This is a genomic window from Massilia sp. UBA6681 (assembly GCF_002454935.1).
GTDB classification, from domain to species: Bacteria; Pseudomonadota; Gammaproteobacteria; order Burkholderiales; family Burkholderiaceae_D; genus Telluria; species Telluria varians.
The window spans coordinates 1-112232 of the sequence record NZ_DKJX01000084.1 but is presented as its reverse complement, the minus strand read 5'-3'; the positions used below and the strand labels follow the sequence as shown (position 1 = coordinate 112232).

The window sequence follows — 112232 nt, the reverse complement described above, 5'->3', positions numbered from 1 at the left end:
AGGGCAAGACCAAGCCGCATACGCTCACGCCTTTCGCCCGGGTCAGCGGAACCCAGATCCTGTATCCGCCCGAAGCGCCGACGGAATAAGGCCGCTCAGGCGCGCCGGCGGTCCGCCAGGAACTGCTGCGCGCGCGGGTGCTGCGGATGGGTGAAGAAGTCTTCCGGTTTGGCGCGCTCGAGGATCTGCCCTTCGCTCATGAAGATGACCCGGTCCGCGACCTCGCGCGCGAAGCCCATCTCGTGGGTCACGCACACCATGGTCATGCCCTGCCCCGCCAGCGAACGCATCACCCCCAGCACCTCGCCCACCATCTCCGGATCGAGCGCGCTGGTCGGTTCGTCGAACAGCATGATCGGCGGACGCATCGCCAGCGCGCGGGCGATCGCCACGCGCTGTTGCTGGCCGCCCGAGAGCGCGTTCGGGTAGGCGTCACGCTTGTGCGCCAGGCCGACCTGTTCCAGCAGTTGCATCGCGTATTCGCGTGCTTCCTTCGGCGTGGATCGTTTCAGGTTGACCGGCGCCAGCGTGCAGTTCTCCAGCACCGTCAGGTGCGGGAACAAGTTAAAGTGCTGGAATACGAAGCCGATGCCCGCGCGGAGAGAATTGACGTCGAGCCCCTTGGCATGGATGTCGCGACCGTCGATGGCGATGCTGCCGCCATCGATTTCTTCCAGCCGGTTGAGCGTGCGGATCAGGGTCGACTTGCCGGAACCGGAAGGGCCGCACACGACCACGACTTCGTTCTTCTCCACGCGTTCGCTGACATCGCGCAGCGCATGGTAATCGCCGTACCACTTGTTGACTTTATCGAGAACGATCATCGTTCACACCCTTTTTATTGAAGCTGCACGGCGCGCTTGCTGGACAAGCGGCGCTCGAGCAGGAAGGCCAGGCGGGACAGGCCGAAACAGAGGATGAAATAGGTCAGCGCCAGGATCAGGTACACCTCGACCGCCTGCGTGAACACCAGGGTATTCACTTGGGTGGCGATGAAGGACACTTCCGACAGGCCGATGATGTAGCCGAGCGAGGTCGCCTTGATGGTCGAAACCAGCTGGCTGACGATCGAGGGCAGGCCGTTGCGCAAGGTCTGCGGCAGCACCACCAGGCGCAGCGCCTGCGGGTAGGACAGGCCCAGCGAGCGGGCGCTTTCCAGCTGCCCCTTCGGCAGCGCGCGGATGCCGCTTGCGACGATCTCGGCCAGGTAGATGCCGTCGAACAGCACCAGCACCATCAGCATGGTGGTCGCCTGTCCGGTCTTGACGCCGGTGACGGCCGGCAGGAAGAAGTAGACCCAGAACACCACCAGCAGCAGCGGCACGGCGCGCACCAGCTGCACCAGCGCGGCGGTCGGCCAGCGGATCGCGCGCTGGCTGCTCACGCGCGCCACGCCCAGCAGCAGGCCGAGCGGCATCGCCAGCAGCAGCGCGCCAAGCGACAGCAGCACGGTCAGCGCCAGGCCGCCCAGCGGGCCTTCCGGATACTGGCCGACCAGGAAATACAGCCAGTAGGTGTCGATGAGTTCAATCATTGCGTTCAGCACGGGCGCCTCATGCCGGACGGACCGGGTAGCGCCGCTGGAACAGCCAGGCGGCGAAGGAAATCAGGAGCGACACGCTCAGGTAGGCCAGGGTGGCGAAGCTGAAGGCTTCCAGGCTGCGGAAGCTGCTGGTTTCCACGCGCGCGGCCTGGTACATCAGTTCGGCGGCGCCGATGACGGTGGCCACGCTGGTGTCCTTCCACAGGTTGACGGTCTGCGACAGCAGCGGCGGGGTCGCCGCGCGGAAGGCCTGCGGCAGCAGCACCAGGCGCACGCTGGCCAGGCGCCCAAGGCCCAGCGAACGGGCGGCCTCCAGCTGGCTGGGCGGCACGGCGCGAATGCCGCTGCGGATGTCTTCGGCCATGTGCACGCCGCTGTACAGCGACAGCGCGATCACGGCGCACACGGCTTCGGGGTTGTGCGCGTACAGGAATTCGCGCGCGCCCTCGGGCAGCAGCTCGGGGAAGGCGAAATACCAGAACAGCAGGTGCGCCAGCAGCGGCACATTGCGGATCGCTTCGATAACTGTCGAAGCGATTGCGCGCGCCAGCGCGAAGCCGGAGGTGCGCATCACGGCGAGGATGGCGCCGAACGGCAGGGCAATCACGAAACTGGCTGCCGTCAGCTGGAGCGACAGGATGAGACCCTGCACCAGCCAGTCATGGTACTGGCCGGATTGCAGGATGCTGGGGTCGAAAAACTGCAAGGCTCGGACTTAGATCTTGTCGGTGCTGATCTTGAAGCTGCGCTTGGCGATGTTGGGGCGGGTGCCCGGGCCGTACCACTTGTTGAACAGCTTCTCGGCTTCGCCGCTCGCTTCCAGGCCGCGCAGGGTCTCGTCGACCACCGCCTTCAGGTTCTTCTCGCCCTTGCGCAGGCCGAGCGCGATCGACTCGACGCCGATGCTGGTCGGTAGGATGGTGAAGCCCTTGGCGGCCGCGCCCAGCTTGCCGTAGTCGGCCAGCAGCGAGGATTCGTCGTTGACGTAGGCAACGCCTTTGCCCTGGCGCAGGGCCTGGAAGGCCTGCTGGGTGTTCTCGAAGGTGACCACCTCCACATTCGGCACCGCCTTGCGGATATTGGTTTCCTGGGTGCCGCCGCGCACCGTGACGACCTTCTTGCCGGCCAGCTGGGGCAGCGCGGTGATGCCGCTACCCGCGCGCACCATGACCTTCGAGCCGGTCACGAAGTGGGTCAGCGCGAAGTCCACCTGCGATTCGCGTTCCTTGTTGTGGGTGAGCGTGGCGGCCAGCACGTCGACGTGGCCCTGCTGCAGCTCGGGGATGCGGGCGGACACCGACATCTGCTTGAACCTGGGCGTGACGCCGATCTTCTTCGCGACCGCGGTGGCGATGTCGATCTCGTAACCCACCAGCTGGCGGGTCTTGGGATCGATGAAGCTGTTCGGCTCGTCGGTGCCCAGCACGCCGAACACGATCTCGCCTTTCTTCTTGATGTCCGCGAGCTGGTCGGCCTGCGCGGCGGACGCAAACATGGTGGCGGACAGGGCGACTGCGCCAATGACGATGTGACGGCGGGTGAACATGTTCTTCTCCAACTGCAAAAAACTTCGATCACAGCAGTATAGAGCATGATCTTGCATGGCCGAACGATCAATTAGCCATAAGAAAATGCGTTCTCGACTATAAGCACCGAGAAATCTTCAGTCGTCCATGTTGATGCTCCGGCATGCTAGAGTGGCAAGTAATGGATAATGTATGTGGAGGCAAGATGCTGGTGGTAACCTACAACGTGAATGGCATCGGCGCTCGGTTAAGCGCCCTGCTCGAGTACCTCGAAGAACGCCAGCCGGACGTGGTCTGCCTGCAGGAGCTGAAGGCGCCGCAGGAGAAATTCCCGGAGGCGGCGATCTTTGAGGCCGGCTACCACGCGATCTGGCACGGCCAGAAGAGCTGGAACGGCGTCGCCATCCTGACCCGCGACGGCCCGGCCCAGGAGCTGCAGCGCGGCCTGCCGGGCGACCCGACGGACGAGCAGAGCCGCTACATCGAGGCGGTCTACCAGGGCCTGGTCGTCTGCGGCCTGTACCTGCCGAATGGGAACCCGGCGCCCGGCCCCAAGTTCGACTACAAGCTGGCCTGGTTCGAGCGGCTGATCGCGCGCGGCGCCGAGCTGCTCGAAGCCAAGGTGCCGGTCGTGATGTGCGGCGACTTCAACGTGATCCCGACCGAGCTCGACGTCTACAAGCCGGAGCGCTGGGTGGACGACGCCCTGTTCCGCCCCGAGTCGCGCGCCGCCTTCGAACGCCTGATGTCGCAGGGCTGGACCGACTCGCTGCGCGCCCTGTACCCGGACCAGGTGATCTACACCTTCTGGGATTACTTCCGCAACGCCTTCGGGCGCGATGCCGGCATCCGCATCGACCACCTGCTGCTCAGCCCTGCCCTGGCGCCGGCGTTGCGCGCCGCGGGCGTCGACAAGTTCCAGCGTGCCAAAGAAAAGCCGAGCGACCACGCGCCGACCTGGGTCGAACTGGACATGGATGCGGTCGTGCAGCCAAAGGCTTGAGCGTTATCGAGTTGCAAAGTTTGCGGTAACATGCTGGTCCGTTTCATGACCAGCCCGTTCCACCATGCTCACGCCCGAACAATTCTTCGGCTTCCTCACCGCCGCCATCCTGATCACGCTCTCGCCCGGTCCCGACAACATGATGGTGCTGGGCGCCGGCATCGCCAAGGGACGGGCGCGCGGCATCGCCTTCGGCCTGGGCTGCGCGCTCGGCTGCCTGAACCACACGCTGCTGGCGGTGATCGGCGTGAGCGCCCTGATCGCGGCCTCGCCCATCGCCTTCACGGCGCTCAAGATCGCCGGTGGGCTTTACCTGATCTGGATGGGCATCGGGGCCTTGCGCAGCCGTGGCGCGGCGCAAATTACCGGCGGCGTGCCGGACGAGTCGGCGCGCCAGCTGTTCTTCAAGGGACTGCTGGCCAATGCGATCAACCCGAAGGTGGTGCTGTTCTTCCTCTCCTTCTTGCCGCAGTTCGTGGTGGCTTCGCGCGGAGATGCGAACTGGCAGATCGCCTGGTTGGGACTGATCTTTACCGTGCAGGCGGCCGTGCTGTTCGGGCTGCTGGGCTACTTTTCCGGCGCGATCGGACAGTGGCTGAACCGCACGCCGCGCGCCGGGATGTGGCTGGATCGGATTGCCGGCGCCATTTTCGTGGGCCTGGGCCTGCGCCTGATCGTAGCGCGCTGATACCGTCAATTTCGCCCCGCACCCAACGCCCGTCGTACCCGCGAAGGCGGGTACCCAATCTACGCTAGCGAATCGCGAACAAACTTAGGCTCCGGCCTGCGCCGGAGCGACGGTCTTGAGGGTGGTGGCCGGGATCAGAGCGTAATCGCCACCTTGCTTGCCGGCTGCTTGCGCGCCGCCAGCGGCACTTCCAGCAACTTGTGGCGGCTGTTCCAGGTGAAGGCCGCGGCACGACCGTCCACCGTCACCGCACGCGGCTTCTTCTCCACGTTGTGCACCTTGAGCGCGAAACCGCGCTCGGCAGGCAGCAGCGCCTTGCCGGTCTCGGTCTGCAGGCCGATCTCGAGCTTGCCGTTCGCATAGCTGCTGGCGAAGCGCACGATCTCGTACTTGCCCTTGGCGTAGGCATCGGCTGTTTCGCCGTCGTCATCGTACATCCTGCCCTCGCCGCTGGCGACGCTGGCGTCATGGTAGTAGTGCAGGTCGATGTGGCGCGTCGAGTAGTCGCGCGTGGTCTGCACGACCTTCGCCATCGGGATGAAGGCGCCGGCGCGCACGTACACCGGGATGTGCGCCTCTTCGGGCTTGACCACTTCAAGGATGCCGCCCCGGTGCTTCTCGCCGGTGTGGAAATCGAACCAGACACTGTCCTTGACCGGGAAGTGCACTTCCTTGCGGGTGGCGCCCGGCTCCACGATCGGCGCCACCAGGAAGTCACGGCCCCACAGATAGGTCGAGGACATCGTGGTCGCCTCGTCTTCCTCGAACAGCACCGGGCGCATCAAGGGCATGCCGGTCTGGCTGTTCTCGAAACCGAGCGTGTAGTTATACGGCAGCATGGCATAGCGCAGCCAGACCGCTTCGCGCGCCAGCACCTTGGTGCGCTCGGAGCGGAACACCGGTTCCGGCGCCACGTCGGACTGCGCGTGCGGGCGGAAGATCGGCTGGAACACGCCGTACTGCAGCCAGCGCACGTACAGTTCGTCGTCCAGCACCGGGCCCGCAAAACCGCCCAGGTCCGAGTGCATGTAGCCCAGGCCCTGCATGCCCATCTGGAGCGAGATCTCCATCTGCGATTGCAGGCCGCCCCAGCCGCGGCTGACGTCGCCCGACCACGGGATCATGCCGAAGCGCTGCGAGCCCGAGTAGCCGGCGCGCATCAGGATGAAGGGACGCTCGTTCGGGAAGTCCTTCCGGTAGCCTTCCGCGATCAGGCGCGCCCAGTCGTGTCCGTAGACGTTGTGGACCTGGTCGGCCGTCTTTCCGCCACCGTGCCGCACCCAGGACGGGTGCACTTCCGGCTCGCCCAGGTCGCCCCACCAGCCGCCCACGCCGCCGTTCTTGAGCTCCTTGTAGATGTTCCAGAACCAGTCGCGGCCCTGCTGGGTGTACAGGTCGACCAGGCCGGTGTTCCCGAAGTAGAAGTCGTAGGTGGCCGGCTTGCCGGCGGAATCAAGCGCCAGCACCTTGTGCTGCACCGCTGCCTGCCAGCGCGACGAGGTCGTCAGGACGAAAGGCTCGGTGATGACGATGGTCTTCACGCCCTTCTTGTCGAAGTCGGCCATCATCTTCTCGGCGGTCGGGAAGGTGTCGCGGTCCCAGGCCAGGTTGCCCATCGTGCCCTTGACCTCCTTGCCGAACCAGTACAGGTCGAGCACGACGGCGTCGAGCGGGATCTTCTCGGCGGCGAAACGGTCGACCACGGCGCGGGTCTCGGCCTCGCTCTTGTAGCCGAAGCGGCTCGCGAAGTTGCCGAAGGCCCAGCGCGGCGGCAGCGGCTGGCGTCCGGTCAGGCTCGTATAGTTGGCCATGACGTCCGCCCAGCTGTCGCCGGCCACCACCTGGTAGGTCTTGCGGCCGCCGATCACTTCGTAGCGCAGCGTGCCGTCCTTGCGGCTGTCGAAGTCGAGGAAGCCGACCTGCGGGTTGTCGAAGTGGATCGCATATTTTTTCGAGGACAGCGCGACCGGGATCGTGTAGTTGAGCAGTGTCGACGTCTTGCCGTAGCCGTAGTCGGCCTTGTTGTAGAGCTGGAAGCGGTTGCCGCGGCGGTTCATCCCGACCGCGCGCGCGCCGGCGCCGTACAGGGCCTCGCCGTCGTCCAGCGCGAACTCGATGGTCTCGAACTTGTCGCCCTTGGCGTAACCGCCCTTCTCCGCCACCAGCGGCTTGCCCTGGTACAGGTAGCTGATGCGGAAGGGCTTGCGGTCGACCACGACCGTGATTCCCGGGGTGGCGAATTCGATCCGGTTCGCTTCGGCCTTGAGGCTGGCCTGGATGCCGGCGGGCGGCAGCACTACCGCGTGCGAGGCCGGGTCGTGCTGCTGGCCCTTCGGGATAAATGTAGTCTCGACTACATGGGCCGAGTAGGGCTTGATCAGGTAGCGGCCGTCACTGGTGGCCAGCTCCAGCGTGTTCTGGTTGAGGGTATGGCCTTGCAGCTGGCGCTCGGCATTCTGTGCGTGAGCGACAGGGCTGGCCATCACGCACAGGAGAAGCCGGGCGATCGTGGTTTTCGTCATGGGGTCTCGGTTGTTGTCGTTGGTTGCAACCGAGAGCATGACAGAAATTCGCCTGCTGAAAAAGTGGCAATGTAATTAAATTACAGCCGCGTCGGCGAATCCCGCTTAGAACCTATCCCAGCAGGGAGGAGGAAGTTGGTGGCGATGCATGGCAAGCGCGGGCAAGGCGTGAGGAGGCCGCATGGCGAGCCATGCAACGACGAGGTAGCATGGCATGGGATGCCATGCTACACAGCACCCGCTTGTCAGGCGCGCCAACAACGACTCAATCCCTACTGGGATAGGTTCCTAGCGCAGGTAGGACATCACGTTGTTCGCCACCCGCGCCGCTTCGGCATCGGTGAGCGGCAGGCTGCGGAAGGCCGCCCAGGCATCGCGCGGACGCACGTCCGTGCCGATCTCGGTGTCGGAGCCGTACAGCACCCGCTCCATGCCGACCTGGCGCAGGCGCCGCACCAGGCGGCGCGCGTCGGCGGCCGTCAGGCCGGGGCGGGCGAAGGCCGTGACGTCGACCCAGACGTGGCGCATGCGCGGATCCCGGCGCGCAGCGGCATCGGCCAGCACCGCCAGCGCGGCCAGCTGCGCGGAAGCGTTGCGCGCCCCGGGTTTGTCGCCCGTATACGCCACCTGGACCGGAACGTCGGGCGCATGCGGCAACAGCTGCTCGAGCAGCAGGCGCGCCTCGGGCACGCCGGTCTCCTGCAGCTGCAGGACGATCGCCATGCCGCGCGCATTGGCCGAGCGGAACACGCGGCGCAAGCGCTCGACCTGATGCGGGTCGTCCAGCAGGGCGCCGCCTGAAGCCGGCTGCAGCTTGATGCCGCGCCCGAACTCCGGGCTGGCGGCGCAGCGCGCCAGTTCGGCCAGCGCATAGTCCCTGAGCGGGTCCACGCTGCACAGCGCCACCAGGCGCTCGGGATATTCGGCGGCCTGGCGCGCGGCCCAGTCGTTCTCGGCGCGCACCCGCGCATACTCTTCCGCGAGCGAGCGCGCCGGCTGTCCGTAGACATAGGCGACCGACAGCACGGCGGCGCGTTCGATGCCGGCCGCATCGAGCTGCGGGATCAGGTCCTGCGCCGACACCGGATGCATGGCGCTGGTGGCCGACATGAAGGCCGCTGCCGCCGGGCTGTAGACATACTGGTGGTGGTCGGCCACCGGCATCGCCGCGGGAGCGGCGCTTGCCACGCCGCTCCAGGCCAGCGCCGCAGCGGCGCACCACAGGACGGGAAGACGCTTCATACATATACCTCGCGCGAATAACGCCGGCTCGTTTGAGCCAGGCAAAACGCCATGTTATCGCATTGGCAGCAACGCCTGTCAAGATTGCATCTTCCATGCGCCTGGCGTAGCATCGCCCGATCCGTGCCGGCATTTCCGCCGCCCGTCCTTACAAGGGAGAGACATGAAGAACGACATGCCGCCACAAGCGGCCCACCCCGTGAGCCAGACCCGCTCCTTCCTCACGATCGCGCTGATCGAACTGTGGGAGCGCTTCGGCTACTACGGCATGCAGGCGCTGATCGTGTATTTCATGGTGCAGCGGCTCGGCTTCGAGGACAGCCGCGCCAACCTGGTCTGGGGCGCGGCCGCCGCCCTGATCTACGTGGCCCCGGCCATCGGCGGCTGGATCGGCGACAAGGTGCTGGGCACGCGGCGCTGCATGATCCTGGGCGCGCTCATCCTCACCCTCGGCTACGCCCTGATGGCGGTGCCGACCACCAACACCTGGATGACCTTTTCCGCGCTGGGCGTGATCGTGGTCGGCAACGGCCTGTTTAAGCCCAATACCGCCAACCTGGTGCGCAAGATCTACGAGGGCGACGATTCCAAGATCGACAGCGCCTTCACCATCTATTACATGGCGGTGAACGTCGGCTCGACCTTCTCGATGCTGGCCACGCCCTGGATCAAGGACTACGTCAACGCGGCCTACGGCGGCAACCTGGGCTGGCACGTGGCCTTCGCGGTGTGCAGCGTCGGCCTGACGGTCGGCCTGTTGACGGTCGGCCTGCTGCGCAAGACCATCGGCCACATCGGCTCGCCGCCGGACGCGGAGCCGCTGCGCGTGAACCGCCTGCTGGCGGTGCTGGCGGGCGGCGTGGTGGCCGTCGCCGCCTCGGCCGTCATCCTCGAGTACCGCGACCTGGCGCGCGCCTTCGTGTACGTGGCCGGCTTCGTCGTGCTCGGCATCTTCGTCCACCTGATCCGCAGCAGCCAGCCGAACGAGCGCGCCGGCCTGATCGCGGCCCTGGTATTGACCTTGCAGACCGTGTTCTTCTTCATCTTCTACCAGCAGATGTCGACCTCGCTGTCGCTGTTCGCCCTGCGTAACGTCGACCTTGAGTTCACCGTGTTCGGCGCCCACCTGTGGACCTGGTCGCCGGCCCAGTTCCAGGCGCTCAACGCGATCTGGATCATGGTCCTGAGCCCGGTGCTGGCCCTGCTCTACACCCGCGCCGGCAACAGCGGCAAGGACCTGTCGATCGCCGCCAAGTTCGCGCTCGGCTTCGCCGTGGTGGCAGCCGGCTTCTTCACCTACGGCGTGGCCGGCGCGTTTGCCGTGAACGGCCTGACCTCGTCGTGGATCATGATCGCCGGCTACGGCCTGTACTCGCTGGGCGAGCTCCTGGTGAGCGGCCTGGGCCTGGCCATGATCGCCCGCTACGTGCCGGCGCGCATGGGCGGCTTCATGATGGGCGCCTATTTCGTCGCCGTCGGCATTTCGCAGTACCTGGGCGGCGTGGTGGCGAACCTGGCCGCGGTGCCGCAGGGCATGACCGATCCGCTGCAGACGCTGCCGGTCTACACCGGGCTGTTCAACAAGCTGGGCATCGCGGCGATCGGCTGCACGCTGATTGCGCTGGCGGCGCTGCCGCTGATGCGCAGGCTGACGGCGACGCATCACGCGCACCAGTGATCCTGACTTACCACGGGCCTGTAGGGTGGGCGGCTCTGCCGCCCACGCGGTGATAGTTAACAGTAAAGTACGTGTTCAGGCCGATCCAGCTCGGTTTGAACGCGTGGGCGGGAAACCCGCCCACCCTACGGTATCATTGCGGATCAGATTTTACGGATTCCGGCATGTCTACCACTTCCCCCACCGACACCCAGGCCCTGCGCGCCCTCCAGGTCGCCCAGCGCGTCCACGCCATCGAACCCTTCCGCGTCATGGAAATGGTCAAGGCCGCCGGCGAAATGAAGCGCAGCGGCATCGACGTCATCAGCATGAGCGTCGGCGAGCCCGATTTCACCGCCCCGGACATCGTCGCCCATGCGGCCATGGAAGCCATCAAGGGCGGCGTCACCCAATACACCGATTCGCTCGGCCTGCGCGAGCTGCGCGAGGCGATCTCCGGCCATTACGCCGCCACCCACGGGCTCGACATCGACCCGCGCCGCATCGTCATCACCGCCGGCGCCTCGGCCGGCCTGCTGCTGGCCTGCGCCGCCCTGGTGGCCGATGGCGACGAGGTCCTGATGCCGGACCCCTGCTATCCCTGCAACCGCCATTTCGTATCAAGCTTCGGCGGCAAGCCGGTGCTGGTGCCGGCGGGCAGCGAAGAGCGCTACCAGCTGAGTGCCGCCCACGTCGAAGGACACTGGAACGAACGCACGCGCGGCGTGCTGGTCGCCTCGCCCTCGAACCCGACCGGCACCTCGATGACGCCGGAACAGCTGCGCGGCATGCTGGCCGCCGTCCGCGCACGCGGCGGCTTCGCCATCATCGACGAGATCTACCAGGGCCTGTCCTACGACCACAAGCCGGTCAGCGCCCTCGCCTTCGACCCGAACGTCATCACCGTCAACAGCTTCTCGAAATACTTCAGCATGACCGGCTGGCGCCTCGGCTGGCTGGTGGTGCCCGAAAGCCTGGTGGCGACCTTCGAAAAGCTGGCGCAGAACCTGTTCATCTGCGCCCCGACCGTGGCCCAGCAGGCCGCCCTGGCCTGCTTCACCCATGAAGCGCTCGCCATCTTTGAGGAGCGCCGCCGCGAATTCCAGCGCCGCCGCGATTTCCTGGTGCCGGTCCTGCGCGAGCTCGGCTTCGGGGTGCCGGTGATGCCGGACGGCGCCTTCTACGTGTATGCCGACATCGCGGCCCTGCCGCATGCGCATGCCGGCGACAGCACCGCCTTTGCCTGGTCGGTGCTGCGCGACGCGCATGTGGCGATCGTACCGGGGGATGATTTCGGTTTTGCCGCGCCGGCAAGGCACGTGCGCTTCTCGTACGCGACGCGCCTGGAGCGCATCGAGGAAGCGATCGGGCGCCTGGCGCGCGTGCTCGGCCGCTAAGGCAGGCTCAGGCCACGCGAATCTCGCGCGCCTCGCCGACCAGCTCGAGCAGCACGTCGGGCGCGGCCGGCTTGACCAGGTAGCGGTCGAAACCCGCGCCGAATGCACGCTCGCGGTCCTCGCCCTGGCCGTAGCCGGACAGGGCGATCGCAAACGGGGCGCGCCCGTGCGGCGGTTCACGGCGCAGCTGCGCCATGATTTCCAGGCCATCCATGCCCGGCAGGCCGATGTCGCAGATCAGGATGTCGTAGCGGCGTGCCTGCGCTGCCTCCAGGCCGGCGCGGCCCTCATAGGCGACGGCGACTTCATGGCCGGCCAGTTCGAGCAGCGTGCGCAGGGTATCGCAGGCATCCACGTTGTCTTCGATGAGCAGGATGCGGCAGGCGCCGTCCGCGGCGCTCGGCTCGGCCGGCATCTCCACCACCGGCGCAGCCGCGCTGGACAGCGGCAGGCGGACCGTGAAGTTGCTGCCCTTCCCTTCGCCGGCGCTGTCGGCCGTGACGCTTCCGCCATGCATGCCGACCAGGTTGCGCACCACGTTCAGGCCGATACCGAGGCCGCCCTCCGAGCGGGCCAGCGAACGCGGCCCCTGGATGAACAGGTTGAAGACCTGGGGCAGCATCTCGGGGGCGATCCCGGAACCGTTGTCGCTCACCGCGACCACCACTTCCTCGTCCGCGCGCCAGGCGCGCAGCACGATGTGGCCGCCGTCGCTCGTGTACTTGGACGCATTGCCGAGCAGGTTGGCGAACACCTGGGTCAGGCGTACCGGGTCGCCGTCGATGGTGAGCACCTCGTCGGGCAGCTCGACATCGAGGCGCTGGCCGCGGTCGCGGATGCGCGGCGCCACCGTTTCAACCGCCTGGTCGATGGCGCCGGCCAGCGCCATCGGGCGCACCGACAGGGTGATCTTGCCGCTGCTGATGCGCGCGGCGTCGAGCAGGTCGTCGAGCAGGCGCGCCATGTGGTCGACCTGGCGCCTGACCACGCCGGCGACGTGGGCCAGCTGGGGCGAGGATCCACCGACGCTTCCCATCAGGCTGGCCGCCATGCTCAGCGGCGCCAGCGGATTGCGCAGCTCGTGCGCCAGCATGGCGAGGAATTCGGTCTGGCGCCGGTTGGTGGCTTCGGCCAGGTCGCGCAGCGACTGGGCGCTGACGGTGGCCATGACCAGGTGCTGGTTGGCTTCGCGCAGCTGCTCGACCTGGGCTTCGAGCAGGGTGTGCTCGCGCGCCAGCACGCGGGCCTGCGAGAGCTCGGCTTCGAGGACGGCGATGCGTTGCTGCAGTTCCTGCTCGCGCAGCAGCCCGCCAAAGGAAAGATTGTCATCGCCCATCAGGGAACGTTGTTCAGAGCCGGCATTGGATTCATTAAACGTCCCCATGATGGTGTCTCATTCGTCGGACTTCACGCCGCCGACGCGCCCGTACAGCACACCGTTGACCTGCGCGGGGATCGGGTCGATCTCGATCCCGTCGTCCGTGATCCAGTATTCGCGCAAATCGTGGCTGTGGCTGGAACCCCGCACCTTGACAATGGAAATGAAGCGCTTCACGTGCCCGTCTTCTTCGGCGTAGCGCATGGCCACGATCGCGTCGGTCAGGTAGGCCATGTCGGCGCGCGCGTGATTCATGTCGACCGAGCGGTCGTCCAGGCCCACTGTCACCAGCGAGGACACGCCTCGCTTGGCCAGGCTGCTGAGGATACGGAACACGCCCTCGCGCAGGTCGCGCCGGCATTCCGGCGCCAGGTAGAGGCTGAATTCCGACAGCGAATCGATCACGACCCGGCGCGCACCGGTACGCTCGATCGCGGCCAGCAGGTCGTCCTCGAACTCCTCGGCCGTCATGTCGATCTGGCGGCTCTCCACCACGGCGACCTGGCCGGACTGGATCATGCCGGCAAGTTCGGCGTTGCGCAGGCGCGCCGTGCCCTTCTCGAAGCACATGATCACGCCCTTCTCGCCCAGGTCGACGCCGGCGCGCAGGAACTTCGACCCCATGATGGTCTTGCCGCAGCCGGTCGGGCCGATCGCCAGCATCGAATGGCCCTGGGGCAGGCCGCCGTGCAGCATCTCGTCCAGGCCCGGCGTGCCGGTCGGGATGCGGCGCGGCTCGCGGTCCACCGGCACGCCCGGTTCGCGGTCGTCCGCCAGCGGCGGCAGCAGGCGCGGATAGATGCGCACGCCGTCATCGGTGATGCGGAAAGTATGCGAACCCGACATGTGGGCCTGGCCGCGCATCTTGACGATGCGGATCTTGCGCACCACGGCATTGCGATCGTGCTGCTGGCTCATGGCGATCATGCCGTCGGCGACGGTCGTGATCGGGTTGGCTTCGACCTCGTTGTGCTGGTATTCGCCGATCAGGAAGGTGGTGGCCATCCAGCTGGTCATGCGGGTGCCGAGTTCCTGGACGAAGAACTGCAGGTCGCTCATGCCCTCGATGCCGCCCTTGCCGGTCTGGATCACGGAGCGGAAGGAATCCACGAACACCAGGCTGGGCGCGAAATCCTCGACCTCCTGGGTGATGCGCTCAAGGACGCCGCTGAAGTCGCCTGCGCGCAGGTCGGCGGCCAGGTTGACGTAGCGGATCGAGGTATTGACCTTGTCGGTATCGAAGAACGAATATTGCTGCTGGTAGCGCAGCATCTTCAGCGGCGGCTCGCCCAGCACGGTGAAGAACAGGGCGCGGTGCTCGGGATTCGCGAGGGCGAACATGATCTGGTGTGCCAGCGTCGTCTTGCCGCAGCCGGGCGCTCCGGTGATCAGGTTGAAGGAAAACTCGTTCAGCCCACCGCCCAGGAGTACATCGAGGCCCGGCACGCCGGTGGCCAATTTTCCCAAGCTTACTTTGTCGCTCATTTATTTCTGCTCCTGTGCATTCTTCTGCTGGCCCGACGCCGTGTCCGTAGTGGCCGTGGCGGATTCCAGCAGTCGCTGGGTCAGCCTCTCTCCGATTAGTGCGGCAAGTAACTGGGTAAAAGTCTGGAGCAAGGCCTCGTTGGCCGCGGCGGCGCGTTCTGCGTCGACCAGGACCATGCGTTCCTCCAGGGAGGTAAAGAGCTGTTCCGGCGCCCTGCAGGGGTGCTGGGGCGCGAGCCATGCATGGTCGGGGCCGATCACATGGACGGCACGGCCAAACAGGGCGCAAAAGCCACTTTCCCCAATCAGTGGGCAGAGATGCTGGGCGATCCGCCGCCAGGGCAGCAGCAAGGCTCTGCTCCCAGCGGATGGGTCCGGTGCGCCCGTACTATTCGTCATGTCTTCGTCGTTGAACAATGAATGCCGCTGGTGGTTGCGTAGGTCTGATGGGCTGGCGCTGGCCCGCAGCGGGGACGAATGAACGGATGCCCCGGTGCATTGGACATTATAGCGTGTCGCTCTAGCAAACTGGAAAAATCGCCTGGGTTCGTCGAGAAACATGTTCAGTAGTGTCAATTCGGCCCAAGCCCGCTATAGAATAGCCCTCGCCGAGCAATGCTGCTCATCATTAGCGGGTGAACGATGGAAAAAAAATTGGGTGCCGTCCTGTCGACGGCCTGTGTCGTACTGGCCGTGGCGATGTCGCCGGCGCAGGCCGCAACGAGCGCCGATGCGCGCTTCAAGACAATCTACACGAAAGAGTGGAAATGGCGCGTCACGGAACGGCTCGCCCGTGCCGAGGACGAGCGTGGCGTCAGCGCGAGCATCGCGCGTGTCGATGCTGCTGCGCAAGAAGCGCGGCGCCGCTACTGGGAAGGCATCCTGAAGGAACTCGACAGTATCAAGCCGGCCGAGCTGTCGCCGGATGAGCGCATCAACTTCGCCGTCTACCGGGCCCAGATTGCGGCGCTGGCCGACGCGCTGCGCTTCCGCGAGTACGAACAGCCGGTCAACGCCGACAGCGCGTTCTGGACCAACGTCACCTTCGGCGCGCGCCGTCCCTTCAAGACGCTCGAGGACTACCGCAACTACCTGAAACAGCTGGCCGCCCTGCCCGATTATTTCGAGCAGGAGACCGCCAACATGCGCGCCGGCCTGGCGCGCGGCTTCACGCCGCCGCAGGTCACGCTGAAGGGCCGCGACGTGGCGCTGGTGCCGATCGCCGAGGCCAAGACCCCGGAAGAAACGGTCTTCTTCACGCCGTTCAAGAACTTCCCGGCCGCCGTGCCGGCAGCCGAGCAGGAGGCGCTGCGCGCCCAGGCAGCAAGCGTGATCCGCGAGCAGGTCCAGCCGGCGTATGCGAAAGTGCTGGCCTTTTTCCGCACCGAATACCTGCCGAAGGCCCGGACCACGCTGGCCGCCGAAAGCATGCCCGGCGGGAAAGCCTACTACCAGTCGAAGATCGTCGAATTCACCACCACGAGCATGACGGCGGACCAGATCCACGCCGTCGGCCTGGCCGAGATGGCGAAGATCCGCGCCGAAATGCACGAGACCATGAAAAAGGTGGACTTCAAGGGCGACCTGCCGGCCTTCCTGGCTTTCCTGCGCACCGACCCGCAGTTCTACGCGAAGACGCCCAAGGAACTGCTGATGCACGCGGCCTGGACTGCCAAGAAGTTCGACGCCAAGGCCGACCAGTATTTCGGCTACCTGCCGCGCCGCCGCTTCGCGATCCTGCCGGTGCCGGACGACCAGGCGCCCTTCTACACCGCCGGCCGAGGCGGCGCCGGCTCGTACTGGGTCAATACCTACAACCTGCCGGCGCGCGCGCTCTACAGCCTGCCGGCGCTGACCCTGCACGAATCGGCGCCCGGCCACGCCTTCCAGATGCCGGTGGCGCTGGAACAGAAAGGCGTGCCGAACTTCCGCCGCGCCTACATCTCGGCCTTCGGCGAAGGCTGGGCCCTGTATTCGGAACGCCTGGGCGTGGAGATGGGCATCTACGAGACGCCCTACGAACATTTCGGCATGCTGAGCTACCAGGCCTGGCGCGCCTCGCGCCTGGTGGTCGATACCGGCATCCACGCCAAGGGCTGGACCCGCGAGCAGGCCCAGGCTTACCTGATGGAGAACACGGCGCTGGCCAGGCACGAAGTCGAGACCGAAGTGGACCGCTACATCTCCTGGCCGGGCCAGGCGCTGTCCTATTACCTGGGACAGATGGCGATCCAGGAGGCGCGGGCGCGGGCCGAGAAGGCGCTGGGGGCGAAGTTCGACATCCGGAACTTCCACGATACGGTGCTGCAGCTGGGGTCGGTGCCGCTGCCGGTGCTGCAGCAGCGCATCGATGCCTTCATTGCGGATGGGGGCAAGAGCCCTTACCCCAAGGAGTTGTAATTATCGTAGGGTGGGCGGGGGAAAAGAGTCCAGTGGACTCTTTTCCCGCCCCCTACAACAGCTTGAACTTGAGCTGGAACGACACCCCGCCATACAGCCGATCCTTGTACGACGGGATAATGCCGACGTTGAGGCCCACCCGCTGGTACTCGTAGGTCAGCGTCGGAATCGCCGCCGGGAACCAGCCGCCGTCGCGCATGTTCGGATAGCCGTCGAAGGCCGCGATCGCCAGCCCGAGGCGCACTGGCCCCAGCGCATACGGCTGCCAGATCACCCCCGCATAATTCGACCATCGGCGGTCGCTGTTGTAGAAGCGCCCGAGCGTGGCGGCCGTGGCGCCATTGAAGCGGTACTCGGCGCCGAGGCCCTTGTTGGCGCCGTTCAGGTCCTTGTCGCTGTCGAAGTGGGCGGTGGCAAAGCCGGTGTCGAGCCAGAATTCGCTCCTGGGCGCCGTGTCGATCTTCGTCAACAGATCATCGGCCTGGGCCAGGGGCGCCGCCAGCGCCAGCAGGGAAAGAAAGAGGACACGCATCAGTCGTCGGCCTTCGGATCGAGGTCGGGGAACATCACGTCGGTGAAGCCGAAGCGGGAGAAGTCGCGGATCCGCATCGGGTACAGGATGCCGTGCAGGTGGTCCACCTCGTGCTGCACCACGCGCGCATGGAAGCCTTCGGCGTCGCGGCGAATCGGCTTGCCGTACTGGTCGAAGCCTTCGTAATGCAGCTTCGTATGGCGCGGTACGCTGCCGCGCAGGCCGGGCACCGACAGGCAGCCCTCGAAGCCCTCTTCCATTTCTTCGGACAAGGGCGTGAGGACGGGATTGATCAGGACCGTCTCCGGCACCGGCGCGGCATCCGGATAGCGCCCGTTCTTCCCGAAGCCATAGATCACCAGCTGCAGGTTGACGCCGATCTGCGGCGCCGCCAGGCCTGCGCCATTGGCGGCGTGCATGGTCTCGAACATGTCAAGGACCAGGGCGTGCAGCTCGGGCGTGTCGAATTCGCGCACGGGTTCGGCCGCGCGCAGCAGGCGCGGGTCACCCATGCGCAGGATGGGGCGCACGCTCACCGCAGCTTGTCCTGGTCGCACAGCGCCGCGAGGTGGGCGCGGAAGCCGGCGGCGGTTTCCGGATGCTTCAGGCCGATCGCGGTGGTCGCTTCCAGGTAGCCGAGCTTGGAGCCGCAGTCGTAGCGCTGGCCGTCGTAGCGGTAGGCCAGCACGCGCTCGGCCTGCATCAGCGCGGCGATGCCGTCGGTCAGCTGGATCTCGCCGCCGGCGCCGGTGCCGAGGTTCTCGAGGTAGTCGAAGATCGAGCCCGACAGCACGTAACGGCCGACCACCGCCAGCGTCGACGGCGCCAGTTCCGGAGCCGGCTTCTCGACGATGTCCGACACCAGCTCAAGGTTCGGGCGGTAGCTCGATGCGCTGACGATGCCGTACTGGCGCGTGTTCTCGCGCGGGACGTCCTGCACCGCCAGGATGCTGGAGCGCTCGTAGGCATACAGGTCGGTCATCTGGGCCAGCACCGGTTTCTTGCCGGCATCGGTATCCATGAAGTCGTCCGCCAGCAGCACGGCGAAGGGCTCGTTGCCCACCACCGGGCGGGCGCACAGGACCGCATGGCCCAGGCCCAGCGGCGCCGACTGGCGGATGTAGATGCAGTTGACGTTCTTCGGGATGACCCCGCGCACCGTCTCGAGCAGGGCTTCCTTGCCGGCCGCTTCCAGCACCGACTCGAGCTCGTAGGCCTTGTCGAAGTGGTCCTCGATCGCGCGCTTGTTGCGGCCGGTGATGAAGACCAGTTCGGTGATGCCCGCCGCCACGGCTTCTTCCACGGCGTACTGGATCAGCGGTTTGTCCACGATCGGCAGCATCTCCTTCGGCTGCGCCTTGGTGGCGGGAAGGAAGCGGCTGCCGAGGCCGGCGACCGGGAAGACGGCTTTGCGAATCAGGCTCATGTTTTTTTACTCTTTCAAGAATTGAGCAGCGCTAGCAGGCCTGCTTCGTCAAGGATGGAAACACCGAGTTCTTCCGCCTTGGCGAGCTTGCTGCCCGCCTCGGCGCCGGCCACGACGTAGGAAGTCTTCTTCGATACCGAGCCCGACACCTTGCCGCCGGCCGCCTCGATCAGGGCGCCCGCAGCCTCGCGGCTCATGGTCGGCAAGGTCCCGGTCAGCACGAAGGTCTTGCCGGCAAGGATGCCCTCGGCGGCGGCCTGTTCCGGCAGCTGGGCCAGCAGTTCGGCGCGCAGCCGGGCCAGTGCGGCGAGCTGCTCGCGATGGCCCGGCTGCGCCATCCATTCCTCGAGCGCGGCGGCGACCGTTGCCGGCAGGCCGAACACGCCGAACACGTTCAGGTGCGCCAGCGACTCCAGGGTCTGGCCGGCGGCAAGCAACTGGCGCGCACGCGGCTCGGTCAGTTTCGGGATACCCAGCGCCGCCAGCAGGTTGACCTCTTCCAGCTTCTCGCGCAGCTGCGCGCGCGGCGGATGCTCGCCCCGCGGCGCCACGCCGGCTGCGAGGAGCGCGTCGATCTCGCGCTGGTTCTTTTCTTCCGCAAAGAACTCGGCAATCGCTTCGGCCACGGTGCCGCCGATGTCGGGCAGCACGCGCAGCAGCGCCGCCGGAGCCTGGCGCACCAGCTCGAAGCGTCCCAGCCAGTCGGCCAGGGTCTTGGCGGTCGACTCGCCCACGTGGCGGATGCCGAGCGCGAACAGCAGGCGTTCCAATGGCGGATTCTTGCTGGCCGCGATGGCAGCGAGCAGGTTGTCGGCCCACTTGGTGGCGACCTTGCCCTGCTTGACGGTCTCCGGTGTCGTGCCGTCGCGCTCGTCGGCCAGGCGTTTCATCTTGAGCAGGTCGTCAAGCGTGAGCTTGTACAGGTCCGCCACGCCGTGGATCAGGCTGCATTCGACCAGGCTGTCGATGTAGCGGTCGCCCAGGCCTTCGATGTCCATCATGCGCCGGCCCGCAAAATGCCGGATGGCTTCCTTGCGCTGCGCGGCGCAGGTCAGCCCGCCCGAGCAGCGCGCCACCGCCTCGCCTTCTTCGCGCACCACGTGCGAGCCGCACACCGGGCAGGTGTCCGGCAGCTTGTAAGGCAGCGGCTCCGGGCTTGGACGGCGCTCCAGCACCACGGACAGCACTTCGGGAATGACGTCGCCGGCGCGGCGCACGATCACGGTGTCGCCCACGCGCACGTCCTTGCGCAGCACCTCGTCCTCGTTGTGCAGGGTGGCGTTGGTGACGGTCACCCCGCCCACCGAGACGGGAACCAGGCGCGCCACCGGCGTGATGGCGCCGGTACGGCCGACCTGCACGTCGATCGCCGACACCTCGGTCAGCGCTTCCTCGGCCGGGAACTTGTGGGCCAGCGCGAAGCGCGGCGCGCGCGACACGAAGCCGAGCTGGGCCTGGTCGGCCACGCGGTCGACCTTGTACACCACGCCGTCGATCTCATACGGCAGGCCGGCGCGGCGTTCGCCGATGCTGCGGTAGTAGCCGAGCAGGCCTTCGCAACCGGTGACCACCGCGCGCTCTTTCGACACCGGCAGGCCGAGGCGGTCGAACCAGTCGAGCACCGCCGAATGCGATTCCGGCAGCTCGGCGCCCGCCAAGAAGCCGATGCCGTAGGCGAAGAAGCGCAACTTGCGCTGTGCCGTGATGCGCGCGTCCAGCTGGCGCAGGCTGCCCGCGGCCGCGTTGCGCGGGTTGGCGAATTCCTTGTGTCCGGCGTCGCGCTGGCGCCCGTTCAAGCGATTGAAATCGTCCTTGAACATCAGCACTTCGCCGCGCACTTCCAGCACGGCAGGGACATCGTCGCCATGCAGGCGCAGCGGAATGACCCTGACGGTGCGGATATTGGCCGTCACGTCCTCGCCGGTGTAGCCGTCGCCGCGGGTGGCGGCCTGCACGAACACGCCGTTCTCGTAGCGCAGGCTGATCGCCAGGCCGTCGAACTTCAGTTCGGCCGAATAGCCCACCTGCTTCGCTTCCAGGCCTTCGCGCACGCGGCGGTCGAAGTTCTCGACGTCTTCGTCCATGAAACCGTTGTTCAGCGAGAGCATCGGCACCGAGTGCGTCACCTGCTTGAACTCGGGGATCGGCGCGGCGCCCACGCGCGAGGTCGGCGAGTCGTTGCTCACCGCCTGGGGATGCGCGCTTTCCAGGTCTTGCAGTTCCTTGAACAGGCGGTCGTACTCGGCGTCCGGGATGGTCGGCGCATCGAGCACGTGGTAGTTGTAGATGTGGCGGTTCAGCTCCTTGACCAGCCAAGCCATCCGGTCGAGGACTTCCTGTGGCACCGTCATGCTCGCCTCAGACGAACAGGCGCAGTGCGCGGGTGGAGCCGGCCGGGATGTCGGAGGCGTCCATCTCTTCGTAGAACTCGGCGACCTGTCCCTTGATCTCTTCCAGTGCCGGATCGAGCAGCGGCTGCTCGAAGTCGTCGACGATGGTGGCGTCCAGGCGCTGGGTCAGCTCCTTGGCGCACTTGACCATGGCGCCGAAGCCGTCGCGGCTCGGGGCGACGCAGGGCACGTCCAGCAGCAGGGTCAGGCGGTTGGTGGTGTCGGCGCCCAGGGTGACGTTGGTCGACAGCGTGAACAGCACGCCGCCCTGGCCGTCGGGCATCGAGAACTTGCCGTCCGGGCGCACGTCGAAGCCCTGCTTTTCCAGCGCCTGGATCAGGGTCGAGATCGCCCACGGAGCGCCGTTGGCGGCCAGGTTCACGCCCAGCTGGGCGTCGTGGCCGGCGACGAAGCGGTGCAGCGTGCGCGCTTCGCTCATCACCTCGATCATGTCCGGCACTTCCGGCTCGGCGCCGATTTCATCAGCCACGGCGCGCAGGCGGGTGACGAGTTCCGAGTATTCGATTTCGTTCAGGGCGGTGGTGCGGGTGGCCATCTGCACGCCGGCCTGCAACTTGGTGTAGACGCCGCCATGCACGATCGGCTCCCAGTCGCCGCTGACGGCGAAGCCGACGTAGTGGATCGGCTTGTTGCCGACGCGGCGCAGCTTCGAGAGCGCCGGCAGGATCTTGTCGCCGCGCAGGGCGCCTTCGAAGTTCAGCGGGATGATGCAATCGATCAGCGGGTCGACCAGGCTTTCGGCCAGTTCCGCAGGCGGCGTGCCTTCCGGGAGCGGCGTGGCCGGGGCCAGCGAAGCGATCGTGGTCGGGGTGCGCGGGCCGCTTGCCGGCGCAGGCTCGACTGGAGCTGCCGCCACCGGCGCGATGCTGTCATGCGGCACGCCCGGATCGAGGTCCAGCGGCGCCAGCGGCGTTTCGGCGCCGAGGTCGAGCACCGGTTCCTGGCGCTCCACCGGGCCGCGTTCGGCCGCAGCGCCCTCGAGCGGGCTGTCGCCGCTGCGCATCAGGACATCGTCATGCTCCGATGTGAACGCGCGTTCGACGCTTTTGCGGGCACGGTATTCCTGCCACTTGTTGTAGACGACGACACCGCCGACGAACACGCCGGCCGCCGCGATCAGGCTCATTTGGAAATCAGTCATGCTGCTTGTGCCTCAGTTGCGAAATGTGCGGCGGACTCCATGTCCACCGCCACGATGCGCGATACGCCCTGCTCCTGCATCGTCACACCGATCAGTTGGTTGGCCATCTCCATCGCGATCTTGTTGTGCGAGATGAAGAGGAATTGGGTATGGTCCGACATGCGCTTCACCATGCGGCAGAAGCGCTCGGTATTGGCGTCGTCCAGCGGCGCGTCGACCTCGTCGAGCAGGCAGAACGGCGCCGGGTTCAGGCGGAACATCGAGAACACCAGCGCGGTGGCGGTGAGCGCCTTCTCCCCGCCCGACAGCAAGTGGATGGTGGCGTTCTTCTTGCCCGGCGGCTGGGCCATCACCTGCACGCCGGAATCCAGGATCTCGTCGCCGGTCATCACCAGCCTGGCCTGGCCGCCGCCGAACAGGATCGGGAACAGTTCCGAGAAATGGGTGTTGACGCGGTCGAAGGTGTCCTGCAGCAGCTCGCGAGTCTCGCGGTCGATGCGGTGGATCGCGTCTTCCAGCGTATTGATGGCGGCCAAGAGGTCGTTGTTCTGCGAGTCGAGGTAGCGCTTGCGCTCGGTCGCCTGGGCCAGCTCGTCCACCGCCGCCAGGTTCACCGCCCCGAGGGCGCTGATGGCATTGGTCAGGCGCGTGACCTCGCCCTGCAGGTATTGCGGCTTCATGTCGGGCGTGAGCTTTTCCGCCAGCTCGGCTTCGACCGCGCCGGTGGTGGCCAGCGCCTCGGCGAACTGCTCCTGGTTCAGGCGCGCGGCCTGCTCCTTCAGCTGCATCTCGGTGATGCGGTCGCGCTGCGGCTGCAGACTGCGCTCGTTCCCCATGCGCATTTCCTCGAGCTGGCGCAGCTGCTGGGTGATCTGGTCGAGCTCGTGGCGGGCGTCCGCCAGCGCGCGCTCCTGCGTGCTGCGGCGCTCGAGCAATTCCTGCAAGCCCTCGTGGGCGGTGCCGGACTCCAGCGCTTCCAGTTCCAGCCGGCCGGCGCCCAGGCTGGCGCTGACCTGCTCGGCCTGGCTGGATGCGGTGGCGATATTGCGGCGCAGTTCCTCGATCTTGCTGCGTTGGGAGCGCTCGGCGAACTGGGCTTCCTGGGCGCTGCGTTCGAGGTCGCGCAGTTTCTGGCGCGCGTCCGCGAGCAGTTGCTCCTTTTCCATGAAGGCGGTTTGGCCGTCCTCATGGCTACCCTGCAGTTCGGCCAATTCCATGTCGAGCTGCTCGAATTCCTGCTCGGCTTCCGCAGCCGCTTGCCGCTGCTCGGCCTCCTGGGCCGCGATCTCGGACAGGTCGGCGGCGATCTGGCCGCTGCGCTGGTTGAAGCGCGCCTCGATCTCGCTTTGCTTGAGCACCTCGATCTGCAGCGCGTGCACTTCGCGCTGCAGCGTGCCGGAACGCTGGCGCGCATCCCCTAGCCGGCGCGTCAGCTCGCTGACCGCCGCGTCGGCGCGGGTGGCGCGGCTCTTCGCTTCGTCCAGCAGCAGGGCCTGGGCGCGCAGCTGCTTGCCGATGTTCTCGATCTCGTGCTGGCGCGCCAGCATGCCGTCCTGCTCCGCATCCGGCGCATGGAAACGCACCGAGGAGGCCGTGACCAGATGGCCCTGGCGCGTCACGAACGCGCCGCCCTGCGGCAGGCGGCCGCGCCCGGCAAAGGCCTCGGCGGCGTCCTGGGCCACGTAGACGTGGTGCAGCCAGTCGTTCAGCACCCCGCGCAGGCCCGGGTCGTTCAGGCGCAGCAGGCTGGCGAAGGGTTTCAGGCCCGGCGTATCGGCGGGCAGCGCTGCGGCCGGCGCCGGCGTGGCGACGCCCGGCGAATACAGGGCCAGGCGCGCCGGCGGCGCGTCGCTGAAGAAGGCCTTGGCCCAATCCAGGTTCGACACTTCCAGCGCCCCGGAACGCTCGCGCAGCACGGCTTCCAGCGCGGTTTCCCAGCCTTCCTCGATGTCGAGCTTCTGCCACAGGCGCGGCAGCGCCGAGAGTTCATGCTTCTCCAGCCAGGGCTGGACCTTGCCCTGGGTTTGCACGCGATCCTGCACCTGGCGCAGCGCGGCCAGGCGCGCTTCCAGCTGGGCCGTTGCGCTGGACTCCTGCTGGACCTGCGCGTGAGCGTCCTTGCGCTCCTGCTCGACGGCGTCCTGGCGCCCCGATGCCTCCTCGAGCAACATGGTCTGCTCTTCCAGAGCCAGCTGCTTTTCTTCGAGTTGCAGGCGCAGGTTGTCGAGGGTGACGCTGTCCGGCAGGTTCAGGCCGTTGCGCTCCTGCTGCAGGCGTTCGCGCCGTGCGGCCAGGCTGGTGAGGATGTTGGCGGCATTGCGCTGGTGGGCGCTGGCCAGTTCGATGCGCTGCTGGACCTGCATGATACGGGCGCGCGATTCGTTCGCCCGCTCCTGGGCCTGGCGCCAGGCGGCTTCCAGTTCCGGCACCCGCTCGCCATGGCTTTCCACCGCGATCTGGGCCCCTTCGGCGCGCGCGCCGAGTTCCTCCAGCGTGATTTCGGCTTCCGCCAGTTGCTCTTCGTATTCCTGGCGCTGCGCCAGCCACTGGTCGCGCTGCGCACCCAGGGTGCCGAGCTGGTTCTGCAGGCGGGTGCGCGATTCGACCACGAACTTGATCTGGGCTTCCAGGCTGCCGATCTCGGAATTGGTCTGGTACAGGGCGCCCTGCGCCGTGTGCAGGCGGTCGCCGATACTGAAGTGCGCCTGGCGCATGTTCTCCAGCTCGAGCTCGACGTTGCGCAGCTTGGCGGTCTGGGCTTCCAGCGCGGTCTGCGCCTCTTCCACCTCGCGGAAATAACGGACCTGCTCGGCCTTGGCTTCGTTCTTGCGCAGCAGCCATAGCAGCTTCTGCTTTTCTTCCTGCTCAAGCTGCAACTGGTGGAAGCGGTTGGCGACCGCCGCCTGGGCTTCCAGCTTTTCCAAGTTGGCGTTCAGCTCGCGCAGGATGTCCTCGACCCGCAGCAGGTTCTCGCGCGTGTCCGACAGCCGGTTCTCGGTCTCGCGCCGGCGTTCCTTGTACTTCGACACCCCGGCCGCCTCTTCGAGGAAGACGCGCAGCTCTTCCGGGCGCGACTCGATGATGCGGGCGATCATGCCCTGGCCGATGATGGCGTAGGCGCGCGGTCCCAGGCCGGTGCCGAGGAAGATATCCTGGATGTCGCGCCGCCGTACCGGCTGGCCGTTGATATAGTAGGTGGAGGTGCCGTCGCGCGTGAGGGTGCGCTTGACCGCGATCTCGGCATACTGACCCCACTGCCCCGCCGCCTTGCCGGCGCTGTTGTCGAACACCAGTTCGACCGAGGCGCGTCCGGCAGGTTTGCGGTAGGTGGAGCCGTTGAATATCACGTCCTGCATCGACTCGCCGCGCAATTCGGACGCCTTGGATTCGCCCAGCACCCAGCGCACGGCATCGATGATGTTCGACTTGCCGCAGCCGTTGGGGCCGACCACGCCGACGAGCTGGCCGGGCACCTGGAAATTGGTGGGATCGACGAAAGACTTAAATCCCGACAATTTGATGGATGAAAGGCGCACGTTGCTTCGGCTAGGGTTGGAGAGTCGTCAAAGATCCAATCATACCATTTGTTGATTGCTTTTCGGCCAAGAAGAAGTCTTGCGAACCCAGCAATTTCTTGCCGGATGCCGAGGAACTCAGCCTGCCCGCGCCGCAGGGACGGGTTCGCGCCCCGGATCGTTCATGGCGCCCTGCCCGACCGCCTCGCCCAGCACGCGTCCGACGACACCCTCGGCGGCCAGCACGCGGATGCTGCCGGTGCGGAACGCCTCGGCCAGGCGCTCGGCCGGCAGCGAGAAGGCCTCCTGGCGGTTGGCGCCGGAGAAGATGAAGAGCGTGCGCAGCGGACTGACCCAGGTCAGGCGGACCTTGCGCACGCCCAGCGCGCCCTTGAACTCGACCCGCATGCCGCGCTCCAGGCTGGCGAGCAGCGCGCCGGCGGGGTCAAGGGCGCTTTCCTGTTCGGCGGCCTCGGCCTGTTCCCGGGCGACGCGGCGCAGCGCGTCCTGCTGGGCGGCCTCCACCGCCAGCTCCAGCTGGCGCTCGGGCGACAGCTCGATCGGGGCGCGCACGATGGTGGCGTGGCAGTCGGCCAGGGCGGCGAAGAACTGCAGGCGCTCTGCATCCTGCCACTTGACGGCATCCAGCCACTTGTTGAGGGTGGTGAGCAGGGCCGGCAGGCGCTTGATGAGCGCCTTGCGCTGCTCCTGGGTCGCCTTGGGCTTGACGCTCCAGATCAGGTCGTCCATGGCGCGGGTGGCATTGTCCACCGCGCCCGGCTTGCTATCCTCGATGGTGTAGGCGAGCGTCAGGACCGGGGTCCAGCGCTGCTCCAGGAAAGTGCCGACCAGCGCCACCACCTGTTCGCCGGCCAGGCGCAGCGACACCGCCTTGTTTGCCGATCGGGCGGCGGCGGCCTGTTTTTCCTGGCGGGTCGCCTGGGCGATCGGGCCGGCGATCGCGGCCGCTTCCAGCTGTTCGCGCTCGGCCATGCTGGCCTCCAGGTCGGCCACGGCGGCGGCGAAAGCGTCGGGCTGCGCCTCCCGGCGCACCTTGTCGACGCCGCGCTGCATCGCCCGGTAGACCGGGTCGTCGGCGCTGGCAGGCCGTTCCCAGCCGGCGTTCGACAGCAGGTCGAGCATGCGCCGCGCCGGGTGCGCGTCTTCGAAGAAGAAGCTGCGGTCCTTCAGCGCCGCCTTCAGCACCGGCACCTGGAGGAAGGCGATCAGCTCGCGCGTCTCCTGCGGGATCGACTCGTCGAGCAGGACGGTCTCGAAGATGCGCGACAGCAGGTCGAGCGTGGTCTCGTCGCCGCGCGACAGGCTGCCGCGGGGCAGGCTCTGTTTCAGGCGCGGCAGGTAGAACACCTCGTGCGGGCCGGCAGCCGGCCCCGCCTGGGGACCTGGCGCCGGTACGGCGCCGGCCAGCTTCTCCAGCACCTCGATCAGCGGCGCCGCCGCTGCGCTTGGCGCAGGCGCCGGAGCGCCGGCATGCGCCGGCACAGGCTGGCCGCAGCCGGGCGGCATGGCGCCGGCGAAGCCAGCCGCCGCACTCGGGCGCCAGCCGCCGCCCTGCGGCAAATTGGGGATCAGGGGAATGTCGAGCTCGGCGCCGGCAGCCGCCTCGGCCGCACCGAACAGCTGGCGCAACCCCTGCGACACGGCCGCGTCGCGGCGCGCCCGCGCGGCCCTGGCGGCGGCACTGTCGTCGGTCTTGGCGAAACGCTCCTCCCGGAAACGGGCCGGCTTGAGCCTGTCGTTAAGGGCTTCGAGGATGGGCGCGAAGTCGAACACGACCCCGGTACGCAGCAGCGGCACGATCAGCGCGTGCGCCGCCTCGTCGGGCTCGAACTCGCACCAGGCCTCCTGCAGCGCGCGCAGGAAGACTTCGGGGCGGAAGGGATTATGGCTGGCGCGCACCAGCTCGCGCCCCAGCAGCAGGCCCAGGCGCACGCCGAGGCTGGCCAGCCGTTCCGACTGCTGGATGTCGAAAGGCCGGCTGATGGCGGCGAAGGCCAGCTGGTTGTCCATTTCCTCCATCGGCACCAGGCTCAGCGTCAGGGGCGCAGGCGCGGCCCTGCTCGCCGGCGCCAGCAGGGCCACCTCCTTGCGCAGGGCCAGCTCGATAGCGGTGGATGCCAGGTGCACGAAGGCGTAGGCATTGTCCTGCAGCAGATTGCCGGAACGGATGCGCCGCCCCACGGTCTGCGGGTCGTTGCCGGCGCTGGTCATGTCCAGCAACACGGCCGTCATGCGCTTCGCCATGTCGGCAAGCCCGTCGGCAGCACGGCCGGCCGCGATGGAGACGAGCTCGTCCAGCGTCGCCTGCTGCGCGCTGGCGGCCTTGCGGAGGGCGGGTGTCTGGGCGGTATTCACGATCATCCCATTGTGCCACAATATTTCCACATGGCAATAAGAAAAGGTGGGTTCTGGCTTGATGCAGGCAAACGGCAGGTTTCGGCGCCACACGCCGAAAATAATGCCTTGAGAACGTCGGCGCCTGTCCTACACTGGATCACGCCGCGGTCTGATACCGGTTCATCAATACGAAACGCATGATGGCTCGACCGGAAATGCTGCGGTAAGGCTCCACAGCTCGGCATGCAAGACACTTTCCCCACATTGAAAGGAAATGATCATGGCCCAAGGTAAATCGAAGCAAGGCGGCAGCTCGCAGCAGCACGCCGAAGCAGGCCGCCAGGGCGGCAGCAAGCAATCGGGTTCCGGCTCGGGCTCGCGCTCGGGCGGCAGCGCCGGTAGCGGCGGTACCCGCGGCGGCACCCCGGAGCAGCACGCCGAAGCCGGCCGTCAAAGCCACAAGAACGACAAGAAGCGCTGATCGCGCGGCAGTCCCGGCCTGCCCACGACCAGGATTGTCGCCAGCCCGTCGCAGCCGCGATGGGCTTTTTTACGGCATCAGATATTGCGCAGCATGCCGCCCTTGGGCGGACGGAAGTCCCGGATGTCGTTGACCAGCCCCGCGGTCTTGGCATCGCGCGAGTTCAGGTGCAGGTCGGAGTACTGGTGGATGGCCCACTGCTCCGGCGTCAGCTCGATGCATTTGCGCAGGATCGACTCGGTACGCGCGTCGTCGGCGCGCAGGCCTTCGACGATGATGTTCAGCGCATCCGGCCGCGAGCCGGGCGAGGCCGTCGCGTGCGACTTGTGCACCATGAAGCGCGCCGTCTCGCTGCAATAGCGCTCGTCGCCGGACAGGTAGAGGATGACCGCGATCGAGGCCACCGCCCCGCCGTTGTACATGACGAACTTGATGGGCGAATTCGCCAGGAAGTTGTACAGGCACAGGCCATCGCTGACGTAGCCGCCGTTCGACTGCACCAGGACATGGGCCGTCTCGATGCCGTCCTCGGTCATCATCGACACCGCCTCGAACACACGGTGCACCATGTCGCTGTTGACGTCGCCCGACAGCGTGAACCATGCTTCCTTGACCTTTTGTGCTTTGTCTTCGCTCATAGTTTTTCCCACTGCAAAGTGTGTGGGATAAGTGTAGCAAAACACGCCCGCAGGTCCGCCCATCGGGTGCACCAATAGTGCGCAGCAATTCTTTTTGGCAAGCGCCAATTCCCCCTATGGAAGGGCCCTCCTCGGTTGACACCGCATCAATGCTGGCATATCCTCCACAGTCTTGACCGGGAGAGCGCAGAATCAACTGCCGCCGAAGGGGCACTACCCACAAACTCTCAGGCAAAAGGACTGGTCAGGGAACGGCAGCGCAAGGCGCGGCCGGCTCACACTCTGGAGAGCGGCCCCGCCAACACGGGGCCCACCGAAGGGGCAGGCGGCGCATGCCGCTATCTCTCAGGTACCAAGGACAGAGGGGATACAGGCGCCGGCAACGGTGCACGCACCCCTATTCACTGCCCGAGGATTCCATGACGCTCAAAGCGACCCCGCTCAATTCCGCACACCGCTCCCTCGGAGCCAAGATGGTCGATTTCGGCGGCTGGGACATGCCGGTCAACTACGGCTCCCAGATCGAAGAGCACAACGCCGTCCGCCTTGATGCCGGCATGTTCGACGTCTCGCACATGTGCGTGGTGGACCTGAAAGGCGCCAATGTGCGCGCCTTCCTGCGCGGCCTGCTGGCCAACAACGTCGACAAGCTCCAGGTCCCCGGCAAGGCGCTCTACTCCTGCATGCTCAATCCCGAAGGCGGCGTGATCGACGACCTGATCGTCTATTACTTCAGCGAAGACTGGTTCCGCCTGGTGGTCAACGCCGGCACCGCCGAGAAGGACGTGGCGTGGATGACGCAACAGAACGAGGCGACCGGATCCGGCGTCGTCATCACCCAGCGCCGCGACCGCAGTGAAGAAAATCGTGATCCGATCGCCCTGGTCGCCGTGCAGGGTCCGAACGCGCGCGCCAAGGTCTGGCAGGTGCTCCCCGAGACCCAGGCCGCTTCCGAATCCCTGAAACCCTTCAACGTCGTGATCGTACCGGACACCGCGTTCGGCGAAGCGATGGTGGCGCGCACCGGCTACACGGGCGAGGACGGCTTCGAGATCGGCGTTCCGGCCTCGCAGGTCGAAGCCCTGTGGAATGCCCTGAAGGACGCAGGCGTCAAGCCGGCCGGCCTGGGCGCCCGCGACACCCTGCGCCTGGAAGCGGGCATGAACCTGTACGGCCAGGACATGGACGACAATATCAATCCGCTGGACGCAGGCCTGGGCTGGACCATCGACCTGGTCTCGGAACGCGACTTCATCGGTAAGAGCGCGTTGCAGGCCAAGGGCCAGCAAGCCAACTTCGTCGGCCTGATCCTGCGCGAGAAAGGCGGCATCCTGCGCGCCCACCAGAAGGTCGTCGCCGCTTCCGGCAACGCGGGGGAAATCACCAGCGGCACCTTCAGCCCGAGCATGCAGCAAGCGATCGCCCTGGCGCGCGTGCCGCTGGACGTGGCCGTGGGCGACACCGTGCACGTGGAAATCCGCGACAAGAAACTGGCTGCCAGCGTGGTGAAGCTGCCGTTCGTGCGTAACGGCAAGGTCCTCGCTTCCTGATACAGAATAATCAAAAGAACCGTTTATACTACCCGCCTCACCAAACTGGAGCCTTACATGAACATTCCAACCGACCTGAAATACACCGAGTCCCACGAGTGGGTGCGCCGCGAGGCCGACGGCAGCCTGACCGTCGGCATCACCGAGTACGCGCAGGACGCACTGGGCGACATCGTGTTCGTCGAACTGCCGCAGGTCGGCAAGGCATTCACCGCCGGCGACGACGCCGCGGTGGTCGAGTCGGTCAAGGCCGCCAGCGACATCTACGCCCCGGTCTCGGGCACCGTCACCGCCGTCAACCAGTCGGTCGCCGACGCGCCGGACTCGATCAACCAAGATGCCTACGGCGCCTGGCTGTTCAAGCTGGCCCCGAGCGACGCCGGCGCAGTCGACAAGCTGCTGGATGCCGACGCCTACGGCAAGACCACTGGCAACTAATAAGTAGTACGGGTGCGCCTTCGGGCGCACCTTTTGTTTTACGGATCCGTCCCGATCTACCCGATCTCCTTCACAGCGGCGCCCGATCCCCGCGCCCGATCTCTCCAGACTCTGACCATGACCCGCACCAGCCTCACTCAACTCGAAGCGCGCGATTCCTTCATCCCGCGCCACATCGGCCCGTCCGACTCCGAACAGGCAGCCATGCTGTCGACCCTGGGCTACGCCTCGCGCGCCGCCCTGATCGACGCCGTCGTGCCCGCGAACATCCGCCGCCAGGACACGATGGACCTGGGCCAGTTCGTCGAACCGCGCAGCGAAGAACAGGCGCTTGAAACCCTGCGTGCGCTGGCCTCGAAGAACAAGGTCATGAAGTCGATGATCGGCCAGGGCTACTACGGCACCCACACCCCGAAGGTCATCCTGCGCAACATCTTCGAGAACCCGGCCTGGTACACCGCCTACACCCCGTACCAGCCGGAAATCTCGCAGGGCCGCCTGGAAGCGATCCTGAACTTCCAGCAGATGATCACGGACCTGACCGGCATGGGCATCGCCAACTCGTCGATGCTGGACGAAGGCACCGCCGCCGCCGAAGCCATGACCCTGCTGCAGCGCGTCGGCAAGTCGGCCTCCAAGGTGTTCTACGTGGCCGACGACGTGCTGCCGCAGACCCTGGAAGTGGTGCGCACCCGCGCCGAGCCGATCGGCGTCGAAGTGCGCGTGATTGCCGCCGGCGAGATCGAGAAGCTCGAAGAGACCTGCTTCGGCGTGCTGCTGCAATACCCGGGCGTGAACGGTGAAGTGCGCGACTACCGCGCCGCCGTGGAACACCTGCATGCCGCCGGCGCGATGGTCGTCGTGGCGGCCGACCTGCTGGCGCTGACGATGCTGGAAGCACCGGGCGCCTGGGGCGCCGACGTAGTCGTCGGCAACAGCCAGCGCTTCGGCGTGCCGCTCGGTTTCGGCGGCCCGCACGCCGGCTACCTGGCCACCCGCGACGAGTACAAGCGCTCCATGGCCGGCCGCCTGGTCGGCGTGACGGTCGACGCCCAGGGCAACCAGGCCTACCGCCTGGCGCTGCAGACCCGCGAGCAGCACATCCGCCGCGAGAAGGCGACCTCGAACATCTGTACCGCCCAGGTGCTGCTGGCCGTGATGGCCGGCATGTACGCGGTCTACCACGGCCCGCAGGGCCTGAAGCGCATCGCCACCCGCGTGCATCGCCAGACCGCGATCCTGGCCGCCGGCCTGAAGCAGCTCGGCGCCGAAGTTGTGAACACCACCTGGTTCGACACCCTGACCGTCAAGGGCGACGCGCAAGCGCTGCACGCCGCCGCCGAAGCGGCCGGCATCAACCTGCGCCGTATCGACGACGGCCACGTCGGCATCTCGCTGGACGAAACCACCACCCGCGACGACCTGGCCGCCCTGTTCGCCATCTTCGGCAACGGCAAGACCGTGGACATCGACGCGCTGGATGCGGACGCGCAGGACGCCTTCCCGGCCGCACTGGCCCGCAGCACCGAATACCTGACCCACCCGACCTTCCACCGCTACCACGCCGAGCACGAGATGCTGCGCTACCTGCGTAGTCTGGCGGACAAGGACCTGGCGCTGGACCGGACCATGATCCCGCTGGGTTCGTGCACCATGAAGCTGAACGCGACCTCGGAAATGATCCCGGTCACCTGGCCGGAATTCTCGAACATCCACCCGTTCGCCCCTGATGACCAGACCGTCGGCTACCGCGAGATGATCGCCCAGCTGGAAGCCATGCTGTGCGCCGCCACCGGCTACGCCGCGATCTCGCTGCAGCCGAACGCCGGCTCGCAGGGCGAGTACGCGGGCCTGCTGGTGATCCAGAAGTACCACCAGTCGCGCGGCGAAGGCCACCGCAACATCTGCCTGATCCCGTCGTCGGCGCACGGCACCAACCCGGCCTCGGCCAGCATGGTCGGCATGAAGGTCGTGGTCACCGCCTGCGACGAGAACGGCAACGTCGACTTGGCCGACCTGAAGGCCAAGGCCGAGCAGTACAGCAAGGATCTGGCCTGCGTCATGGTCACCTATCCGTCCACCCACGGGGTGTTCGAAGCCGGCATCCGCGAACTGTGCGAGATCGTGCACCAGCACGGCGGCCAGGTCTACGTGGACGGCGCCAACATGAACGCGATGGTCGGCGTGGCCGCGCCGGGCGCCTTCGGGGGCGACGTCAGCCACCTGAACCTGCACAAGACCTTCTGCATCCCGCACGGCGGCGGCGGCCCGGGCGTAGGCCCGATCGGCGTCGGCGCCCACCTGGCCCCGTTCCTGCCGAACCAGCTGTCGACCGGCTACGTGCGTAACGAAGCGGGCATCGGCGCGGTGAGCGCGGCCGCCTACGGCTCGGCCTCGATCCTGCCGATCTCGTGGATGTACATCGCGATGATGGGCGCATCGGGCCTGACCGCCGCGACCGAAGTGGCGATCCTGAATGCCAACTACATCGCGCGCCGCCTGGCGCCGCACTACCCGGTGCTGTACACCGGCCACGACGGCCTGGTCGCGCACGAGTGCATCATCGACCTGCGCCCGCTGCAGGACAAGACCGGCATCTCGAACGAAGACGTGGCCAAGCGCCTGATGGACTTCGGCTTCCACGCCCCGACCATGAGCTTCCCGGTGCCGGGCACCCTCATGATCGAGCCGACCGAGTCGGAATCGAAGGCCGAGCTGGATCGCTTCATCGAGGCGATGATCACCATCCACGCCGAGATCGTGAAGGTCGAGCGCGGCGAGTACGACAAGATGGACAACCCGCTCAAGGGCGCCCCGCACACCGCCGAGGTGGTGACCGCCGACGACTGGCAGCATACCTACAGCCGTGAAGTGGCGGCCTTCCCGGTGGCCTCGCTGCGCAAGAAGAAGTACTGGCCGCCGGTCGGCCGTGCGGACAACGTCTACGGCGACCGTAACCTGTTCTGCGGTTGCGCGCCGATCAGCGACTACGAGTAAGCAAGCTAGAATTTCTAGCGTTTAAATGGCGGCCCTGGGGCCGCCATTTTTTATGGGCAAGGACCGCGTGCAGGGCCGCGGCGGCGTGCCATCATGTAGAGCATGCCAATCCACGCCACGGCATACCCCACCAAGTCGCGATTGCGGATCTCCCTGAAGTCGGCATAGAACAGTCCGGTCGAACCGATATACGCCACTGCGGTCAGGCCTGCGCAGGCCGCAATGGCGATCCAGGTACCGTTTGTGCGTTTCATCCCGCCGGCCGTGGTATTCACGCTGCTGTTATTGGCAGCGCCGACAAGGCGGCTCTCGATGCCGGGCCGGTAGGCCAGGTCTCCTCGCCACAACCAGAGCGGCTCGAGCTTCGGCTTGAGCGCCGCAGCCATCCAGCCGCTGTAGGCCAGCAGCAGTGATCCATTCATGAACAGCTCCTGCGGTCCCGAGAACAGCTGGCGCGGGGTGCCAACGATGAACGTATTGAGCCAGAATATGTTGATCGAGGCTGGAAACTGGAGGATGAGTGCCAACAAGGGATAGCGGTTAAGACACAGCATCGCGCCGGTCACGATTTCCAGGTACTTGATGAATTGGTACAGGTAGATATTTGCGTTGGCCTGGACCCACTCGCCGCCGACGCCTGGAATTTCCGGAACAAAGCCGGTAGCCGCGTAGCGGATGCCGGAGAACAGAAGGTTGGCGCCAAAGTACAGCCGGAGCCAGTGAACGATAAAAAACCACGGTGATTGCTCGGACATGCTTGATCCTCGGTTGGAACTGCGATATTCCGGGTGCGCTCCACACCCGGTCCTGCGTTGCGAACTGGATTGAATCGGACGCGGATGCGCCCGCAACGGCCCGGAAGCGTCAGGCCAGACCTGCCGTCATGGTGTCGACCGGCCTGCCGACGCGCGGGTGCAGGCTGCGCATCAGCCTGCGGCTGACGTCGCAGGCGCGGCCAATCCCGCAATCTGCGTCTGCTCGGATTGCGACTGGCGGATGAAACAAAAAACGGTGAAGCGGACGGTCAGGGCTGGCGTTCAGCCGGGGGCGCTGCGGGGAAGGCTGTCGTGGGGCATGGGTCGGTCTCCGTGTCTTTATTAACTAACTCAGACTTTAGAATTTATGTTCTAGATATTTTCATATCCTCATGTCATCGTGCAACTTAAAACGATGCAAGGCTGCTATGCGTTTTGTGCACGGGTGCGAGGGGCTTCGCGCTCCTCGAGCAGGCCGAGCGCGACGTCCATGACGGTATTTTCCTGCCCGCCTGTTTGCGGCGCTTGCCCAGCTCGATCCTGGATGTCGACGGCCGAATGTTGTACTTGGAGGATGCCGCTTGGGCGTGGCGGCGGAGGCAGGACGTTCCCGGCGGCGTCGATCGGCAGCTTCCCACCGCGGCCGAAAGCCTCGCGTAAGCGGATCAGGAATCGAGACTGAGGAGTTGTCTCAACATAGCGCCAGGCAAGCCGACGCAGGAAGCTTGGCTGACCATGCGCTGTTCAGCACAGTGGCTGAACGAGGAATCACTTGCGGCTCGATGCGAGCCGCAAGTGCGACCGCTCGTGACGACGGCGCTCCCTGGGAAGATCCCGGGGGGCGCCGTTTTCCATTGGCGGTGGCGCCATGCTCTCCGGCTGTGGCGCCGGCGCCGATTCCGGCTCTTCGAGGCGGAAGGCCGCCACGCTGCGCGACAGTGCCAGTGCCTGCATCTGCAGGGTGCGCGCGGCCGCCGCCGCTTCCTCGACCAGGGCGCAGTTCTGCTGGGTCACCTCGTCCATCCGCACGATTGCCTGGTTGACCTCGGCCAGGCTGCCGGCCTGGCCGGCGCTGGCGCTGCCGATCCGCCCCAGCACGTCTTCCATCTCGCGCGCCGCCCCGAGCGCATCCTCGACACCGGCGCCGGCCTGGGCGGCCCAGGCCGCACAGCCTTCGATCTCGGCCACCGAGCGCGCCGCCAGTTCGCGCACTTCGCGGGCGGCGCCGGCCGCACGCTGGGCCAGCGCCCGCACCTCGTTGGCCGCGTCGGCGAACTCGTGGTCCTGGGTCCCGTTGCGGGCCGCACTGAGGGCGGCGTTCAGCGCCAGCGCGCCGGCTTCGCTGGCAAACGCATCGATCGCCGCCGCCACCTCGGCCGCCCGGGCGGCGCCGTCCTTCACCCGCGCCAGGGTGGCCGCCATGCGCTCGACGCCCTGCCCGCCTTCGCGGGCACGGGACGATGCCGACTGCGCCAGCCGGTTGGCCGCCAGCGCATTGGTGGCGGTGACCGTCACGGTTTCGGCCAGCTGCTGCATGCTGGCCGCCGTGTCTTCCAGCGAGCGGCTGCGAAATACGGCGCGGCTATGCAGGCTCAGGTTGCCGAGACTGAGGTCGCGCGAGGCGCTGCCGATGGTGCGCGCCGACTCCAGCACCGTGCGCAGGGTCCCGTTCAGGTTGCGGATACCGGCGTCGAGCGCCCGCGAGGTTTCGCCGATCTCGTCCTCGCCATAGACCCGTTCGCCGACCGTCAGGTCGCCGCTCGCCAGGCCCAGCGCCGCCGCGCCGATCCCGCGGATTTCGAGCAGCAGCGCGCGCCGCACCGCCACCGTGATGGCGAGCGACACCCCGACCGCCAGCAGGACCACGAAGGGCATCAGCGCGACCGTGAGCCGGAAGTCGGCGGCGGCGGCAACGGACGCCTGTTCGGACAGCTCGCGCTCGAGCCTGGCCAGCATGCCCATGCGCTCCACCAGCTTCGAGAACGCGGCCTCGGGCTTGATCATGGCATTCGCACCGATGGTCTGGTCGGCGTGCGCCAGTTCGACCACCTCGCGCGCCGCCCGCACGTACAAGCGGTGCGCCTGGGCTGCCTGCTCGACGTGGCGCCGCTCGGCGCTATCGCCGGTGCGCTGCATCAGCTCGCCGAAGGCGCGCTCGATCGCGCCGTGCTGGCGGTGGATGTCGGCGATCAAGACGTCGATGCGGGCGCGCGAGAAGCTGCTGCCGAGCCAGGTGAGCAGCTTGTAGGTGTCGGCATGGACGCGCTGGGCCTGGCCCACCAGCTCGGTGGCGCTGCGCATCTGCACCGCGCGCGGACCGACGATGGACTGCAGCGACTGGTGCTGCTTCACCATCGCATAGTAGGCGGCGCTCGAGAGCAGTACCAGCAGCATCAGGACGACGCCGGGTGCGAGCAGCAGCTTGGGGCCGATTTTCAGTCGCGACAGCATGGCTCAGCCGCGGTGCGAAGAAAGCCCGGCACGGGAAGGAGTCGGATGTGGCTGCATGATGCCTCCCTGAGAATGGCGCGGATCTTTGTTTAATTTCCTGAACGCATTCAACGAATCTACGCGCTTCAATCTGGTGCCGGTTTGCGGTCGCTCAGATCGCCCACCATCTTCGCTGCGGAACCAACAGGCATATGTATTGTGAAACAATCACTTACTAATTTGATATAGTTGCTCCCGTTGCACGTTGTATCCTTCCGTTCGACCTGAACAAGCACGTCACGAAAAGGAACACGCATGAACGCCAGGCGCATCGTTTTTGCAGCCGCACTCCTCGCCATCGGCAGCGCGCAGGCGCAGTTGGTCGATGCACCGTCCTCGTCCCTGTCGGCCGAGACGGGCGGACGCTTCGGCCCGCTGGCCGAGGGTTTCAGACGCTACCAGCCCCTGTACGGCGGCAACGAGGCCGCCAACCCGAATGACCGCCTGTTCAAGGCCCAGGGATTCCGTACCGATCCCAGGCTGGTGCTCGGCTATGCGTTCAACCAGTACCTCGCGCTGGAGGCCGGCTATTCCCACCTGGACGACCGCGGTTTCCACAAGCCGAACCCCTTCAATGCCAGGGAGATGGCGATCGATGAGGCGCTTGGTGCGGGCGTGCTCGGCGCCAGGAGCTACACCACCTACCTGGCAGCGAAGATCAGCGTGCCGGTCAATGAGCGCTTGACCGCCTACGGCAAGCTGGGCGTTGCCCAGAGCGTGGTGAAGAGCGACGGTTTCGTGACGCCGCAGATGGCCGAAGCCCATGCCGCCGGCAAATCCACCACGGTGTTCGGGAGCGAGACCGGCACCGGCGCCTATGGTGCGCTGGGCGCCAAGTACAAGCTGAACGACAAGGCCACGCTCAAGGGCGAGGTCATCATGAATGGCAGCGCCGACAAGTTCCGCAGCAATTCTAACGCAACCGGATTGCGCGGCAGCGTCGGGTTCGGCTTTTGATTCGTTGATACCGGCAAGCGCCCCGCGCGGTTACACTAGCGGAATGAACAGCGGGACGAACAACAGGACGCGACTGGTCCTTTTCCTGGACAGGTATGGGCGTCTGCTGTCCCTGTGCAGTCTGTCCCTTTTATTGCACGCCATGCTCATCGCCTGGCTCGATGTCCGCATTGCACCGCCCCCGACAGACGACCTGCCCGGCCTGGCGATCAGGCTTGCACGGGCACTGCCCTCGCCGCCTGCCCCCGCGGCGCCGATTCCCGCGCCCGCCGCCGCGCCCGTTCTTCCCGAGGAGACTGCGCCGCCCGCTCCCGTCGAGCATGTAGCGCCGCCCACGCCGTCCGCGCAAGACTCGCCCGCCGCCACGCCACAGGGAGGCGAGCTACGCCAAACGCCCAGCCGCTACCGGGTCACCATGCCGCCCAGCGTTACCCTCCGCTACGAAGTGCGCGGCCCGTCCGGGCCGGCAAGGGAAGCGCTGCTGCGCTGGGAAACCGACGGCGTGGAGTATCGCATGGCGCTGGACGGCATCCTGGGGGAAATCGAGAGCGAAGGCGGCACCGACGATGCCGGCATTGCCCCCCGGCGCGCCAGCTATCGCCTCGGCGCCGGAACCGCGTCCGTGGGATTCGAACGCGAGCGGCGCGCCATCGTGTTCGAGAGCGTGATGCGCAGCGACCAGGACATGCCGGGCAGCCAGGACGGCGCGACGCTGCTGATGCAGTTGGCGGGCATCGGGCTGGCCGATCCGGACCAGCTGCAGGAGGCGGTGGACATCTATGTCGGGCGTGCGGAAGGCGCCGCGGTCGAGCGCTTCGAAGTACTCGGCCGGGAGCGCCTGGCGACACCCCTGGGCAGCCTGGAAACCATCCGGCTGGCGCGGGCCGCCGGGCCGCGCCTGGAAATCTGGCTGGCCCCGGACCGTGGCTGGCTGCCGGTGCAGCTGCGTACGAACGCGCCGGACGGCAGCGCGCGTACACAGGTGGTGCAGGCCATCACGGCGGGGCCCTGAGTCCTGGCCGGCCGTGACGGCCGGGCTTTACGCCAGCTTGGCGGCGTGCTCGCGGGTGGCGTGGAAGGTCAGCTTCGGCCAGCGTTCCTGGGTCAGGCGCAGGTTGACGCTAGATGTGGCGAGGAAGGCCAGGTTGCCGGCCGCGTCGACCGCGACCTGGTGGCCGAGCTGGTTCTCGAAGTCGGACAAGGCCTTCTTGTCGTCGCTCGACACCCAGCGCGCGCTCGAGATGCTGCTGCTCTCGAACACCGCATCCACGCCGTATTCGTTCAACAGGCGGCTCGCCACGACCTCGAACTGCAGCACGCCGACCGCGCCCAGGATCAGGTCCGAACCGAGCAGCGGCTTGAACACCTGCACCGCGCCCTCTTCGCCGAGCTGCTGCAGGCCCTTGTGGAGCTGCTTCACCTTGAGCGGATTGCGGATGCGCACCGTGCGGAACAGGTCCGGGGCGAAATACGGGATGCCGGTGAAGGTCAGCAGCTCGCCTTCCGAGAAGCTGTCGCCGATCTGCATGTTGCCGTGGTTCGGCAGGCCGATGATGTCGCCGGCGTAGGCTTCTTCGACCTGCTCGCGGCTGGAGGCCATGAAAGTCACCACCGACGACAGCTTGACTTCGCGTCCCAGGCGCAGGTGCTTGACCTTCATGCCCTTCTCGAAACGGCCCGAGCACACGCGCAGGAACGCAATGCGGTCGCGGTGGGCCGGGTCCATGTTGGCCTGGATCTTGAAGACGAAGCCCGAGAACTTCGGCTCGACCGGCTCGACCGCGCGCACGGTGGCGTCGCGTTCGCGCGGCGCCGGGGCCCAGTCGACCAGCGCCGACAGGATCTCGCGCACGCCGAAGTTGTTGATCGCGGAACCGAAGAACACCGGGGTCTGCACGCCCGACAGGAAACGCTCGATATCGAACACGTGCGAGGCGCCGTGCACCAGCTCCACTTCCATCTTGAGCTGTTCGATCTCGAGCGGGAACATCTCGGCCAGCTTCGGGTTGTCGATGCCCTTGACGATCTCGAAGGCGCCATCGGCCTTTTCTTCGCCGGCCTTGAACAGCATGATCTCGTCGCGCAACAGGTGGTACACGCCGCGGAAATTCTTGCCCATGCCGATCGGCCAGGTCACCGGCGCGCACTCGATCTTGAGCACCGATTCCACTTCGTCGAGCAGTTCGAGCGGGTCGCGGGTTTCGCGGTCGAGCTTGTTCATGAAGGTGACGATCGGAGTGGCGCGCATGCGGCAGACGTCGAGCAGCTTGATGGTCTGCTCTTCCACGCCCTTGGCGGCGTCGATCACCATCAGGGCCGAGTCGACCGCGGTCAGCACGCGGTAGGTGTCTTCCGAGAAGTCCTGGTGGCCCGGGGTGTCGAGCAGGTTGATGACGTGCTCGCGGAATTCGAACTGCATCACCGAGGACGCGACCGAGATGCCGCGCTGCTTCTCGATGTCCATCCAGTCCGAGGTTGCATGGCGGCCGCTCTTGCGGCCCTTGACGGTGCCGGCCATCTGGATCGCGCCCGAGAACAGCAGCAGCTTCTCGGTCAGCGTGGTTTTACCCGCGTCGGGGTGGGAAATGATGCCGAAGGTACGGCGGCGCGCGACTTCGCGCGCGATCAGGCCGGACTGGCGGCTGGAGGTACTGCTGCTGTCGTCGGCGCCGGCGGCGCTGTCGTCGGCGGTGAATTCGGTATCGTTGGCCATAGTCGAGCCCTGCAAAGTGGCCCTTGGTAAGAAAACCCTCGATTTTACCGATTCTCGCCGCCTCCGTGTGAAGATTCCTCGGCTTCCTACTCCCGCACCCGGCGCCAGCCCGTACGCCGGGTCGGCATGGTCACGGCCGGATTGTGGTCCTTGGTGACGGTCTTGCCGTCCGCAGTGGTCGCGATGGTCTTGGTCTCGCCGTTCGGCAGGCCGATGTTGATGAAGCCCACCACCGCCGAGTTGTTCGACAGCGTCGAGCCGGCGATCGCGATCCCCTGGCGGTTCGGATTGGACGGGTCGGACGTGTCTTCGCCGTTCGGGTCTTCCCCGTTGGGATCGTCGATGCTCCGTACCGGCTTGCCGGTGCACAGGTCGAGCTCATAGATATTGCTGGTGCCGCCCACCGAACAGGCCGACGAGGAACTCGGCAGGTTGGTCACGGCGGTCAGGGTGCCCAGCACGATCTTCGGGTCGAGGTTGACACGCTCGCCGGTATTGCGGTCGAAGTCCACATACCAGCCAGCCTGCGTATTCAAGTTCACCTCCGGGCCGGCGATCGTATAGGCGTCGCCGCCTGCGCCCGCGATCTTGGTCAGCGACTGCTTCGCCATCAGGGCGCTGCGCCACTGCGCGGCATCGATCGGCGCGCCGCTGTCCTTCAGCACGTAGGCCGACTGCACGGTGGTGCTGGCCACGTCGGTGATGTCGAGCAGGCGGCCGGTGCCGAAAGCCACCATGCGCTGGGACTGCGGCACCACGGTCCCGCTGTCGTTCGCCACGTCGACCCGGCACAACGCCACGTCCGGGCGGGTCGTGATCGGCTGGTCGGGGCCGGCGTCGCCCATCTTCAGCGTGCGCACGGTGCCGGGGCTGGTGAAGTCGAAGCGCCACATCTGGCCAAGGTTGTCGCCGCCGTACACGTAGGTCACCAGGGGGTCGGTGCTCGGATTGGCCGTGATCGCGGTGATCTTGGCCAGGCCGGACGGCGTCGCGGTGCTGCCGGAACCGGTCGAGATCCGGTCCAGTACCTGGCCGGTGGCGACATCGACCACGAACAGGAAGCCCTTTCCGCTGCCGCCGGCGACGCCATCCACGCCCGGGATATTGTTGTAGCCCGAGGTCAGGAATACGACCCAGCGTTCGGCGCCGCTGGCGTTCTTCCAGGTGCCAAATTGCGGATTGCCGAAGGACAGGCCGATTTCCGCGTCGTGGTTGATGCCGCTGCAGATGCTGGCGTCGGCGCACAGTTCCCACAGCGCGCGCGGCTCCGCGGGATCGGTCACGTCGAGGGCATAGTAGCCGCGCCCGCCCGCGTTCAGGCCGGCGACCAGCACCGTGCGCCATTCGCCGCCGATCTGCACGTCGCCCACTTCCGGCGAGCCGTCCACCGTGTACTGGTGATTGGTGCCGTAATTGATGCTGGCCTGCACGTGCAGCTTCTTCATCGTGATGCGGGGCACGTAGGCCCACAGCTCTTCGCCGCTGGCGGCGTCGAAAGCGTGCAGCATGCCGTCGTTGGCGGCGGCGAACACGGTGCCGGGGCGCGTGGAATGCTCGACCTTGAAGTCGTTGTAGCCGGCTCGCTGGTAGCTCTTGCGCGGATCGCGGCTGAAGGCCGGCTTGGCCGAGGCGATATCGCCCAGCACGATCGGCACGATGATGGCGCCGTCGGCCGTGGCCTCGGTATGCGAATAAGCGCGCAGCACGGTGTCGTCCGCATGGCGCTGCTGGCCGCGCAGCCAGTTCACGATGTTGGCGCCGCCGTTGACGATGGCGCGGTTGTCGCTCGACAGGTTGGCGCACTGCGCCAGCGCACCACATTTGTTATCGAACCAGCCGCGTTCCAGGTCGCTCATCTCGGCATACTCGAAGTTCTTGAGGCCGCCGCCCTCGGTGTCGAGCATCAGGATGCGCCGCGTGTCGCTGGACGCGGACACCTTGCGCCCCAGGAGCATGGACGAATTCCACACGTCGCTGTTGCCGACCACGCCGGTGACCGTGTCGATTTTGCGCTTGGTGAGCTGGCCATACCATTTCACCGTGGTGAAGGTGGCCGAGAAGATGTCGTTGTCGAACTGCGAGATGTTCGGCGTCGAAGTCGCCGACGCTGCCGCCGCGCCGACCTTGACCTCGATGTTGGCAAGCGCCTCGCGCAGGCCGTCGACCACCTGGCGCGGGTCGGACGCGGAGAAGTACTTGCCATGGCCATTGATGGCCGCGTGCCACAGGTCGTCGACGCGCGACTGGTAGGCCGCCGAGCCGCTGTTGTCCGAGGTCTTCGGGTCCGGCCAGACATAGGCGCCGCCGCCGTTCCAGGGGCAGCCGCTGGTCACGCCGGTGATCAGCTTGTAGAAGTCGCCGCCCACCGCGGCCGCCGTGTCGTAGTTCGGCTCGTAGGTCATGATGCCGTCCACGCCCAGGCCGAGCGTATAGGTCTTCATGTGCAGGCGAGTGTTCTCGCCCGGCGCGGCCGGCACCAGGCCCGGCTTGCTCCAGTCTTCGAGGCTCGAACGCAGCGAGCTCACCGCGGTGTTCGAACCGCCGTTGTACCAGTACAGCGCGATGTCGGCGAGCGAGTTCGCGCTCTGCGCGCTCGGGTCGACGCAGCCTTTCGAGCGCAGGCAGAAACGCGCAGCGCTCTCGCGGTTGTCGTTGTTCACCACGTCGGCGGCGGGGTTGCCGTTCCAGTAACCGTCGGTCGTCACGAACGTGAAGTTCTGCTGGCAGGGAAACTGCACCACTTCCGATCCTCGCGCGTAGTTGTAGGGCGACTGGTTCGCATACATCTTGCCGATCGCATGCAAGGCCTGGCGCACCGGGGTGGAGCCGCTCGGCGTCATCCCGTACAGCGAGGTATACCAGGCGCTGCGGTTGCTCCCCGAGAACGGCCGGGGGCGGGTCATGCCGCCTTCGGCAGCCGCGGTGGACAGCGACACCAGGCCGACGTTGTAGTTGTCGGTGATCGGCTGGAACGCGTGGCCCACTGCGGTCTTCATCATCTGGTTACGGGTCTTGTAGTAGGCGTACCAGTTGGCGAAGTTGGTCATCTCCTCCGCGTAGGTGCAGGCCGCGCCGGCGCAATCGCTGCGTCCCGGGGCTTTCGGATAGCTGTCGCGGGTCGACACGATGTCGGTACGCACGAACACCGACGCGCCCAGCTCGGTCGCGCTGGCCGGGATGCCGTCGCTGACGGAGGCGGTGGTGGAGAATCGCAGGTAGGGATCGCGGGTGGTGCCGTTGTTGCTGAGCGAGCCGAGCGTGATGTTGCGTCCCTCGGAGTCGGGCGCCGTGTTGACCAGGCAGACCGCGGTATTCGGCGCGGCCGCGCAGATCGCTCCGCTGCCGCTGGCCCCACCCACATAGGCGCGCACCGTGCCCCTGGTGCCGATCTTGTCGCGAATCGCGGCCGCCACCGCGGCCGCGCCGATGTTCCTGTTGAAGCTCAGGTTGCTGCTGAACAGGCCGACGCCGCCGAGGCTGACCTGGGACAGCACCTGGTTCTTGCTGGAGTTGGTGCTGCCCGAGACATACAGCAGCGCGGTTGTCGAGCTGCCGGTCGAGATCGACAGCTCGGTGCCGCCGCGGCTCCCGTCCGAGGCCAGCGTGCAAGGCCCGACCGACTTGCTGGTGGAGCCCACCGGACAGGTGATCGGCACCACCGCCACCACATTGGTGGTGTCGAGATTGATGCCGAAGGTCGAGCAGGCCGGCACGCCGCCGGTCGGGGTCTTGACGCAGGCGGTGAACGGCTGGGCCAGGCCGGTCTTGGCGATGATCGACGCGGCTAGCGCGTTCGCGGCAGCCTGCTGCCTGGCTGCGGTATTGGTGCCGCTGCTGGCGGTGACCGCCGTGTTCGTGATCACGAAGCTGCCGGCACTGCTGGTCGCCGTGACGCTGTTGAGCGTCATCGCATTGCTGCTGCTGGAAGCGCCGATGGTGATGGTGCCGTACCACTCCGCCGGCCGGTCCGGGTCGGAAAAACGCGGATACTTGAAATTGCCGACGTATTTGGCCTGGCAGTTGGTCAGCGCGCGCGTGTCGCACCAGCGCACCCGGGCCGGCGCCGGATAACCGACGGGGGCGGCCGCGTTCACCGCCGTGGTGCGGCAGTTGGTCAGGCTGGCGTCGGTGCAGTACTCGGCGACGTTGATCAGGTAATAATAGGGATTGGCCGTGAAGCCCTGCGCGCTGTAGCGCTCGTCGCTCGGGAAGCTGTAGCCGTTGCGGTTGTAGCTGCAGTTGCCGCTGCCGTCGCACCAGCGCAGGTCGGGGAAGCCCGTCACCAGGTTGGTATTGTCGACGCCGTTGCCCGACATGTCGACGTTATTGACGTTGAAGCCGTCGGTCGTGACCCGGGTCCAGTTGCTGGTGGCCGCGGCCGTCATGCTGGCATAGCTGCTGCCGTCGGCCTTGACCGGCGGGGTGTAGCTCACCCGCGGGTCGTAGTACTGGCGGTTGAAGTCCGGGCTGGCGAAAGGCGGATCGCCGATGCGGCAGCCGCGCGTGCCGCCGGACAGCGTCGCACGCGAGCGGCAGGTGCTGCTGTCGTCGACATAATCGGGCGTGAAATTGCTGCTCATCGAACCCGAGTTATCGTACAGCAGCATCAGGTTCGGCTTGACCGTGCCGCTGCCGGTGATGTTCAGCAAGGGCAGCTGGGCGATCGCGGTCGGCTCGGCGCGGGCCGGCGCTAGCTGCAGCGCCATGGCAAGCAGCGCAAGGACGCCGAGGACGGGACGGAAAGACGGGAGGTTCATACGCATTGCCTTGTTCAGTGTGCGGGGCCCGGCCTCATGGCTCAGGCGCCGATCAGGACCACCATCTGGGTGACCACGTTGCCGCCGCGCGGGCCATCGATGCGCGCGGTGATGACGTAATGCAGCTGCGGCACGCCCGCATACACGGGAGAATCCGAGGCCAGACTGTCGCCGAGGCGCACCGTATTGCCCAGCTGGGAGGTGTTGGCGGCGGTCTGCATGCAGGCATTGTTCCCCTCGCTGTACGCGCCATCGAAGCTGCACATGCGGTGGATCACGTAGCGGATCCGGTTGCCGGCGGCGTCGACCAACTCGCGCGAGCCGTCCCAGAACTCGCTCGAGCGCACCGTCAGGGTGGTGTCGAGGTTGGCGCGGTAACCCTGCTCGGGCACGTGCCGGTTCAACTGGGCCTTGCCCGTCTGTGCGGTTTCGCTCAGCCAGCGGAAGCCCGTGTGCAGGCCCAGATCGGCGGCGCGCGCCAGCGCCGAGTCTTGCGCCAGGTTGGTGGCGGTCAGCGTGGTCGAATTGCTGGAACGGAGCAGGTAGATGCTCGAGACCAGCATCACCAGCAGCATGATCAGCATGACCGGCAGCGCGATGCCCTGCTGCGGGTGCGGGGAAGTAAACCGGGGACTCATGCGGTCGGCCTCCAGCCCGCATTGCGCAACGGGACGATGGTCTCGAAAACGCGGTAGCGGTAGCAGCGCCAGTCGACTGGGTCGCCGGCCACGCCGACGTCGACCTGGACTGGCACCGCAGCGCCGTTCTCGGCGCCCTGCGTCGCGAACACGGTAGGAAGCACGGTGGTGGCGACGCACTGTCCGGTGGCGGCATCGGGGCGCTCGGGGTTCCTGGCGCGCGCCACCACGGCGATGCGCAGCGCCGCGATGCGCTGGTAGTCGCCGGCGCCGCCCACCACGCCGTCGCCGTCGGCGTCGATCATCGCGCTCGACCAGGCTCCCAGGCGCAGCCCGTCTTCCGGCGCGAACAGGCCGCCGGCGCGCGTGTCGAAACCGTATTGCGCCTTGAGCGAGACGATGTTGTCCGCGACCGCTTGCGAGGCGGCGCCGGCGCCGGCCAGGTCGGTGGCGCGAAGGCGCAGGAAGCCGCCCTCGACCGACCAGGTGCGAAACGCCAGGCTGGCGGCCGGTCCGAGGTTGAACACGCGCGCGGCGCCGCCCGTATACTGGGCGCCCAGCGCGCCGCTATTGAAGCGGAAACCGGCGCCGCCGACCAGTACGAACTGCTGGGCCGGTGGCGGCGCCAGCGTGGCGGGGTCGGACGCCACCTGGGCCAGCGAACATTGTCCTCCCAGCTGCTCGGGCGCGACCAGGATCGCGTCGCCGCGCGCGAAGCCGTAGGGTTTGCGGTCGACGTCGAGGCGGTTGCCGCCGATGTAGTCATTTTGCAGGCGCAGGGTGCCGGTCCCGCTGAAGGAACTCCCCGAGTACAAGCTCACCCGGTCTGGCCCTGCCCCGCCCGGCTCGATGACCGCGGCCGCGAGCGGGCGCACGACGGCGCCGGCGCGCGCAGCGGGCGCCATCTGGTAGCCTTCGCTATCCACCAGCGCGGTATCGCAGCCGACGATCAGCGGGTCGTTCAGGCCGAAGCCGGCCTGCTCGGCGTCTCCGCTGATCGAGAACATGGCCAGCATCCCGTTCTGCATCGAGTCGGAGCCGCCCAGCGCAGCGGCCTTGTTGCGTTCCGCATCGGTCATCAGGCGGGTCGCGAACAATACCGCCAACAGGCCGATGACGACGCTGACCATCAACTCGACCAGAGAAAAGCCGGCCGCGCGCGCAATGCGTGCCTGTCTCATGTCGCCCCCGCGAAATACGAGGTGATACGGTGGGCGTTGAGCGGCGTGCCGGTCTTGCGGCGCCAATTGATCGTGATGTCGGCCGAGGCCGGCGCGCCGCCGGCGCGCGGGGTGACCGCGATGACCACGCTCGCCCCCGGGATCAGGCGCACCGTCTCCGCATGCCATTGCGCCAGGCGCGCGGACGGCTGCGCGCCCGCGGCGATCCCGTATTCCGCCAGGTGGTCGAGGTCGGTATTCATGATGCCGATCAGCTTGTCGGCGGCGATGGTTGCCTCGGCGCGCATGCCGGCGTCGGAGAGGGCGGCATAGGAGCGCGCCTGCAGGCCGATCGTGCCGAGCAGGCCGATCGCCAGCAGCACCGCGGCCAGCAGGGCCTCGAGCAGCGCGACACCGCCCTGGGACCGGGACGGCGCCGGTTTCCGGGAAGGGCCGCTCATTCGGGACACCTGCGCGAATCGTTGGCGGCCGCGTCCGGGGCGCATCGGATGGCGATGCCGCCCAGCGTCATGACCAGGCTGGCGGCGGGAAAGGGTGGCGCGGAGGCGGCCGGAGCGAGGTCGATGCGCATCATGCGCGGCTCGATCCTGGTGTCGATCCAGCCCAGCGGGGTGAAGTACACGGCGGTGGCCCCGTCCGGGCCGGGGGTGACGCTCAGGCGCGCGGCCGCCGGAAGCGCGTCCGCGCTGCGCTGCACCGAATTGAAGCCGGCGCCGGCTGCGCCGTCGGGCTTGACCGGATCGGCCACGGTCGACCAGGCGCCGGCCGCCTCGTTGCAAGGCGCCTCCGGTGTCGGGAAGCACAGGTCGACGCGCCAGTCGTACTGGCCGCTGTCGGCATTCGGGCTCAGGACCAGCCTGCTGGCGCTGTTGTGCGCCAGCGCCTTGGCGCGCGCCAGGCCCAGCCCCTCGGCGTAGAACTGGGCGGCGGCGGCGGCCTTGCTGGCGGCGGCCCAGTCGCTCATGCGCGGAACGCCGATCGCCAGCAGCACCGTGAACACGGCGAGCGCGATCAGCGTTTCCACCAGCGTGAAGCCGGCGCGGCGGGCTGCGCCGGCGGCGCTCATTGTGCGCACTTGCCCTCCTTGCGATCGACCCAGCAGACCGTGCTGGTGCTCCAGCCGGCCGGCGCCGCGGTCGTGGCGCGGTTGCCGTTCTGGTCGATCGTGAAGACGAAGCCGCTGGCGCCTCCCTTCCCGGTGGCGCTCAAGAGGTAGGCGCTCGCGGTGGCGCCGCTGAGGGTGAAGGTGAAATGCTCGGAGTTCTTCGGCATCAGCTTGAGCGCGGCATCATCGAAATCCTCGTAGCTGCGCGTGTTCGCCCAATGCTGTTCCAGTGCCGGCTGTGCCCCGGCGAGTCCGGTGTAGGCTTCGGTCAGGCGCGCCCGCATCAGATAGCCGTTATAGGACGGCAGGGCCACCGCCGTCAGGATGCCGATGATGACGACGGCAATCATGATCTCGATGAGGGTGAATCCGGCCTGGCGCGTGTTCATGGGGTGGTCTCCGATGGCTCCGGCGACAGCCGGAATGTTTCCATGTGGAATCATAACCCGGAAAGCTTGCATTTCCCTGAGGAAAACCTGACAAAACCCTGACAAACGCACGGAGGATCCACAGTCTTTCAGCCCAGTGGCCGACCGGACGCGGCCTCAAGGCCTGGCAGGAGGAAACCGTAGCGCCACCAGCAGACCGCGTCCGCCCGCGCCATTATCCGGGCCGTCGCCGAGCGTCACCTGGGCGCCGTGCGCGGCGGCGATCTCGCGCACGATCGCCAGGCCCAGGCCCGAGCCCTGGCTGTGCTGGTCCAGGCGCACGAAGCGCTGAAAAACCTGGGCCCGTTTCTCGGGCGCGATCCCCGGGCCGGAATCCTCGACCGCGAACACCACCCCATCCGGCGTCGGGCGGCAGTACACCGTGACCCTGCCCTGCGCCGGCGTGTAGCGCAGCGCATTGTCCACCAGGTTGTCGACCAGGTCGCGCAGCATGTGGCGCTCCCCTTCCAGCCACGCTGGCTCCAGCTCGAAGCCCAGGTCGATGTCCTTGCGCAGCGCGCGCTCGACAAACGACTGGACCGACTCCCCGACGATGCCCGAGAGGTCGAGCGGGGCGAAGCGCGCCTGCGCGAAGCGTTCCGGCGCGGCGCGTTCGAGCGAAAGCAGCTGGTTGGCCTGGCGGATCATGCGTTCGTTGGCCTGCAACAGCAGTTCGACCGTGCGCAGGGTCTCGGGATCGTCGCGATGGCGGCCGGCCAGCCATTCCAGCTGCAGGCGCAGCCCGGCCAGCGGGGTGCGCAGCTGGTGCGCCACGTTCGCGCGGAAGTCGTCCTGGGCCCTGGCGCCGGCGGCGATGCGTTCCAGCAGCGCATTGAAGGCGTTCACCACCGGCAGCAGTTCGCGCGGCATGCCGCCATCCTCGAGCGGCGCCAGGTCGTGGCTGCCGCGCGCATCGAGGCGCGCGCGCAGGCGCGCCAGCGGCGCCAGGCCGTTGCCGACCGAGAACCACACCAGGCCGACCAGGGCCAGGCTGAACACGACTTCGAGCAGCACCAGTGCGCGTACGATGGCCGAGCGGACCTGCTGGCGCTGGCTCAGCGTGCGCGCCACCCCCACCTCGACCGGGCCGCCGCTGCCGGGCACCAGCAGGCTGGCCACCCGCACCGGCTGCCCGTGCATGCGGTCGTCGCGCACCGGCGCACTGCCGCTGCGGCGCGGAAAAGCGGGGTCGCCGGCCAGTACCCGGCCGCCCGCATCGCGCACCACAAACCAGCTGGCGTCGGGCGAACCGGCGCCCAGCACGCGCGCCGCGTCAGGCAGGTTCGCGGGCAGGTCGACCGACGCGCCGCCCGGACGCAGGCGCGTGGCCAGTCCGGTGGCGGCGTCCAGCAGGCCCTGGTCGAAGGCGCGCTGGGCCGGGGTCCAGGCCAGCAGGTAAGTCAGGCTCGCGGCCAGCAGGTTGAACACGAGGATGGGTGCGACCAGCCACTTCAGCAGGCGCAGGCGGATGCTGCTCATGGGCCGCTCGCGAAGGCCCTAGTTCCCGGCTTCGAGCAGGTAGCCGAAGCCGCGGATGGTGCGGATGGCCACGCCGGCGCCGTCGAGTTTCAGGCGCAGGCGCGAGACGTAGACCTCGACCGCGTTGAGGGTCAGGTCGTCGCCCCAGGGCGCGATGGCGTCGATGATCTGCTGCTTCGACACCACCCGGCCGGCATGTTGCAGGAGGTATTCGAGCACGCCCCATTCGCGCACCGACAGCTCGAGGGGGCGTTCGCCGACGCGCGCGCGGCGGGTGGCGCCGTCGAGGCTGAGGCGCGCAAGCCCCAGCTGGCTCGGGGGCGGGGCGAAGCGCCGCGCCAGCGCGCGGATGCGCGCCACCAGTTCGGGAGTGGCAAACGGCTTGACCAGGTAATCTTCGGCGCCCGCCTCCAGCCCGCGCACCCGGTCTTCGACGGCGTCGCGGGCGGTCAGGAGCAGCACCGGGGTCCTGGCGCCGCGCGCGCGCAGGCGGCGCAGCACTTCGAAGCCGTCGATGCCCGGCAGGCCGATGTCCAGCACGACGACGGCCAACTGCGCCGCCGCCTGCGGGTTCTGCAGCCGGGCATCGGCGGCCAGTCCGTCATGCAGCAATTCGACCTGCATGTCCTGGGCCTGCAGGGTACGCAGCAGCCCGTCGGCCAGCACGGCATCGTCTTCGACCAGCAGCAGTGGCAAGGGCATTGTCGGGTGGGGCAAAAGGAAAGCCACATTATGCGCGAAACGGGCGCAAAAGCGTTTCCTCAGCAAAAGAAAAAGAGATGACAGAGCGACATCTCTCCAGTAGGACTGGACTTACAAGACCGGATGCGGCAAGCCTACACAGGGGCGACTGCCAGTCTTATGTTCGCCAACAGACTATAGCTTTATTGTTCACACATCGCGATGAGGAAACGAAAACAAGACCTCAAGCAATCGCAAACCGACACACGTTAGAGATAAGAGGACAGAAAATGAACAACGCTCAGCTTGGTGGTACGCAAAAAGCGCAACACAAGATCCCAGCCACGAGTGAGACTGTGAAAGCCGCGTCCCGCCCCGTTGTCAGCTACAGCGGCACCCAGCAGAACGAACTGCTCGGCGCCCTGCCCCGCCAAGACCTGGAAACCCTGTTCGAGCACCTGGAACTCGTTCCTCTGCCATTCGGCAAGGAGTTGTTCGAGTATGGCAGCAAATTGGAATACGTGTATTTTCCGACGACGGCAATCGTGTCGCTGCTGTACGTAATGGAAGACGGCGCCACCACCGAGATCGCGGTGGTCGGTCACGAAGGCGCGGTCGGCGTGTCGCTGTTCATGGGCGAACGCGCCACCTGCAGCGCCGTGGTCCAGAGCGCCGGCTACGGCTACCGCCTCAAGACCCAGTTCCTGCGTGACGCCTTCGCCAAAGGCGGCGCCCTGCCCCAGCTCCTGATGCGCTACACCAACGCGTTGTTCGCCCAGATGGCCCAGAACGCCGTCGGTGGCCGCCACAGCTCGATCGAACAGAAACTGTGCCGCTGGCTGCTCGACCGCCTGGACCGTTCGGCCAGCAACGAACTGAAAGTGACCCAGGAACTCATCTCGATCATGTTGGGCGTGCGCCGCGAAAGCATCACCGCTGCCGCCGGCAAGCTGCAGGACGAAGGCCTGATCCAGTACCGCCGCGGCAACATCACCGTGCTGGACCGCGCCGGCCTGGAAGAGTACGCAGGCGAATGCTACAAGGTCGCCAAGTCGGAGTACGACCGCCTGCTGAGCGACGTGGCCCGTTAAGAATTGACCGGCGCCCCGTCGGGCGCCTTGCCGCTCCTGGCCTCGACCGCCGTCCCGATCGACAGGGGCGGCGTTGTCGTTTCTGCGCCGGCGAACACCGGAGCGGCATTGGCGCTGCCATCCCCGCCCGGCGCGGCCGCCGGAATCCGGGCGCGCACGCAGGTGCCGACATTGTTCACCCCGCGCGCCACCTGCAGGCTGCCGCCCAGCAGCAGCGCACGCTCGCGCATGCCCAGCAGGCCGTGCGACTTGGACTTGGCCATGGCGTCCGCCGGGATGCCGATGCCGTCGTCCGTGATTTCCAGCTCCCAGCCGCTTGGCTCGCGCGTCAGGTTGACGATCACGGTGCGCGCCTTGGCGTATTTGGCGATGTTGTTCAGGGCTTCCTGGGTGATGCGGAACAGCGCGATCGCCTGCATCGGGCCGGCACGGTCCGCCTCGGCATCGATCAGGGCATCGCAGTCGAGCGCGGTCACCCGCGCATAATCGGCGCAATAACTCTGCAGCGCGGCCGACAGGCCCATGTTGTCGAGCAGGCTGGGACGCAGGTTCTCGATGATGCGGCGCTTGAGCTGCACGGTGTCGATCAGGGTCTTGCGGGCCCGGCCCAGCATCGACACCAGTTCCGGGTGCGTGCCCTTGAGCTGTTCGCTGACCGAGGTCATGTCCATCCCGATCGCGGTCAGGTTGGCGCCCATCTCGTCGTGCAGCTCGCGCGCCAGGCGCGACTTCTCTTCTTCCTGCACCCGGATCAGGTGGCGCGACAGCACCGACAACTGCTCGGTGCGCTCGGCAACCACCGCTTCCAGGCTGTCGTTGGTCTGCTGCAGCGCGCGCTCGGCCTCCAGGCGCAGGCCGAAGCTGCGCTGCACCAGGCTGTGGAACAACAGGATCACGAGGATGGCGGCGGCATTGATGCCGACCCCCAGCAGCACCGTGCGGCGCGACTGTTCATAGAACGCGGCAGTGCGGCTGGCCAGCAGTTCGTTCTGCTCGCGCGTCATGATCACGACCTGCAGGCGGATTTCGTCCATCTGGCCGCGCTCGTCGGCGGCCGCCGAGATCGCGACGATGTCGACCAGCCCGCCCCGGCGGTAGACCTCGAGCGACTCGTGCATCAGGCCGAGCTTGCGCTGCACCAGGCTGCGCAGCTGGGCCAGGTTTTTCGTTTGCGAAGGATTGTCGGCCAGCAGCACGCCCAGCGCGCGCAACTGGCTGTCGATCTGCTGGGGCGCCGCGTGCAGCGGCCCGAGGTTGACTTCCGAGCCGGACAGGAAATAGCCGCGCAAGCCGCTCTCGGCATCGGTGACCAGGAGGTTCAGATACTGGAGTTCGTCGGAGACGCGCGCGGTCTGGGCCTGCAGGGCGTTCGCGGAGCGCAGGTCATCCAGGTTACGGATCAGGAAGACCGCGTTGATGACCAGGATGACGACACAGGCCACGCACAACAGGGTCTTGGAGAGCGGCAGACCACGCAGCCGCTTGCCGTCGAAGGCAGTGGAAAAGTACATGGGCTTCCTTTCGCGCAACTGATGCCGTCCGGGCCGATTATAGTCGCGTTAGCTCGACAGTGCAGTGAGGCCCTTGGGGTAAGCAGACGTTACGCGGATGCCAGCCATTGTTAATGGAAACAGAAATGCTGGGTGGCGGGCACTTAGCAGTGTGCGCGAGGACGCGGCGGTATGCAATACAAATGTTGCACAGCGGCGAAATTTTTGTAACGCTTGGAAACAGTTGTTGGCTGGCAAGCCGGAGGGACAGCGGAGGCGGCACGGGAAACGCGCCGGGGGCCGGCGCGTCCGGGAACTGCTCAGTCGAGCAGATTGTTCTTCATGGCGTAATAGGTCAGGTCGCTGTTCGACTGCAGGCCCATCTTTTCCATGATGCGGGTGCGGTAGGTGGAGACGGTCTTGATCGACAGCGACAGGGCGTTGCCGATGTCCGACACGGTGGCTCCCTTGGCCAGGCGCAGGAAGACCTGGAACTCGCGGTCCGACAGCTCGGTGTGGAGCGCCGTGTTCGGGTCGCGGTCGAAGCTCTGGGCCAGCAGCTCGCCCACGGTCGAGCTCACATAACGGCGGCCCTGGTACACGGTGCGCACTGCTGTCTTGAGCTCGTCGGCTTCGCATTCCTTGTTCAGATAGCCGTTGGCACCCATCTTGAACAGGTTGAGCGCGTACTGCTGCGCCGGATAACCGGACAGGATCAGCACCGGCAGGTTGGGCTGGCCCTGGCGGATGGTGCGCAGGATATCGATGCCGCTCTGGTCCGGCATGGCGATGTCGAGCAACAGGACGTCGCAGATTTCGCGGCGTGCGATATCGAGGGCCTCGCGGCCGGTGGCGCCTTCGGCGACGACTTCGAACTCGCCCGACGACGAGAAAATCTGTTTGAATCCTGCTCGAACTATTTGGTGATCGTCACAAATGGCAACGCGTATCATTGTCTTCCCTTAAATTTTCCCTTTTCAGGAAAGTGCCAGGTCCGTGCATACGCCCCGGCTTGCATGCATATATAAGCATGACCGCAAGTGACATTCTATCACTACGGCGCATGGCATCAAGGCACACACTTGCTGAGTTATGCGCGGCACCCATCAACAAGTCCGCGCAATGGCTTATCGGACAGTTTTGACGAGCGCAATGCATCGGGAGTCTCCGTCAAGGAGACAGCGCGGCGTCGGTACGGCGCGCCTGAACGCGCTCAGGCGATGCCGGCGCGACTGCCGTGCTTCAGGAGAGCGAGAATGTCCAGCAGCTCGGCCCTGAGCATCTCGACATCGACGACCGGTGCCGGCGGCGGCAGCTCGACTTCGTCGGCAGCGTCCACCACATGGCCGCGGCCGTCGAGGCGATTGCGCGCACCGCTGATCGTGAAACCCTGTTCGTAGAGCAGTTCGCGGATGCGGCGGATCAGCAGCACTTCGTGGTGCTGGTAATAACGACGGTTACCTCGGCGTTTGACCGGCTTTAGCTGGGTGAATTCCTGTTCCCAGTAGCGCAGCACATGCGGTTTGACGCCGCACAAATCACTCACTTCACCAATCGTGAAATAGCGCTTCGCCGGGATCGGCGGCAGCACCACGGGCTCAGGCTTGTTCGGTCGTTCGCTCATCTACGTATTGTACTCAGGCGGCGCGGGCCAGAGAGTTACTCGGCGGACTAGTCTCCTCGACCATTCCCTTGAGCTTCTGGCTCGCGTGGAAAGTCACGACGCGGCGCGCCGTGATGGGGATCTCTTCCCCGGTTTTCGGGTTGCGGCCCGGCCGCTGCGGCTTGTCACGCAACTGGAAGTTGCCGAAGCCCGACAGCTTGACGGCCTCGCCGCGCTCGAGCGCGTTACGGATCTCGTCGAAGAAGGTCTCGACCATGTCCTTGGCTTCACGCTTGTTCAGGCCGACCTGCTCGAACAGCAGCTCGGCCAGCTCGGCCTTGGTCAGGGTCGGCAGGTCCTTCTCTGCTTCCTTCCGCATCCGCGCCACTTGTGTCGCGCGATGCAGATCGGCCGCCAGCGCTTCCTGGAACACGGCCGAATCAACGTCGTTGTTATTAATTTTGAAGCCCTACCTTCAAGAAACGATGTTTTGGAACGATATGACATGCTTTACCAGGGCGCTCTGTTGGAACGCCCCGTAAAACACATCATGCACGCAGCTTTGCGCCGACTTTTTCTTGTGCCGCACGGGCCACGGCCGCCATGATGGCGTCCACCGCGTCGTCCTGCAGCGTCGATTGAGTATCTTGCAAGCCAAAGCGGAAAGCAAGGCTTTTTTCATCCGTCTCCAGGCCCTTGCCGCGGTATTCATCAAACAAAACAACGGCTTGCACGATCTTTCCGCCAGGATTCGCAGCGATCTCGGCATGGAAGCAATCGAGCACCTCCTGGGCCGCGACGCCCTGCTTGACCACCAGCGCCAGGTCGCGCGTGGCGCCCGGGAACTTCGAAATCTCGGCGTAAGCCGGCACGCTGCGCTGGCGCAGCGCCTCGGCATCGACTTCGAACACGACCGGCGCCTGCGGCAGGTCGTACTTCTGCAGCCAGCGCGGGTGCAGCTCGCCGATGAAGCCGATTTGCTTGCCATCCAGCTCGACGAAGGCGCTGCGGCCCGGATGCAGGGCCGGATGCTCGCCCTTCACGAAGCGCAGCACGCTTGGTGCGAACAGGGCCTCGAGGTCGGCCTTGACGTCGAAGAAGTCGACCTGGCGGGTCTTTTCGCCCCACTGCTCGTCATTGACCGGGCCGTAGGCCATGGCGGCGACATGCTTGGGCTGCTCGAAACCGGCCACCGACAGCGGACCGTCGACTACCGCCGCGTTACGCTTGAACACGGCGCCGACTTCGAACACGCGAACGCGGCCGGCCTTGCGGTTGACGTTGTAGCGCACGTTGGCCAGCAGGCTGCCCACCAGGTTCGAGCGCATCACGCTCATCTGGCTGGCGATCGGGTTCTGCAGGCGGATCGGGTCCGCGTTGGCGGCGAAGTCCTGCTCCCACTGGGCTTCCACGAAGCTCATGTTGACGGTTTCCTGGTAGCCCAGGTCGGCCAGCTGATGGCGGATCGCGAACAGCGAGCGGGTGTTCTCCGGCTCGATCAGCATCGCGGTCGGCGCAACCGGTGGGCGGGTCGGGATGTTCTCGAAACCGTACACGCGCGCGACTTCCTCGATCAGGTCTTCCTCGATCTCGATGTCGAAGCGGTAGGACGGCGAGGTGACGTGGAAGACACCGGCGTCGAAGGTGAACGGCAGCTGCAGGCGCGTGAAGATGTCGGCAACCACGTCATCGGTCAGCGGCACGCCGATCACCTTGGCGGCGCGGGCGGTGCGCATCGCGACCGGCTTTGGCTGCGGCAAGTTGACCGACTGATCGTCGACCGGACCCACTTTCGTCTCCGCGGTGCCGCAGATCTCGACGATCAGCGCGGTGATGCGTTCGATGTGTTCGACCGTGGTCGCGTAATCCACGCCGCGCTCGAAACGGTGCGCCGCATCGGTCGAGAAGTTGTACTTGCGGGCGCGGCCCTGGATGGCGTTCGGCCACCAGAACGCGGCTTCCAGGTAGATGTCCGTGGTATCGAGGGTGACGGCGGTGGAGTCGCCGCCCATGATGCCGGCCAGCGATTCGATCTCCTTGTCGTCGGCGATCACGCCGACCCACTCGTCGACCTCGATGGTGTTGCCGTTCAGGAGCTTGAGGGTTTCTCCCTTCTTGCCCCAGCGGATGTCCAGGCCGCCGTGGATCTTGGACAGGTCGAACACGTGCGAGGGACGGCCGACTTCCAGCATCACGTAGTTCGAGATGTCGACCAGGGCCGACACCGAACGCTGGCCGCTGCGCTCGAGGCGCTGCTTCATCCAGTCCGGGGTGGCGGCGCGCGCGTTCAGGCCGCGGATGACGCGGCCCGAGAAGCGGCCGCACAGGTCCGGCGCCGAGATCTTCACCGGCAGGGTCTCGTCGAGGTTGACGGCGACCTGCTTGGTGGTCGGCACGTGCAGCGGGGTGCCGGTCAGGGCCGCCACTTCGCGCGCCACGCCCAGCACCGACAGGCAGTCGGCCTTGTTCGGGGTCAGCTTGATGGTGAACTTCAGGTCGTCCAGGCCGAGGTAGTCGCGGATGCTTGCTCCGACCGGTGCGTCCGCCGGCAGCTCCATCAGGCCGCTGCTCTCTTCCGAGATCTTCAGTTCCTTGGCCGAGCACATCATGCCCTGCGACTCGACGCCGCGGAGTTTACCGACCTTGATCGCGAAAGGCTTGCCGTCGGCGCCCGGCGGCAGCACGGCGCCGGCCTTGGCGCAGATCGCCTTCATGCCGGCGCGCACGTTCGGGGCGCCGCACACGATGTTGAGCAGGGTGCCGCTGCCGACGTCTACCTGGCAGACGTTCAGGCGGTCGGCGTCCGGGTGCTTGGCGACTTCCTTCACCTCGGCCACCACCACGTTGGTGAACGGCGGCGCGACCGCTTCGACTTCCTCGACTTCGAGGCCGGACATGGTCAGGAGGTGGGACAGCTCACTCGAGGTCATCTTCGGATCGACCATGGAACGGAGCCAGTTTTCGGAGAATTGCATGTTCTTTTTACCTTGTAACCGCGTTTATGACTGGGCGTACTGAATCAGCGACCGTATTAATTAAACTGCTTCAGGAATCGCAGGTCGCCTTCGTAGAACAGGCGCAGGTCGTTGATCCCGTAACGCAGCATGGTCAGGCGCTCGAGGCCGGAGCCGAAGGCGAAGCCGATGAACCGTTCCGGATCGAGGCCGAAATTACGTACGACGGTCGGGTGGACCTGCCCTGCCCCCGACACTTCCAGCCAGCGGCCCTTGAGCGGACCGGAGCCGAAGGCAATGTCGATCTCGGCCGACGGTTCGGTGAACGGGAAGTAGGACGGACGGAAGCGCACCTCCAGGTCCTCGGTCTCGAAGAAGGCCTTGACGAAGTTCAGGTACACGCCCTTGAGGTCGGCGAAGCTGATGTCCTCGCCGATCCACAGGCCTTCGACCTGGTGGAACATCGGCGAGTGGGTGGCGTCGCTGTCGACGCGGTAGGTACGGCCCGGCGCGATCACCTTGATCGGCGGGGTATGGGTGCGCGCGTAGCGCACCTGCATCGGGCTGGTGTGGGTGCGCAGCAGCAGCGGCTTGCCGGTGCTGTCATTGCCTTCGATGTAGAAGGTGTCCTGCATCGAACGGGCCGGGTGGTTTTCCGGGCTGTTCAGTGCGGTGAAGTTGGTCCAGTCGGTTTCGATCTCGGGGCCGTCGGCCACGTCGAAGCCGATCGAGCGGAAGATTTGCTCGACACGTTCCCAGGTACGCATCACCGGGTGGATGCCGCCCTTGGCGCGGCCGCGGCCCGGCAGGGTCACGTCGATGGCTTCCAGGTTCAGGCGCGCTTCCAGCTGGGCGTTGGCCAGGGCGTCGCGGCGGGCGGTCAGTGCCTGTTCGATTTTTTCTTTGGCGGCATTGATCAGGGCGCCCTGCGCCTTGCGCTGTTCAGGGTCGAGCTTGCCCAGGCCCTTCATCAGGTCGGTGACCTGGCCGGTCTTGCCCAGGTATTTGGCTTTTGCATTTTCGAGCGCGGCGGCGTCCGCGGCGGCGGTGAAATCAGCCTGGGCCGAGGAGACGAGATCTTCCAGCGATTGCATGCTTGTTCTTTTCCTGTTTAGGTGGCGGCAGGAGCCACAATCAAAAACGGGGCACAAGGTGATTTACCGTGTGCCCCGCTCTTTTCGCGCAAGGCTCAGTAAAGAGCCCTGCGCTGGTCTTGCTAGCTAACTGACTGATTAGGCAGCCAGCTTGGCCTTGGCGGCGGTGACAATCGCGGCGAATGCCGGCTTGTCGTGCACTGCCATGTCGGCCAGGACTTTACGGTCCAGTTCAATCCCGGACTTCTTCAGGCCGTTCATGAAGGCGCTGTAGGTCATGCCGTGCGAACGCGATGCCGCGTTGATACGGGTGATCCACAGGGCGCGGAAGACGCGCTTCTTGTTACGACGGTCGCGGTAGGCGTACTGGCCAGCGCGCATGACTGCTTGCTTGGCAATACGGAATACCTTGCTGCGACGGCCGCGGTAGCCTTTGGCAAGTTCAAGGACTTTCTTGTGACGGGCACGTGCAGTAACCCCACGTTTTACTCGAGGCATGGTAGCTCCCTTTGTATATGATTAGTGAGATTAAGCGGAAGGCATCATGCGGTAGACGCTCGTCACGTCCGATGCATTGATGTTACGGGTGCCGCGCAGTTGACGCTTGTTTTTGGTGGTCTTCTTGGTCAGGATGTGACGCTTGAACGCCATACCCGACTTGACGGTACCACCCGGACGCACGCGAAAACGCTTCTTCGCGGAGCTTTTGGTTTTCATTTTTGGCATAGTATTCTGCCCTTTTACAGGCAGCCTCTATACGACAGGATTGCAGGTGGCGGCAACGCCGCTCTTGGATGCCTGCTTTCACTTGTCTTGCAGCCGACGCCACTTCCTGTCGACTACAACCTGTTTGTTAAAAACAGGAACCGCAGATGATAGCACAGGTTTGCGGGGAATTGTTGGGGCGGCGCCAGGGTTTTGTCGCCGAGTCCGACGAAGCGCACAAACGAACGCAGGCCGGGCCAGGCGCAGCTCACGCTGGCGCCCGGACCCGGCCCATTCATCTGACGGCGCGAAGAATTACTTCTTCTTCTTCGGCGCGACCACCATGATCATCTGGCGACCCTCGAGCTTCGGGAACTGCTCGACCTGGCCGTATTCCTCCAGGTCGCCGCGCAGGCGCTCGAGCATGCGCATGCCGATGTCCTGGTGCGCCATTTCACGGCCGCGGAAGCGCAGCGTGATCTTGGTCTTGTCGCCGTCTTCCAGGAACTTGATGAGGTTGCGCAGCTTGATGCTGTAGTCGCCCTCATCGGTACCCGGACGGAACTTGACTTCCTTGACCTGGATGATCTTCTGCTTCAGCTTGGCTTCGTGCGCCTTCTTCTGCTCGGAGTACTTGAACTTGCCGTAGTCCATCAGGCGGCAGACCGGCGGGACCGCGTTCGGCGCGATCTCGACCAGGTCGACGTTCTTTTCCTCGGCCATGCGGAACGCTTCCGCCAGGCTCACGATGCCCAGCGGTTCGTTGTCCACACCGTTCAGGCGCATTTCGGGATGGGTGATCTCGCCGTTGATGCGATGCTGTTTGTCAGTAGCTATGTCGTTTCCTTTGAAAGTATTGATTGAGGCCGGGATTATTTCGCCTTGGCGGCAACTTCGCCAACCAGGCGCTCCACGAGCGCGTCGACCGGCATCACGCCGAGATCGACATTGCCGCGGGCACGTACGGCCACCGTATTTGCTTCACGTTCTTTATCGCCAACAACCAGAATGTACGGCAGTTTTTGGACAGAATGCTCGCGAATTTTATAAGTAATCTTCTCGTTCCGCAAATCAGCGTGAACGCGGATGCCCGCCGCGCGCAGCTTGGCTTCGACCTGCTTCACATAATCTGCTTGCGCATCCGAGATATTCAAGACCGCGACCTGCACCGGAGCCAGCCACAGCGGCAGCGCACCGGCGTAGTTCTCGATCAGGATGCCGATGAAGCGCTCCATCGAACCGACGATCGCACGGTGCAGCATGACCGGCACCTTGCGGGTGTTGTCTTCCGCAACATATTCGGCGCCCAGGCGGCCCGGCATCGAGAAGTCGACCTGCATGGTGCCGACCTGCCATGGACGGCCCAGGCTGTCCTTCAGGTGGTACTCGATCTTCGGGCCGTAGAAGGCGCCCTCGCCCGGCAGTTCGGTCCATTCCACGCCGCAGCCGCGCAGCGCCGAACGCAGGGCCTCTTCGGCCTGGTCCCACACTTCGTCGGAACCGATGCGGTTTTCCGGACGCAGGGCGATCTTGACGTCGATATTCTCGAAGCCGAAGTCCTCGTAGACCTTCATCGCCTGGGCGTGGAAGGCCACCACCTCGGGAGCGATCTGCTCTTCGGTACAGAACACGTGGCCGTCGTCCTGGGTGAAGCCGCGCACGCGCATCAGGCCGTGCAGCGCGCCCGAGGACTCGTTGCGGTGGCACTGGCCGAACTCGCCGTAGCGCAGCGGCAGGTCGCGGTAGGAACGCAGGCCGGCGTTATAGATCTGCACGTGGCCCGGGCAGTTCATCGGCTTCAGGGCGTAGGTGCGGTTTTCCGACTCGGTCGTGAACATGTTTTCACGATAGTTGTCCCAGTGGCCGGTCTTCTGCCACAGGGTGACGTCGATGATCTGCGGCGCCTTGACTTCGCTGTAGCCGGTGGTTTGATAGGTCTTGCGCATGTACTGCTCGACCTGCTGCCAGATGGTCCAGCCCTTCGGGTGCCAGAAGATCAGGCCCGGCGCTTCGTCCTGGAAGTGGAAGAAGTCCAGCTGCTTGCCCAGCTTGCGGTGGTCGCGCTTCTCGGCCTCTTCCAGCATGTGCAGGTACTGTTCCTGGTCTTCCTTCTTGGTCCAGGCGGTGCCGTACACGCGCTGCAGCATCTCGTTCTTGGAGTCGCCGCGCCAGTAGGCGCCGGCCAGCTTCATCAGCTTGAAGACCTTCAGCTTGCCGGTCGAGGGCACGTGCGGGCCGCGGCACAGGTCGGTGAAACCGCCCTGCTCGTACAGCGACACGTCCTCGTTCGCCGGGATCGAGGCGATGATCTCGGCCTTGTAGTCTTCGCCGATCGACTTGAAGTAGCTGACCGCCTCGTCGCGCGGCAGCACCTTGCGGGTGACCGGCTGGTCCTTCTTGGCCAGCTCCGCCATCTTCTTCTCGATCGCCGCCAGGTCGTCCGGGGTGAACGGACGCTTGTACGAGAAGTCGTAGTAGAAGCCGTTCTCGATGACCGGGCCGATGGTGACTTGCGCTTCCGGGAACAATTCCTTGACGGCGTGCGCCAAGAGGTGGGCGGTCGAGTGGCGGATGACTTCCAGGCCGTCCGGATCGCGGTCGGTGACGATCGCCAGGTCGGCGTCGTCTTCGATCAGGAACGAGGTGTCGACCACCTTGCCGTTGACCTTGCCGGCGAGCGCGGCCTTGGCCAGGCTCGGGGCGATATTCTGGGCCACCTGGGCAACGGTGACCGGGCCGTCAAACTGACGACTGGAACCATCCGGAAGTCGAACGTTGAGCATTGCTGTTCTCCATGTGGCGCAGCGCGCGCCGTTAAATGTTGAAAATATTGAAAGCTAAAAAGTTTGGGCGAAAAAAAACGCGCACTAGGCGCGTTTTCTTCAGTGTTGTCGAGCTTCTTTGGACAAAAGACCACCGTACCGCGTCTAGCGATTCCCCCACAACATAGTCGTAGTTCGCGGTGTCATAACCGTCGGTGCCTTTCTCGCTCTTACAAAGTACTGCGTATTCTGGTGGGCGGTGCAGAATTCGAATCTGCGACCCCTTGGATGTCGACCAAGTATTCTAACCAGCTGAACTAACCGCCCGATGCCGCCATTATAGGGAGCGCACACGCCTTAGGCAAGGCTTGTCACGGAAAAAGTTTCCTGGCGAGCCCGCCTGGCCCGTGGATTACACTAGCAACTTGTACAAATCGCCACGTTTTTACGATGTCAGCCGATCAAGCCGAGCCCTCTTCCGACCACCTGCACGCCCACCTCGACGGTGATGCCAGCCATACCCACGTCATCGAGGGACGCAGCCAGCTGGCCCTCGGGGTCGCGCTCGGCCTGACCCTGCTGTTCGCCGTCATCGAGGTCATTACCGGCTTCATTTCGAACTCGCTGGCCCTGATCTCCGACGCCGGCCACATGGTGACCGACGCCGCCGCCCTCGGCCTGGCGCTGCTGGCCCAGGCCATCGCCAAGCGCCCGCCCTCCTCGCGCCACTCCTTCGGCTTCGTGCGCGCCGAAGCGCTGGCCGCCTTCGTGAACAGCCTCGCCATGCTGGCGCTGGTGGCCTGGATCGCCTGGGAAGCCGTGCAGCGCCTGCTGCACCCGGAACCGGTGCAGGGCGGCGTGGTGCTGGTGGTGGCCGCGATCGGCGCCTCCATCAACCTGCTGGTCGCCTGGATCCTGTCGCGCGACAACCAGAGCATCAACACCCGCGCCGCGCTGGTGAACGTGATGGGCGACCTGCTCGGTTCGATCGCCGCGATCGCCTCCGGCGCCATCATCTACTTCACCGGCTGGCTGCGGGTCGACCCGATCCTGTCGATCTTCGTGGCGATGCTGATCCTGCGTTCCACCAGCGGCATCCTGCGCGAGTCCTACCACTTCCTGATGGAGGGCGTCCCGCACGAGATCGATTATCTCGAAGTCGGCGCCAGCCTGAAGGCGATCGAGGGCGTGCTCGACGTGCACGACCTGCACGTGTGGGACATGTCGCCCGGCCACCCCGCCCTGATCGGCCACCTGGAGATCGCCAGCCTCGAGCAGTGGCCCACCGTGCTGGCCGCGGTACGCGCGATGCTGCGCGAAAAGCACGGCATCGACCACGTGACCCTGCAGCCGGAAGCGGCGGGCGGCAAGTCGCTTTGACACCTTGTAAGCACTCTCTTACCCGCGCCCTGCCCGCACGCCGATATCCGGGACGCTGCCCGGTCAGCATAATCGGCGCATGGACTGTTCACGCACCGTATTCGACACCCTCATCATCGGCGGCGGCCCGGCGGGCCTGACCGCCGGCGTTTACCTGCGCCGCTTCACCCGCCACATCGCCCTGGTCGACAAGGGCAACAGCCGGCTGTCCTGGATTCCCGTCTCGCACAACTACCCCGGCTTTCCGGAAGGTATCAACGGCGTGGCGCTGCTCGAGAACCTGCGCGCCCAGCTGGGCAACTACGGCGGCAGCGTGATGCCCGGCGAGATCCTCGACCTGCGCCTGGAAGACGGCGTGTTCGTCGGCGACTATGTGCCGCAGGATGGCGGCGAACCCTGCCAGATCCGGGCGCTGACGGTGCTGCTGGCCACCGGCGTGGCCGACGCCGGCATGCCGGTCGAGCGCTGGGACGAGGCGGTGCGCTGCGGCGCGGTGCGCCTGTGCCCGGTGTGCGACGGCTGGGACGTGATCGACAAGCGCGTCGGCGTGGTCACCTCCGAGGTCAATCCGGTCGGGCACGCCCTGTTCATGCGCACCTTCAGCGCCGACGTGCTGCTGTTCGAGCGCGGCCCGGTGTCGACCATCAACGACGAGGACCGCCAGCGCCTGGCCGCCGCCAACGTGCGCTACATCGATTCGCCGCTGGCCGGCGTGAGCATGAGCGAGGACATGAAGCCGATCCTGCATACCAAGGACGGCGAAGACTATCACTGCGACGTGTTCTACCCGATGCTGGGCGAGAACGCGCGCTCCGACCTGGCCAGCTCGCTCGGGGCGGAAACCGTCGAGTGCCGCAAGCTGCTGGTGGACGACCATTGCCGCACCTCGGTGCCGGGGCTGTTCGCGGTGGGCGACGTCACGCGCGGACTGAACCAGATCGCGGTGGCGACCGGACAGGCGGCGCTGGCGGCGACGACCATCCACAACATGCTGCCGTGGGCGCTGCGGCCCGCGCTGGAACAGGCCTCGCCGGATCAGGCCTCGCTGTCGCAGACCTGATCGCGCCCGGCCGACTTTGCCTGGTACAGGCGGCGGTCGATGCGGTCGAGGAAGACCTCGGCCCGGTCCTGCTTGCCTGGCACGATGGTGCCGGCGCCGATACTGACCGTGACCAGGCGCCCCACGCCTGAACGCGCGTGCGCCAGCTCCTTCTGCGCCAGCAGCCGGCGGCAGCGCTCCGCCACATTGCGGGCCGCCTCCGCATCGGTCGCCGGCAGCAACAGCACGAATTCCTCGCCGCCCAGGCGCGCGCACAGGTCGCGCGAGCGCGACGCTCCGGCGTCGAGCACCGCGGCCACCTGGCGCAGGCATTCGTCGCCCTGCATGTGGCCGTAGTAATCGTTGTACTGCTTGAAGTAGTCGACGTCGACCACCAGCAGCGACAGGGGCTCCCCGGTCGCATGCGCCTTGGCCCATTCGACCGGGTACAGGGTGTCGAACATGCGGCGGTTGGCCACGCCGGTGAGGCTGTCGCGGTAGGACAGCACCTCGAGCTCGCGCTGCAACTGCAGGATCTTGTCTTCCGCCTGCTTGCGCGCCGTGATGTCGAACATGAAGCCGACCAGCGCCTCGACGCTGCCGTCGGGACGGCGCAGCACGTGCACCACGTCGCGGATCCAGACGTAGTCGCCGTCGCGGGTCAGCGCGCGGTAATCGGCCTCGTGGTCCACGCCCTGCTTCGACTGGGCGACGCAGAAGTCGACGGTCTTCTGGCGGTCGTCCTCGTGCATGCGCGCAGCCCAGTCGTCGACCGACTGCCAGCTGGACGGACTCCAGCCGAGCAGCGCCTCGATCTGCGGACCGATATAGGTGAAGCGCATGGTGGCCCAGTCGATGCGCCAGGGGATGGCCTTGGTCGATTCGAGCAGGGTGCGGTAGACGCCGGCATCGTCGCAGGCGAAGGCTTGGGAAGCAGGATCGGTCATGGCGCGTATGCTGACTAGGTACGCTTCAATTGTGCACCGGAAATTATCGTTTGCGCCAGGCCGGGAAAAGTTTATTGGGGCCGGCCGCGGCTCATTTCCGGTTCACATGGCGCCGCTCGAGCCAGGCCTGGCCGAAACGGACAATGTCGTTCGCATCGATTAGCCGGGCTGCTGCGCGGCCCACCTGCCCTTCCCGATGCCGTCCGAGCGCAAGATAGTCGCGCGCGATCCGCTCGACCGCATCGGCCTGGCCGGGTTGCGCGTACTCGTCCAGAATGCCGTTCGAGTCCCAGTCCGAGGCCGTCACCCAGACGCGCTTGCCTTCCTCATCCAGCACGGGCATCGAATAGCTGACGCGGCGCTTGCCGGGAATCCGCGCCACCGCTTCGGCATAGTGCAAGGCGGTAATGGCGTCCGGACCCGCGCCGATCGACAGGATCTTGCCGCGCTTGTGCAACAGACGCTCGATCGGCGAACCCGGACCATAGGCGCTGTCCATGGGATGGGGAGCGACCAGCCAGAGCGCATCGGCGCCGATCGCCGCCATCGAGGCATCCGGGTGCGCGCTGCGCCGGCATCCCGGGTGCATCCGGATGAACTCGTTGAAGGCGCCGAACCCGGGATAGGTCGGCGCGTGGGCGGGATCGAATGCCGGCCAGCTGTCGCGCACGGCGTCCGGAATGGCAGCCTGTCCGAGTGTCTCCTCGTACGGCGAGTCGCTCCAGGAGACGTAGGCCATCAGGTTGCCCTCCGCGCCGACGCAGGCCAGGATCGCTTCGAGCAGGGCCGCCGGGCCGCCAGCGAGAGGCCCGACGGCGCGCAGCGAGACGTGCGTCATGACCGCATCGCCACGGCCGACGCCAAGCGCCGTCAGTTGGCGGATCAAGATGTCCATGAGTAATACGTCGGGACGCTGCATGTGCGCTCCTCGGCAAGCGCTCAAGGCTCGAGGTGCAGGCTTGTGCCGCCCAGTTCCTGATACATGCGCTTGACCGGCGGTCCGCGCCTCAAGCTTGCCCCGAGGCCAACGCGATCCGGCGCCGGATGCGCTGCACTTCCTGCGCATCGCCGGCCGCCTCGGCGCGCTGCGCCTGCACCCCAAGCCAGGCCAGCAGCGGCCGGCGCCAGCCCTGGTCCGAGGCCGTGTCGATGGCCTGCACGATGCCTTCCGGGCTGATGCGCCCGGCCTTGAAGGCGGCGCCGGCGGCCACCAGGCGCGCCAGCGGATCGGCCACGGCGGCGACCTGGCCGGTGGCGACGACGGATTGGTGCTGCCCGGGCAGCAGCGCCACGTTCAAGCCCTCCCAGCGGCCGTAGAGATAGTCGGCGTAGGCGCGCTGTTCCGGCGTGGCCTCCGCCGCCAGCTTCGCATAGCCCGGGCAGTCGTCGAAGTCGAGGCTGGCTACCTGTGCGGCGCAGCGCACCAGTTCGACCTGGGCCACATGATCGGCGCGGCCGGTGCTGGCGGTGGCCGTACGCGCAGTGCGGAACTCCGCGGCCGCGGCCGCGGTGTGCCCTTTCAGGTAATCCTCGACGGAGCCGTCGAGGGCGCCCTTGGCATCAAGCTGCCAGTCGGGCGGCAGCGGTTTGCTGGCGCAGGCCGCCAGCATGGCCACGACGAGGAAAGCATAGACTCTCATGGCAGCTTGATCTCCTGGTTGCTGCGGGCGAAGGGCCACTTGCGGTTGATCTCGTCCACCAGGCGGTTCACCTTGCGCAGGCTGGCGTCGACCTCGCCGCGCAGCGCGCCCAGGTCCTGGGTGGCCACACGCGCGTTGGCGCCAACGGCCTGGGCCTCGACCAGCACCGCGTCCACCTTCTTGAGCGTGGTGCTGGCATCGGCAAGCACCACGTGCAGCTGGCGGATCGCCACCTGGGCGTCGTCCATCACGCCGTTCTTGCCGTAGACGCGCTGCTCGGTCTTGCCCAGCAGGGAGTTGATGCGGTCGAGCGCTTCGCGCAGCTTGCGCGCCTCGGCATCGCCGCCCATCACGCCGCCCAGCACCCCGCCGGGGCCGTTCAGGCGACCGGTGACGGCATTGATGTTGGCCAGGCTGGCGTTGATGTCGGAATCGTTCGCCGTCATGGTCTCCAGGTTTTCCAGCAGCGCCCTGGCGGTGGCGACGATGCGCGGGATCTCGGCGGTGGCGTCGCCGCGCAGCACCTGGCGGGTGGCGCCGGGGGGCAGCGGCGGATCGTTCAGCACGCCGGTAAAGGCGCGCAGGCGGGTTTCGCCGACGATGCTCGACTCCAGCGTGAACACGCTCGAGGTGCGCAGCCACTTGGCGTCCTTGCTCTGCACGTCGACCAGGATGCGCACCTTGCCCTCGGGCGAGAGCTCGACCTGGCTGACGCGCCCGATCGGAAAGCCGGCGAAGCTCATGTCCATGCCGGGGATGACGCCGGACGAGTCGTCGGTTTCCAGGACCAGGCGCTGGGTCGGCTCGAACACCCCGCGCGCGTGCATCACATAGCCGAAGAAGGCGACGACCAGGATGCCGATCGCCGCCAGGAGGATCATCGCCTTGAGTTCGACATGTTTCGGTTCGTCCGGCAAAGGTTCGGTCATGGCTTCCTATTCTTTTAAATATATTTCAGCGCCAGCGAGGCGGCCTCGATCACCAGCAGCACAAACAACAGGCGCAGCGCGCCCGGCTGCACGGTGGAATGCACGCGGCGCGGATAGCGCTGCAGCTCGAGGATGGCGGCGGTCGGGATCAGGGCCACGGCCAGGCCGAAGAACACGGTCTTGAGCACGAAGCCGATCGTCACCGTGGGCGAGAACACGCGGCCGACGGTGCGGGTGTAGTCCGTGATCCCCCAGGGCAGCAGGCCGTACACGTTCAGGTAGGCCAGCACCAGCACGATGGTGCTGGTGACCATGGCCAGGCTGGTCACCGCGACCGAGTTCGCCAGCAGCTGCGGCACCATGTCGCGCCGCAGGCGGCGCAGGGCTTCGTCGTTGGCGGCCTGCGGCGACAGGCCGGCGCGCGCCAGCCCGAGGGCCGACGCGTCGAAGGCCATGCTGGCGCGCAGGGCCACGAACATCGCGGCGGAGAGGGGAATCAGTTCCAGCACCAGCACCCGCACCACCATCTCGAGCGCGAAATGCGACAGCCCGTAGCTCTTGGCCGTGACCAGCACGATGCGGATGATGACCAGGCTGATCAGAGCCGAGGCCAGCGAGAACCCCGGCAGCACCTGCCAGGTGCTGGCATAGATGTGGCGCGCGGCCGCCAGCCGGTTGGCGCGGTTGTAGGTCGAGGGCGACAGCGCCATCACCAGCGCGACCGCGCCCAGGTGCACCATGTACCACCAGCTGCGCAGGTAGCGCAGCAACGCGAGGCCCCACAGGCTCGGGTTGGCGTAGAGGTTGAGGGTTCGGCGCATGGTGTCAATATGATACAAATTTTGGTGGATATGCCCGTTTTTTGTATCGAATCGATACCGGCGGCAGCGCGAACCCCGTCATTGGCGGCGCGCCTCCATCACCCCCTTCACTTCCGCGATTGCCGCCAGCGCCTTGTTCAGTTGCCCGGTGGACCCGATCTCCGCCGTGAAGACCATGCGCGCCTGCCCCTTGCTGCTCTGCGTGTTCACGCCGATCACGTTGATCTTCTCGCGCATGAACACGTCCGAGATATCGCGCAGCAGTCCCTGCCGGTCCATCGCCAGGATGAACAGGTCGACCGGATACACGGTCTCCAGCCCGGCCGAACCCCACTCGGTCTGGATCACCCGCTCCGGCGCCTTGGCGCGCATCTCGGCGAAGTTCTTGCAGCTGAGGCGGTGGATCGAGACGCCCTTGCCGCGCGTGACGAAGCCGCAGATCGGGTCCGGCGGCGCCGGCTTGCAGCACTTGGCCAGCATGGTCATCAGGCCCTCGGTGCCGACCACCAGCACGCCCGACTTGGCGCCCTGCTCCACGCTCGAGGCGCGGCTCTTGTTGACCACCGCCTCGTCGATGGGCGGCGGCGCTTCCACCGTGTCGTGCAGGGCCGCTTCCACGTGGCGCAGGCTGAACTTCTCCTTGCCGACCTGAATGAACAGCTCGTCGACCTTGGCAAAGCCGAGCTTTTGCGCCAGCGCTTCCAGGTTGACGGCGGTCTTGCCCTCGCGCTGGAGCGATTTTTCGACCAGCGCGCGCCCCTGGGCCAGGGTCTCGGCCTGTTCCTGCGCGTGGAACCAGGCCCGGATCTTCGATCGGGTCCGGCTGCTGACCGTATAGCCCGGACTGAGCCAGTCGCGCGACGGCCCCTGGGTGCCGGTCGGCCCCTTGGCGGTGATGATCTCGCAGGTCTGGCCGTTGCGCAAAGGCGTGTTCAGCGGCACCATCGCGCCATCGATCTTGGCGCCGCGGCAGCGGTGGCCCACCTCGCTGTGCAGGTGATAGGCAAAGTCGATCGGGGTTGCGCCCTGCGGCAGTTCCAGCACCCGCGCCTGCGGAGTCAGGACGAAGATGCGGTCGTCCAGGGTGGCGGCCTTGAGCTTTTCGACCCATTCCTTCTGCAGGTCTTCCTGGCCGGCGACCACGTCGGCCACGTCGCTCTTCCAGGCCAGCAGCTGGCGCAGCCAGGCGATCCTCTCGTCGTATTTCTGGCTCTTGAAGTTGGAGCCGCCCTCTTCCTTGTAGCGCCAGTGCGCGGCCACGCCGTACTCGGCGAAGTTGTGCATCTCCTGGGTGCGGATCTGCACTTCCAGCGGCCGCCCGTCCTCGGCGGTGACGACCGTGTGCAGCGACTGGTAGCCGTTCGGCTTCGGGCGCGAGATGTAGTCGTCGAATTCCTTCGGGATCGGGGTCCAGATGTTGTGGACGATGCCGAGCACCGTATAGCAGGCCTTGACGTCCTCGACGATCACGCGGAAGGCGCGCACGTCGTACAGCGAGGAGAAATCGAGCTCCTTGCCGCGCATCTTCTTCCAGATGCTGTAGATGTGCTTCGGCCGGCCCGAGACCTCGGCCTTGATGCCGGCGTCGCGCAGTTCCTTTTCCAGCCGGTCGATCGAGGACTGCACGAAGCCTTCGCGCTGCATGCGCTTCTCTTCGAGCATCCTGGCGATCTGCTTGTAGGCGTCCGGCTCGATGAAGCGGAAGGACAGGTCTTCCAGCTCCCACTTGAGCTGCCAGATGCCGAGCCGGTTGGCCAGCGGCGCATAGAATTCGAGCACCTCGCGGCCATAGGCGCGGGTGACCTCGTCGAAGCGCTTCTGCTCCGAGAAATAGCGCAGGCTGGCGGCGCAGGCGGCCAGGCGCATCAGCACCACGCGCATGTCCGAGGCCATCGCCAGCAGCATCTTGCGCAGGGTCTCGACCTGGGCGGCGGCCTGCTGGGCAGCGTTCTTGCCCGCATTTTTCGCTTCCGCCACCTGGTCCTTGCCGGCGGTGAGGTCGCGCAGCTTGACCAGCTGGTACACGCCCTGCACCAGGTCGGACACTTCCTTGCCGAAGCGCTCCTCGAGCGAGCCCGCCACCGCCGGATCCATCATCGCCAGCTCGAACAGCAGGCCGGCGATGCGGGTTTCGGCGTCGGTGCGCAGCACCGCCAGCGTGCCGGCCACGCCGAGCGAGAACTCGAACGCATCCTGGCCCGTGCCGGCCCTGCGCTCGCCGTACATGCTGCTGGCGTAGTCGAGCGCCGTCTGGACCCGCGCGCAGTCTTCCACGCTGAGTCCCTGGACCAGCTGGGTGCTGGCGTCACCGAGTAGAACGCTTGATACCATCTAGCTTGTATGCCTCCGACTCAGCGCAGTGCGGCGGTGATGCAGACCTCGACCAGGCATGCGGGATTGGCCAGCTTGGCCTCGACGGTGGCGCGCGGCGGGGTGTGGCCCTGCGGCACCCACTCGTCCCAGACGCTGTTCATGCCGGCAAAGTGCTCCATGCTCGAAATGAAGATCTGGCACATCAGCACGCAGGACTTGTCGCTGCCGGCTTCGTTCAGCAGGCGGTCGACGTGGCCCAGCACCTCGCGCATCTGGCCTTCGATGCCCTGGGTGGTGTCTTCGGCGATCTGGCCGGCCAGGTAGACGGTGCCGTTGTGGATGGCGGTTTCGGACAGGCGCTTGCCTACGTGGAGTCGTTTGATTTCCATAGCTGCTTTCTCATAAAACGTGGCGGAAGCCTCATGCTCCGCCGACTAAAAATTCGCGTGCGATCGCGATCTGGTCCGCACGCACGAAGGTGGGCGCATGGCCCACGCCCGGGATCTCGACCAGGCGCGGCTTCGGTCCGCGCGTGCACATCTCCAGGGCCGTCTCGCGCGACAGCAGGTCGGACTGCTCGCCGCGCACGAGCAAGGTCGGGCAGCGGATCGCATCCCAGGCCGCCCACAGCTGGGCTTCGTCGCCGGCCGCGCGTTCCGGCGTGATGGCGCGAAAAGGCTGGGCCAGGCCGAGGTCGTAATGGCGCACCCACTGCCCGCCCGGCTCCTGGCGCAGCACGTCGCTGGCCAGCTTGAACCATTCTTCCTCGGTGTGCGGGCCGAAGGACATCGACACGGCTTTCACGTAGGCCGCGCCGGTGTCGAAGTCGGGGAAGCGGATGTCCTGGCCGATGTACTCGCCGATGCGGGCCAGCGCGCCCTGGTCCAGCACCGGACCGATGTCGTTGAGGACCAGTTTGCGGATCGGGCTGTCTTCGAGCGAGGCCAGGATCATGCCGATCAGGCCGCCCATCGAGGTGCCGAACCAGTGCACCCCGAGCGTGTCGTCCTGGGTAACGCGCGCAATCAGCGTGACCATGTCGGCAACATACTGCGGCACCGTGTAGTACTCCGGATCGCGCAGGCGGCCGGAGCGGCCGCGGCCGACCACGTCCGGGCAGACCACACGGTATTCGTCGCTCAGTGCCCGCGCCAGACCATCGAAGTCGTCGGCCACGCGCGTGACGCCGTGCACGCAGACCAGCACCTTCGGATTCGCGGGGTCGCCCCACTCCTTGTAGGCCATGCGGTGCAGGCCGGCGGGCGAACTGCACTGCACGCTTTTCAATCTGGATTCGCCGATTTGCACCTTCGCCCCCGCTCAGTCAAGACAATATTGGTTACTTTGCATCGCAACACGCCATTTTACTTGGCATTGCCATTAGAATTCTACCAATTCTGCGGAAGCAACCCGTTCACCCACGAAAGAGGACGCAATGAAATCCAATATGCTCAACGGTAAAACAGCACTCGTCACCGGTTCCACCTCGGGCATCGGCCTGGGAATCGCCCGCTCGCTGGCGGAACAGGGCGCCAACATCGTGTTCAACGGCTTCGGCGACGCCCAGCAGATCGAGAAGCTCTACACGGACGTGGGCACCGAATTCGGCGTGCAGACCGCCTACCACAATGCCGACATGAGCAAGCCGCTTGAAATCGAGGCGATGATGCGTTTTGCTGCCGACAAGTTCGGCGCAATCGACATCCTGGTCAACAACGCCGGCATCCAGCACGTGGCCACCGTGGACGAGTTCCCGGCCGAGAAGTGGGATGCGATCATCGCCATCAACCTGACCTCGGCCTTCCATACCAGCCGCCTGGCCATCCCCGGCATGAAGCAGAAAAACTGGGGGCGCATCATCAACCTGGCTTCGGTGCACGGCCTGGTAGGCTCGGCCGGGAAGTCGGCCTATGTCGCGGCCAAGCATGGCCTGGTGGGCTTCACCAAGGTGACCGCGCTCGAACTCGCCGCGACCGGCGTGACCTGCAACGCGATCTGCCCGGGCTGGGTCCTGACCCCGCTGGTGCAGAAACAGGTGGACGACCGCGCCGCCCGCGACGGCCTCTCGAACGACGCGGCCAAGAAGGCCCTGCTGAGCGAAAAGCAGCCTTCCGGCGAATTCGTCACCCCGGCGGAACTGGGCGCGCTGGCCGTGTTCTTCTGCAGCCCGGCCGGCGACCAGGTGCGCGGCGTGGCCTGGAACATGGACGGCGGCTGGGCCGCACAGTAAAGGCCACCATGACCGAGCGCCTCGACGAACAGAGCTTGCAGGACGCCTGCCAGGAACTGGCCCGGGTGGTGCTGGCCGCCGGCCAGCCCCAGGTCTCGAACGACATCCTGGAGACCCTGGCAGACCGCTTCTTCCGCGAAGTCGTCGATTTCGCACCCGGTGTCGCCCGCGCCGGACGCGATCCGAACCTGCTCACGCGCGCGGTCCACTACCTGAACGACGCCCACGCCCTGCCCCTCATGGGCACCGACATGGAGTGGTTCCGCCAGGCGCTGGTATGCCTGGTGGAGCTGGCCGTGCCGGGCATTGCCCTGTCCGAACAGGGCGGCGCCGTCCTGCGCGACGTGCAGCTCGGAATCGAGCAGTCGCTCGGAGACCTGGAGGGTTGATGCCTGTGTCCACAAACGTGTTATTCCTGTCGCTCGCCCTGGTGGCGACGAACGCCCTCGCCGCATCCTGCGGCGCTCCGCCTTCCGGCATGCTTCAGGCCGAACGCGTTGCCGCCGTCACGGCCTCGCGCTCCGAACCCGGCCTGTTCGAGGGGCCGGTGTGGATCAAGGATGCGCTCTACTTCTCCGACTTCAGCTTTGCCAAGGGCTTTCCCTCGCGCGTGCGCAAGCTGGCCCAGGACGGCACCGTAAGCACCGCTATCGAGGACAGCGGCAGCAACGGCCTGGCCGTGGACTCCGCCGGCAGGCTGGTGCTGGCCAGCCACAAGGACAAGGCGCTGGTGCGCCATGCGCCGGAGGCCCACGCCGTACGGCTGGCCGCCGGTTTCAAGGGGAATGTGTTCAACTCGCCCAACGACATCGCCATCGCGGGCGACGGGACGATCTACTTTACCGATCCGGACTGGCAAAAGGCAGCCGCCCCCGGCGGGCAGCCGGTGACGGGCATCTACCGCGTCGGCACGAACGGCGAGGTGACGCTGGTGGACGGCACCCGTCCGAATCCGAACGGGATCGCGCTGTCCCCCGCCGGGGACGTCCTGTACGTGAACGCCAGCGATGGCTTGCTGGTGGCCTATCCGATTGTCAAAGGCGCGCCGCAGGCCGGGCGCTCCCTGGTGAGCGGACTGGAAGGTGCGGACGGCATGACGGTCGATTGCCACGGCAACCTGTACGTGACCGAGCATGGGGCCAAGCGGGTGCGCGTGTTTTCGCCGCAGGGCGGGCAGCTGGCGACGATCCGGGTGGATGCCAATGTCACCAACGCGGCCTTCGGCGGCAAGGACGGCAAGACCCTGTACATCACCGGCGCAGGCGCGCTGTGGCAGCTGCCGCTGGCCGTGAGCGGCATGCCGTACTGAGCCATCTTCCCAAGGCCCTCAAGGCATCGGCATGCGCGCCACCTTGTCGGGCCAGACGCAGAAATGCGGCTCGGCGCTTCCCATGTCCGTGTCGGTTGGCAGCACCCGCAGGGCACCTCCGCGCGCGAAGCCGGTGACCATGACGATCCGGCCGTTCCACACCCCGCGTTGAAACGCCTGCTTGTCCGTATCCGGCTCCGGGCCCTCCGCGCCCGGTGAAGACCAGAGGATCACCAGGTCTCCGCGCCGGACCGGGCTGCCCACCGCGTCCAGCGCCGGAACAGGCTCGCCCCAGCGGGAGCAGCGATGGGGAGGGTCGGACCTGGCGAAGACCGGCTTGGGCGGCATGTGCGCCAGCTGGTACAGGGAGAAGCCAAGGGTGGCGACGCAGCCCAGGAGCAGCACGACCGGATACGCCACTGCCCAGGGCTTGCCCCTTCTCGCCGCAATGCTGGCCGCAGGCGCCAGCATCAGCAGGACGAGCGACACCAGGAAAGACAGCTCGAGCGCATGGGCGATGCGCGCCAGCCGCGTCCAGTTGTAGGGCACCGGGCTGCCCGCTTGTCCCGCCACGAAACCCCAGGCGACGAACAGGCCGGCAAGCCAGATGATGTTCAGGGCAATCGTCCGGTCGAACTTCATTCGCATGCGCCCCCCCTGTTGGATGACACGCCGGTTTCAGCGCACGGCCAGGCTGTTCCTGTATCGCCTGTACTCTTTCATGACCTGGACCACCACGACGGCCGCGCCGGCCAGGGCGAAGGCCCACTTCAGTTGCGCCGGAGCTGCAGCCGGCGGCATCCTGTCAAGACTCGTGTAGACCGCGAAGCATGCGGAACAAAAGGCGTCGGTCCAGCGTCGGCCCGCAAGGCACAGGAGCGTGGAGAGGGTCCAGCAGACGATCGGCCAGTCGTTCCAGTGCATGCGCATTCCAGTCGGGTGCTGAAGCATCGGGATCGATGCTTGTGTATTCCCGACATCATAGCGATCGAGGCGGCCCGCATAATCCGCGAATTGTCACAGCCGCCATCGGTCGCGCAGGCGCCAGTGGTGATGGCGGAGATCCTGGGTAAGTCGAAGGACCTCGGACGGCTGAAGGCGGGGAAGCTGGCGGACGTGGTGGCCGCGGATGGCGATCCAACCAGGGACATCGCGGCAGCAGCGGAGGTGGGGTTTGTGATGAAGGGTGGGGAGGTGTTCAGGCGGCCGTGAACTTGGGCACCGGCCTTCGCCGGTGCGACGAACTTGAGGCCAGAGGCAACAGCACACGCTCCGGAAATATCACGCGATACACAATCAGCATATCCGCAACAAGATATAAGGCCTGCGGATATCCACAATAGATTGGGCGTGACACTTCCACGATGATGGCAACACCACAAACTTCACTACGAAGCGTTGCCATGAAAAAGCCATTCTATAAAGTCCTGTACGTCCAGGTGCTGTTCGCCATCGTGCTTGGCGTGCTGCTGGGGGTGTTCTACCCTGAACTGGGCGCGAAGATGAAGCCCTTGGGAGACGGCTTCATCAAGCTCATCAAGATGATCATCGCCCCGGTGATCTTCTGTACCGTCGTCGCCGGCATCGCCGGCATGCAGGACATGAAAAAAATCGGCCGCGTCGGCGGCAAGGCCCTGTTGTACTTCGAGGTCGTCTCGACCTTCGCGCTGGCCATCGGCCTGGTGGTCGCCAACTGGGTCAAGCCGGGCGCCGGCTTCAATGTCGACGCCGCCCACCTCGACGCTTCGTCCATCGCCCAGTACACCGCGAAGGCCAAGGACCAGAGCACCATCGACTTCGTGATGAACATCATCCCGACCACCTTCGTCGATGCCTTCGCCAAGGGCGACATCCTGCAGGTCCTGCTGATCGCGCTGCTGTTCGGCTTCTCGCTGTCGATGCTGGGCGAGCGTGGCCGTCCGGTGACCAAGATGATCGACGACTTCTCGCACGCCATCTTCGGCGTGGTGAACATCGTCATGAAGGCCGCCCCGATCGGCGCCTTCGGCGCGATGGCCTTCACCATCGGCAAGTACGGCCTCGATTCGCTGCTGCCGCTGGCCAAGCTGATGGGCTCCTTCTACCTGACCTGCTTCGTGTTCGTGATCGGCGTGCTGGGCCTTATCGCCAAGTTCACCGGCTTCTCGATCATCCGCTTCATCAAGTACATCAAGGAAGAACTGCTGATCGTGCTCGGCACCAGCTCGTCGGAAAGCGCCCTGCCGGCCCTGATGCGTAAACTCGAACGCCTCGGCTGCTCCAAGCCGGTGGTCGGCCTGGTGGTCCCGACCGGATACTCGTTCAACCTGGACGGCACCAACATCTACATGACGATGGCGGCCCTGTTCGTTGCCCAGGCAACCAACACCGACCTGACCCTGATGCAGGAATTGACCATCCTGGCGGTGGCGATGCTGACCTCGAAGGGCGCATCGGGCATCACCGGCGCCGGCTTCATCACCCTGGCGGCGACGCTGGCTGTGGTCCCGACCATCCCGGTGGCCGGCATGGCACTGATCCTCGGCATCGACCGCTTCATGAGCGAAGCCCGAGCCCTGACCAACTTCGTCGGCAACGGCGTGGCCACGGTGGTGGTATCGAAGTGGGAAAAGGAACTCGACGTCCAGCGCATGGACGACGTCCTGCACGGCCGCGTGCCGGTCGAAGGCGACAAGGACCTGGAACCCGTGCGCGCCGCCGCCTGATTCCGCCCGGCTCGTCCCAAAGAACCGCATCTCCGGATGCGGTTTTTTTTTCGTCTTCGTTCAGGGCTCTTATGCTCTGCGCATAAAGCACGCACGGCACTCGAAAACAGTAGACACCGGTGTCTAGACACACTATTCTAGATTCTACCAAACCAATGAGGACGCTCATGCCACGCAAGCCCGATACCCCCAAGCCGACCCCGGCCGAACTCGAACTGCTGCAGGTGCTGTGGCCGATGGCCTCCGGCACCGCCAAGCAGGTGCACCAGGAAATGCAGAAGACCAAGCCCGATGTCACCTACGCAACCGTGCTGCGCCTGATGCAAATCATGCACGGCAAGGGCCTGCTGGTGCGCGACGAGAGCGAACGCTCGCACGTCTACGCCCCGGCCCACGCCCAGGACTCGGTCGAGAGCAACCTGCTGAAGGACCTGATGCAGCGCGCCTTCGCCGGCTCGGCCAAGGCCCTGGTGCTGGCCGCGCTGAAGACCGGCATCTCGAAGAAGGAACGGGAAGAGATCGAGGAACTGCTGCGTGAAGACAAGCCGGAGGACAAGGCCGGGGTGAAGAAATGAACGCCGCCGACCTCGTCGCCAGCGTCGGCTGGACCCTGGTCCACTTCCTGTGGCAGGGCGCGCTGATCGGCTGCGCCACCGCCACCCTGCTGACCCTGCTGCGCAACAGGCGCCCCGAATCGCGCTACCTGGTCGCCTGCACCGGCCTGTTCCTGTGCCTGGCCTGGCCCGCTCTTGAGCTGGCGCTGCGCCTGCAGGGCGGCGGCGGCGGTGGCGGCGATGCGATGGTGCTGTTTGCCGCAGGCTTGATCGCCGGCTCGCCCGTCGACGAGGGGTGGGGCGCCCTGCTGGCCGACCAGCTGACCTGGATCGTGGGCACCTGGGCCGTGTGCGCCCTGACGATGGCCCTGCGCATGGTGGCCGGGCTGCTGTGGATCGAGCGCGCCGCCACGCACGAGCGCACCGACCCGGCGTGGCAGGCGCGCATCGAGCGCATGGCCGCCCAGTTCGGCATCGACCGGGCCGTACGCCTGCGCGTGGTCGAACGCCTCGGCAGCCCGATTACCGCCGGCTGGTGGCGTCCGGTCGTGCTGGTGCCGGCCTCGCTGGTGTCCGGCATGCCTGCCCAACTGCTGGAAGCGCTGCTGGCCCATGAACTGGCCCACGTCAAGCGCCACGACTACCTCGTCAACCTCGGCCAGAACCTGGTCGAGACCCTGCTCTTCTACCACCCGGCGGTCTGGTGGATTTCAAGCCGCATCCGAGTGGAGCGGGAACAGATCGCCGACGATCACGCGGCAAGGATACTGGGCGAACCGCGGCGCCTGGCCCTGGCCCTATCCGAACTGGAAAAACTCCAGTTCTCAACCCACCACCTGGCCCAGGCGGCCAACGGAGGAGATCTTATGTCACGCATCAAACGATTGGTTCGTCCCGACACGCAGGCCTTGAACTGGAAGGCGGCCATTCCCGTACTGGGACTGGTCATCGGCGCCGCAAGCTTTGCCCATGCGGCGCCCACGACGCCGGTCAAGAAGGATAGCGAGGCCGTAGCCAACTTCGGCACCTGCAAGAGGCCACACTACCCGGCCGAATCGATCAAGCTGCAGCATACCGGCACCGTCACCCTCGGCTTCCTGATCGGCAAGAACGGCAAGGTAAAGGAATCGAAGGTCGCCAAATCGTCCGGCCATGTAGCGCTCGACGAGGCCGCGCATACCGCACTGACCAAGTGCACGTTCAAGCCGGCCACTGCCAAGGGCAAACCGGTCGAGGCCTGGACCGCGGTGCAGTACGTCTGGACGCTGGAGTAAACCGGTAATGCGCGTGTTACGCTTGGAGGACTCGCGGGGACGCCCGCCCATCCCCGGCGTGACACGCCGACCGATAGAGGAGAACGCATGACCGGCATCAACCGTTTTGTCAGCCTGGTTCGGCACACGCAGCGTCGCAGCTTTTCGTCCGTCTTGCTTGTGGCAGCGGCCGCATCGATCGGCCTGGCGCACGCCGCCCCGGACGGCGCGACGCCGGCTCCGCGCCCCCTTGTGGACACCAGCACCTGCAGCAGGCCGGTCTATCCCGAGGAAGATGCGCGACTGAAGAACGCCGGCACGGTCACGATGCAATTCCTCATCGGCGCCGACGGGTGGGTCGTGGAGTCGAAAGTCCAGAAATCGAGCGGCTATGCCAGCCTCGACGAGGCGGCGCGTGCGGGACTGGCCAAATGCAGGTTCAAGCCGGCGACGCTTGAGGGCAAGCCGGTGCGCGCATGGGTGGGCGTCCAGTACGTCTGGACGCCGGAATAGAAAGCAGCCCCGGCGCACGCGCAGCGGGCTTGCATGGTGGCGGGCGGCGCAAGCTGCCCGTTTTCCGTATACCGCGCCCACGCCACGCAGCTTGCCAGTTTATGCGCATCGATTTGCCGAGACGAAGCACCATTGCTACCATAGGGTAAAAATATTACTTTAAGATAGCAAAATTAGTTCACGACTCCCGACGTTTCCTTTACCCATAGGATCCACATGAACCCGATTCGTACCGTGCTGCTCGTACCCTTCATACTAGCTTCCCTCGCCTGCGATGCCAGGGCCGAGGTCGACGACGCCACCCGCAAGGCCGTGATCGCCGAACTCGGCGCCAAGGTCAGCGACATCTACGTCTTCCCAGACAAGGCCAGGCAGATCGTCGAACGCCTGAACGCGCGCGAGCAAAGCGGCGCCTACCGCACTGCCAAGGATCTCGCGGCCTTCGCGGAGATGCTTACCGAGGACCTGCGCCAGCCGACCGGGGACAAGCACCTCGGCGTGCGCTACCGGACGACGCCCATTCCTCCCGACACCGGTGACAACGCGCGGGGACCGACGCCCGAGCAGGAGCGCCAGTTCGGTGAGTTCCTGAAGTCGCGCAATTACGACATCCGCAAGGTGGAGACCCTGCCCGGCAACATCGGTTATATCGACCTGCGCAGCTTCCCGCAGGCCTCGGCCTCCAAACCCGCGCTGAGCGCAATGATGAACCTGGTGGCGGACACCGACGCGCTCATCGTCGACCTGTGCCACAACGGCGGTGGCGATCCCCACGCGGTCGCCTTCATGTCCAGCTACCTGTTCGACAAGCGTACCCACCTGAATAACATGTACTGGCGTGAGGGCGACCGTACGGAGGCGTTCTGGACCGAGGAGGATGCACCCGGGAGGAAGTTCGGCGGCACCAAGAAGATCTACGTCCTGACCAGCAAGAACACTTTCTCGGGCGCCGAGGAATTCAGCTACAACCTGCAGCAGTTACGCCGCGGCGTGATCGTCGGCGAAACCACCGGCGGCGGCGCGCATCCGGGCGGCGTGCACCGTGTCCACCAGCACATGGCGGCCTTCATCCCCGCCGGCCGGGCGATCAACCCGATCAGCAAGACCAACTGGGAAGGCACCGGCGTGGTGCCGGACGTGAAGGTCGCTGCGGAGGACGCGCTGCGCACGGCCGAGCGCCTGGCGCTGACCGAACTGTTGAAGTCACCCGCAAACGAAGGGCATGCGCAGCGGCTGCGCAAGCGCCTGGACGAGCTGAAATAAAAAGGCCCGCAGTCGACTGCGGGCCTGCCTGCTTGCACGAGCGCGGGGCCGACAATGCCGCCCCCGCGCTTGTTCTGTCAGACCGCCGAGACGTCCAGCTCGCAGCCGGTTGCCGACAGCACCTGCTCCTTGGTGACGCCCGGCGCCAGTTCCACCAGCTTGAGGCCGGTATCGGTCACGTCCATCACGCCCAGGTCGGTGATGATGCGGTCCACCACGCCGACGCCGGTCAGCGGCAGGTCGCACTTCGGCAGGATCTTGTGGCTGGTCGAGCCGTCCTTGGCGGTGGCGAGGTGTTCCATCACCACGACCACGCGCTTGACGCCGGCCACCAGGTCCATCGCGCCGCCCATGCCCTTCACCATTTTGCCCGGGATCATCCAGTTGGCGAGGTCACCGCGCTCGGACACCTGCATCGCACCCAGGATCGCCAGGTTGATCTTGCCGCCGCGGATCATGCCGAAGGAGTCGGCCGAGCTGAAATAAGCGGAGCCCGGCAGCGCCGTGACGGTCTGCTTGCCGGCGTTGATCAGGTCGGCGTCCACTTCTTCTTCCGTCGGGAAGGGGCCGATGCCCAGCAGGCCGTTTTCCGACTGCAGGAAAACTTCGATATCGTTGGGTACGTAGTTCGCTACCAGGGTCGGCAGGCCGATGCCCAGGTTCACATAGAAACCGTCCTGCAGTTCCTTCGCCGCGCGCGCGGCCATTTCATCACGAGTCCAAGCCATGTTCTGTCTCCGAGTCTGCTTAATACGTTAGTTCGCGCGCACGGTGCGCTGTTCGATGCGCTTTTCCGGCGTCGGGTTGTGGACGATGCGGTGCACGAAGATGCTCGGGGTGTGCACCTGGTCCGGATCGATCTCGCCGATCTCGACCAGCTCTTCGACTTCGACGATGCAGATCTTGCCCGCGGTGGCCACGTTCGGGTTGAAGTTGCGCGCGGTCTTGCGGTACAGGAGGTTGCCGGCCTTGTCGGCCTTCCATGCTTTCACCAGCGAGACGTCCGGCAGCAGCGAACGTTCCATCACGTAGTGCTCGCCGTCGAATTCGCGGGTTTCCTTGCCTTCGGCGACGATGGTACCGTAGCCGGTCTTGGTGTAGAAGGCCGGGATGCCGGCGCCGCCGGCGCGCAGCTTCTCGGCCAGCGTGCCCTGCGGGGTGAATTCGAGTTCGAGTTCGCCGGCCAGGAACTGGCGTGCGAATTCCTTGTTTTCGCCGACGTAGGAGGAGATCATCTTCTTGATCTGGCGGGTTTCCAGCAGCTGGCCCAGGCCGAAGCCGTCCACGCCCGCATTGTTCGAAATGGCCGTCAGATTCTTGACGCCGGAATCGCGCAGCGCCGCGATCAGCGCCTCTGGAATGCCGCACAGGCCGAAGCCGCCCACGGCGATGGTCTGGCCGCTTGCTACGATGCCGGCGAGCGCCGACTTCGCATCAGGATACACTTTGTTCATACCCGTCCCTTTTATAGGTTAAGCGAAAAGCTCTTCTGTACTACAGAGTAGAGGGCACCTCGAAAAACCGTCGCGAGCGGCAGCAGTTGCGATCGAGAAGCGCAGTCGTACGGCAGTACGACGAGCATCGCAGATCGCAAATGCAACGCGCAGCAGGTTTTTCGGGGTGCCCTTGAGACTCAGCATAAAATACGCTGTACTGAATAACAATACCGTAGAAATACGGGCGGCCCCGTCCATGAACCGAGCAGTCGATCCACCTCAAGTGACCCCATCCAGCGCCATCGATTACGAGATGATCTTCCAGCACGCGCCGGTGGGCATGTGCGTCTCGGCCGATCGCGTGATCCAGTCCTGCAACCGGGCCTTGGCAAGCATGTTCGGCTACGCCGAGGGAGACCTGAACGGCAAGTCCTTCAGCGTGCTCTACCCCACGATGGACGAATTCCTGCGCACGGGCGACCGCATCGTGCCGATCATGAACGCCAAGGGGCGCTATTCCGACGAGCGCATCATGCGCCGCGCCAGCGGCGAGCTGTTCTGGTGCCACGTCACCGGGAGCGCGCTCGACCCGGGCCAGCCGCTGGGCGCCGGCGTCTGGACCTTCGAGGACGTGAGCGAAAAACGGCCGGTGTCGGCCGAGCTGACCCCGCGCGAACGGGAGATCGCGGCGCTGCTGGTGGAAGGCAAGACCAGCAAGATGATCGCGCGCGATACTGACCTGAGCCCGCGCACGGTGGAGATGCACCGCGCCAGCCTGATGCGCAAGTTCGCCGCATCGACCTCGTCGGAGCTGGTGCACAAGCTGGTCGGGGCGCGCTGAGCCGCTACTTCCGTGAACGCCGCACCGTGATGGCGCCGTCGCCTTCGATATAGGCCAACTTGACCTCGTCCAGGCTGGTGATTTCCTGCTGCCGCAGGGAACTCATCAGTTCGTCCTCGGTGAGGAATTCGCGCCGCATGTTGCGCCTCAAGAGTTCTCCATCGCGGACCACCGGGATCGGCGGCGCCGACACCAGGCGTTCGATGAAACGGAAGCGGTAGCTCGCCGCGTTCAGGGCGTAATCCCATAGCACCAGCACGGCGATCAGGATCAGCCCTTCCGTCACCGATTCGTAGGCGCCGAATGCGTTCGACGCCGCTCCCGCGATCAAGAGCAGGAAAATCAGGTCGATAGCCGCCAGTTCTCCCCCGGTACGGCGCGGCATCAAGCGCATCAGGACCAGGATGACCGCGTACAGCACCGTGGCGCGTACGGCCAGTTCGACGAGTGGGGTATTGACTGCAAACATGGCGTCCCAATTGGGCTGGCCAAGCTTTTCGAACATCGCTTCCTCCTGCAGATCGACATGCCATGGAAGGGCATGCTCACGGCCCTATTTAAGCAGCAGCTCGCAGAAGGGGGCGCAGCCCTCGTCGTATCGGATCAGGTGTCGAGGGGCCAGTCCTTCGCGCGTATCCGGTCCAGCAGCAGCAGCAGCTCCTGATCCAGCCGCCGATCCTCGATCATCGGTGCACTCACGCACCCGACACCCTCCGCCATCGCGGCCAGGGCCCGAGGTACGGCATGGGCCTCCCCGCCGCGGGTGCGCAGCCATATTCCTTGACTCACCGCGATCAGCATCCCTGCCGCGACCTGCTCCACCAGCTCCAGCACCCGCAGGCAATCGCGCGCCGCGATCGTCCCCATGCTGACCTTGTCCTGGTTGTGGCATTCGGTCGAGCGCGAGAACACCGAGGCTGGCATGGTCAGCTTGAGCGCCTCCGCCGTCCACGCCGATACGCTGATCTGCAGCGCCTTCAGCCCGTGCGAAATCGCCGCGCGCTCTCCCTGCATGCCCGACAGGTTGGCCGGCAGGCCCGCGTTGTAGCGGGTATCGACCAGCAGCGCCAGCTGGCGATCCATCAAGTCCGCCAGGTTGGCCACCGCATTCTTCATGCCGTCCATGGCGAACGCGATGTGGCCGCCGTAGAAATGCCCGCCGTGCAGCACACGCTCGCCCTCAGGGTCGATGATGGGATTGTCGTTGGCGCTGTTCAGCTCGTTCTCGATCGTAGCGCGGAAAAAGGGCAGCGCATCGGCAAGCACGCCGATGACATGCGGCGCGCAACGGATCGAGTAGCGGTCCTGCAGGCGCTTGCCGTTGCGCTCCCCCTGTCCGGTGTAGCCAAGATCCGCGCGCAGCCAGCTTGCCACCTGCTGCATGCCCGCATGCGGCTTGACCGAGAACAGCGTCTCGTCGAAGTGGTGGGCGTTCCCGTCCAGCGCGAACGAGGCCATTGCGGTGATGCGCGTCGCCAGCCGGGCCAGGTAGGCGGCGCGGTCCCAGGCCAGGCAGGCCAGACCCGTCATGACGGCGGTGCCGTTCATGAGCGCCAGGCCCTCTTTAGGGCGCAGGCGCAGCGGCGCGATGCCGGCCGCGCGCAGGGCCTCCCCGGCCGGCAGCTGCACGCCGTCGCGCAGCACTTCGCGCTCGCCGCACAGCACCGCCGCCAGGTAGGACAGAGGCGTCAGGTCGCCGCTGGCGCCAACCGATCCCTCGCTCGGGATCAGGGGCACAAGGCCGGCTTCGAACAAGCGCACGATCTGCTCCAGCAGCCCGATACTCACGCCTGAATAGCCCTTGCACAGCGAAGCCAGCCGCGCTGCCATGACGGCGCGGGTCTGCCCGGCATCGAGATACGCGCCCAGGCCGCAGCCGTGATACGTGTAGAGCTGGCGCGGCAGCTCGGGGACCAGGTGCAGCGGCACCGCAACGGTGCATGAGTCGCCGTAGCCGGTGGTCACGCCATAGATGACGCCCTCCTCGCGCAGCAGACGGTCGAGGAAGTCGGCGCCGCGCGCGATCCTGGCGCGAAAAGCCGGATCGCCGGACAGCACCGGTTGCGCCAAACCATGCGCGATGGCGACGATGTCCTCGATCGCCAGCAGCCCTTCGTCGAAGCGAACGGTAGCGGCACTCATGCGCCAGGCAACAGCGCCCGCAGGCGTTCCGGCAACGGCCGGGACTTCTCGGCCTTGAAGTCGATCCACACGAGCTTGGCGCCGCCTTCGGCATGCAGCGCGCCGGCCTGTCCATCCGAACCGACCAGCCGGATCTCGTGCGTCACCTCGATGCTCGAGCGGCCCGGCGGGCCGACATAGGTCCTGACTTCGATCTCGCCCGGATAGGTCAGCTGCTTGAGGAAACTGCAGTGGGCGTTGACGATGACCGGGCCCTCGGTCGATGCGGCGGGGTCGGCCAGCGCGCCGGCCTGCTCCAGCCACGCGATGCGGGCCGATTCGATGTAGCGGAAATAAACGGTGTTATTGACGTGACCCATCGCATCCATGTCGCCCCAACGGATGGGGATCCTCATGGTATGCACGAACTGCTTGTTGCTCATTGCTTCCTTTGTTGCTCGTTCTTGATTACTGCGCCGTCATGCCGTCGTCGGCCGTGATGACGGCGCCATTGATGAAGTGGGCCTCGTCCGCCGCCAGCAGCAGCAGGAGCCCGTCGAGGTCTTCCGGCCGGCCGGTGCGCTTGCGGGGCAGCATGTCGATCAGCTTGCGGCCCTGTTCGGTGTCGAAGTAATCCTCGTTCATTTCGGTCGAGATGTAACCGGGGCAGATGGCATTGACGTTGATGCCGTAGCGGCCCCACTCCACCGCCATCGCCTTGGTCATCTGCACCACGCCGGCCTTGCTCATGCAGTACACGCCGATCTGCGGCAGCACGCGCAGGCCCGCGACCGAAGCAATGTTGACGATGCGGTGCTGCTTGCGCGGGTCGCCCTTGGCGCGCTGGATCATGCGCTTGGCGGTCTGCTGCGCGACAAAAAAGGCGCCGCGCAGGTTGGTGTCCATGATGTAGTTGTAGTCTTCTTCGGTGACGTCCAACAGGCGCTGGGTACTCGACACGCCCGAATTGTTGACCAGGATGTCGATCGGGCCGGCCTCGGTCTCGGCGTGCGCGATGGCCGACTTGATGCTGGCCAGGTCGGTCACGTCCAGGCGCACCACGTGGGCGGCGCCGCCGTCGGCCTCGATCTCGGCGCGCAGCTCCTTGAGCCGCTCCACGCGCCGCGAGGCCAGCACGACCTGCGCGCCAGCCCCGGCCAGCGCCTTGGCGAAACGCGCGCCAAGGCCGCTCGAGGCGCCGGTGACCATGGCGATTTTTCCTTCGTAATTGACTTCGATGCCCACGCGGCTCCCCTTCTTTGTCCATTGCGAAGCCATCATGATTACACAAATCATCAGTATTAGATTGCCGCATCTAATAATGTCCGTAAAATGGCGCCCAACGTTGCAATCGACAGTAAAAAAGTGCACACTCGTGCTTAAATTTTTCACTCTTATTAGAATAATCATATGACTGAGCCAACCAACATCCTTGAACAATACGGACCGCGCGAAGCCATGGAGTACGACGTGGTCATCGTCGGCGGCGGCCCGGCGGGCCTGTCGGCGGCGATCCGCCTCAAGCAGCTGGCGGCAGAAAAGGGACAAGAGGTCTCGGTCTGCGTGCTCGAGAAAGGCGGCGAACTGGGTGCGCACATCCTGTCCGGCGCGGTCATGGACCCGATCGCCCTGAACGAGCTGATCCCGGACTGGAAGGAAAAAGGCGCGCCGCTGAACACTGCGGTGACCGAGGACCAGGTGCTGTTCCTCACCGAGACCAAAGCGATCAAGACGCCGAACTTCATGGTCCCGAAGATGCTGACCAACCACGGCAACTACGTGATCTCGCTGGCCAATGTGACGCGCTGGCTGGGACAACAGGCGGAAGCGCTGGGCGTCGAGATCTTCCCAGGCTTCCCGGCCGCCGAAGTGCTGTACAACGAGGACGGCTCGGTCAAGGGTGTCGCCACCGGCAACATGGGCGTCAAGCGCGACGGCGAGCCGGGCGCGGACTTCCAGCTCGGCATGGAGCTGCATGCCAAGTACACCCTGTTCGCGGAAGGCTCGCGCGGCCACCTCGGCAAGCAGCTGATGGCGAAGTATGACCTCAACAAGGGCAAGGACCCGCAGACCTACGGCATCGGCATCAAGGAGCTGTGGGAGATCGATCCCGCCAAGCACAAGCCGGGCCTGGTGATCCACACCGCCGGCTGGCCGCTCGACAACGACACCTACGGCGGCTCCTTCCTGTACCACCTGGAAAACAACCAGGTGGCGGTCGGCTTCGTGGTGGGCCTGGCCTACCAGAACCCCTACCTGTCGCCCTACGAGGAATTCCAGCGTTACAAGACGCACCCGGCGATCCGCCACTATTTCGAAGGCGGCAAGCGCATCTCGTACGGCGCGCGCGCCATCACCGCGGGCGGCCTGCAATCCCTGCCGAAGACGGTGTTCCCGGGCGGCGCGCTGATCGGCTGCGACGCCGGCTTCCTGAACACCAGCCGCATCAAGGGCAGCCACGCCGCGATCAAGACCGGCATGCTGGCCGCGGAAAGCGCCTTTGCCGCGCTGGGCGAAGGCCGCCAGCACGACGAGCTGGCCTCTTACCCGGCCGCGTTCGAGAAGAGCTGGCTGCACGAGGAACTGCACGTCGCGCGCAACTTCAAGCCGTGGATGAGCAAGGGCCTGTACATCGGCACCATCATGACCGGCATCGACCAGATGGTCTTCCGCGGCAAGGCGCCGTGGACGCTGCACCATCAGCACGCCGACCATGAATGCCTGAAGCCTGCATCGCAATTCAAGCCGATCGCGTATCCGAAACCGGACGGCAAGCTGACCTTCGACCGCCTGTCCTCGGTGTTCATCTCGAACACCAACCACGCCGAAGACCAGCCGATCCACCTGACGCTGAAGAACGCGGCCATCCCGGTGGACGTCAACCTGGCCAAGTACGCGGGCCCGGAACAGCGCTACTGCCCGGCCGGCGTGTACGAGTTCGTCAAGAACGACGATGGCCAGGACCGCCTGCAGATCAACGCCCAGAACTGCGTGCACTGCAAGACCTGCGACATCAAGGACCCGACCCAGAACATCGTCTGGGTGACGCCGGAAGGCGGCGGCGGCCCGAACTACCCGAACATGTGACCGGGATGCGGACCACGACATCGCGGCTGCGCGCCGCCGCCCTGGCCTGCGCGCTGGCCCTGCCCTTGGCCGCGCAAGCGGCCGACGAAGGCGTGAAGAGTGCCGCCCGGCTCGACCATGGCTGGTGGATCGACGCCGACATCACCTACCTGACGGCCAGCGGCCAGGACCTCAAGCTCGACGTCTATCTTCCGGTGAAGAAGAGCGACAAGCCGCTGCCCGTGGTGATGTACTTCCACGGCGGCGGCTGGGTGGCGGGCCGGCGCGAGGGCGCGGCGCTGTCCGCCATGCCCTACATGGAGATGGGTTTCGCCTTCGTGAACGTCAGCTACCGGCTGGCGAAGGTGGCGCCCGCCCCGGCCGCGGTCGAAGACACGCTGTGCGCGCTGCAGTGGATCGGGCGCAATGCGAAGAAGTACAACTTCGACCTGTCAAGGGTGGTGACCTCGGGCGACTCGGCGGGCGGCCACCTGGCCCTCGCCACGGCCATGATCCCGGCCGATTCGCCGCTCACCCGCCAGTGCGCGGCCAACGAGCCCAGCTGGAGCGGACCGTACCAGAACGTGGCGCCGAAGGTGGCGGCGGTGATCAACTGGTATGGCATCACCGACGTCGCCGACATGCTGCAAGGCCCGAACGTACGCTCGTACGCGGTGGCCTGGTTCGGCAGCATGCCGGAGCCCGAGCGCCAGGCGCTGGCGCGCGCGGTGTCGCCGCTGAGCCATGTGCGCGCGGGCGGACCGGCCGTGCTCACCATCCATGGCGACGCCGATCCGCTGGTGCCCTATGCGCATGGCGTGCGGCTGAAGGCGGCGCTCGACAAGGCGGGCGTGCGCAACGTCCTGCATACCATCAAGGGCGGCGGCCACGGCGGTTTCACGGCCGAGCAGCACGTCGGCGCCTACAGCGCGGCGCATGGGTTCCTGCGCGGGCTCGGCATCGCACCCTGAGCGCCCTTTCCCTGGCAATCGGCCTAAGATGTGGCTTCCACCACATCTGAAGCAAGGAGGCCACCATGCCTGAAAACAAGGATACCGGGGACAGGAGCCTGAGCGACGTCCAGCTCGACGACTTCGACGTGAACCGCCAGCGCGAACGGCTGGAACGCAGCCGCCCGGGCAATCTGCAATCGGACCAGCAAAAGGGTTCGCAACAGTCCGGCGAGGGAACGCAGCAGCAGGAAAAACGCTAGCCAAGCCCCCTCCATTTACTGATGACTTTGTACGGGCCGTCCTACGACGGCTCGTGCCCCATTCCGATTGTCTGCTTCCGCCGAGGGGTTATCATGGCCCCATCGACACTCAAACAAGGAGACTGGTATGGGTGAAAACAAAGGACATGGCGTCAAAGGGCCGCGCCACGACGATGACGTGGACGACCTCAGCATGAATACCGCGAGCGGCAAACCCGCCCAGGGCGGCCAGCAACAGTCCGGCAACATGCAATCGGGACAGCAGCAAGGCAGTATGCAATCCGGGCAGCAGCAGGGGGGAAGCCGACAGGGTTCCCAGCAATCTGGCCAGCAGGGTGGTAGCCAGCAATCGGGACAGCAGCAACAAGGTAGTAAGCAATCGGGGCAGCAACAAGGGAGCCGCCAGTCGGGCCAGGGAGGGAGCCAGCAAAGCGGAGGGCAACACGCCTCCGGCGGCACGCCGGCACTCGACGACCTGGGTTCGCGCCAGGGTGAATCCGCCAAGGATGCATCGCAGGCCTGGAGCCAGGACAACAGCATCGACAAGCAACGCGGCAATCGTTAACCCCGGGCGCCGCTGAGCGCTCTTTACCTTGCAGTACGACGCGCACCGACAAGCCAGGCTTGCCGGTGCGCTTTGCATTTTGCCGTGCTGTTTCTTTAAGGCGAGAGCGTGCGAAGGGTCCTACGCCCCTTCCTCTCATACTCCGATTGCCGATGTCAGCAGGAGGACTAAGATGGTGTCTCGACAATCTTCGATAAGGAGACCATCATGAACAAGCAGCCAAACCAGAAACAGTCGCAACCGGATAATTCGCAAGCGGACCCAAGCAAGGACCTGGTTTCCGCGGCCGGTCAGGGCCAGCGCGAGGGCAACCAGCAGTCGGGCGGCCAGCAATCGGGCAGCCAGCAGCAGATGGGCCAACAGGGCGGCCAGCAGCAAGGCCAGCAACAGGGCAACCAGCAGCAAGGCGGTGGCCAGCACGCTTCCGGCGGGACCCCGGCCCTGGATGACCTGGGCGGCCAGCGCCAGGGCGAAAGCGCCCAGCAAGCCGCCGACGCATTCCAGCAGCAGGACCAGCAGCGCGGCAAGCGCTGATCATCCACGCGCCCGCGTGCCGCCCCCCGGGGTCAGCGCGCGGCGTGCGCGCGGTTCAGGCGCCGCTCCGCGCGGCGCTGGATCGCTTCGAAGAACAGGCTCAAGGCCCAGTAGATGCAGGCCGCCGCGAGATACAGCGGCAGTGGCTGGAAAGTCACCGCGATCACTTCCTTGGTTGCGAGCATCAGTTCGGTCATGGTGATCACCGACACCAGCGAGGTGTCCTTGATCAGGCTGATGAGCGTGTTGCTCATCGAGGGCACCGCGATGCGCAGCGCCTGCGGCATGACGATGTGGTGCAGGGTCTGCCAGTAGCCCAGGCCCAGGCTGAAGCTCGCGCGCCACTGCCCTTCGCTGACGGCGCGGATCGCACCGCGCAGGCTTTCCGACAGGTAGGCGCCCGCGTTCAGCGACAGCGCCAGCACCCCCGCCGTCACCGGCGTGAATTCGATGCCGACGCTCGGCAATCCATAGTAGATGACGAAGATCTGCACCAGCAGCGGCGTGCCGCGCATGAGGCTCACGTACAGGCTCGCGGGCAGGCGCACGGCGGCCCAGGGAGCGATGCGCATCAGCGCCACCGGCAGGCCGATCGCCAGTCCGCCGATCATCGAGGCCACCGCGAACAGCAGGGTGTAGCCGGCGCCCGTCAACAGGGTCGGCGCCGCTTCGCGCAGCAGCGCGATCAGATCCACGCGACCGCCATTATTGGGCCGGGCGGCTGGCGTCGGTGCCGAACCACTTGAGCGACATCGCTTTCAGGGTGCCGTCGGCGGCCGCGTCCGCGAGGATCTTGTCGACCGCCGCCTTGAACTGCGGATTGCCCTTGCGGAAAGGGATGCCCATGCGCTCGGGCGCGCCGACCCTTGCGCCGGCCTTGATCGGCAGCTGCGAATGCTGCAGCAGGTAGGCCACCATCAGGCTGTCGTTGAGCGCCGCATCGATGCGCCCGAAGGCCAGGTCCTGCAGGTTCTCGGGCGCGGCCGGATAGCTCTTGACCTCGATGCCCGGCACCGCCTTGGCCTGCTGCTCGAACACGCTGCCCTGCCCCACGCCGACCTTCTTGCCTTTCAGGTCGTTCAGGCTGGCGTAGCTGGCGCGGTCGTTCTTGCGCACGATGAGCTGCGGGAAGGAATAGGTATAGGGGCGCGAGAAATCGAAGGCCTGCTCGCGCCTGGGCGTGATGCCGACCTGGCTGACGATCACGTCGTACTTGCCGGCGGCCAGGCCAGCGAGGATCGCGGCCCACTCGGTGGTGACGAATTCCGGTTTGACGCCCAGCTTGCCCGCGACCAGGCGCGCGACGTCGACGTCGTAGCCGGCCAGCTTGCCGGTCTTCGGGTCCTTGAAGTTGAAGGGAGGGTAGGTGCCTTCCATCGCGATGAGCAGGGTGCCGCGCGCCTTCGCGTCCGTCAGCAGGTCGGCCGCCTGTGCCGGCGCCAGGGCCGACAAGGAGGCGGCCAGCGCCAGGCCAAGTAGGGCACGGCGTGCCACGGTGGTCGAATGCTTGCCCATCAAATCCTCTCCATGCCTAGTCGAGCTGACTTTATAACCGAAAGCCGCGCCGGCGGGAAGCGCCGCGGGTCGCTTGGAACCTATCCCAGTAGGGAGGAGGAAGCTGGCGGCGATGCATGGCAAGCGCGGGCAAGGCGCGAGGAGGCCGCATGGCGCGCCATGCAACGACGAACAACGCCGCCCCGCTTGCCAGGCGCGCCGAAAGCGACTCATTCCCTACCGGGGTAGGTTCTTAGTACCTGCGGCCGCGCGCTCCGAACGGGTAGCCGACCACCAGGGTGGTGCTCAGGACCAGTGTGGACAGGCCGAGGATCAGCTGCACCAGCCTGTCGTCCGGGAGCACCCAGACCTGCCCGCGCGGCGGCTCGGCGCCGGTGGCCGCGACGATCAGGGGTGCGATCCAGTCGGCCTCCGGTTCGACGTCGAGGATCACCGCATCGCCGGTGGTCTGCATGTAGACGTTGCCGCCTTCGGCCAGGGCGAAGCAGATGCCGACGCCGGTCTCGGTCGGCTTGACCAGCTCCTGCAGGGCGCGGTTGTGCTCGTCGATCCAGAGCTCGACGTCCTGCGGGGTCTCCAATGCGGTCCAGGGACGGGGGCGGAAGCGCGGCTGCGGGGTATCGGGTGGCAGGTTCATGTGATGCGGGCAAAAGCGGAACGAGCCGTATTTTACGCCAGCCGGCCGACGAGGATCAGCGACACCGGCTTGGCCGTTTCCGGATGGAGCGGTTCGCGCATCTCGACCACGCGCAGGCCATGTTCCTCGAACAGCGCGAGCCAGCTCGAGACCGTACGGAAGTACCAGGGCGCCGGATCGGTGAAGGCGCTGCTGAAACCGGCCCAGCTGCCATCGCGCCAACCGTCGGCATAGGGGGCGTCGCCGCAGGCCATGAGCGGGTGCACGGTCTGCACGATCAGCAGCCCGCCGGGCCGCAGGTAGGTCGGCGCGGCGCGCAGCAGCCCGCGCACGGCCTCGTCGCCGATCAGCGAAAAGTTACAGACCGCCACGTCGGCCGCCAGCTGCAATGCGCCGGCGGCGATCTCTTCGTAGCTCAGCTGGCGGAACTCACCGTCGCCTGCCTTCCTGGCCTGCTCGACCAGGCCGGCGCTCGCATCGACGCCCAGCATCGTCACCTCGGGCAATGCCCGCACCAGCCAGCCTTCGCCGCAGCCGAGGTCGACGCCGGTCCCCGGCGCATACGCGCGCACGGTGTCGACGATCGCGGCGTTGGTGACCAGCACGCGCGACGCGATCTCGCCTCCCCGCACGGCGGCGGTCCAGGGATCGGTGTTGCGCGACCATGAATCGATGATGGATGCGTCAGTATGGGTAGTCATGCGGTCTCCTCGGTTGGCCGCATTATGGCCTACCGGAGAGGGTTTTGCGAAAGATCAATACCTGCGCACGATTGAGTGACGTCAATACCGAATGCGCCTATATTTTTGCCTACTGCGTGGAAACGTTTCCATCTCCAGCCTCGACAGGACCATACGAGACCAACGCATGAAGTTGGCGAAACGGGGCGCGCCGTCCTGGCGTGTCTTTTTATCTTCGGAGTTAAATGAGGAGTCGCAGTGGATAACCAGAACCAGAAACGCCACCCGAATTGGAAAGCTTTCCAGTCACTCGCCGCCGCCCTGCTGCTGGCAGCCGGCACCCAGGCCGCGGCCAGTGTCACCAGTCCCGTCATCGGCCAGTTGCTGTGGTCCGAGGAATTCAACGGCGCCAGCCTGAACACGGGCGTGTGGACCGCCTCGGACGGCAACGGCTGCCAGATCAACCTGTGCGGCTACGGCAATGCCGAGCTGCAGTACTACAGCCCGAACAACCTCTCGATCGTCAACGTGCCCTTCGAATCCGGCACCCGTGCGCTGGCGATCCAGGCGCGCAGCCAGACCGTGGGCAGCAATGTCTTTACCTCCGGGAAGGTCGACACCAAGGGCAAGGTGCAGGTCCAATACGGCATGATCGAGGTGCGCATGGCCACGCCCAACATCGCCAGCGGCCTGTGGCCGGCCGCCTGGATGCTGGGCGTGAGCCCGCAGACCTGGCCGCGCAACGGCGAGATCGACATCATGGAGATGGGCCACAAAGCCTCCGTACGCGCAGCGTCCGGCGCCCCGTCCGCCAACCACTTCACCGGCTCCAACGTCATCACCTGGCAGCAGGCCGCCTGCGTGCCCGGGAACGAGAGCTGCGCCGCCTCGACCGCGTGGCAGACCAAGAACTGGTATGTGCCGGCCACCTCGCTGGCCAATCGCTTCGTCACCTACCGCCTGTACTGGGACGAGAGCCAGATGCGCTTCACCGTGGTCGACAACGGCGTCGAGCGCAGTATGTACGACGCGCCGCTGCCGGTCAATTCGACCGCGCTGCAGGCGCCCTTCTACCTGCTGCTGAACCTCGCCGTCGGCGGCAACTTCACCGACGCGGCCACGCCTGGCCAGGTGAGCGCGCCGCTGCCCGGCACCATGTACGTCGACTATGTGCGCGTCTACCAGCTCGACGGCAAGGGCCAGGTCAAGCTCGGCAACCAGACCGTGCCCGAGGTGGCCGGCAAGTTCGGCGTCTTCACCGACACCACCACGGTCAACAGCAAGCTGGTGGCCGGCACCAGTTCCGACATCTTCCTGTGGAACGCGGCGTCCAGCGGCGCCGGCAATACCGCGCCCTACGAGGGCAGCAACGTGATCGCCTGGAACTACACGGCGCCCGGCCAGTGGTTCGGCGGCGGCGTGCAGGCGCGCCAGGCGCGCGACCTGTCGAACTACCGCAACGGCACCATGCGCTTCCGCATCAAGATCCCGGCCAACGTGTCCTTCAACATCGGCGTCGGCGACACCTACACCAACCAGAACTGGGTCAACTTCCCGGCCAACACCACCACCCACGGGCTGGTGCGCAATGGCGAGTGGGCGCAAGGATCGATTCCGGTGTCGACCCTGCTCCGCAGCAAGGTGGCGGCGCAGTCGCTGCTCGACGTGTTCATGATTTCGAGCGACGCCAACCGCCTGCCGACCTCGACCTTCCAGTTCGCGATCGACGACATCGTCTGGGATGCGGGCGGCACCACCACCCCGCCGCCGACCTCGCCGACCGGCCCGACCTGGGTGAGCCAGCCCACGGCCACGACGCTGCAGTTCAACACCAACACCGGCAGCTGGGCGGACGTCCACTACATCGTCAACAACGGCGCCCAGCAGAACGTGCGCATGCGCCTGGACGGCTCGACCAACACCACCATCGCCGGCGGCCTGAAGATCGGTGACGTGGTGCGCTATAACTTCACCTATTGGGATACGGCGCGCAACTATGCGGTGGATACCGCGTGGCAGAGCTATACGATGAAGTAAGCGAGCTTCTCCCGGACCGTGCCCTGGCGCGGTCCGGGTTTGTTTACCCGACGTCGAGGGTCACCAGGCGCACCTTGACATCCTCGCCATCGACCAGCAGCTCGCCGACCGAGATCGGCAGCGTGAAGCGGCGCCGCCCCGCACTGCCCGGATTCACGTACAGCACGCCGCCCCGCTCGCTGCACAGCGGCTTGTGCGAGTGGCCCGACACCACCACGCGCATGCCCGCGCCGGCCGGGTCGAGCGGCAATTCCTTCAGATCGTGAATCACGTAGATGGCGACCTGCCCAAGCCGCAGGATGGCGGTCTCGGGAATCTCGCGCGCCCAGGCGCCGCGGTCGTTATTGCCGCGCACGACAGTCAGCGGCGCGATCGCCGCCAGCGGCGGGAGGATCTCGGGGCCGGTGATGTCCCCGGCATGGATGATATGGTCGCTGCCCCGGAGGAAGTCGAGCGCCTCCGGGCGCAGCAACCCGTGCGTGTCGGAAATCAGCCCGACGCGCATGCCGCTCAGGTCGAGCGCTTGCTTCCGGCCATCTTGGCCGTGGTGTAGATCGCGTACAGCGCCGCCAGGCCCACCACCACGTAGACGATGCGGGTTGCCGGGCTGCCCGGGCCGAAGATGGTGGCGACCATGTCGACGTCGAACAGGCCGACCATCGCCCAGTTCAGGCCGCCGATGATCAGGAGCGCCATTGCCAGGTAGTCGAGTGCCGACATGGCGGAACGCTGATGCGCGTTCAGGGAAGTGCGCCGTTCGCCCATCGTCCTGCGGTCCATGGTGGGAGTATTCATCGTTGCCATCATTGCCTCCTTGGAAAAGCGACATGAAGTGGCCAAGGCGACCGCCCTGGCAGTGACAACTCATACTAGCCGAAGTTCGATGCCGAGGACGCACCGGTCGGCGCGCGTCAAGCGCGGCCGGGTCAACCCTTCCAGGTGCGATTCAGTCCGGTATCGGCGTGGATCCAGCCGCCCTTCGGGCCGGCACGGTAGTAATAGCCGACGCCGCCCTGGCGGAAGCTGCGGATCAATCCGCCGAGCACTTCCTCGCTCAGGCTGGCGATGCGGATGTCCGCCGCCTTGCCCACCATGTGCAGGGACTTGCGCGCTGCCGGAACGCCCTCTTCGACCAGGCGCTTGTTGGACGCCTCGGTGCGGTAGCCGGACAGGATCTCGAGCGGCTGGGTCATGCCGTAGCGCGCGATGAAGGCCTGGGTGCCCCACAGGATCTCGAACAGCTTGGGATCGATCGGCGCCGACGCGCGCCCGTTCACGTCGCGCAGGATGTGGCACAGCTCCTGGTAGGCGGAATCGATGATCTCGCCATCCTTCCAGTACAGCACCTTGGCGCGCTCGCCGCTTTGCGGGCGCACCAACGACAGGGTACGCGGCTTGATCCAGAAATCGATGTCCAGCAGCTGGGCATCGAACAGGTCGGGCGGGGGTTCCAGGTCGGTTGTCTGGGCCGCGGCCGCGGCCGGGAACAGCAATGGGGAACCGAGGGTGCCCAACGCACAGAGCCGGGCACTTTGTTGCAGGAAATCTCTACGTGAAGCCATAACAAGCGAACTCAGCCAAATGAGGCGCTTACTATATCGCAAGCTTCTCCTGCACAAAAGAAGAGTTTGTCAAGATTGGTGCGGAGGCTTAATCATTGCAGTTGCAGAAACGCTTGCGGGCGGCAGCGCCCGGCCCTGTCTCGCACACGGCGTCGAGCGGTTTCCACAGCAGGTCGCATTCAAGTCCCCAGCAGGACTTGTCCTTGCCGGCGTTGACATAGCCCTGGCGCTCAAAGAAGGCGCTCGCGCTCGCCGGGCTGTGCAGGTGCAGTTTCTTGATGCTCCAGGCGCGCGCCTGCTCCTCGGCTGCGGCGATGAGGGCGCGGCCGATGCCGCTGCGCAGCGCCTGCGGCGACACATAGCACAGCGCCAGCTTGCCGGCCTGGGTCAGCAGGCACAGGCCCAGCAGCTCCCCGTCGCGCTCGGCGACCAGGGCGTGGTTGCTGGGGTTGGCAAACCAGGTGGCGACGTTGGCTGCGGTCTTGTTGCCGAGCCAGGCTTCCAGCACGGCCGGCCGGTCCTGGTGGTCGGCCTTGCACCCGACCTCGATCGAGCGGCGCAGCAGGGCGCAGGCGGGGGCAGCATCACCGGGTACCGCCTTGCGAATGTCAAAACGCGTGGACATCAAACATCACTATGCATAAAAAACGATCAGACCGCGCTTGTGGCGCAATGGCTGGGCACGACTATACACCGAAAGCCCCCGACCTTGCTGTGGTCACCCATATCCGCAGCGATGCCGCGCAAGGCCTGCTCTGCGGTACGAGAGCCTGTACCTGCAAGTAAGAGGAAGCGAATGGTGATGCATGGCGAGCGTGGGCAAGGCGCGAGGAGGCCGCATGGCGAGCCATGCAACGACGAGCAACGCAGACCACGATTGCCAGGCGCGCCAGGCGCGACTCTTACTTGCAGGGATAGGCTCTAAGCATATGACAAAACTATTGTTCCGTATTTTGAGCAATGTGCGGATGATGCACACTGTCACCACAAGATTCTGAAAAGCGAGAACATATGACCCTGACCTCCCCGCTCCGCCGTTTCCTCCTGGCCCTGTCGCTGGGCGCCGCGCTGCCGCTGTCGGCCAGCGCCGCCACGACCGAGCTGCTGAACGTTTCCTACGACGTGGCACGCGAGCTGTACAAGGACATCAACCCGGCCTTCATCGCGGCCTACAAGCAACAGACCGGCCAGCTTGTTACCATCAAGCAGTCGCACGGCGGCTCGAGCAAGCAGGCGCGCGCCGTCGCCGACGGCCTGGAAGCCTCGGTCGTCACCATGAACCAGGCCAACGACATCGACATGCTGGCCGACCGCGGCCTGGTGGCCAAGGACTGGGCCAAGAAATTCCCGAACAATGCGGCGCCCTACTACTCGACCATGGTGTACCTGGTCCGCAAGGGCAACCCGAAGAAGATCCGCAACTGGGACGACCTGGCGCGCCCGGGCGTGCAGGTGATCATCCCGAACCCGAAGACCGCCGGCAACGGCCGCTATACCTACCTGGCGGCCTGGGGCTCGGTGCTGAAAAAGGGCGGCAACGAAGCGCAGGCGCGCGACCTGGTGGCCCGCATCTTCAAGAACGTGCCGATCCTCGATGCGGGCGGACGCGCCGCGACCACCACCTTCACCCAGCGCCAGATCGGCGACGTCCTGGTGACCTTCGAGAATGAAGTGAGCATGGTGCGCAAGGAATTCGGCGACAACTTCGAGGTGGTCTACCCGAGCAGCTCGATCCTGGCAGAATCGCCGGTGGCCGTGGTCGACAAGGTGGTCGACCGCCGCAACCAGCGCAAGGAAGCGACGGCCTACCTGAACTTCCTGTACTCGCCGGCCGGCCAGGAAATCGGCGCCAAGCACTTCCTGCGCGTGCGTTCCGATGCGGTGATGAAGAAATATGCCGCCAATTACAAGCCAATCCAGCTGTTCACGGTGGATGAGCTGTTCGGCGGCTGGCGCAAGGCCCAGGAAGTCCACTTCAACGATGGCGGCGAGTTCGACAAGATCTACCAGTCGAAGTAAGCCATCCGCGACCAGGCCTGCTTCATGGGCCCATGACGAAGCCCTGCCCTGTGCAGGGCTTCGTCGTTCCGGACGCAGAATATCTACCCAATCTGGCAATTGTCATGGACGCTGTGTTAACTGGAGGGTTAAACTGCAACTAAATTCCGGTTCACAAGGCCGTTTTTGCTTGTGTGCCATAGACATGCATCATGCTTGATGCTATCTTCCAACTCCTGTAGTTGCCCTACAGCTAGATTGTTGAGTACTCGCTTACCCACTGCCGCGTTTTCCCGCTCAACACAACCTATTCCTGCACCCGACAATGTTCAAAAAATTGCTTGCCACCGCATTGTTGTCGTTTTCGGCTGCGGCTTTCGCCGTGCCCTTCGGCTCGCAATCGGTGCTCGTGGTAGAAGATGACACCGGCAAGATTCTGCTGGAAAAGAATGCGGACCGCGTCGCGCCGATCGCGTCGCTCACCAAGCTGATGACCGCCATGGTCGTGCTCGATGCCAGGCAAGACCTGGACGAGCTGATCGAGATCGACCGCAGCGACGTCGACACCTTCAAGCACAGCAGCTCGCGGGTGCCGGTCGGCGCCCTGATCTCGCGCCGCGACGTGCTGCAGCTGGCCCTGATGTCCTCGGACAACCGCGCGGCCCATGCGCTGGCGCGCACCTATCCGGGCGGTCTGGCCGGGTTCAAGGTCGCGGTACGCCAGAAGATCGCCGCGCTGGGCATGACCCAGACCGTGATCGAGGAGCCGACCGGCCTGTCGCCGCACAACCGCTCGACCGCGGGCGACCTGGTCAAGATGGCAACGGCGTCGGCCAGGTATCCAGAGATCACGCGCATGTCGACCGAGTCGAAGGACCTGATCAACATCAACGGCCGCGAGGTCGAATACCGCAATACCAACCGCCTGGTCGGCGCCAAGGGTTGGGACATCGGCCTGTCGAAGACCGGCTACATCCAGGAAGCCGGCCGCTGCCTGATCATGAACATCAAGGCCGGTGGCAAGAACGCCACCCTGGTGCTGCTCAATGCCGGCGCCTCGTCGGCGCGCATCCTGGACGCACTGAACATCCGCCGTTTCATCACCGGCGACGAGCCGGTGAGCATGGCCAAGGCCTCGAACCGTGCGCCGCGCTACAAGGCTGCGTCGAGCCGCGCCCGCATCAAGGCCAGTGCTGGCGGCCCGCGCATCAAGGCGACGGCCGGCAAGGCCAAGGTCAAGGCAGTCAAGAAGCGCAGCAAGGCGAAGGTGGTGCCGAAGCGCCGCAAGAAATAAGCGCATCGCTGCACCATGCAGACACGAAGGGGCCCACGAGGCCCCTTTTGTTGTTTCAGCGAGGATCTCAGTGGCTGCGCTGGGCCAGTTCGGGCCGCGGCGGCGGCGTGACCGTGTCCCACAAGGCGCCGCTCAGCTCCTGCACCAGGTCGTCGGTATAGGCGGCCGGCGGCGACTGCATCGCCACCACCCGCCAGGCCTTGCCGTCGACTTCGACGATGCGCAGCTGCACCCGCTCCGGCCCCTTTTTGTGCAGCCCCCGGCCGACCCAGGAATGGCGGCCGCGGAATTCGGCGAAGTAGCTGTCCGCCAGTTCGAAGCGGTCGGCCAGCCGGTCGGCCAGCGCCTGGGCATCCTGGCGCAGGGCCCGGCCGCCGCTTTCCTCGTGCGCGAACAGGACGGCGGCGTGGCCGCTTTGCTGGGTGAACAGGTGCTGCACGCTGCCGTCCGGCCCGGGGCGCACCTCGAGTTTCCATTGCGGCCCGATGCGCGCCATGCGTCCGGTGACCGGGTTGGTCCAGGCGACCGGCGGCGCTTCCAGCATGGCGCTGGTCTCGCGACTGTCCTGGCGGTCGACGCCGTCGAGGATCAGGATGGCGCAGAACAGGCTGACGAAGGCGGTGCCGAACACGCTTTTCGCCAGCCAGCCGGTAGCGCTTGCGCTCACCAGGAAATCGTCCTTGTCGTAGCTGGCCTGCACACCCTTGCGCAAGCGCAGGCCCTGGCGCGCCATGGTCACCAGGCTGATGAGCGGCAGCCCGAGCGCGAGGCCGTCGCGCCAGATCTTCAGGTTACGCCGGACCAGTTCGCGAAAAGCCGGCACATGCCCATCGGTCGTGATGAGGCGCAGGCCCAGCAGCGCCTTGCCCGGCGTATTCCCGAGCAGCGCCTGCAGGGCCGCGTCCAGCACCAGGCCGCCGGGGATGCAGGCCAGGCCGAACAGTTTCCAGCCGAACGGGGTTTCGAGCCAGCGCAGGAAAGCCGGGGATACCTGGCCCAGGGCATAGCCCAGCACCAGGGCCACCAGCGCGGTCTCCCACCAGACGTCGAAGCTGCGGGCAAACCAGCGTAGCCAGGGCCCGGCCAGCGGGAAGGCCGGCAGGTCGTCGCAGGCGCTAGGGGTGCGCGCCACCGTGCCGGGTGCGGAACAGAACAATACCGTCTGCTGGTCGAGTGGCTGCATGGGTGCGCCAGGCGCTGTGACGCCTTGTGGTCAGGGAAAACTTCGTTGAAGGAAAAATTACACGAAAAATGCTGCCCGGTCTTTGTTCTTGTACGTGAGTAAGACCACGCAATAACGGTCGAGTTCGACGAAATGGGCTAGGTCGCGCACCATGCTTGGCCTTCGTCAAACCCATAGTCGCGCCGTCGCGACACCGGGACCTTGCGTTCTGGCTCAGCGAGAAGTCGGCGCGATCATGCCGCGCAAGCCGCTGGTGCGGTGAGTGCGCTGCGCGATCGCCTCGAGCAGCACGGCGCCGGGGGGCGAGACCAGGGTGAACATCTCGCTGGCGCGGGTGATGCCGGTATAGACCAGCTCGCGGGTGAGGACGGCGCCGCGTTCGCGCGGCAGCGCCAGCACGGTATGGCGGAATTCCGAGCCCTGCGATTTGTGGACCGTCATGGCAAAGGCTGTCTCGACATTGCGCAGGCGGGTCGCCAGCACGCTGCGCACCGTATCGCCTTCGAGGAAGTACACGCGCAGGGCGCCGGGGCGCGCGGGATCGGGCAGCGTGAGCCCGATGTCGCCGTTGTAGACGTTGGTGGCGTAATCGTTGCGGGTCACCATGACCGGGCGGCCCACATACCATTCGCCGTTCGGGCGCAGCAGCCCGGCCTGGGCCAGGCGCCGGGCCACCGCGTCGTTCAGGCCGGCGACACCCCACTCGCCGTCGCGCACCGCGCACAGGATGCGGAAGGACTCGAAGCGCTGCAGGACCTGGCGCACCCATTCTTCATGATTCGTGTTCAATCCGGCCTTATGGCCGGTATTCAACACGTCCAGGTAAGAACCGTAGCCGGATTGGGCCAGTTGCAGCACCTGCTGCTGCTGGGCGTTCTCGATCCAGCGCACGCCCGGCTCGCCTGCGCGCAGCACGGCTTCGGCGCGCACGGCGTCGCCAGCGTTCACCGCCAGGGCCAGCTGGCCGATCGGGCCGCCGAAGCGGCGGCTGTGGCGCAGCATCACGGTCTGCTGGGCCAACGCGCCGGCGTCGCCCAGGAATTCATCCGGCAATTCCTCGCCGCTGGCCGCGAGAACGTAATCGCAGGTGGCGTCGGTGTAGCCGCCGGCCCCGGCGTTGTGGCACAGGTCGCCGAGCACGGCGCCCGCCTCCACCGAGGCCAGCTGGTCCTTGTCGCCCAGCAGGATCAGGGTGGCGGAAGGTGGCAGCGCGTCCAGCAGCGAGGCCATCATCTCCAGGTGCACCATCGAGGCTTCGTCGACGATCAGCACGTCGACGTCGAGCGGGTTGCCGCGGTGGTGGGCAAAGGCGCGGGTGTCGGGACGCGCCCCCAGCAGGCTGTGCAGGGTGCGGGCGGCGCCCATGCGCAGCGTCAGTTCGCGCAGCGGCAGCGTCGATCCGACCTTGTCGGCCAGCTCGTTCAGGGCCTTGTCGATCGACTGTTTCAGGCGCGCCGCCGCCTTGCCGGTCGGCGCGGCCAGGGCGATGCGCTGGCTGCCGGCTTCCGGGGCGGTGGCGAACAGCAGCGCCAGCAGGCGCGCCACGGTATAGGTCTTGCCGGTGCCGGGGCCGCCGGTGATGATGGCCACCGAACCGCGCAGGGCGATGGCGCAGGCCAGCTTCTGCCAGTCCGGGCCGTCGGCGCTACGCTGCGAGGCGAACAGCATGTCGAGCCAGCCGCGCACCGCTTCCTGGTCCACCTCGCGCTTGCGCGTCGCGCGCTCGCGCACGGCCTGGGCCACCAGCATCTCGTCGCGCCAGTAGCGGCGCAGGTAGAGGCGGTCGCCGTCCAGCACCAGCGGCTGGTCGTAGTCGAAGGCGCTGACGTCCCAGACCTGCTGGCAGCCGGAGAGACTCTGGGCCCAGCCCTGCGCGTTCTTCGGCAAGGGGCCGGCGGCGCGCGCCAGCAGCTTCCACTGCTCGTCTTCCCAGCCGAGCAGCCCTGCGGGACCTGCGGCCAGGTCGGACAGGAGCAGGCAGCTGTGGCCCTGCCCTTCCAGCTCGGACAGCACGCTCGTGGCCAGCACCAGCGCAGGCGGCGCCGCCCCCAGCGAGGCCACGAAGCGGGCGAAGGCATAGGACAGGCGGCGCAGCTCGCCGGTTTCGCTCAGGCGCGCCAGCTCGCTCCACAGCAGCGCGATGTTGGCTTCATGCTTAACCATGATGGTCCTTGTCCAGCAATGCTTCCAGTCCGGCCAGGAGTTCCATGTCCGGTCCCAGCACGCAGCAACCGCGCGTGTCGGCGTTCGCGATCCCGCGCAGGAACAGGAACACGGCGCCGCCCAGCTGGCGGTGCGGCTCGTAGGCATCCCCCAGCCGGCTCTTCAGGAGGCGGTGCAGCGCCAGCATGTAGATGGTGGCCTGGATGTCGTAGCGGTGCTCCGCCATGCCCAGTTCCATCGCGGCCTGGGTATAGGCGGCGTCGCCCGGCCCCAGCGCATTGGTCTTGTAGTCGAGCACCCAGTAGCGGCCGTCGTGCTCGAACACCAGGTCGGCGAAGCCCTTGAGCATCCCGTGCAGCACGCGCTCCGGCAAGACCGGACGGTCCAGGCCCTTCATGATGCGCGCGCGGCACAGGCGGTCCAGTTGCACCACGTCCAGGCGCTCGCTGGGGAACCAGAACTCCAGCTCGGGCACCGGATCACGCAAGGCACTCAAGGCCGCACCCAGCGGCGGGAGCGGGGTCGTGACCACCGCGTGCAGCCAGGCCAGGGCGTCGTCCAGGCGGTTGCCCCAGCCGGCGCGCTCGATGCGCTGGCCCAGGCGCAGCATGAATTCCGGCTCGTCGGCGCGATGAAAACCTTCCGCCGCCATCCATTCGAGCTGCTCGTGCATGAAGTTGCCCGGCACCGAGCCGCGCGGGAAGCGGTGCCAGGGCGCGTCTTCGATGCGCGGCGGCGTCACCACCTGGGGCGCCTCTTCCAGCAGGGTTTCCTCCTGGGCGCGCATCGGCGCCGGCGGCGGGGTGGGCGAAGCCGAAAGCTGAGCGCTCACGGCATGGCGCACCAGCGAGGTGAAGGAACCGATCGACCAGTCGCGCTCGAAACTGGCTTCGTAGCGTGGCGCCCCCAACAGCTCCGGGCGCACGTCCTCGCGCGCCAGCAGGGTGCGGCCCTGCGCCTCGCTCAGGTCGTGCAGCACGATGCCCTCGACGCCGCCGCGCAGGCGCTCCAGGCGCTCGCGCAGCAGTTCCGCGTCGATCTTCTCGCCGCCGCCCAGCAGGTAGCCCAGCGCCGAGTCGTGCAGGCGATTCTCGTTCTTGCTGCGGCCGCTGATCGGCGCCGCGCCCAGCCACAGGTAGTGGCGCGCGCGCGTCAGCGCCACGTACAGCAGGCGCAGGTCTTCCTCGAGGCGGGCGCGGTCCACCGCTTCCAGGGACTCGTCGCCCATCGCCAGGTCGAGCCGGCGGGTGCCGTCGATGCCGACGAACTCGAAGAAGGCGCGGTTGCGCCGGTCGGTACGGCGCGCCGTCACCGCGAACGGCAGGTAGACCAGCGGGTATTCCAGGCCCTTCGATTTGTGGACCGTGACCACCTTCACCAGCTCGGCATCGCTTTCCAGGCGCAGCACGCGTTCGTCCCCACCCTCGCCCAGGCCCTCGACCTGCTCGGCCAGCCAGCGGATCAGGGCCTGCTCGCCTTCCAGCTGGCCGCTCGCTTCCTGCAGCAGCTCGGCCAGGTGCAGCAGGTTGGTCAGGCGCCGCTCGCCGCCCGGCTGGCGCAGCAGGCGCGCCGGCAGGCCCAGTTCGTGCACGAAGCGGCGCAGCATGGCCAGCACGCCCTGGCGCTGCCAGGCGCCATGCAGGTTCTTGAGCTGCTCGACGCGCGCTTCCCAGGCCACCTCGTCGCTCGAGAGCCGGGCCAGTTCGCCCAGCGGCAGGCCGGCGGTGCGGGTGGCGAAGGCGGCGCGCGCCAGGATGCCGTCGAGCGGATTGGCCACCGCATACAGCCAGCGCAGCACGTCGGCCGCTTCCTCGCTTTCGACCACCGAATCCTTGTCCGACAGGTAGACGCTGGCCACCTTGCGTTCCACCAGCGCGCGGCGCACCGCGGCGGCTTCGCGCCGGTCGCGCACCAGGATCGCGATATCGGCCGGCATCAGGCGGCGGAAACGCTCGCCGTCCGAGAAGCCGACGCGCTCGTCGCCCAACAGGCCGACGATGTGCTCGGCGCAGTGGTGGGCAAAATACTCGCGGTACTCTTCCTGGTTCATCGGGCCGGCGCAGCACACCGACATCGCATGCTGCGCGCCGTCGGCCCCTACCAGGCGTTCGCGGTGGCCCTTGGCCTGCACGGCGTCGAAAGGCAGCGGATTGTCCTCGCCGCGGCGGAAACGGAAGGCGCCTGCCGGGTAGCCGCCCTGCCCGCCGACGCCTTCGGCATGGCGGAACAGCTGATTCACCGCTTCCACCAGCTCACTGGTGGAGCGGTAGTTGACGCCCAGCTGGTAGTGGCGCCCGGTAGTGGCGCGGCGCGCCGCCAGGTAGCTGTGGATGTCGGCGCCGCGGAAGCCGTAGATCGACTGCTTCGGGTCGCCGATCAGGAACAGTCCCCGTTCCGGGTCATTGTCCGCCACCCGGTACAGCAGGTCGAAGATACGGTACTGGTCGGGCGAGGTGTCCTGGAATTCGTCGACCATCGCCACCGGGAACTGCAGCACGATGCGCTGGCGCAGGGCCTGGCCGTTCGGCCCCTCGAGCGCATCCTTGAGGCGCTCGAGCATGTCGGCGAAGCCGAACTGGCGGTTGCGCGCCTTCAGCTCGCGCATGCGGGCGGCGATGTGGCTGGCGGCGTGGCGCAACAGCGCGTGCGACAGCGGCTGCAGGCGCGCCAATGCTTCCCGCAAAGGCGCGGTAAAGCCGAAGCAGGCCGGCACCTCGGCCACGAAGTCCTTGCTGAAGGCGTCATTGACGCCGTCCGGGCACAGGCGTTTCCATGCCGTCTCGTTCAAATCCGGCAGCACCCGCTCCGCGTCGATCGCCCAGGCGCGCAGGGCCTCGAACCACTTCACCAGCGAATCGGCGCGCATCTTGTTGCCGTTGAAGCACTTCGGGTTGCGTTCGCGGTGGCCGGCGATCCAGCTTTCCATCTCGTCCGCGCGCGCGGCCCAGCCTTCCTTGAGGCCTGCCAGCTCGGCGCGCAGCGCCGCCTGCACGCGCGCCACCAGGGCGCCGAGCGGCTCGGGCGCACACTCTCCCAGCAGGTGGGTGCGCGTCACCAGCTCGCGCACGCCGCCTTTCAGGGCCTCGACATCCTTCCAGCACTCGCGCACCGAGGCCAGCGCATTCGCGCCCAGCGGGTAGACATGCTGGCGCCAGTAGTCGTGGGCGGCGTCCTCGAACAGGGCGCGCTCGTCGCTGACCAGCTCTTCGTCGAACAGGCTGCCGGAGTCGAACGCGTGCTCGCGCAGCATGCGCTGGCACCAGGCGTCGATGGTGAAGATCGCCGCCTCGTCCATCGTTTCGGCGGCCAGCACCAGGCGGTGGGCGGCGACGCTGCGCTCCGCCTCAAGGGGATAGGCACCCGCCAGCTCGGCCAGGTAGGGGTCATCGATGTCGAGCTGTCCGCGGAAAAAGGCGGCCGCCTCGACCAGGCGCTCGCGCACCCGGTTGGCCAGCTCGCGCGTGGCGGCGCGGGTGAAGGTCATCACCAGGATCTCGCTCGGCAGCAGCGGGCGGGGGAAAGCCGCCTCGGCGCCATGGCCGAGCACCAGGCGCAGGTAGAGCGCGGCGATGGTCCAGGTCTTGCCGGTGCCGGCCGAGGCCTCGATCAGGCGCGAGCCGTGCAGCGGGAATTCCAGGGGTTCGAGGTGCTGGCTCATGCCGCCTCCCCGTCCGCATCGCCGCCCAGCGGAGCGACCTGCACGCCGGTTTCCAGCCAGTCGGCCAGCGGCCCGTACAGGTCGCGCGCCACGTGCGGCCAGTCGCCGGCCGCCACCAGCGAAGCGAAGTCCGGCCACAGGCGCGCCAGGCACAGTTCCTCGACTTCGCCGGAGAGTTCGTAACTGCCGTCATAGACCAGCCTCGGGTCGCCTTCCTGCAGCAGGGCCAGCGCGGTCTTGCAGGCCACGCCCAGCGGCCGGTCGAGGTTGGTGCGCCACAAGCTGACCAGGTCGTGCAGCGTCGCCGCAGCCTCCGTCGGATTCAGGGCCGGCATGGTGAGGATCGCATCGCGCGCCACCAGGTGGCCGGCCACCGGTGCGCCGGCCGCGCTCGCCGCCAGCTGGCGCAGCCAAGCCTTGATCAGCTTGTCGCCGCGCGGACGGCCTTCCCGGTCCAGCACCTTCGACGACACCTGCATCAGCCAGGCGGTGTCGCTGCCATCGGAGCGCAGGCGGTCGATCCAGTCGTCCAGCACCAGGCCATCCTCCAGGCCCAGGCTCACTGCGCGCTTCGGTGCATTGTGCGGAAAGCGCTCGCCCAATCGCAGCCAGGCGGTGCGCACCGGCACCAGGCCGTCGACCAGCTCCTGCTGCCACTGGCGTCCCATCAGGCCGATCGGCAGCACGCCTTCGCGCGCCAGCCGTTCGGCGCGGCTGTTCAGGGCCGCGCGCACCTCCGCAGTACTCGTCCCATTGTGCGCTTCCACCGGGCCGCTGTCGTCGAGCAGGTGGTCTTCGATGAAATAACGCTCCAGCGCGTCGAGCGAGAACGGTTCCTCGTCCTCGCCCACCACGGCGGCGTCGGCGAACACCACGCCCAGGCGGCGCCGGAAGAAGTAGCGCGCCGGCTGGCGCAGGAAAGCCGCCAGCTCGCCCAGCTTGAGCACCAGGCCGGGCTCGATCTCGTAGGGCGGCAAGGCGTCCACGCCCCCGGCCTCCTCGTCTTGTCCGTGGGCGGTGCGCCATTCGCCGGCAAAGGTCAGCAGGCCGCCGCGCTCGAAATAGCGGCGGCTGAAGGGCTGCAGCGCATGCTCCGTGGTGCGTTCGGACAGGTCGAGGTTCCAGCCGTTCTTCAGGTAGTCGCGCAGCTGGGCCACCAGCACCGAGGCCGGCTGCTCGCTGTTGTCGCGCACGTTGCGGCCGACCCAGCTCACATACAGCTTGTCGCGTGCCGACAGCAGCGCTTCCAGCATCAGGTAGCGATCGTCGTCGCGGCGCGAGCGGTCGCCCGGGCGCGCCATGCCGGGCAGCGCCAGCAGGTCGAAGTCGGCCTGGCTGGTGCGGCGCGGAAAATCACCGTCGTTCATGCCGAGCAGGCACACCACGCGAAATGGCACGGCGCGCATCGGCATCAGCGTGCAGAAGGTCACGCCGCCGGAGACGAACTGGTGGTTCAGGGTCGGCTGGTCGAGCTGGCTCAGCCAGGCTTCGCGCATCACGCTAAGGGGCACCGGCTCGCCGAATTCCGCGCTGTCGCAGGTCTCGAGCCAGCACTGCAGCGCTTCGTTCAGCTGCGCCAGGGTCAGGCGGTCTTTCTCGTCGCCGGCATGGAAGAAGGCCGCAAGGAGCGCGCGTGCCGCCTCGCCCCACTCGCCCGGGGTGCGCGACTGCACCAGCTCGGCGCGCCAATGCAGGAGGTTCTCGATGAACTGGGCCAGCGAGCCCGCCAGCGCGGCATCCAGGCCGCCCACTTCGGCATAGGGCTCGATGTCGCCGAAGCTCCTGCCTGCGCCGCTCGCGTAACCGAGCAGCATGCGGCGCACGCCGAAGATCCAGGCGTTCTGCTCGCCCACGGACGCCAGGCCCAGCCCGGCGCGGTGCTCGCGGTCCAGGCCCCAGCGCACGCCCGAGCCCTCGATCCAGCGGCCCAGGATCGGCAGGTCGTCGGCATCCAGGCCGAAGCGCCCGGCCACCGCCGGGACGTCGAGCAGGTCGCGCACCTCGCTCTGTCGGCAGCGCTGCTGCGGCAGGCGCAGCAGCCATTCGAGCGCCACCAGCAGCGGATTCACGCTGCGGTCGCGCACGTCGCCTATCTCGAAGGGAATGTGGCGCGGGTCCTTGCTTCGGTGCTGCTCGAACACGGCGTGGATCGCGGCCGAGAACACGTCGATGTCGGGCACCATCACCACCACGTCGCGCGGACGCAGGCTCGGGTCCTGGGCGAACCAGGACAGCAGCTGGTCGTGCAGCACCTCGACTTCGCGCTGGACGCTGTGGGTGATGTGGAATTCGATCGAGCGGTCGTCGCGCGGCGGGGCGGTCTGCGGATGCTCGTCGGGCGGCAGCAGGTCGCGCACCGCTGCCTGCGCCTGCTGCAGCAAGGTCTCGCCTGCGGATTCGTCGAACAGGTCGACCCGCAGGTTCTCGTAGCGGCTGCCTTCGCCCTGGTCGAACTCGTCGAGCATGCGCACGAAATCGCGCCCCTGGCGGCCCCAGCTCGCTAGCAGCGGGTGGCTGTGCATGTGCAGTTCCTCGACCGGCACGCTGGCGAGCTCGATGCCGCCGCGCGGCTGCTGGCGCCGGCGCGCCGCCTTGAGCAGCTCGCGTCCCTCGATGATGTCGCCCCAGTAGAAACGGCAGGGATTGGGCACCGCGAACAGCACCTGGGTATGGCGCGACAGCGCGGCGATGGCCTGCAGGGTCTGGTAAGGCAGGGTCGACATGCCGAACAGGATCACGCGGCGCGGCAGGCGCGACACGGGCTCGCGCCCGGATTCGATGGCGGACACGAATTGCTGGTGGATGCTGGCACGACCCGTAACGCGCTGGGCCAAGGGCAGGCTGGCGTGGATTTCGCGCCACAGGCAGGCCTGCCACTTCAGGTCGGGACCGAGCGGCAGCGGGTCGCCCACGGCGCGGCGCAACTGGTCGCGCCCGGCTTCCCAGTCGGCCAGCCAGTCGGCGCGGTAGACCTGGTACTGGTCGTACAGGTCGGCCAGGCGCTCGGCCAGCTGCAGGCGGCGCTCGGGGCAGCCGTCGCCCAGGAATTGTTTCAGCGGCGCATAGCTGGCGTCTTCCACCAGCGCGGGCAACAGGCGCATCAGGCGCCAGGTGAGCGGGTCCTTGTCGAAGGGCGCGCGGGTGGGCACGCGCTCGCGCCCCAGCATGCCGCGGTAGGCTTCCCACAGGAAGCGCGCCGGCAGCGCCACGCGGGTGGCGGCGCACACGCCCATTTCCTCGGCCAGCGCGATCTTGAGCCACTCGGCCACCCCGTTCGACTGCACCAGGATGGTCTCCTGCTCGAGCGGTCCCAGCGGGTGCGCGCGCAGCCAGTCGAACATGGCGCTGCGCAGCAATTCCATCTGGTTGCCGTGCAAAATCAACAAGCCGGGGGTGATCGGGGAGGACATCGGAATGCTTGGGTTGCTCAAGGGGCAAAGTCTACCCGGTTTGACCGTTTCACGAAAGGCTAGACTCGGCTCCTTAGCCTTCTAACAATGTCCAAAAAGACAGCGTCAGGCCCGGTCTCGGGCGCGCACGCCAAGGCGGCCGGCGATCTCGCGCTCGACGCGCGCCAGCTGGGCGCGCAGGCGCGCCGCCAGCGCCCTGGCCTGGGCCGGAC

Annotated in this window: 99 protein-coding genes, 1 tRNA gene and 2 riboswitches (1 of these 102 running past the window's edge); of the genes, 33 read left to right on the top strand and 67 right to left on the bottom strand. The window is 66.3% G+C overall.

All coding sequences use genetic code 11. The features are described 5' to 3' along the window. Positions 1-89: the 3' end of a DUF488 family protein gene (locus B2R83_RS14545; protein ID WP_036206987.1), read on the top strand. The gene continues 442 nt to the left of window position 1, outside the view; 89 of the gene's 531 nt are visible here — the last part of the coding sequence; the start codon falls outside the window, past its left edge; it ends in the stop codon at positions 87-89. A 6-nt stretch (positions 90-95) separates the two neighbouring features. Here the strand turns inward: B2R83_RS14545 and B2R83_RS14540 are convergent, their stop codons facing one another. Genes B2R83_RS14540 through B2R83_RS14525 form a run of 4 tightly spaced genes read right to left on the bottom strand, consistent with a single transcriptional unit; the run spans position 96 to position 3089 of the window. Next, entirely contained in the window at positions 96-824 is a 729-nt protein-coding gene (locus B2R83_RS14540) for an amino acid ABC transporter ATP-binding protein (protein WP_209586368.1), read from the bottom strand. 14 nt (positions 825-838) lie between these two features. Then, entirely contained in the window at positions 839-1534 is a 696-nt protein-coding gene (locus B2R83_RS14535) for an amino acid ABC transporter permease (protein ID WP_209586367.1), read from the bottom strand. 19 nt (positions 1535-1553) lie between these two features. Beyond that, positions 1554-2249 (bottom strand): amino acid ABC transporter permease, encoded by a 696-nt coding sequence (locus B2R83_RS14530; RefSeq protein WP_209586366.1) that lies wholly within the window; start codon positions 2247-2249, stop codon positions 1554-1556. A 9-nt stretch (positions 2250-2258) separates the two neighbouring features. Next, the gene (locus tag B2R83_RS14525) at positions 2259-3089 is read right to left on the bottom strand and encodes an ABC transporter substrate-binding protein (RefSeq protein WP_292042615.1); all 831 of its coding nucleotides are present in this window, start codon (positions 3087-3089) and stop codon (positions 2259-2261) included. A gap of 185 nt (positions 3090-3274) precedes the next feature. Between B2R83_RS14525 and xth the strand changes: the two genes are divergently transcribed. Further along, a complete protein-coding gene (gene xth, locus B2R83_RS14520; protein ID WP_292042611.1) occupies positions 3275-4072 on the top strand; it encodes an exodeoxyribonuclease III in 798 nt (265 codons plus the stop codon). A gap of 64 nt (positions 4073-4136) precedes the next feature. Next, positions 4137-4760 carry a LysE family translocator gene (locus tag B2R83_RS14515; RefSeq protein WP_292042607.1) on the top strand — a complete coding sequence of 208 codons (624 nt, stop codon included), beginning with the start codon at positions 4137-4139 and terminating at the stop codon, positions 4758-4760. A gap of 134 nt (positions 4761-4894) precedes the next feature. Here B2R83_RS14515 and B2R83_RS14510 read toward each other — a convergent pair whose 3' ends face one another. Both B2R83_RS14510 and B2R83_RS14505 read right to left on the bottom strand, forming a co-directional pair. Continuing rightward, on the bottom strand, positions 4895-7282 hold the full coding sequence (locus B2R83_RS14510) for a TIM-barrel domain-containing protein (protein ID WP_292042603.1): 2388 nt from the start codon (positions 7280-7282) through the stop codon (positions 4895-4897). Positions 7283-7570: 288 nt separating this feature from the next. Next, a complete protein-coding gene (locus B2R83_RS14505; protein ID WP_292042600.1) occupies positions 7571-8524 on the bottom strand; it encodes an amidohydrolase family protein in 954 nt (317 codons plus the stop codon). Positions 8525-8687: 163 nt separating this feature from the next. Here B2R83_RS14505 and B2R83_RS14500 point away from each other — a divergent pair, with 163 nt between their 5' ends. Then, positions 8688-10202: a peptide MFS transporter gene (locus B2R83_RS14500; RefSeq protein ID WP_292042596.1), complete on the top strand. Its 1515-nt coding sequence runs from the start codon at positions 8688-8690 to the stop codon at positions 10200-10202. A 164-nt stretch (positions 10203-10366) separates the two neighbouring features. After that, positions 10367-11578 carry a pyridoxal phosphate-dependent aminotransferase gene (locus B2R83_RS14495; RefSeq protein ID WP_292042594.1) on the top strand — a complete coding sequence of 404 codons (1212 nt, stop codon included), beginning with the start codon at positions 10367-10369 and terminating at the stop codon, positions 11576-11578. 7 nt (positions 11579-11585) lie between these two features. On the opposite strand, the gene B2R83_RS14490 is transcribed toward B2R83_RS14495, so the two are convergent. From B2R83_RS14490 to B2R83_RS14480, 3 genes are read right to left on the bottom strand one after another with little or no spacing between them, the layout of a single operon-like run. Further along, the gene (locus tag B2R83_RS14490) at positions 11586-12914 is read right to left on the bottom strand and encodes a hybrid sensor histidine kinase/response regulator (protein WP_292042592.1); all 1329 of its coding nucleotides are present in this window, start codon (positions 12912-12914) and stop codon (positions 11586-11588) included. A 57-nt stretch (positions 12915-12971) separates the two neighbouring features. Next, the gene (locus B2R83_RS14485) at positions 12972-14441 is read right to left on the bottom strand and encodes an ATPase domain-containing protein (protein ID WP_292042590.1); all 1470 of its coding nucleotides are present in this window, start codon (positions 14439-14441) and stop codon (positions 12972-12974) included. After that, a complete protein-coding gene (locus B2R83_RS14480) occupies positions 14442-14792 on the bottom strand; it encodes a hypothetical protein (RefSeq protein ID WP_292042588.1) in 351 nt (116 codons plus the stop codon). Between the two features lie 303 nt (positions 14793-15095). On the opposite strand from B2R83_RS14480, the gene B2R83_RS14475 reads away from it, so the two are divergent. Then, positions 15096-16841 (top strand): DUF885 domain-containing protein, encoded by a 1746-nt coding sequence (locus B2R83_RS14475; RefSeq protein WP_292042585.1) that lies wholly within the window; start codon positions 15096-15098, stop codon positions 16839-16841. 52 nt (positions 16842-16893) lie between these two features. Here B2R83_RS14475 and B2R83_RS14470 read toward each other — a convergent pair whose 3' ends face one another. From B2R83_RS14470 to B2R83_RS14440, 7 genes are all read right to left on the bottom strand, one after another. Then, positions 16894-17373 carry a hypothetical protein gene (locus B2R83_RS14470; protein ID WP_292042583.1) on the bottom strand — a complete coding sequence of 160 codons (480 nt, stop codon included), beginning with the start codon at positions 17371-17373 and terminating at the stop codon, positions 16894-16896. After that, positions 17373-17909, bottom strand: coding sequence for a peptide deformylase (gene def / locus B2R83_RS14465; RefSeq protein WP_292042580.1), 537 nt, complete (start codon positions 17907-17909; stop codon positions 17373-17375). Before def ends, B2R83_RS14470 begins: the two co-directional genes overlap by 1 nt. Further along, the gene (gene galU / locus B2R83_RS14460; RefSeq protein WP_292042577.1) at positions 17906-18799 is read right to left on the bottom strand and encodes a UTP--glucose-1-phosphate uridylyltransferase GalU; all 894 of its coding nucleotides are present in this window, start codon (positions 18797-18799) and stop codon (positions 17906-17908) included. Before galU ends, def begins: the two co-directional genes overlap by 4 nt. Before the next feature lie 14 nt (positions 18800-18813). Beyond that, entirely contained in the window at positions 18814-21150 is a 2337-nt protein-coding gene (gene ligA, locus B2R83_RS14455) for an NAD-dependent DNA ligase LigA (protein WP_292042574.1), read from the bottom strand. Between the two features lie 7 nt (positions 21151-21157). Continuing rightward, entirely contained in the window at positions 21158-22351 is a 1194-nt protein-coding gene (locus tag B2R83_RS14450) for a cell division protein ZipA C-terminal FtsZ-binding domain-containing protein (RefSeq protein ID WP_292042572.1), read from the bottom strand. Continuing rightward, the gene (smc, locus tag B2R83_RS14445) at positions 22348-25887 is read right to left on the bottom strand and encodes a chromosome segregation protein SMC (RefSeq protein WP_292042567.1); all 3540 of its coding nucleotides are present in this window, start codon (positions 25885-25887) and stop codon (positions 22348-22350) included. Before smc ends, B2R83_RS14450 begins: the two co-directional genes overlap by 4 nt. A 117-nt stretch (positions 25888-26004) precedes the next feature. Continuing rightward, the gene (locus B2R83_RS14440; RefSeq protein WP_292042564.1) at positions 26005-28248 is read right to left on the bottom strand and encodes a DUF1631 family protein; all 2244 of its coding nucleotides are present in this window, start codon (positions 28246-28248) and stop codon (positions 26005-26007) included. Between the two features lie 256 nt (positions 28249-28504). On the opposite strand from B2R83_RS14440, the gene B2R83_RS14435 reads away from it, so the two are divergent. Next, positions 28505-28705: a hypothetical protein gene (locus tag B2R83_RS14435; RefSeq protein WP_036207070.1), complete on the top strand. Its 201-nt coding sequence runs from the start codon at positions 28505-28507 to the stop codon at positions 28703-28705. Positions 28706-28782: 77 nt separating this feature from the next. Here the strand turns inward: B2R83_RS14435 and B2R83_RS14430 are convergent, their stop codons facing one another. Then, complete coding sequence (locus B2R83_RS14430; RefSeq protein WP_027865338.1) at positions 28783-29343, bottom strand: ATP-dependent Clp protease proteolytic subunit; 561 nt, start codon at positions 29341-29343, stop codon at positions 28783-28785. A 167-nt stretch (positions 29344-29510) separates the two neighbouring features. Further along, positions 29511-29596, top strand: a riboswitch (glycine riboswitch). 19 nt (positions 29597-29615) lie between these two features. Then, positions 29616-29715: riboswitch (glycine riboswitch) on the top strand. A 47-nt stretch (positions 29716-29762) separates the two neighbouring features. On the opposite strand from B2R83_RS14430, the gene gcvT reads away from it, so the two are divergent. From gcvT to gcvP, 3 genes are all read left to right on the top strand, one after another. Continuing rightward, positions 29763-30893, top strand: coding sequence for a glycine cleavage system aminomethyltransferase GcvT (gene gcvT / locus B2R83_RS14425; protein ID WP_292042557.1), 1131 nt, complete (start codon positions 29763-29765; stop codon positions 30891-30893). A gap of 57 nt (positions 30894-30950) precedes the next feature. Beyond that, complete coding sequence (gcvH, locus tag B2R83_RS14420; protein ID WP_027865340.1) at positions 30951-31331, top strand: glycine cleavage system protein GcvH; 381 nt, start codon at positions 30951-30953, stop codon at positions 31329-31331. Positions 31332-31448: 117 nt separating this feature from the next. Then, on the top strand, positions 31449-34328 hold the full coding sequence (gcvP, locus tag B2R83_RS14415; RefSeq protein WP_292042552.1) for an aminomethyl-transferring glycine dehydrogenase: 2880 nt from the start codon (positions 31449-31451) through the stop codon (positions 34326-34328). A gap of 50 nt (positions 34329-34378) precedes the next feature. On the opposite strand, the gene B2R83_RS14410 is transcribed toward gcvP, so the two are convergent. Both B2R83_RS14410 and B2R83_RS14405 read right to left on the bottom strand, forming a co-directional pair. Further along, positions 34379-35083, bottom strand: coding sequence for a hypothetical protein (locus B2R83_RS14410; RefSeq protein WP_292042548.1), 705 nt, complete (start codon positions 35081-35083; stop codon positions 34379-34381). A gap of 768 nt (positions 35084-35851) precedes the next feature. Then, positions 35852-37534, bottom strand: coding sequence for a methyl-accepting chemotaxis protein (locus B2R83_RS14405; RefSeq protein ID WP_292042544.1), 1683 nt, complete (start codon positions 37532-37534; stop codon positions 35852-35854). Positions 37535-37828: 294 nt separating this feature from the next. Between B2R83_RS14405 and B2R83_RS14400 the strand changes: the two genes are divergently transcribed. Together B2R83_RS14400 and B2R83_RS14395 are read left to right on the top strand one after the other, a co-directional pair. Next, positions 37829-38530 carry an outer membrane beta-barrel protein gene (locus B2R83_RS14400; protein ID WP_292042541.1) on the top strand — a complete coding sequence of 234 codons (702 nt, stop codon included), beginning with the start codon at positions 37829-37831 and terminating at the stop codon, positions 38528-38530. After that, entirely contained in the window at positions 38457-39542 is a 1086-nt protein-coding gene (locus B2R83_RS14395; RefSeq protein ID WP_307189279.1) for a DUF3108 domain-containing protein, read from the top strand. Before B2R83_RS14400 ends, B2R83_RS14395 begins: the two co-directional genes overlap by 74 nt. A gap of 27 nt (positions 39543-39569) precedes the next feature. Here the strand turns inward: B2R83_RS14395 and B2R83_RS14390 are convergent, their stop codons facing one another. The 9 genes from B2R83_RS14390 to B2R83_RS14350 form a co-directional block, all read right to left on the bottom strand. Then, positions 39570-41243 (bottom strand): peptide chain release factor 3, encoded by a 1674-nt coding sequence (locus tag B2R83_RS14390; RefSeq protein ID WP_292042534.1) that lies wholly within the window; start codon positions 41241-41243, stop codon positions 39570-39572. A gap of 86 nt (positions 41244-41329) precedes the next feature. Then, the gene (locus B2R83_RS14385; protein ID WP_292042531.1) at positions 41330-46000 is read right to left on the bottom strand and encodes a pilus assembly protein; all 4671 of its coding nucleotides are present in this window, start codon (positions 45998-46000) and stop codon (positions 41330-41332) included. A gap of 41 nt (positions 46001-46041) precedes the next feature. Beyond that, positions 46042-46638 carry a pilus assembly PilX family protein gene (locus B2R83_RS14380; protein ID WP_027865347.1) on the bottom strand — a complete coding sequence of 199 codons (597 nt, stop codon included), beginning with the start codon at positions 46636-46638 and terminating at the stop codon, positions 46042-46044. Next, the gene (locus tag B2R83_RS14375) at positions 46635-47819 is read right to left on the bottom strand and encodes a PilW family protein (protein WP_292042528.1); all 1185 of its coding nucleotides are present in this window, start codon (positions 47817-47819) and stop codon (positions 46635-46637) included. Before B2R83_RS14375 ends, B2R83_RS14380 begins: the two co-directional genes overlap by 4 nt. After that, a complete protein-coding gene (locus B2R83_RS14370; RefSeq protein ID WP_292042526.1) occupies positions 47816-48259 on the bottom strand; it encodes a hypothetical protein in 444 nt (147 codons plus the stop codon). The genes B2R83_RS14375 and B2R83_RS14370 overlap by 4 nt, the downstream gene beginning before the upstream one ends. Further along, positions 48256-48885, bottom strand: a complete 630-nt coding sequence (locus tag B2R83_RS14365; RefSeq protein ID WP_292042749.1) for a pilus assembly FimT family protein — start codon at positions 48883-48885, stop codon at positions 48256-48258. The genes B2R83_RS14370 and B2R83_RS14365 overlap by 4 nt, the downstream gene beginning before the upstream one ends. Continuing rightward, the gene (locus B2R83_RS14360) at positions 48882-49313 is read right to left on the bottom strand and encodes a type IV pilin protein (RefSeq protein ID WP_292042524.1); all 432 of its coding nucleotides are present in this window, start codon (positions 49311-49313) and stop codon (positions 48882-48884) included. Before B2R83_RS14360 ends, B2R83_RS14365 begins: the two co-directional genes overlap by 4 nt. A gap of 156 nt (positions 49314-49469) precedes the next feature. Then, positions 49470-50831 carry a sensor histidine kinase gene (locus B2R83_RS14355; RefSeq protein WP_292042521.1) on the bottom strand — a complete coding sequence of 454 codons (1362 nt, stop codon included), beginning with the start codon at positions 50829-50831 and terminating at the stop codon, positions 49470-49472. An 18-nt stretch (positions 50832-50849) separates the two neighbouring features. Next, the gene (locus B2R83_RS14350) at positions 50850-51533 is read right to left on the bottom strand and encodes a response regulator transcription factor (protein ID WP_292042519.1); all 684 of its coding nucleotides are present in this window, start codon (positions 51531-51533) and stop codon (positions 50850-50852) included. Positions 51534-51802: 269 nt separating this feature from the next. Between B2R83_RS14350 and B2R83_RS14345 the strand changes: the two genes are divergently transcribed. Continuing rightward, entirely contained in the window at positions 51803-52603 is an 801-nt protein-coding gene (locus tag B2R83_RS14345; protein WP_027865354.1) for a Crp/Fnr family transcriptional regulator, read from the top strand. Here B2R83_RS14345 and B2R83_RS14340 read toward each other — a convergent pair. From B2R83_RS14340 to B2R83_RS14290, 11 genes are all read right to left on the bottom strand, one after another. Beyond that, the gene (locus B2R83_RS14340) at positions 52600-54114 is read right to left on the bottom strand and encodes a CHASE3 domain-containing protein (protein ID WP_292042515.1); all 1515 of its coding nucleotides are present in this window, start codon (positions 54112-54114) and stop codon (positions 52600-52602) included. The genes B2R83_RS14345 and B2R83_RS14340 overlap by 4 nt on opposite strands. 299 nt (positions 54115-54413) lie before the next feature. Beyond that, positions 54414-55046 (bottom strand): response regulator, encoded by a 633-nt coding sequence (locus tag B2R83_RS14335; protein WP_027865355.1) that lies wholly within the window; start codon positions 55044-55046, stop codon positions 54414-54416. Positions 55047-55306: 260 nt separating this feature from the next. Beyond that, complete coding sequence (locus tag B2R83_RS14330) at positions 55307-55717, bottom strand: MerR family transcriptional regulator (protein ID WP_209586341.1); 411 nt, start codon at positions 55715-55717, stop codon at positions 55307-55309. A gap of 13 nt (positions 55718-55730) precedes the next feature. Then, positions 55731-56075 (bottom strand): integration host factor subunit alpha, encoded by a 345-nt coding sequence (locus B2R83_RS14325; RefSeq protein WP_027865357.1) that lies wholly within the window; start codon positions 56073-56075, stop codon positions 55731-55733. A gap of 169 nt (positions 56076-56244) precedes the next feature. Next, entirely contained in the window at positions 56245-58671 is a 2427-nt protein-coding gene (pheT, locus tag B2R83_RS14320) for a phenylalanine--tRNA ligase subunit beta (protein WP_292042506.1), read from the bottom strand. Between the two features lie 56 nt (positions 58672-58727). Then, positions 58728-59744, bottom strand: coding sequence for a phenylalanine--tRNA ligase subunit alpha (gene pheS, locus B2R83_RS14315; RefSeq protein WP_036206904.1), 1017 nt, complete (start codon positions 59742-59744; stop codon positions 58728-58730). Between the two features lie 138 nt (positions 59745-59882). Next, positions 59883-60242 carry a 50S ribosomal protein L20 gene (gene rplT, locus B2R83_RS14310; protein WP_027865360.1) on the bottom strand — a complete coding sequence of 120 codons (360 nt, stop codon included), beginning with the start codon at positions 60240-60242 and terminating at the stop codon, positions 59883-59885. A gap of 30 nt (positions 60243-60272) precedes the next feature. Continuing rightward, entirely contained in the window at positions 60273-60470 is a 198-nt protein-coding gene (gene rpmI / locus B2R83_RS14305; RefSeq protein WP_026354218.1) for a 50S ribosomal protein L35, read from the bottom strand. 294 nt (positions 60471-60764) lie between these two features. Next, positions 60765-61322, bottom strand: coding sequence for a translation initiation factor IF-3 (infC, locus tag B2R83_RS14300; protein WP_370661394.1), 558 nt, complete (start codon positions 61320-61322; stop codon positions 60765-60767). Further along, on the bottom strand, positions 61322-63232 hold the full coding sequence (gene thrS, locus B2R83_RS14295; protein ID WP_209586339.1) for a threonine--tRNA ligase: 1911 nt from the start codon (positions 63230-63232) through the stop codon (positions 61322-61324). The genes infC and thrS overlap by 1 nt, the downstream gene beginning before the upstream one ends. A 229-nt stretch (positions 63233-63461) precedes the next feature. Then, a tRNA-Val gene (locus B2R83_RS14290) sits at positions 63462-63538 on the bottom strand. 123 nt (positions 63539-63661) lie between these two features. Here B2R83_RS14290 and B2R83_RS14285 point away from each other — a divergent pair. Together B2R83_RS14285 and B2R83_RS14280 are read left to right on the top strand one after the other, a co-directional pair. Then, positions 63662-64591, top strand: a complete 930-nt coding sequence (locus tag B2R83_RS14285) for a cation diffusion facilitator family transporter (protein WP_292042488.1) — start codon at positions 63662-63664, stop codon at positions 64589-64591. Between the two features lie 79 nt (positions 64592-64670). After that, entirely contained in the window at positions 64671-65651 is a 981-nt protein-coding gene (locus tag B2R83_RS14280) for an NAD(P)/FAD-dependent oxidoreductase (protein WP_292042485.1), read from the top strand. On the opposite strand, the gene B2R83_RS14275 is transcribed toward B2R83_RS14280, so the two are convergent. The 8 genes from B2R83_RS14275 to B2R83_RS14240 form a co-directional block, all read right to left on the bottom strand. Beyond that, positions 65627-66577, bottom strand: a complete 951-nt coding sequence (locus tag B2R83_RS14275) for a sensor domain-containing diguanylate cyclase (RefSeq protein ID WP_292042484.1) — start codon at positions 66575-66577, stop codon at positions 65627-65629. The two genes, B2R83_RS14280 and B2R83_RS14275, sit on opposite strands and share 25 nt — an antisense overlap. 91 nt (positions 66578-66668) lie before the next feature. Beyond that, entirely contained in the window at positions 66669-67472 is an 804-nt protein-coding gene (gene aac(3), locus B2R83_RS14270) for an aminoglycoside 3-N-acetyltransferase (protein WP_292042481.1), read from the bottom strand. A gap of 112 nt (positions 67473-67584) precedes the next feature. Continuing rightward, entirely contained in the window at positions 67585-68217 is a 633-nt protein-coding gene (locus tag B2R83_RS14265; protein ID WP_292042480.1) for a hypothetical protein, read from the bottom strand. Further along, positions 68214-69146, bottom strand: coding sequence for an MlaD family protein (locus tag B2R83_RS14260; RefSeq protein ID WP_292042478.1), 933 nt, complete (start codon positions 69144-69146; stop codon positions 68214-68216). Before B2R83_RS14260 ends, B2R83_RS14265 begins: the two co-directional genes overlap by 4 nt. 14 nt (positions 69147-69160) lie before the next feature. Further along, positions 69161-69967: an MlaE family ABC transporter permease gene (locus B2R83_RS14255; RefSeq protein ID WP_292042475.1), complete on the bottom strand. Its 807-nt coding sequence runs from the start codon at positions 69965-69967 to the stop codon at positions 69161-69163. A 78-nt stretch (positions 69968-70045) separates the two neighbouring features. After that, positions 70046-72298 (bottom strand): RelA/SpoT family protein, encoded by a 2253-nt coding sequence (locus tag B2R83_RS14250; RefSeq protein WP_292042472.1) that lies wholly within the window; start codon positions 72296-72298, stop codon positions 70046-70048. 20 nt (positions 72299-72318) lie between these two features. Beyond that, entirely contained in the window at positions 72319-72669 is a 351-nt protein-coding gene (locus tag B2R83_RS14245; protein ID WP_036206866.1) for a RidA family protein, read from the bottom strand. Positions 72670-72700: 31 nt separating this feature from the next. Next, positions 72701-73582: an alpha/beta fold hydrolase gene (locus B2R83_RS14240; protein ID WP_292042744.1), complete on the bottom strand. Its 882-nt coding sequence runs from the start codon at positions 73580-73582 to the stop codon at positions 72701-72703. Between the two features lie 133 nt (positions 73583-73715). Here B2R83_RS14240 and B2R83_RS14235 point away from each other — a divergent pair, with 133 nt between their 5' ends. From B2R83_RS14235 to B2R83_RS14225, 3 genes are read left to right on the top strand one after another with little or no spacing between them, the layout of a single operon-like run. Then, the gene (locus tag B2R83_RS14235) at positions 73716-74510 is read left to right on the top strand and encodes a 3-hydroxybutyrate dehydrogenase (RefSeq protein WP_292042468.1); all 795 of its coding nucleotides are present in this window, start codon (positions 73716-73718) and stop codon (positions 74508-74510) included. Between the two features lie 8 nt (positions 74511-74518). Further along, entirely contained in the window at positions 74519-74899 is a 381-nt protein-coding gene (locus B2R83_RS14230) for a hypothetical protein (RefSeq protein ID WP_292042466.1), read from the top strand. Next, the gene (locus B2R83_RS14225; RefSeq protein WP_292042463.1) at positions 74899-75819 is read left to right on the top strand and encodes an SMP-30/gluconolactonase/LRE family protein; all 921 of its coding nucleotides are present in this window, start codon (positions 74899-74901) and stop codon (positions 75817-75819) included. Before B2R83_RS14230 ends, B2R83_RS14225 begins: the two co-directional genes overlap by 1 nt. Before the next feature lie 18 nt (positions 75820-75837). On the opposite strand, the gene B2R83_RS14220 is transcribed toward B2R83_RS14225, so the two are convergent. Both B2R83_RS14220 and B2R83_RS14215 read right to left on the bottom strand, forming a co-directional pair. Continuing rightward, a complete protein-coding gene (locus B2R83_RS14220) occupies positions 75838-76467 on the bottom strand; it encodes a hypothetical protein (protein ID WP_292042460.1) in 630 nt (209 codons plus the stop codon). Between the two features lie 30 nt (positions 76468-76497). Further along, entirely contained in the window at positions 76498-76743 is a 246-nt protein-coding gene (locus tag B2R83_RS14215; RefSeq protein ID WP_027865376.1) for a hypothetical protein, read from the bottom strand. Between the two features lie 39 nt (positions 76744-76782). Between B2R83_RS14215 and B2R83_RS14210 the strand changes: the two genes are divergently transcribed. The 6 genes from B2R83_RS14210 to B2R83_RS14185 all read left to right on the top strand — a co-directional run bounded on the left by B2R83_RS14210 (position 76783) and on the right by B2R83_RS14185 (position 82107). Then, on the top strand, positions 76783-77031 hold the full coding sequence (locus tag B2R83_RS14210) for a hypothetical protein (protein WP_036214043.1): 249 nt from the start codon (positions 76783-76785) through the stop codon (positions 77029-77031). A 191-nt stretch (positions 77032-77222) separates the two neighbouring features. Then, on the top strand, positions 77223-78524 hold the full coding sequence (locus B2R83_RS14205) for a dicarboxylate/amino acid:cation symporter (protein ID WP_292042455.1): 1302 nt from the start codon (positions 77223-77225) through the stop codon (positions 78522-78524). 167 nt (positions 78525-78691) lie between these two features. Then, the gene (locus B2R83_RS14200) at positions 78692-79099 is read left to right on the top strand and encodes a BlaI/MecI/CopY family transcriptional regulator (RefSeq protein ID WP_027865379.1); all 408 of its coding nucleotides are present in this window, start codon (positions 78692-78694) and stop codon (positions 79097-79099) included. Next, positions 79096-80352: a M56 family metallopeptidase gene (locus B2R83_RS14195; protein ID WP_292042452.1), complete on the top strand. Its 1257-nt coding sequence runs from the start codon at positions 79096-79098 to the stop codon at positions 80350-80352. The genes B2R83_RS14200 and B2R83_RS14195 overlap by 4 nt, the downstream gene beginning before the upstream one ends. Positions 80353-80439: 87 nt before the next feature. After that, complete coding sequence (locus B2R83_RS14190; protein ID WP_084416385.1) at positions 80440-80844, top strand: energy transducer TonB; 405 nt, start codon at positions 80440-80442, stop codon at positions 80842-80844. Between the two features lie 216 nt (positions 80845-81060). Continuing rightward, complete coding sequence (locus tag B2R83_RS14185) at positions 81061-82107, top strand: S41 family peptidase (protein ID WP_292042449.1); 1047 nt, start codon at positions 81061-81063, stop codon at positions 82105-82107. A gap of 77 nt (positions 82108-82184) precedes the next feature. Here B2R83_RS14185 and B2R83_RS14180 read toward each other — a convergent pair whose 3' ends face one another. Together B2R83_RS14180 and B2R83_RS14175 are read right to left on the bottom strand one after the other, a co-directional pair. Continuing rightward, a complete protein-coding gene (locus B2R83_RS14180) occupies positions 82185-82835 on the bottom strand; it encodes a 3-oxoacid CoA-transferase subunit B (protein WP_084416386.1) in 651 nt (216 codons plus the stop codon). 27 nt (positions 82836-82862) lie between these two features. Continuing rightward, positions 82863-83561 (bottom strand): CoA transferase subunit A, encoded by a 699-nt coding sequence (locus B2R83_RS14175; protein ID WP_292042441.1) that lies wholly within the window; start codon positions 83559-83561, stop codon positions 82863-82865. Positions 83562-83799: 238 nt separating this feature from the next. Here B2R83_RS14175 and B2R83_RS14170 point away from each other — a divergent pair, with 238 nt between their 5' ends. Further along, a complete protein-coding gene (locus tag B2R83_RS14170; RefSeq protein ID WP_292042437.1) occupies positions 83800-84384 on the top strand; it encodes a PAS and helix-turn-helix domain-containing protein in 585 nt (194 codons plus the stop codon). A 4-nt stretch (positions 84385-84388) separates the two neighbouring features. Here B2R83_RS14170 and B2R83_RS14165 read toward each other — a convergent pair whose 3' ends face one another. From B2R83_RS14165 to B2R83_RS14150, 4 genes are all read right to left on the bottom strand, one after another. Continuing rightward, the gene (locus tag B2R83_RS14165; protein WP_292042435.1) at positions 84389-84889 is read right to left on the bottom strand and encodes a DUF421 domain-containing protein; all 501 of its coding nucleotides are present in this window, start codon (positions 84887-84889) and stop codon (positions 84389-84391) included. Positions 84890-84987: 98 nt separating this feature from the next. Further along, positions 84988-86526: an HAL/PAL/TAL family ammonia-lyase gene (locus B2R83_RS14160; protein ID WP_292042432.1), complete on the bottom strand. Its 1539-nt coding sequence runs from the start codon at positions 86524-86526 to the stop codon at positions 84988-84990. Further along, positions 86523-86948 (bottom strand): acyl-CoA thioesterase, encoded by a 426-nt coding sequence (locus tag B2R83_RS14155; RefSeq protein ID WP_292042429.1) that lies wholly within the window; start codon positions 86946-86948, stop codon positions 86523-86525. Before B2R83_RS14155 ends, B2R83_RS14160 begins: the two co-directional genes overlap by 4 nt. A 25-nt stretch (positions 86949-86973) precedes the next feature. Next, positions 86974-87783 carry an SDR family oxidoreductase gene (locus tag B2R83_RS14150; RefSeq protein ID WP_307189282.1) on the bottom strand — a complete coding sequence of 270 codons (810 nt, stop codon included), beginning with the start codon at positions 87781-87783 and terminating at the stop codon, positions 86974-86976. 132 nt (positions 87784-87915) lie between these two features. Here B2R83_RS14150 and B2R83_RS14145 point away from each other — a divergent pair, with 132 nt between their 5' ends. From B2R83_RS14145 to B2R83_RS14125, 5 genes are all read left to right on the top strand, one after another. Next, positions 87916-89592: an electron transfer flavoprotein-ubiquinone oxidoreductase gene (locus B2R83_RS14145; protein ID WP_292042421.1), complete on the top strand. Its 1677-nt coding sequence runs from the start codon at positions 87916-87918 to the stop codon at positions 89590-89592. A gap of 5 nt (positions 89593-89597) precedes the next feature. Then, complete coding sequence (locus tag B2R83_RS14140) at positions 89598-90542, top strand: alpha/beta hydrolase (protein WP_292042418.1); 945 nt, start codon at positions 89598-89600, stop codon at positions 90540-90542. 65 nt (positions 90543-90607) lie between these two features. Next, the gene (locus tag B2R83_RS14135; RefSeq protein ID WP_285375499.1) at positions 90608-90784 is read left to right on the top strand and encodes a hypothetical protein; all 177 of its coding nucleotides are present in this window, start codon (positions 90608-90610) and stop codon (positions 90782-90784) included. 127 nt (positions 90785-90911) lie between these two features. Next, complete coding sequence (locus tag B2R83_RS14130) at positions 90912-91349, top strand: hypothetical protein (protein WP_292042411.1); 438 nt, start codon at positions 90912-90914, stop codon at positions 91347-91349. Positions 91350-91556: 207 nt separating this feature from the next. Beyond that, complete coding sequence (locus tag B2R83_RS14125; RefSeq protein WP_292042409.1) at positions 91557-91883, top strand: hypothetical protein; 327 nt, start codon at positions 91557-91559, stop codon at positions 91881-91883. A 32-nt stretch (positions 91884-91915) separates the two neighbouring features. Here B2R83_RS14125 and B2R83_RS14120 read toward each other — a convergent pair whose 3' ends face one another. From B2R83_RS14120 to B2R83_RS14105, 4 genes are all read right to left on the bottom strand, one after another. After that, the gene (locus B2R83_RS14120) at positions 91916-92578 is read right to left on the bottom strand and encodes an amino acid ABC transporter permease (RefSeq protein ID WP_209586289.1); all 663 of its coding nucleotides are present in this window, start codon (positions 92576-92578) and stop codon (positions 91916-91918) included. Between the two features lie 10 nt (positions 92579-92588). Beyond that, complete coding sequence (locus B2R83_RS14115) at positions 92589-93398, bottom strand: transporter substrate-binding domain-containing protein (RefSeq protein WP_292042404.1); 810 nt, start codon at positions 93396-93398, stop codon at positions 92589-92591. Positions 93399-93630: 232 nt separating this feature from the next. Beyond that, the gene (locus tag B2R83_RS14110; RefSeq protein WP_292042402.1) at positions 93631-94035 is read right to left on the bottom strand and encodes a hypothetical protein; all 405 of its coding nucleotides are present in this window, start codon (positions 94033-94035) and stop codon (positions 93631-93633) included. Between the two features lie 32 nt (positions 94036-94067). Beyond that, positions 94068-94736: a class I SAM-dependent methyltransferase gene (locus B2R83_RS14105; RefSeq protein WP_292042400.1), complete on the bottom strand. Its 669-nt coding sequence runs from the start codon at positions 94734-94736 to the stop codon at positions 94068-94070. 237 nt (positions 94737-94973) lie between these two features. On the opposite strand from B2R83_RS14105, the gene B2R83_RS14100 reads away from it, so the two are divergent. Continuing rightward, positions 94974-96752 carry a glycoside hydrolase family 16 protein gene (locus B2R83_RS14100; protein WP_292042398.1) on the top strand — a complete coding sequence of 593 codons (1779 nt, stop codon included), beginning with the start codon at positions 94974-94976 and terminating at the stop codon, positions 96750-96752. 43 nt (positions 96753-96795) lie between these two features. On the opposite strand, the gene B2R83_RS14095 is transcribed toward B2R83_RS14100, so the two are convergent. From B2R83_RS14095 to B2R83_RS14080, 4 genes are all read right to left on the bottom strand, one after another. Next, positions 96796-97257, bottom strand: a complete 462-nt coding sequence (locus tag B2R83_RS14095; protein ID WP_292042383.1) for a metallophosphoesterase family protein — start codon at positions 97255-97257, stop codon at positions 96796-96798. A gap of 5 nt (positions 97258-97262) precedes the next feature. Further along, on the bottom strand, positions 97263-97556 hold the full coding sequence (locus B2R83_RS14090; RefSeq protein WP_292042381.1) for a DUF378 domain-containing protein: 294 nt from the start codon (positions 97554-97556) through the stop codon (positions 97263-97265). A 122-nt stretch (positions 97557-97678) separates the two neighbouring features. Beyond that, complete coding sequence (locus B2R83_RS14085; RefSeq protein ID WP_209586284.1) at positions 97679-98314, bottom strand: YcbK family protein; 636 nt, start codon at positions 98312-98314, stop codon at positions 97679-97681. Between the two features lie 88 nt (positions 98315-98402). Continuing rightward, positions 98403-98939 carry a GNAT family N-acetyltransferase gene (locus B2R83_RS14080; protein ID WP_292042379.1) on the bottom strand — a complete coding sequence of 179 codons (537 nt, stop codon included), beginning with the start codon at positions 98937-98939 and terminating at the stop codon, positions 98403-98405. Between the two features lie 386 nt (positions 98940-99325). On the opposite strand from B2R83_RS14080, the gene B2R83_RS14075 reads away from it, so the two are divergent. Both B2R83_RS14075 and B2R83_RS14070 read left to right on the top strand, forming a co-directional pair. After that, entirely contained in the window at positions 99326-100333 is a 1008-nt protein-coding gene (locus B2R83_RS14075) for a sulfate ABC transporter substrate-binding protein (protein ID WP_292042376.1), read from the top strand. 304 nt (positions 100334-100637) lie between these two features. Then, positions 100638-101606 (top strand): serine hydrolase, encoded by a 969-nt coding sequence (locus B2R83_RS14070; protein ID WP_292042373.1) that lies wholly within the window; start codon positions 100638-100640, stop codon positions 101604-101606. A gap of 67 nt (positions 101607-101673) precedes the next feature. Here the strand turns inward: B2R83_RS14070 and B2R83_RS14065 are convergent, their stop codons facing one another. The 4 genes from B2R83_RS14065 to recC all read right to left on the bottom strand — a co-directional run bounded on the left by B2R83_RS14065 (position 101674) and on the right by recC (position 112020). Continuing rightward, positions 101674-102789 carry an RDD family protein gene (locus B2R83_RS14065; RefSeq protein WP_292042370.1) on the bottom strand — a complete coding sequence of 372 codons (1116 nt, stop codon included), beginning with the start codon at positions 102787-102789 and terminating at the stop codon, positions 101674-101676. A gap of 213 nt (positions 102790-103002) precedes the next feature. Next, on the bottom strand, positions 103003-104952 hold the full coding sequence (gene recD, locus B2R83_RS14060) for an exodeoxyribonuclease V subunit alpha (RefSeq protein ID WP_292042368.1): 1950 nt from the start codon (positions 104950-104952) through the stop codon (positions 103003-103005). After that, positions 104945-108610 (bottom strand): exodeoxyribonuclease V subunit beta, encoded by a 3666-nt coding sequence (gene recB, locus B2R83_RS14055; RefSeq protein WP_292042366.1) that lies wholly within the window; start codon positions 108608-108610, stop codon positions 104945-104947. Before recB ends, recD begins: the two co-directional genes overlap by 8 nt. Further along, a complete protein-coding gene (gene recC / locus B2R83_RS14050; RefSeq protein WP_292042363.1) occupies positions 108607-112020 on the bottom strand; it encodes an exodeoxyribonuclease V subunit gamma in 3414 nt (1137 codons plus the stop codon). The genes recB and recC overlap by 4 nt, the downstream gene beginning before the upstream one ends. Positions 112021-112232: the final 212 nt, after the last annotated feature.

What these genes read in the sequence shown, in the direction of transcription:
- B2R83_RS14375 (WP_292042528.1), bottom strand. Translation starts at nt 47,819, where the DNA reads ATGAGACAGGCACGCATTGCGCGCGCGGCCGGCTTTTCTCTGGTCGAG.
- B2R83_RS14350 (WP_292042519.1), bottom strand. Translation starts at nt 51,533, where the DNA reads ATGCCCTTGCCACTGCTGCTGGTCGAAGACGATGCCGTGCTGGCCGAC.
- B2R83_RS14265 (WP_292042480.1), bottom strand. Translation starts at nt 68,217, where the DNA reads ATGAGAGTCTATGCTTTCCTCGTCGTGGCCATGCTGGCGGCCTGCGCC.
- B2R83_RS14165 (WP_292042435.1), bottom strand. Translation starts at nt 84,889, where the DNA reads ATGTTCGAAAAGCTTGGCCAGCCCAATTGGGACGCCATGTTTGCAGTC.
- B2R83_RS14500 (WP_292042596.1), top strand. Translation starts at nt 8,688, where the DNA reads ATGAAGAACGACATGCCGCCACAAGCGGCCCACCCCGTGAGCCAGACC.
- recD (WP_292042368.1), bottom strand. Translation starts at nt 104,952, where the DNA reads ATGGTTAAGCATGAAGCCAACATCGCGCTGCTGTGGAGCGAGCTGGCG.
- B2R83_RS14085 (WP_209586284.1), bottom strand. Translation starts at nt 98,314, where the DNA reads ATGGCTTCACGTAGAGATTTCCTGCAACAAAGTGCCCGGCTCTGTGCG.
- B2R83_RS14075 (WP_292042376.1), top strand. Translation starts at nt 99,326, where the DNA reads ATGACCCTGACCTCCCCGCTCCGCCGTTTCCTCCTGGCCCTGTCGCTG.
- B2R83_RS14175 (WP_292042441.1), bottom strand. Translation starts at nt 83,561, where the DNA reads ATGAACAAAGTGTATCCTGATGCGAAGTCGGCGCTCGCCGGCATCGTA.
- B2R83_RS14250 (WP_292042472.1), bottom strand. Translation starts at nt 72,298, where the DNA reads ATGGTATCAAGCGTTCTACTCGGTGACGCCAGCACCCAGCTGGTCCAG.
- B2R83_RS14535 (WP_209586367.1), bottom strand. Translation starts at nt 1,534, where the DNA reads ATGATTGAACTCATCGACACCTACTGGCTGTATTTCCTGGTCGGCCAG.
- B2R83_RS14225 (WP_292042463.1), top strand. Translation starts at nt 74,899, where the DNA reads ATGCCTGTGTCCACAAACGTGTTATTCCTGTCGCTCGCCCTGGTGGCG.
- ligA (WP_292042574.1), bottom strand. Translation starts at nt 21,150, where the DNA reads ATGACGGTGCCACAGGAAGTCCTCGACCGGATGGCTTGGCTGGTCAAG.
- B2R83_RS14335 (WP_027865355.1), bottom strand. Translation starts at nt 55,046, where the DNA reads ATGATACGCGTTGCCATTTGTGACGATCACCAAATAGTTCGAGCAGGA.
- B2R83_RS14325 (WP_027865357.1), bottom strand. Translation starts at nt 56,075, where the DNA reads ATGCGGAAGGAAGCAGAGAAGGACCTGCCGACCCTGACCAAGGCCGAG.
- thrS (WP_209586339.1), bottom strand. Translation starts at nt 63,232, where the DNA reads ATGCTCAACGTTCGACTTCCGGATGGTTCCAGTCGTCAGTTTGACGGC.
- B2R83_RS14070 (WP_292042373.1), top strand. Translation starts at nt 100,638, where the DNA reads ATGTTCAAAAAATTGCTTGCCACCGCATTGTTGTCGTTTTCGGCTGCG.
- B2R83_RS14470 (WP_292042583.1), bottom strand. Translation starts at nt 17,373, where the DNA reads ATGCGTGTCCTCTTTCTTTCCCTGCTGGCGCTGGCGGCGCCCCTGGCC.
- B2R83_RS14355 (WP_292042521.1), bottom strand. Translation starts at nt 50,831, where the DNA reads ATGAGCAGCATCCGCCTGCGCCTGCTGAAGTGGCTGGTCGCACCCATC.
- B2R83_RS14285 (WP_292042488.1), top strand. Translation starts at nt 63,662, where the DNA reads ATGTCAGCCGATCAAGCCGAGCCCTCTTCCGACCACCTGCACGCCCAC.
- B2R83_RS14115 (WP_292042404.1), bottom strand. Translation starts at nt 93,398, where the DNA reads ATGGGCAAGCATTCGACCACCGTGGCACGCCGTGCCCTACTTGGCCTG.
- B2R83_RS14235 (WP_292042468.1), top strand. Translation starts at nt 73,716, where the DNA reads ATGAAATCCAATATGCTCAACGGTAAAACAGCACTCGTCACCGGTTCC.
- B2R83_RS14190 (WP_084416385.1), top strand. Translation starts at nt 80,440, where the DNA reads ATGACCGGCATCAACCGTTTTGTCAGCCTGGTTCGGCACACGCAGCGT.
- B2R83_RS14525 (WP_292042615.1), bottom strand. Translation starts at nt 3,089, where the DNA reads ATGTTCACCCGCCGTCACATCGTCATTGGCGCAGTCGCCCTGTCCGCC.
- B2R83_RS14435 (WP_036207070.1), top strand. Translation starts at nt 28,505, where the DNA reads ATGGCCCAAGGTAAATCGAAGCAAGGCGGCAGCTCGCAGCAGCACGCC.
- B2R83_RS14255 (WP_292042475.1), bottom strand. Translation starts at nt 69,967, where the DNA reads ATGCGCCGAACCCTCAACCTCTACGCCAACCCGAGCCTGTGGGGCCTC.
- B2R83_RS14280 (WP_292042485.1), top strand. Translation starts at nt 64,671, where the DNA reads ATGGACTGTTCACGCACCGTATTCGACACCCTCATCATCGGCGGCGGC.
- gcvH (WP_027865340.1), top strand. Translation starts at nt 30,951, where the DNA reads ATGAACATTCCAACCGACCTGAAATACACCGAGTCCCACGAGTGGGTG.
- B2R83_RS14095 (WP_292042383.1), bottom strand. Translation starts at nt 97,257, where the DNA reads ATGCGCGTCGGGCTGATTTCCGACACGCACGGGTTGCTGCGCCCGGAG.
- B2R83_RS14080 (WP_292042379.1), bottom strand. Translation starts at nt 98,939, where the DNA reads ATGTCCACGCGTTTTGACATTCGCAAGGCGGTACCCGGTGATGCTGCC.
- B2R83_RS14155 (WP_292042429.1), bottom strand. Translation starts at nt 86,948, where the DNA reads ATGAGCAACAAGCAGTTCGTGCATACCATGAGGATCCCCATCCGTTGG.
- recB (WP_292042366.1), bottom strand. Translation starts at nt 108,610, where the DNA reads ATGAGCCAGCACCTCGAACCCCTGGAATTCCCGCTGCACGGCTCGCGC.
- B2R83_RS14540 (WP_209586368.1), bottom strand. Translation starts at nt 824, where the DNA reads ATGATCGTTCTCGATAAAGTCAACAAGTGGTACGGCGATTACCATGCG.
- B2R83_RS14140 (WP_292042418.1), top strand. Translation starts at nt 89,598, where the DNA reads ATGCGGACCACGACATCGCGGCTGCGCGCCGCCGCCCTGGCCTGCGCG.
- B2R83_RS14510 (WP_292042603.1), bottom strand. Translation starts at nt 7,282, where the DNA reads ATGACGAAAACCACGATCGCCCGGCTTCTCCTGTGCGTGATGGCCAGC.
- B2R83_RS14515 (WP_292042607.1), top strand. Translation starts at nt 4,137, where the DNA reads ATGCTCACGCCCGAACAATTCTTCGGCTTCCTCACCGCCGCCATCCTG.
- B2R83_RS14220 (WP_292042460.1), bottom strand. Translation starts at nt 76,467, where the DNA reads ATGCGAATGAAGTTCGACCGGACGATTGCCCTGAACATCATCTGGCTT.
- pheS (WP_036206904.1), bottom strand. Translation starts at nt 59,744, where the DNA reads ATGCAATCGCTGGAAGATCTCGTCTCCTCGGCCCAGGCTGATTTCACC.
- gcvP (WP_292042552.1), top strand. Translation starts at nt 31,449, where the DNA reads ATGACCCGCACCAGCCTCACTCAACTCGAAGCGCGCGATTCCTTCATC.
- B2R83_RS14200 (WP_027865379.1), top strand. Translation starts at nt 78,692, where the DNA reads ATGCCACGCAAGCCCGATACCCCCAAGCCGACCCCGGCCGAACTCGAA.
- B2R83_RS14090 (WP_292042381.1), bottom strand. Translation starts at nt 97,556, where the DNA reads ATGGCAACGATGAATACTCCCACCATGGACCGCAGGACGATGGGCGAA.
- B2R83_RS14215 (WP_027865376.1), bottom strand. Translation starts at nt 76,743, where the DNA reads ATGCACTGGAACGACTGGCCGATCGTCTGCTGGACCCTCTCCACGCTC.
- B2R83_RS14180 (WP_084416386.1), bottom strand. Translation starts at nt 82,835, where the DNA reads ATGGCTTGGACTCGTGATGAAATGGCCGCGCGCGCGGCGAAGGAACTG.
- B2R83_RS14230 (WP_292042466.1), top strand. Translation starts at nt 74,519, where the DNA reads ATGACCGAGCGCCTCGACGAACAGAGCTTGCAGGACGCCTGCCAGGAA.
- B2R83_RS14505 (WP_292042600.1), bottom strand. Translation starts at nt 8,524, where the DNA reads ATGAAGCGTCTTCCCGTCCTGTGGTGCGCCGCTGCGGCGCTGGCCTGG.
- B2R83_RS14370 (WP_292042526.1), bottom strand. Translation starts at nt 48,259, where the DNA reads ATGAGCGGCCCTTCCCGGAAACCGGCGCCGTCCCGGTCCCAGGGCGGT.
- B2R83_RS14275 (WP_292042484.1), bottom strand. Translation starts at nt 66,577, where the DNA reads ATGACCGATCCTGCTTCCCAAGCCTTCGCCTGCGACGATGCCGGCGTC.
- B2R83_RS14260 (WP_292042478.1), bottom strand. Translation starts at nt 69,146, where the DNA reads ATGACCGAACCTTTGCCGGACGAACCGAAACATGTCGAACTCAAGGCG.
- recC (WP_292042363.1), bottom strand. Translation starts at nt 112,020, where the DNA reads ATGTCCTCCCCGATCACCCCCGGCTTGTTGATTTTGCACGGCAACCAG.
- galU (WP_292042577.1), bottom strand. Translation starts at nt 18,799, where the DNA reads ATGAGCCTGATTCGCAAAGCCGTCTTCCCGGTCGCCGGCCTCGGCAGC.
- B2R83_RS14065 (WP_292042370.1), bottom strand. Translation starts at nt 102,789, where the DNA reads ATGCAGCCACTCGACCAGCAGACGGTATTGTTCTGTTCCGCACCCGGC.
- B2R83_RS14130 (WP_292042411.1), top strand. Translation starts at nt 90,912, where the DNA reads ATGGGTGAAAACAAAGGACATGGCGTCAAAGGGCCGCGCCACGACGAT.
- B2R83_RS14485 (WP_292042590.1), bottom strand. Translation starts at nt 14,441, where the DNA reads ATGAGCGACAAAGTAAGCTTGGGAAAATTGGCCACCGGCGTGCCGGGC.
- B2R83_RS14495 (WP_292042594.1), top strand. Translation starts at nt 10,367, where the DNA reads ATGTCTACCACTTCCCCCACCGACACCCAGGCCCTGCGCGCCCTCCAG.
- B2R83_RS14105 (WP_292042400.1), bottom strand. Translation starts at nt 94,736, where the DNA reads ATGACTACCCATACTGACGCATCCATCATCGATTCATGGTCGCGCAAC.
- rpmI (WP_026354218.1), bottom strand. Translation starts at nt 60,470, where the DNA reads ATGCCAAAAATGAAAACCAAAAGCTCCGCGAAGAAGCGTTTTCGCGTG.
- B2R83_RS14395 (WP_307189279.1), top strand. Translation starts at nt 38,457, where the DNA reads ATGGCAGCGCCGACAAGTTCCGCAGCAATTCTAACGCAACCGGATTGC.
- B2R83_RS14110 (WP_292042402.1), bottom strand. Translation starts at nt 94,035, where the DNA reads ATGAACCTGCCACCCGATACCCCGCAGCCGCGCTTCCGCCCCCGTCCC.
- B2R83_RS14410 (WP_292042548.1), bottom strand. Translation starts at nt 35,083, where the DNA reads ATGTCCGAGCAATCACCGTGGTTTTTTATCGTTCACTGGCTCCGGCTG.
- B2R83_RS14390 (WP_292042534.1), bottom strand. Translation starts at nt 41,243, where the DNA reads ATGGCCAACGATACCGAATTCACCGCCGACGACAGCGCCGCCGGCGCC.
- B2R83_RS14330 (WP_209586341.1), bottom strand. Translation starts at nt 55,717, where the DNA reads ATGAGCGAACGACCGAACAAGCCTGAGCCCGTGGTGCTGCCGCCGATC.
- B2R83_RS14450 (WP_292042572.1), bottom strand. Translation starts at nt 22,351, where the DNA reads ATGACTGATTTCCAAATGAGCCTGATCGCGGCGGCCGGCGTGTTCGTC.
- B2R83_RS14385 (WP_292042531.1), bottom strand. Translation starts at nt 46,000, where the DNA reads ATGAACCTCCCGTCTTTCCGTCCCGTCCTCGGCGTCCTTGCGCTGCTT.
- gcvT (WP_292042557.1), top strand. Translation starts at nt 29,763, where the DNA reads ATGACGCTCAAAGCGACCCCGCTCAATTCCGCACACCGCTCCCTCGGA.
- B2R83_RS14145 (WP_292042421.1), top strand. Translation starts at nt 87,916, where the DNA reads ATGACTGAGCCAACCAACATCCTTGAACAATACGGACCGCGCGAAGCC.
- B2R83_RS14245 (WP_036206866.1), bottom strand. Translation starts at nt 72,669, where the DNA reads ATGGAAATCAAACGACTCCACGTAGGCAAGCGCCTGTCCGAAACCGCC.
- B2R83_RS14160 (WP_292042432.1), bottom strand. Translation starts at nt 86,526, where the DNA reads ATGAGTGCCGCTACCGTTCGCTTCGACGAAGGGCTGCTGGCGATCGAG.
- B2R83_RS14400 (WP_292042541.1), top strand. Translation starts at nt 37,829, where the DNA reads ATGAACGCCAGGCGCATCGTTTTTGCAGCCGCACTCCTCGCCATCGGC.
- B2R83_RS14135 (WP_285375499.1), top strand. Translation starts at nt 90,608, where the DNA reads ATGCCTGAAAACAAGGATACCGGGGACAGGAGCCTGAGCGACGTCCAG.
- B2R83_RS14430 (WP_027865338.1), bottom strand. Translation starts at nt 29,343, where the DNA reads ATGAGCGAAGACAAAGCACAAAAGGTCAAGGAAGCATGGTTCACGCTG.
- B2R83_RS14365 (WP_292042749.1), bottom strand. Translation starts at nt 48,885, where the DNA reads ATGAGCGCCGCCGGCGCAGCCCGCCGCGCCGGCTTCACGCTGGTGGAA.
- B2R83_RS14490 (WP_292042592.1), bottom strand. Translation starts at nt 12,914, where the DNA reads ATGGGCGATGACAATCTTTCCTTTGGCGGGCTGCTGCGCGAGCAGGAA.
- B2R83_RS14440 (WP_292042564.1), bottom strand. Translation starts at nt 28,248, where the DNA reads ATGATCGTGAATACCGCCCAGACACCCGCCCTCCGCAAGGCCGCCAGC.
- B2R83_RS14195 (WP_292042452.1), top strand. Translation starts at nt 79,096, where the DNA reads ATGAACGCCGCCGACCTCGTCGCCAGCGTCGGCTGGACCCTGGTCCAC.
- B2R83_RS14405 (WP_292042544.1), bottom strand. Translation starts at nt 37,534, where the DNA reads ATGCTGTCGCGACTGAAAATCGGCCCCAAGCTGCTGCTCGCACCCGGC.
- B2R83_RS14150 (WP_307189282.1), bottom strand. Translation starts at nt 87,783, where the DNA reads ATGGCTTCGCAATGGACAAAGAAGGGGAGCCGCGTGGGCATCGAAGTC.
- B2R83_RS14125 (WP_292042409.1), top strand. Translation starts at nt 91,557, where the DNA reads ATGAACAAGCAGCCAAACCAGAAACAGTCGCAACCGGATAATTCGCAA.
- B2R83_RS14205 (WP_292042455.1), top strand. Translation starts at nt 77,223, where the DNA reads ATGAAAAAGCCATTCTATAAAGTCCTGTACGTCCAGGTGCTGTTCGCC.
- B2R83_RS14340 (WP_292042515.1), bottom strand. Translation starts at nt 54,114, where the DNA reads ATGTACTTTTCCACTGCCTTCGACGGCAAGCGGCTGCGTGGTCTGCCG.
- B2R83_RS14345 (WP_027865354.1), top strand. Translation starts at nt 51,803, where the DNA reads ATGAACAACGCTCAGCTTGGTGGTACGCAAAAAGCGCAACACAAGATC.
- pheT (WP_292042506.1), bottom strand. Translation starts at nt 58,671, where the DNA reads ATGCAATTCTCCGAAAACTGGCTCCGTTCCATGGTCGATCCGAAGATG.
- B2R83_RS14380 (WP_027865347.1), bottom strand. Translation starts at nt 46,638, where the DNA reads ATGAGTCCCCGGTTTACTTCCCCGCACCCGCAGCAGGGCATCGCGCTG.
- B2R83_RS14170 (WP_292042437.1), top strand. Translation starts at nt 83,800, where the DNA reads ATGAACCGAGCAGTCGATCCACCTCAAGTGACCCCATCCAGCGCCATC.
- xth (WP_292042611.1), top strand. Translation starts at nt 3,275, where the DNA reads ATGCTGGTGGTAACCTACAACGTGAATGGCATCGGCGCTCGGTTAAGC.
- B2R83_RS14185 (WP_292042449.1), top strand. Translation starts at nt 81,061, where the DNA reads ATGAACCCGATTCGTACCGTGCTGCTCGTACCCTTCATACTAGCTTCC.
- rplT (WP_027865360.1), bottom strand. Translation starts at nt 60,242, where the DNA reads ATGCCTCGAGTAAAACGTGGGGTTACTGCACGTGCCCGTCACAAGAAA.
- B2R83_RS14360 (WP_292042524.1), bottom strand. Translation starts at nt 49,313, where the DNA reads ATGAACACGCGCCAGGCCGGATTCACCCTCATCGAGATCATGATTGCC.